This is a genomic window from Kitasatospora sp. NPDC086791 (assembly GCF_040685975.1).
Taxonomy (GTDB): domain Bacteria; phylum Actinomycetota; class Actinomycetes; order Streptomycetales; family Streptomycetaceae; genus Kitasatospora.
Genome location: NZ_JBFBOC010000006.1, coordinates 1 through 112,071 on the forward strand (window position 1 = coordinate 1; position 112,071 = coordinate 112,071).

Below are 112,071 nucleotides of genomic sequence, written 5' to 3' on the forward strand. Positions count from 1 at the left end.
GGGGGGGGGGCCCGCCCCACACCATCCGGTGCGCCGCGCCCCGGCCCCGCCCCCGCCCGCGCCGAGAACTACAGGAGCAAAGTTGTTCCCAATCGACCTCGGCTGGCCCCGGTGCGCAGCACGTATGCAGCGCGGGAAGGACGCCCCCGCCCCTGCCGCTCAGCGAACTCCGCTGGCCGGCTCCGGCTCCAGCTCCGGAGCCGGTGCCGGTCAGGCCTCCTCGCGCCAGCCCTCGTGGTCGGCGGCCAGGGCGTCGAGGGCGCGCAGCAGGGCGGGGGTCCAGCCGGTGTCCGGGGCGTCGACCACGACGAGCCACTGGGCGTCCTCGGCGTCGTCCTCGCCCGCGAGCGCGTCGCGGACGATCTCCAGCTCGCCGAGGTCGGGTTGGGTGGCGCCGAGGTCCTCGGCCGCCTCTTCGGCGGCATCGCGGTCGGGCAGGACGAGCAGCTGCCGGGCGTGCGGGTCGTCGACGTCCGGGAGGTCGGTGGCGTGGTTCTCGGTCACCCGGCCATTGTCCAGGTCGCCCGGTTCGGCCGATCGGGCGGGCGGTCGATCAGCCGGTCGATCAGCCGGTCGATCGCGCGGCAGATCGGGTGGTCGACCGGACGGGAGTGTCCGCGGCCCGTGGGATGCTGGTAGGCGATGGCCAGGAAGAGTGCACCCGACGACCTGCTCGCCCCGCTGACCCTCGCGGTCGGCCAGGAGGAGCTGCTGCTGGACCGCGCGGTCGCCCAGGTGGTGGCCGCGGCCAAGGCGGCGGACCCGGACACCGACGTACGGGACGTGCCGCCCGGCGGGCTGCAGCCCGGCAGCCTGGCCGAGCTGACCACGCCGTCGCTGTTCGCCGAGCGCAAGGTCATCGTCGTCCGGGCCGCCCAGGACCTCTCCGCCGACTCGGTGAAGGAGGTCAAGGCGTACATCGATGCGCCGGCCGAAGAAGTGATCATGGTGCTGGTGCACGCCGGCGGTGCCAAGGGCAAGGGACTGCTGGACGCCGGGCGCAAGGCGGGCGGCCGCGAGGTGGCCTGCGCCAAGCTGACCAAGGCGAACGAGCGGTTGGCCTTCGTCAAGGGCGAGTTCCGCGCGCTGGGCCGCTCCGCGACCCCGGAGGCCTGCCAGGCACTGCTGGACGCGCTCGGCAGCGACCTGCGCGAGCTGGCCGCCGCGTGCCACCAGCTGACCTCGGACGTCGAAGGCGCGATCGACGACACGGTGGTGGCCCGCTACTACAGCGGCCGGGCCGAGGCGACCGGCTTCGAGGTCGCCGACCTGGCGGTCACCGGCCGCGCGGCCGAGGCGCTGGAGCGGCTGCGCTGGGCACTGGCCGTCGGCCAGCCGCCGACCGGCATCACCTACGCGCTGGCCTCCGGCGTGCGCAGCATCGGGCGGTTGGCGACCACCGGGCGGAACATGCGCCCGGCCGACCTGGCCCGCGAGCTGGGCATGCCGCCGTGGAAGGTCGACCGGGTGCGCCAGCAGATGCGCGGCTGGACGGGCGACGGGGTGGCCACCGCGCTGACCGCGATCGCCCAGGCCGACGCCGCCGTCAAGGGCGGTTCGGACGACCCGGCCTTCGCCCTGGAGCGCGCTGTGGTCGCCGTCGCCCGGGCCGCGCGGGCCGGCTCCCGCCCCGCCTACTGACGTGGCGGGGTTCGGGGCACGGGCCGGCAGGGGCCGGCGCGGGACGGCACGGACCGCGCCCCCGGACGCCCGGCGGCCTACTTCTGCATCGCCCGGACGGCGTCCTGCCCATCGGACTGCAGGGCGCTGCGCAGGTCGTCCTTGGACGGCGGCTTGGCCTTCCCGTCCGTGTAACTGGCGCTGTAGTTGATGTAGAAGGTCATCCCGCCGTCGCGGATGTCCAGCTCGGCGTAGATGCTGTGGTACTTGTCCGAGCCGTCGTCCTTGTACAGGAAGTACGCTTCCTCGCCGATCCCGGGGATGTCGGTGACCTGGTAGCCGCGGGCCCGGTAGAGCTCCTTGTTGGCCCGCAGCTCGGGCGCCGGGTTGACCGCCTTGTGCAGGTCGGCGCGCAGGTAGACCGAGGCGAACTCGCTGTCGCTGTTCCCGCCGGTCCGCTTGAGGCTCATCGAGCAGTTCATGCTGTCCAGGGCCGGGTGCCGGTCGGTGTGGTGGGTCGGCGCGGACGTGTCCGAGACGGAGTACGTCTGCAGCAGCTTGGTGGGCTTCCCGGTGGCGCAGAAGTCGTCGGAGAGGTGGTAACCGCCGAGGCTGCGCGGCGAGGAGTCGCTGCTGACGATGCCGGGGACGACCGTCACGGCGGCGGTCCAGCCGGCGGAGGCGAGCACCGCGCCGACGAAGGCCCAGACGGCGTTGCGCCGCAGGTTCCCCCCGGAACCCGGTGCGCGGCCCCCCGGCACCGTCGCCATCCCGGGAGCGGGACCGGTCGGCATCCCGGGCGACCCGGGCATCCCCGGCGCGGCGGGCAGCCCCGGGGGCGGCCCGAAGCCCGGCGCTCCTGCGGCTCCCGCGGCACCCGCGGTTCCCGCCGGAGGCTGCGCCCCCGGTACGGGCCGAGCCCCCGCACCCGGCGGCTGCTGCGGGAATCCGTACCCCGGTCCGTTCGGTGCCGGCGGCGGTGGCGTCGTCATGAACTCTCCCCCAAGCCCGGCGTCGGAGCGCTCCCCCGCGCCTCGATCGCACCTGACCGACCATAGCGGCCGCACCCGGGAACGCGACAGGCGTCGCAGTGGCCTCCGGGGAAGAGGCTGACTGCGACGCCTGTCGTACTGCTCTGTGCACCGCACCCGCGTGGCGAACGCAGGCCGCGTGCGGTGCGAGTCTCACTCACCTCAGGGGGCCGGGTAGAGGGCCGGTCCGTCCCGAGGCGGTCGGGGGTTCGGAGACCCCCGGAGGGCGTCAGGCCTGGACGGCGGTGTTGACGCGCTTGGTGATGGCCGACTTCTTGTTGGCGGCCTGGTTGGCGTGGATGACGCCCTTGCTCACGGCCTTGTCCAGCGCCTTGGAGGCGGCGCGGGCCAGCACGACGGCCTTCTCGGTCTCGCCGGCGGCAGCGGCCTCACGGGCCTTGCGCAGAGCGGTCTTCAGCGAGGACTTGACGGCCTTGTTGCGCAGGCGCGCCTTCTCGTTGGTCTTGTTGCGCTTGATCTGGGACTTGATGTTCGCCACGAAAGAGCCTCAGTCTGTCTAAAGATTCTGAACGGGATCGCACCGGGCGGCCGTCGGTCCAGCTGAGAGGGCATGCCGAGGCCAGGTGCAGCTGACCACGCTACCAGGGCCCGCCGCACGCCCCAAACCGGGCTCCGGCTCCCGGACCGCCCCCCGGCCTACGCGTCGAGCAGCGGTTCGCCGTAGTGCTCGACCTCGGGGAAGGGCCGGTAGTAGTGGTGCAGCAGGGCGCGCCAGCGCCGGTACTCGGGGGAGGTGCGGAAGCCCTCGGTGTGGTCGGCGAGGGTCTCCCACTCGACCTGGAGCAGGAAGCGCGAGCCGCGGCCCTCGTCGAGGCAGCGCCGCAGCCGCAGGGAGCGGAAGCCGTGCTGGACGGCGATCAGCGGGCGGGCCTCGGCGAAGGCGGCGAGGAACTCCTCCTCCCGGCCGGGCAGGACGTCGAGCAGGGCGCTTTCGAGGATCACGGGGGCCATCCTGTCGCCCGGAAAGGGGCGGGGGAAGGGTCGGACGGTGCCCGAACGGCAGCAGGGCCCGCGCTCGTGGGAGGATGGGAGGAACTATTTCGATCGGACGAGACTGTCCGGTCCCCGGGAAACCGGTCAGCGATGACCCGGACACCCCCGGCCCCGGACCAACGGAGAATCGGACCAAGGTGCCCGCGACCCCCAGCAATGTGCCAGAGCCCAGCCGTACCGACCCGGCGCTGATCCGCAACTTCTGCATCATCGCCCACATCGACCACGGCAAGTCGACGCTCGCAGACCGGATGCTGCAGATCACCGGCGTCGTCGACCCCCGGCAGATGCGCGCCCAGTACCTCGACCGCATGGACATCGAGCGTGAGCGCGGCATCACCATCAAGTCGCAGGCGGTCCGCCTCCCGTGGGCGCCGAAGACCGGTTCGAACGCCGGGACGACGCACATCCTCAACATGATCGACACCCCCGGCCACGTGGACTTCACGTACGAGGTGTCCCGCTCCCTCGCCGCGTGCGAGGGCACCATCCTGGTGGTCGACGCGGCCCAGGGCATCGAGGCGCAGACCCTCGCCAACCTGTACCTGGCGCTGGAGAACGACCTCACGATCGTCCCGGTGCTCAACAAGATCGACCTGCCGGCCGCGCAGCCGGAGAAGTACGCCGCCGAGATCGCGCACATCATCGGCTGCGACCCGGGTGACGTGCTCCAGGTCAGTGCCAAGACCGGCCTCGGCGTCGAGAACCTGCTGGACCACATCGTCGACACCATCCCGGCCCCGGTCGGCGTCAAGGACGCCCCGGCCCGCGCGATGATCTTCGACTCGGTGTACGACTCCTACCGCGGCGTGGTCACCTACGTCCGCGTCGTGGACGGCCAGCTGACCAAGCGCGAGCGCATCGCGATGATGTCGACCGGCGCCACTCACGAGCTGCTGGAGATCGGCGTCATCTCGCCCGAGCCGAAGGTCGCCGACGGCCTCGGCGTCGGCGAGGTGGGCTACATCATCACCGGTGTGAAGGACGTCCGGCAGTCCAAGGTCGGTGACACCATCACGTCGATGCACAAGGGCGCCACCGAGCCGCTCGGCGGCTACAAGGACCCGCGCCCGATGGTGTTCTCCGGCCTCTACCCGCTGGACGGCTCGGACTACCCGCTGCTGCGCGACGCCCTGGACAAGCTGCGGCTCAACGACGCCGCCCTGGTGTACGAGCCGGAGACCTCGGTCGCGCTCGGCTTCGGCTACCGCTGCGGCTTCCTCGGCCTGCTGCACCTGGAGATCATCCGGGAGCGCCTGGAGCGCGAGTTCAACCTCGACCTGATCTCCACCGCCCCCAACGTGGTCTACCGGGTGATCATGGAGGACGGCGCCGAGCACACCGTCACCAACCCGAGCGAGTTCCCCGCCGGCAAGATCGCCGAGGTGTACGAGCCGGTCGTGCGCGGCACCATCCTCGCGCCCAACGAGTTCGTCGGCGCGATCATGGAGCTCTGCCAGTCCCGCCGCGGCAGTCTGCAGGGCATGGACTACCTCTCCGAGGACCGGGTCGAGCTGCGCTACACCCTCCCGCTCGCCGAGATCGTCTTCGACTTCTTCGACCAGCTGAAGTCCAAGACCCGCGGTTACGCCTCGCTCGACTACGAGCCCATCGGCGAGCAGACCGCCGACCTGGTCAAGGTCGACATCCTGCTGCACGGCGACGCGGTGGACGCCTTCTCCGCGATCGTCCACAAGGACAAGGCCTACGGCTACGGCGTGATGATGGCGGGCAAGCTGCAGAAGCTGATCCCCCGCCAGCAGTTCGAGGTGCCGATCCAGGCCGCCATCGGCTCCCGGGTGATCGCCCGTGAGACGGTCCGCGCGATCCGCAAGGACGTCCTCGCCAAGTGCTACGGCGGTGACATCTCGCGCAAGCGCAAGCTGCTGGAGAAGCAGAAGGAAGGCAAGAAGCGGATGAAGATGGTCGGCCGCGTGGAGGTCCCGCAGGAGGCCTTCATCGCCGCGCTGTCCACCGACGCCGAGGCGCCGAAGGAAAAGAAGTAGCCGAGGGGGCCGGACACGAGCCGAAGGGCCCGGGCGTTTCGCGCCCGGGCCCTTCGGCGTTCCCGCGGGTCGTTCCGTCGTCGTGGGCGGCGGCTACTTCAGCGCGCTGAGCACGGCGGAGACGATCCCGGCCTTGGCCAGCCGCCCCGCGGTGCCGGTGAACACGGTCGGCTTCATCGAGTCGTCCGCGTGGACCAGCTGGAGCAGCCCGTCCCGCCGGCCGAGGCTCACGCACTGCACGGCGTACCGGAACGAGAACGGCTCCGTGGTGCGCCCGTCGAGCAGCTTGCCGACGTACTGGCCCTGCGACAGGGCGGTGGCGCAGCCCATCCGCAGGGTGCCGACGCCGGGGACGGTGACGGCGGCGGCGTCGCCGACCACGTGGACGTCCGGGTGCGAGACCGAGCGCAGGTGGTCGTCCACCAGGGCCCGGCCGCGCTCGTCCACGGCCAGCCCGGCCTCGGCGGCGAGCGGGTGCGGCTCCATCGAGGCGGCCCAGACGGTGAGGTCGGCGTCGATCGGGCCGGCGGTGGTGCGCAGCCCGTCCGGGGTGACCTCGGTGACGGTGGCGCCCTCGTGGACGGCGACGCCGAGCCGGTCGAGGACCCGCCGGACGTGGGCGCGGCCCTTGGGCGAGTAGATGCCGCCGACCTGGCCGGCCGCGACGATCCGCACCCGCCAGTCGGGGTGGGCCTCGGCGAGTTCGGTGGCCAGCTCGATGCCGGTGGCGCCGCCGCCGACCACGGCGAGCGTGCCGGGCCGGGCGGCCTCGCGGATCCGGCGCCGGACCTCGGCGGCGCGCTCCGCGGGGTAGGCGTATTCGACGGCGCCGGGGACGCCGTGCCAGGCGGTGCGGCTGCCGAGGGCGTGGACCAGGGTGTCGTAGGCGAGGGTGGTGCCGTCGTCCAGCAGGACCTCGTGCCCGGCGAGGTCGAGCTCGACGGCGCGGGCCCGGTGGTGCCGGATCGTGCGGCCGCGGGCCAGGTCGCCGATGGCCGGCCACTCACGGCCGCGGCCGGCCGCCGTCTCGTGCTGGCGGATGCGGTGCAGGAGTCGCTCCTCGGGGGCGACCAGGGTGACGGTGTGGCGCCGTCCGGCGCCCTTGGCCGCGGTGAGTCCGGCGTATCCGGCGCCCAGGACGACGATCCGCTTCGCGGTGGTGGTGGTGCTGCTCATCTCGTCCGCCTCCATTCCGTGCGCCCCCGTGGAGCGCTGTTCGGGAAGGGGACGACGCGGCCGGTCGGGATGTGACCGTGACCCGTGTCACAGCGCCGCCGGGGTCCGTGCCGGGGTCCGTGGCGGGGCCGCAGGGGGCCGTCAAGGAGCCGTGACGGGGCTGATCCGGCCGAGCTTCTCGGGGTTGACGACGACGTACGCCTCGATGATCCGGCCGTCGGTGACGGTGAAGGCGAGCACGCCGCCGACGGTGCCGCCGGTCCGCTCGTACCAGACCAGCCCCGGCTCGCCGTTGACCAGGGCGTGGCAGATCGCCGTGTCGGGGGTGAACCACTTGGCGACCAGACCGGCCACCATGCGGGCCACCCGGTCGGCGCCGTGGATCGGGCGGACGCCGGCCCGGACGATGCCGCCGCCGTCGGAGTGCCAGACCACGTCCGGGTCGAGGACCTCCATCAGCGCGAGGATGTCGCCGCGGCCGCTGGCGGCGGCGAAGGCCTCGACCGCCTGGCGGTGCTCGGCCGGGTCGGTGCCGCCGCCGCGTCGGGTGCCGTCCTTGACCCGGCGGCGGGCCCGGGAGGCGAGCTGGCGGGCGGCGTCGGGGGAGCGGTCCAGCGAGGTGCCGATCTCCTCGAAGCCGACCGCGAAGACGTCGTGCAGCACGAAGGCGGCCCGCTCGGCCGGGGAGAGCTGCTCCAGCACGGCGAGCAGGGCGAGCGAGACGGACTCGCCGCGCTCGGCGAGTTCGGCGGGGGTGTCCGGGCCGTCGGCGTAGGAGACGGCGGGCTCGGGCAGCCACTCGCCGTAGTAGGCCTCCCGGCGGGCCCGGGCGGAGCCCAGCTGGTCGTAGCAGAGCCTGGTGACGACGGTGGTCAGGAAGGCGCGGGGGTCGGCGACGGTGGAGCGGTCGGCGGCCTGCCAGCGCAGCCAGGCGTCCTGCAGGACGTCCTCGGCGTCGGTGAAGGAGCCGAGCAGCCGGTAGGCGACCGAGCCCAGGTAGCGGCGGTTCGCCTCGAAGGCGTCCGGGGCGGCCGGGAGCTGGTCGTCGATCACGGGCCCAAGGTAACGCCCGCCGGGGCCCCTTGCGAACCCCCGAACCCCCGAAAAGCCGAACCCCCCGAACCCCCGAAGAGCCGAACCCCCCGAACCCCCGAAGAGCCGAGGCCCTGAACCCCGAACCGGAGAGCCGAGGCCCCGGAAGCCCGACGGGCCGGGGCGGAAGGTGGTGCCCGCCCCGGCCCGTCGGTCCACGCCGCGTCAGTCCACCTCGGCCACGGCCTCCGCGAACTGCGCCTGGTAGAGCCGGGCGTAGGCGCCGCCCGCGGCGATCAGCTCGTCGTGCGAGCCCTGCTCCACGATCGAGCCGTTCTCCATCACCAGGATCACGTCGGCGTCCCGGATGGTGGAGAGCCGGTGGGCGATCACGAAGCTGGTGCGGCCGGTGCGCAGCCGGGCCATGGCCCGCTGGATCAGCACCTCGGTGCGGGTGTCGACGGAGCTGGTCGCCTCGTCCAGGACCAGGATGGACGGCTGGGCGAGGAAGGCGCGGGCGATGGTGATCAGCTGCTTCTCGCCGGCGCTGACGTTGGTGCCCTCGTCGTCGATGACGGTGTCGTAGCCGTCCGGCAGGGTGCGCACGAAGCGGTCGACGTGGGCGGCCTTGGCGGCTTCGACGACCTGGTCGTGGGTGGCGTCCCGGGAGCCGTAGGCGATGTTGTCGGCGATGGAGCCGCCGAACAGCCAGGTGTCCTGGAGGACCATGCCGATGCCGGAGCGCAGGTCCTCGCGGGACATCGCGGCGATGTCGACCCCGTCGAGGGTGATCCGTCCGGAGCTGACCTCGTAGAACCGCATCAGCAGGTTGACCAGAGTGGTCTTGCCGGCGCCGGTGGGGCCGACGATGGCGACCGTCTGGCCGGGTTCGACCTTGAGCGAGAGGTCCTCGATGAGCGGCTTGTCGGGGTCGTAGCGGAAGGAGACGTCCTGGAAGGCGACCCGGCCGTGCACGGTGTCGGGCTTCTCGGGCACGGCGGGTTCGGCGCTCTGCTCGGGGGCGTCGAGCAGTTCGAAGACGCGCTCGGCGGAGGCGACGCCGGACTGCACCAGGTTGGCCATGCTGGCGACCTGGGTGAGCGGCTGGCTGAACTGCCGGGAGTACTGGATGAACGCCTGCACGTCGCCGATGGACAGCGCGCCACTGGCGACCCGCAGGCCGCCGACGACGGCGACCAGCACGTACTGCAGGTTGCCGATCAGCATCATCGCGGGCTGGATGATCCCGGAGATGAACTGGGCCTTGTAACTGGCCTCGTACAGCGCCTCGTTGTGCTCGCGGAAGGTCGCGGCGGCCTCGCGCCGGCGGCCGAACGCCTTGACCAGGGTGTGGCCGGTGTACATCTCCTCGATGTGGGCGTTGAGCTGGCCGGTGGACTTCCACTGCTGGACGAACTGCGGTTGCGCCCGCTTGCCGACCTTGGTGGCGACGACCACCGAGACCGGCACCGAGACCAGGGCGATCAGGGCGAGCAGCGGGGAGATCCAGAACATCATGGCCAGCACGCCGACCACGGTGAGCAGCGAGTTGACGACCTGTCCCATGGTCTGCTGCATGGACTGGCCGATGTTGTCGATGTCGTTGGTGACCCGGCTGAGCACTTCGCCGCGCGGCTGCTTGTCGAAGTAGCTGAGCGGGAGCCGGGCCAGCTTGGCCTCGACGTCCTGGCGCAGCCGGTAGCTGGCGCGCTGGATCGCCGTGGTGGCCAGGCGGCCCTGGAAGATGCCGAAGACGGCGGAGGCGAGGTAGATGCCGAGCACCCAGAGCAGGACGGTGCCGATGGCGTCGAAGTCCATGCCCTGGCCGGGGGTGAAGTCGACGGCGGTGAGCAGGTCGGCGATGCCGCCCTGGCCGTGGGTGCGCAGCCCGTCGATGACCTGGGCCTTGGTGGTGCCGGGGGCGAAGCGGGCGCCGACGACGCCGGCGAAGATCAGGTCGGTGGCGTTGCCGAGGATCTTGGGGCCGATGACGGCGCAGCCGATGCCGAGCACGCCGAGGAGCAGGACGCCGACGAGGAGGTTGCGCTCGGGGCGCAGCAGGCCGAGGACGCGTTTGCCGGAGCCCTTGAAGTCCATGGACTTCTCGGCGCCCTGGCCGCCCATGAAGCGGCCGGGTCCGGCCGGGCCGCGGCGGGCGGCGGCGGCCTGGGAGTCGGTGGGCAGTCCGGCGTCGGCCTTCTTCGGGTCGGCCTTCGCGGTGTCCGGCCTCGCGGTGTACTGCTCCGCGGTGTACTGCTCCGCGGTGTCCGGCCGTACGGTGTCCCGCTCCGCGGTGTCCTGCGCCGTGGGCTCTCCGGTGCTGGTCACGCCGCCTCCTGCTCGGTGAGCTGGGAGAGCACGATCTCCCGGTACGTCGGGTTGTCGGCCATCAGTTCGTGGTGGGTTCCGGTGCCGACGACGGCGCCCTCGTCGAGGACGACGATCCGGTCGGCGTCGCGGATGGTGGACACCCGCTGGGCGACGATCAGGACGGTGGCGTCGGAGGTCTCGCGGGCGAGGGCCTTGCGCAGTCTGGCGTCGGTGGCGTAGTCGAGGGCGGAGAAGGAGTCGTCGAAGAGGTAGACGGAGGGCTTGCGGACCAGGGCGCGGGCGATGGCGAGGCGCTGGCGCTGGCCGCCGGAGACGTTGCCGCCGCCCTGGGTGATGGGGGCGTCGAGGCCTTCGGGGAGCTTCTCGACGAAGGCCTTGGCCTGGGCGATCTCCAGGGCGTGCCAGAGTTCCTCGTCGGTGGCGTCGGGCCGGCCGTAGCGGAGGTTGCTGGCGACGGTGCCGGTGAACAGGTAGGGCTTCTGGGGGACGATGCCGACGTGGTCGGCGATCGCGTCGGCGGCGAGTTCGCGGACGTCGATGCCGTCGAGCAGGACCTGGCCGGAGGTGGCGTCGAAGAGCCGGGGGACGAGGCCGAGCAGGGTGGACTTGCCGCTGCCGGTGGAGCCGATGATGGCGGTGGTCTGGCCGGGGCGGGCGGTGAGGTCGATGCCGCGCAGCACGGAGGCCTCGGCGCCGGGGTAGCGGAAGTCGACGTCGCGCAGTTCGAGGTTGCCGCGGCGGGGGACCTCGGTGACGGGCGTGACGGGCGGGACGACGCTGGATTCGGTGCCGAGGACCTCCTGGACGCGCTCGGCGCAGACCTCGGCGCGGGGCACCATCATGAACATGAAGGTGGCCATCATGACGCTCATCAGGATCTGCATCAGGTAGGAGAGGAACGCGGTGAGCGCGCCGATCTCCATGGCACCGCTGTCGATGCGGTGGGCGCCGAACCAGAGCACGGCGACGCTGGAGACGTTCACGACGAGCATGACGGCCGGGAACATGACGGACATCAGCCGGCCGACGTTGCGGGCGACGTCGGTGAGGTCCTCGTTGGCGGTGGCGAAGCGGGCCTGTTCCTGGCCGTCCTTGACGAAGGCGCGGATGACCCGGATGCCGGTGATCTGCTCGCGCAGGACCCGGTTCACGGTGTCGATGCGCTCCTGCATGCTGCGGAACTGCGGGCGCAGCGCGCGGACCAGCAGGATGACGACGACGGCGAGGGCGGGGATGACGGCGAGCAGCAGGCCGGACAGCGGGACGTCCTGGTTGAGCGCCATGATGATGCCGCCGACGCACATGATCGGTGCGGCGACCATGAGCGTGAAGCTCATCAGGGCGAGCATCTGGATCTGCTGGACGTCGTTGGTGGTGCGGGTGATCAGGGAGGGCGCGCCGAACTGGCCGACCTCGCGGGCGGAGAAGCTCTGCACCCGGTCGAAGACGGCGGCGCGGACGTCCCGGCCGAAGGCCATGGCGACCCGGGCGCCGATGAAGACGGCGCTGATGGAGCAGAGCGCCTGGAGGACGGTCACGCCGATCATCACCCCGCCGACGCGCAGGATGTAGCCGGTGTCGCCCTTGACCACGCCGTCGTCGATGATGTCGGCGTTGAGCGTCGGCAGGTAGAGCGCCGCGAGGGTGGACACCAGCTGGAGGACCACCAGCAGGGTGATCGGTCGGGAGTAGGGGCGCAGGTACGCCCTCAGGAGTCTGATCAGCACTTGCACACTCTTGTCGTCGCCGGTCGGGTTCGCACCCCAATTCTCGGTCTTCTGTAGCGTTGTACAGGTCATTCGGCGTGTGGGAACCGGGGGTTTGCCGGGCTTTTGCCGAACCGTCCGGCAGCGCGCTCGTCGGTTTCCGCGCGGGGTGCGTCCGGTGGTGCGGCGCGGTCGCCGGTGCCGTGCGTGGTGCGGTCGCCGGTGCCGTGCGTGGTGCGGTCACCGGTGCCGTGGGGGCGTGCCAGGTCCATCCGCCCCCTTACGGAATGACCGGTTTCCCCCTAGGCTGCTGGTTGCCCCCTTGTTACTGACCGGTACCGTCCAGGTGAACCGGGGCCCGGTGACCGCCCCCACGGCCGCCGCGACAATCCCTCAAACGGCCACCCGCCCCCGGAGGTCCTCGTTGAGTTCCGCGCAGTCCTTGATCGACTCCGGCAGCCCCGATCTCGTCGCCGGGCGTCCCGCCTCCGTCGCCCACCTGTTCCTGGAGCGGGTGGCCGCGACCCCGAACGGCGAGGCCTACCGCTACCCCGCCCCGGTCGACGAGCAGGCCGCGGACGGCGCGCCCGGCGCGGAGCAGTGGCGCTCGCTGACCTGGGCGCAGACCGCGACCAGGGTCAAGGCGGTGGCCGCCGGTCTGATGGCGCTCGGCATCCGGCCGGAGGACCGGGTCGGCCTGGCGTCGTCCACCCGGCTCGAATGGGTGATCGCGGACCTCGGCGCCATGTGCGCGGGCGCCGCGATCACGACCGTCTACCCGAGCACCAACGCGGACGAGACCGGCTTCATCCTGTCCGACTCGGGCTCCCGGGCGCTGTTCGCGGAGAACGCCGCCCAACTGGCCAAGGCCGCCGGGCAGCTCGACCGGCTGCCCGAGCTGCGCACCGTCATCCTGTTCGACGCCCCCGGCGAGGCGTCCGAGACCCCCGAGGCGTCGGGCCTGGACGTGCTCACCCTCGCCGAGCTGGAGCGGCGCGGCGCCGAGTACCTGGAGCGGCACCCGGACGCGGTGGAGAAGACCGTCGCGGGGCTCGACAAGGAACAGCTGGCCACCCTGATCTACACCTCCGGCACCACCGGCCGCCCCAAGGGCGTGCGCCTGGTGCACGACTGCTGGGCGTACGAGGGCCGGGCGCAGGAGGCGAGCGGGCTGCTGCGCTCCGACGACGTCCACTTCATGTGGCTGCCGCTGTCGCACGTGTTCGGCAAGACGCTGATCTCCGGGCAGATCGCCACCGGCCACGTGATGGCCCTGGACGGCCGGGTGGACCGGATCATCCACAACCTGCCGGTGATCCGGCCGACCGTGATGGCCTCGGCGCCGCGCATCTTCGAGAAGGTCTACAACGGCATCGCGGGCAGGGCCCGGGCCGAGGGCGGCGCCAAGTACAAGATCTTCCTGTGGGCGGCCAAGGTCGCCCGCGAGCACGCCCGGGCCGTCCAGGAGAGCCGGGTCGCCACCGGCACCGGCACCGCCCCGCTGGCGCTGCGGGTGCAGCACGCGCTGGCCGACAAGCTGGTGTACGCGAAGATCCGGGCGGCCTTCGGCGGGCGGCTGCGCGGCGCGGTCTCCGGCAGTGCCGCGCTCGCCCCCGAGATCGGCTACTTCTTCCTCGGCGCCGGCGTGCCGATCCTGGAGGGCTACGGCCTCAGCGAGACCAGCGCCGGCTCCTGCGTCAACCGCGAGGAGGACATCCGGATCGGCACGGTGGGCCGCCCGCTGCCCGGCACGGAGGTGCGGATCGCCGAGGACGGCGAGATCCTGCTGCGCGGCCCGGGCGTCATGCGCGGTTACCACAACCTGCCGGAGAAGACCGCCGAGGTGCTGGAGCCGGACGGCTGGTTCCACACCGAGGACATCGGCGAGCTCGGCCCGGACGGCTTCCTGCGGATCACCGACCGCAAGAAGGACCTGTTCAAGACCTCCGGTGGCAAGTACGTGGCGCCCAGCGAGGTCGAGGGCAGGTTCAAGGCGGTCTGCCCGTTCGTCAGCAACGTCCTGGTGATCGGCAACGGCCGCAACTACTGCACCGCGCTGATCGGCCTGGACGAGGCGGTCCTGATGCCGTGGGCCGCCGAGCACGGCCTGGCCGGCCGCTCCTACGCCGAGCTGGCCGCCGAGCCGGCCGTCCACGAGCTGATCGAGGGCTTCGTGAAGCGGCTCAACGCGGGGCTGCAGCGCTGGCAGACGGTCAAGAAGTTCCACCTGCTGCCGCGCGACCTCGACGTCGAGCACGGCGAGCTCACCCCGAGCCTGAAGATCAAGCGCCCGGTGGTGGAGCGGACCTACGCCGACGCCGTGACCGCGATGTACGCGGGCGCCAACGAGGCCTGAGCCGCCCCGCCCCCGTACGGCTCACCCGAGCGGGTGAGCCGTACGGGTGAGCCGTACGGGACAATGGGGGCATGCCCTCCGCACTCCCCGACGGCGAACCGGTGCCGTCCGACGGTTCCCTGCCCGCGCACGCCCTCGACGGGCTCGGCAGCCGGCCGTTCGGCTTCTACCTGCACGTGCCGTACTGCGCCAGCCGCTGCGGCTACTGCGACTTCAACACCTACACCGCCACCGAGCTGCGCTCCGCCGGGGCCGTCGCCTCCCAGGAGACGTACGCGGACAACGTGGTCGCCGAGATCCGGCTGGCCCGGCGGGTGCTGGGGGACGCGGACCTGCCGGTGCGCACCGTCTTCCTCGGCGGCGGCACCCCCACCCTGCTGCCCGCCCGCGACCTGGTGAAGATGCTCGCCGCGATCCGTGAGGAGTTCGGGCTCGCCGACGGCGCCGAGGTCACCACCGAGGCCAACCCGGAGTCCGTCGACCCGGCGTACCTGGCCGAGCTGCGCGAGGGCGGCTACAACCGGATCTCCTTCGGCATGCAGAGCGCCCGGCCCCACGTGCTGCGGCTGCTCGACCGCCACCACACCCCGGGCCGGCCGGAGGCCTGCGTCGCCGAGGCCCGCGCGGCCGGCTTCGAGCACGTCAACCTCGACCTGATCTACGGCACCCCCGGCGAGTCCGACGACGACTGGCGGGCCTCCCTGGACGCCGCGCTCGGCGCCGGACCCGACCACGTCTCCGCGTACTCCCTGATCGTCGAGGAGGGCACCCGGCTCGCCGCCCGGGTCAAGCGCGGCGAACTGCCGATGATCGACGACGACGTGCACGCCGACCGCTACCTCATCGCCGAGCAGGCGCTCAGCGCCGCCGGGTACCAGTGGTACGAGGTCTCCAACTGGGCCACCACCCCCGAGGGTCGCTGCCGCCACAACGAGCTCTACTGGACCGGCGCCGACTGGTGGGGCGCCGGCCCCGGCGCCCACAGCCACGTCGGTGGCGTCCGCTGGTGGAACGCCAAGCACCCCGCCGCCTACGCCCAGGCCCTCGCCGAGGGCCGCACCCCGGGCCTGGGCCGCGAACTCCTCGGCGACGAGGACCGCCGGGTCGAGCGCATCCTGCTGGAACTGCGCCTGGTGGAGGGCGTCGCCCTCGACCTGCTGACCGAAACCGGCCGCGAGGCCGCCGCCCGGGCCCTGGCGGACGGACTCCTCGCCGCCGAGCCGTACCAGCGGGGCCGCGCCGCCCTGACGCTCCAGGGCCGCCTGCTCGCGGACGCGGTCGTACGTGACCTGGTGGACTGAGTGTCGTTAACGTGGTGTCAGCCGTCGGAGGGAGCGAGCAATGACCGCCATCGATGACCGGGTGACGGGGATCTTCGAGAACCTGGAGGTCCCCGAAGGCTTCAAGGCCGAGCTCATCAGGGGGGAAATCGTGATGACGGGCGGGGCGGACCGGGTCCACAACTGGATCGTCGAGGCCATCCGGGACCAGCTTCCCCGAGCGCGGTGGCACCGCTCGACCACCCAGGACATCGAGCTTCCCGGGCTGACGAGCGAGCCGCAACCCGACCTGGTCGTCTACGAGCGGGATGCGGTGGAGGGGCCGGGACGCTTGATTCCCGCGCCGCTGCTGACCCTCGTCGTAGAGGTGGTGTCGAAGACCAGCGTGCTCCGCGACTACCGGACCAAGCGGGAGCTGTACGCGGAGGGTCGGATTCCCGCTTACCTGATCGTCGACCCGATCAAGGGGCTCTCCGTGCTGTTCACCGAGCCCGGTCGCGCGGCCTCGGGGGTGCCGGACTACGCCGTCGAACGCACCGCGAAGTTCGGGGAGTCGATTCCGGTCGACCTGCTGGGCGTGACCCTCGACACCTCCGAGTTCCAGACCTACGCCTGATCCGGCAGCGTCACGAAGTCGATCAGTTCCTCGACCCGGCCCAGCAGTTCCGGTTCCAGGTCCTTGTAGCTGTCGACCTTCGACAGGACGTGCTTCCACGCCGCCGGGGTGTCCACCGGCCAGCCGAGGCGGCGGCAGGTGCCCTCCTTCCAGTCCTCGCCGCGGGGGACGGCGGGCCAGCCGGGGATGCCGACGCTCGACGGCTTCACCGCCTGCCAGATGTCGATGTAGGGGTGGCCGACGACCAGGACGGACTCCCCGGTGACCCGGGCCGCGATGCGGTGCTCCTTGGTGCCGGGGAGCAGGTGGTCGACCAGGACGCCGAGGCGGCGGCCGGGGCCGGGGGCGAAGTCGGCGACGATCGCGGGCAGGTCGTCGATGCCGCGCAGGTACTCGACCACGACGCCCTCGATGCGCAGGTCGTCGCCCCAGACCCGCTCGACCAGTTCGGCGTCGTGCCGGCCCTCGACGTAGATCCGCGACTCGCGGGCGACCCGGGCGCGGGTGCCGGGGACGGCGATCGAGCCGGAGGCGGTGCGCCCCGGCGCGCGGGCGGGGGCGGGACCGGCCGGGCGGACCAGGGTGACGGCCTTGCCCTCCAGCAGGAAGCCGCGCGGCACCAGGGGGAAGACCCGGTGCTTGCCGAAACGGTCCTCCAGGGTGACGGTGAACCCCTCCGCGGTCTTCTCGCAGCGCACCACCGCCCCGCAGAAGCCGGTCGCCGCCTCCTCGACCACCAGGTCCCGCTCGGCGGGCACCTCCGGGGCGGGGGCCTGGTTCTTCCACGGCGGGGTCAGGTCGGGTCCGTACCGGTGGCTGCGCATACGGGTGATCATAGGGAGGGCGGACGGCGCGTCAGAGGCCCGGCGCACCCCAGACCGGGAACCAGCGGCTCAGGTCCTTCTCCAGCCGCAGATCGTTCGCCAGCATCGCGTTGACCTGCAGCTCCAGCGGGCTGTCGCGCTTCTCCCCGCCGCCCGGCACCGGGGCGAACGGGTAGAAGGTGCCGCGCTTGTAGAGGTAGACCAGGGCCAGCGACCGGCCCTCCGCGTCGCGGAAGCCGACCAGCGAGCAGAGCAGCTGCGGCCCGAAGCCGTTCGCCTCCAGCTCGCTGTTGACCGCGTGCAGGTCGTTCACCAGCTCCGGGAGTTCCCCGGGGGCGTGCCGGGCGAGCAGCCACGAGTAGCCGTAGGCGTCCTTGGAGGCCTCCACCGGGACGCCGCCGCGCTCGGTGTCGGCGTCCAGCAGCGCCCGGACCTGCTGCTCCACCTGGACGAAGGCCGCGCCCTCGACGGCCGCGAAGCAGACCGAGCCGAGCCCGGTGGGGAGGAAACCGGCCCCGGCCTCCAGGGTGAGCGCGGCGGACGGCACGCCGAACAGCTGGTCGAGGTCGGGCTTGACGGGCTTGGTGCGGCCGAACAGGGCGTCCAGGATTCCCACGGCGGTCCTTTCGCGTCGATCGTCGGGGGGAGAAAGGGAGGCGGCGGGGAGGCGGCGGCTCGGCGTCAGCGGCCGAGCTGCTCGGAGATCCTCGCCAGCTGCGCCAGCCGCGTCTCCAGCGTCGGGTGGGTGGAGAACAGCTGCGAGGCGGTCTCCCGGGCGCTCAGCGCGGGCGCGAAGTAGAAGGCGTTGTAGGGCTGCGCCTTGCGCAGGTCCTCGGTGGGGATGGCGGAGATCTGCCCGGTCACCTTGGTGAGGGCCGAGGCGAGCGCGCTGGGCCGGCCGGTGAGCTGGGCGGCGGCGCGGTCGGCGGCCAGTTCGCGGTAGCGGGAGAGCAGCCGGGTGAGCAGGAAGCTGATCGCGTAGACCACCATCGAGACCAGCGGGATGATCAGCGCCAGGATGGCCGCGTTCTGGTCGTTGCTGTTGCGGCCGCCGCCCATGAACCCGCCGTACACGGCGATCCGGGTCATCGCGCCGGCGAGCACGCCGAGGAAGCCGGCGATCGTCATCACCGCGACGTCCCGGTGGGCGACGTGGGACAGCTCGTGCGCGAGGACGCCCTCCAGTTCCTCCGGCTCCAGCCGGCGCAGCAGGCCGGTGGTCACGCAGACCACCGCGTTCTGCGGGTTGCGGCCGGTCGCGAAGGCGTTCGGCATGTCGTTGTCGGCGACCGCCACGCGGGGTTTGGGCATGTCGGCCAGGGCGCAGAGCCGGTCGATCGTGCCGTGCAGTTGGGGGAACTCCTCCGGGGACACCTGGTGGGCTCCCATGGCCCGTTCGGTGATCTTGTCGCTGAACCAGAACTGGGCCACGAACAGCCCGCCGGAGATCAGCACGATCAGCGGCCAGGCGCCGCGCAGCAGCGCGATCAGCAGGCCGGTGAAACCGACGTACAGCAGCCCGATCACGAACATCGTGGCGACCATGCGGCCGGTCAGGCCGCGGTCGGGTGCGAAACGGGTGTGCTGGCCCGAGCTCGACATCGCTTGCTCCTCCATTCGCCGTCGCTTCCGATGCTGCCACCCGGACGGCCGTTGGGCACCACCCGCGCGCCGGGAACCGGTGAACGCTTCCCGCCCCGTGGGCCGTACCCGGAACTGCGGGCAGGATCACCCCGGTCCGGCCGTTCCTGCCGTAGGACCCGGGCCTTACACTGGCAGGTACGGTTCTGGCACTCGTGCGTTCAGAGTGCCAGGGTCGGGGCCTCCCGGAGCGGCCCGCAGCAGCAGGGACACAGACGGACAACGTGCGAAGACGGAGGTGCGTGCCCCATGGCCGGAGAGGTCCGCCAGCTGGACGACCGCAAGCTCGCCGTGCTCCGCGCGATCGTGCAGGACTACGTGGGCACCGAGGAGCCGGTCGGCTCCAAGGCCCTGGTGGAGCGGCACAACCTCGGGGTCTCGCCGGCGACGGTCCGCAACGACATGGCGGCGCTGGAGGAGGAGGGCTACATCCACCAGCCGCACACCAGTGCCGGCCGCATCCCGACCGACAAGGGGTACCGCCTCTTCGTCGACAAGCTCGCCGAGATCAAGCCGATGAGCGCCCCCGAGCGCCGGGCGATCCGGCACTTCCTGGACGGCGCGGTCGACCTGGACGACGTGGTCGCGCGCACCGTGCGGCTGCTCGCCCAGCTGACCCGGCAGGTCGCGGTCGTCCAGTACCCGTCGCTGACTCGCTCCACCGTCCGACACGTCGAGCTGGTGGCGCTGGCCCCGGCCAAGGTGATGCTGGTGCTGATCACCAACACCGGCCGGGTCGAGCAGCGGATGGTCGACTGCCCGGGCCCGGTCGGCGAGACGGTCCTGGCGGACCTGCGGACCGCGCTCAACAGCAGAGCCGCCGGCCGCAGGCTCCCGGAGGTCCCGGGGCTGTTGGAGGAGCTTCCGGCGATGTTCGAGCAGGCCGACCGGCCGACCGTCAGCACGGTCCTGGCGACGCTGTTCGAGACGCTCGCGGAACAGAACGAGGAGCGGATCATGCTGGCCGGCACGGCCAACCTGACCCGCTTCGGCCACGACTTCCCCCTCACCATCCAGCCGGTGCTGGAGGCCCTGGAGGAGCAGGTCATCCTGCTCCGCCTCCTGGGTGAGACCAATGACGCCGCGATGACGGTCCGGATCGGCCGGGAGAACGCCTACGAAGGGCTGATTTCCACCTCGGTCGTCTCGGTCGGTTACGGTTCGGGCGACGAGAGCGTGGCCAAACTGGGTGTGATCGGTCCGACCCGGATGGACTACCCGGGCACAATGGGGGCGGTGCGGGCGGTGGCGCGGTACGTGGGCCAGATCCTGGCCGAGTCGTAGCAAACAGCCGTCGGACATCCTGACGGCGTCCAGTCGCAGCACTACTACAGGCGGAACAAGCGGAGCATTTGGTGGCCACGGACTACTACGCGGTACTCGGCGTCCGACGGGATGCGGGGCAGGACGAGATCAAGAAGGCGTTCCGGCGCCTGGCACGCGAACTGCACCCGGACGTCAACCCGGACCCGAAGACGCAGGAGCGGTTCAAGGAGATCAACGCCGCCTACGAGGTGCTCTCCGATCCGCAGAAGCGCCAGGTCTACGACCTCGGCGGGGACCCGCTGTCCCCGGGCGGGGGCGGCGCGGGCGGCTTCGGCGCGGGCGCGGCGGGCTTCGGCTTCTCCGACATCATGGACGCCTTCTTCGGCGCCGCGGCCGGCCAGCGCGGACCGCGGTCGCGCACCCGCCGCGGCCAGGACGCCATGATCCGGCTGGAGATCACCCTGGAGGAGGCCGCGTTCGGCACCACCAAGGAACTCCAGGTCGACACCGCCGTCACCTGCACCACCTGCAGCGGCGAGGGCGCGGCCCCCGGCACCTCCGCCCAGACCTGTGACATGTGTCGCGGCAAGGGCGAGGTCTCCCAGGTCACCCGGTCCTTCCTGGGCCAGGTCATGACCTCCCGCCCCTGCCCGCAGTGCCAGGGCTTCGGCACCGTCGTGCCGACCCCGTGCCCGGAGTGCGCCGGCGACGGCCGGGTCCGCGCCCGCCGCACCCTGACCGTCAAGATCCCGGCCGGCGTCGACAACGGCACCCGGATCCAGCTGGCCGGCGAGGGCGAGGTCGGCCCCGGCGGCGGCCCGGCCGGCGACCTGTACGTCGAGATCGCCGAGACCAGCCACGCCATCTTCCAGCGGCGCGGCGACGACCTGCACTGCACCGTCACCATCCCGATGACGGCGGCCTCGCTCGGCACCCAGGTGCCGCTGCAGACCCTGGACGGCCTGGAGGAGGTCGACATCCGGCCCGGCACCCAGTCCGGCCAGTCGATCCCGCTGCACGGCCGGGGCATCACCCACCTGCGCGGCGGCGGCCGGGGCGACCTGATAGTGCACGTCGAGGTGAAGACGCCCACCAAGCTCGACCCCGAGCAGGAGGAGCTGCTGCGCCGCCTCGCGGTGCTGCGCGGCGAGGAGCGGCCCTCGGGCCAGTTCGCACCGGGCCAGCAGGGCCTGTTCTCCCGGCTGAAGGACGCCTTCAACGGCCGGTAGCCGTCCGCGCGGAGGTGCCGGGGGCCGACCCCGGCACCTCCTTCGCGTTCCCCCCTCCGGTCTCCCCCTCCGGCCGCAGGCCCCACCCCGGAAAGGTGCTCCCGCATGACCGCGCCCGTCTTCGTCGTCGAGACCGAACGGATCGCCGCCGCCGCGCCCGGCGCCCTGGTGCGCCTGGACGGCCCGGAGGGGCGGCACGCGGCCGCGGTGAAGCGGCTGGCGGCCGGCGAGGCGGTGACCCTGGCCGACGGGCTGGGGCTCGGCGTGGACGGGACTGTCGCCGAGGTGCACGGCAAGGACGCGATCGACGTGGCGGTCGCCGCCGTGCGGCGCGAGCCGGAGCCCGCGCCGCGGATCGTCGTGGTCCAGGCGCTGCCCAAGGGCGACCGCGGCGAGCTGGCCGTGGAGACCATGACCGAGGTCGGCGTGGACGTGGTGATCCCGTGGGCGGCCTCGCGCTGCATCACCCAGTGGAAGGGCGAGCGCGGCGCCAAGGCGCTCGCCAAGTGGCGGGCCACCGCCCGGGAGGCGGGCAAGCAGTCCCGCCGGCTGCGCTTCCCCGAGGTCCGCGACCCGGTGACCACCAGGCAGCTGGCGCCGGTGCTGGCCGGGGCCGCGTTCGCCGCCGTGCTGCACGAGGAGGGCGCCGAACCGCTGGCGCAGGCCGCGCTGCCCGCGGGCGGCGACCTCGTGCTGGTGGTCGGCCCGGAGGGCGGGGTGTCCCCGGAGGAGCTGGCCGCGTTCGCCGAGGCGGGCGCGAAGCCGTACCGGCTGGGCCCCTCGGTGCTGCGCACCTCCACCGCCGGGGTGGCCGCCGGCGCGCTGCTGCTGGGGCGCACCGGCCGCTGGGCGTAGCCGGCCCGGCCGCGGCCCCTACTACGACCCCGCGGCGGGGTCCAGCGGGCTCGCCCGAGCGGCCCGACTCTGCCGAAAAGCCCGGCGGCTCGTGCGCGTACGTGCCTACGCTGGCCGCGTGACGGACTCCCAGAGCACCTCCGCGGGCGCCTACCTGCGCCATCCCCACCTGCACGGCGACCTGGTCGCCTTCGTCGCCGAGAACGACCTCTGGCTCGCCCCGCTGGAGGGCGGCCGGGCCTGGCGGCTGACGGCCGACCACCGGCCGGTCCACGACCCCCGGTTCTCCCCGGACGGGCGGCACATCGCCTTCACCTCCACCCGGGACGGCGCGCCCGAGGTGCACGTGGTGCCGGTGGACGGCGGCCCGTCCCGCCGGCTCACCCACTGGGGCAGCGGCCAGACCCGGGTGCAGGGCTGGACGCCCGACGGCCGCCCGATCGCCACCACCACGGCCGGCCAGGCCACCCTGCGCCGCACCTGGGCGCACGCCGTCCCGCTGGACGGCGGCGAGCCCGTGCGGTTGCCGTACGGGCCGGTCGGCGGGATCGCCTTCGAGCCGGGCGGGGACCGGGTGCTGCTGGCCAGCGCCGCGATCCGCGAGCCGGCCTGGTGGAAGCGCTACCGGGGCGGCCGGGCGGGCAAGTTGTGGCTGGGCCGGGAGGAGTTCGCCCGGGTCCACGAGGAGCTGGACGGGCAGCTGTCCTCGCCGCTCTGGGTGGCGGGTCCGGGCGGCGGGGACGGTCCGGGCGGCGGCCGGATCGCCTTCCTGTCCGACCACGAGGGCGTCGGCGAGCTGTGGTCCAGCCTCCCGGACGGTTCCGACCTGCGCCGCCACACCACCGGCGCGGACGGCTTCTACGCCCGCAACGCCGCCACCGACGGCGCCCGGGTGGTGTTCCACCGGGCCGGCGACCTCTGGCTGCTGGAGGACCTGGCCGGCGCCGAGCCGCGCCGCCTGGACGTCCGGCTGGCCGGTCCGCGCAGCGGCCGCCGCCCCCGCCCGGTGCCCGCCGCGCACTGGCTGGAGTCGGTCGCCCCCGACCGCACCGGCCGGGCCAGCGCCGTCGTGGTGCGCGGCGGCGTGCACTGGCTGACCCACCGCGAGGGCCCGGCCCGGGTGCTGGACGAGACGCCGGGCGTGCGCGGGCGGCTGGTCCGGGTGGTGCCGGGCGAGGACGGCGCCCAGGGCGTGCTCTGGGTGTCCGACGCCGAGGGCGAGGACGCCCTGGAGTTCGCGCCCGCTGTGCACGGCGCCGAGCGCCGCAGACTGGCCGCCGGGCAGCTCGGCCGGGTGAACGCGCTGGCCGTCTCCCCGGACGGCAAGCAGGCCGCGCTCGGCGTGCACGACGGCCGGGTACTGCTGGTCACGCTCGCCGACGGCACCGTGCACGAGCTGGACCGCAGCACCGACGGCGAGGTCAACGGGCTGGTCTTCAGCCCGGACTCGGCCTGGCTGGCGTGGTCGCGGCCGGTGCCGGGGCTGGGCCCGTACTCGCTGCGCCAGATCGTGCTGGCCAACCTGGCCACCCGCACCGTGAGCGAGGCCACCCAGCAGCGCTTCATCGACACCTCGCCGGCCTTCACCGCGGACGGCCGCTACCTGGCGTTCCTGTCGGTGCGCAACTTCGACCCGGTCTACGACTCGCACGTCTTCGACCTGTCCTTCCCGAACGGCTGCCGCCCGTACCTGATCACGCTGGCCGCCGACACGCCGTCCCCGTTCGGCCCGCAGCGGGCCGGGCGCCCGCTCGGCGGGGAGGAGGACGAGCCGCGGGCGAAGAAGGCGGACGGTGAGGAGGGCGGCGCCGACGCCGCGCCGGTGACCAGGGTGGACCTGGACGGCATCGCCGACCGGATCGTGCCGTTCCCGGTGGAGGGCGGCCTGTTCGGCACCCTGCGGGCCGCCAAGGACGGCGTGCTGTGGACCAGGGCCCCGCTGCTCGGCGAACTCGGCGACGAGGCGGCCTCGTTGGAGGACGAGCGGCCCCGGCCGGTGCTGGAGCGCTTCGACCTGAAGAAGCGTCGGGTCGAGCAACTGGTGCACGGCGTCGACGGCTTCGCGGTCAGCGGGGACGGCGGCCGGGTCGCCGTGCTGGACGAGGGCGAGCTGCGGATCCTCCCGGCCGACCACAAGGCGGCCGGCGAGGACGACGAGACCGTGGTGGACCTCGCCCGGCTGCGGATCACCGTCGACCCGGCCGCCGAGTGGCGGCAGATGTACGCCGAGAACGGCCGGCTGATGCGGGACAACTTCTGGCGCCCCGACCTCGCCGGGGTGGACTGGGCCGGCGTCCTGGAGCGCTACCGGCCGCTGGTCGAGCGGGTCGGCTCGCACGACGACCTGGTCGACCTGCTCTGGGAGGTGCACGGCGAACTCGGCACCTCGCACGCCTACGTCCTGCCGTACGCCCCGCACACCGAGCCCGCCCGGCGCCAGGGGCTGCTCGGCGCGGACCTCGTGAAGGAGGGTGGGCAGTGGCGGATCGCCCGGATCCTGCCCGGCGAGTCCTCCGACCCGCGGGCCCGCTCGCCGCTGGCCGCGCCCGGCGTCGCGATCCGCCCGGGCGACGCGGTCCTGGCGGTCAACGGCCGTCCGGTGGACCCGGTGACCGGCCCGGCCCCGCTGCTGGCCGGCACCGCCGGGCAGCCGGTCGAGCTGACCGTGGCGGGCAAGGACGGCACCGACCGGCGGCACCCGGTGGTCGTCCCGCTCGCCGACGACGAGGCGCTGCGCTACCACGACTGGGTGGCCGGGCGGCGGGCCGCGGTGCGCGAACTGTCCGGCGGGCGGCTCGGCTACCTGCACGTGCCCGACATGCAGACCACCGGCTGGGCCCAGATCCACCGCGACCTGCGCTCGGAGATGGCCAAGGAGGGCGTGATCGTCGACATCCGGGAGAACCGCGGCGGCCACACCTCGCAGCTGGTGATCGAGAAGCTCGCCCGCCGGATCGTCGGCTGGAACGTCAGCCGGGACACCGACAACCCGGTGCCCTACCCCGGCGACGCCCCGCGCGGGCCGGTCGTCGCGCTCGCCGACCAGGACTCCGGCTCGGACGGCGACATCGTCAACGCCGCCATCCAGGCGCTCGGGATCGGCCCCGTGGTCGGCACCCGCACCTGGGGCGGGGTGATCGGCATCGACAGCCGCTACCGGCTGGTCGACGGCACCCTGGTCACCCAGCCCAAGTACGCGTTCTGGCTGGACAACTACGGCTGGGGCGTGGAGAACCACGGCGTCGACCCGGACGTCGAGGTGCCGATCGCCCCGCACCACTGGGCGGCCGGCGAGGACCCGCAACTCGCCGAGGGCGTCCGGCTCGCCCTGGCCGCGCTCGCCGAGCGCCCGGCCCGCACGGCGCCGCCGCTGCCCTGGCAGTAGCGGCGGCGGAGGCGGCCCGGGAGCGGGCGGCCGGACGGGAGCGGGAGGTCGGCCCGTCCGGCGTCCCGCTCCCGGGCGTGGGCCGGGAGCCGGGGCCGCCCGGCCCGGACGACGGTGCCTCCTCGGCCGGCGCGCGGTGCGCCGCGAGCACCCGAGGAGGACCGGCAGGCCGTGGCCGGGCTCGGCTAGGCTGCGCCCGTACGGCCCCACCACCCGACGTACCGATCCCGAGGAGTAGCCGATGGCCGGCGAGCCGCAGCCCGACTGTGTGTTCTGCAAGATCGTGGCGGGGGAGATCCCGGCGACGGTGGTGCGCAAGACCGAGCGCACCCTGGCCTTCCGCGACATCAGCCCCAAGGCGCCGCTGCACGTCCTGGTGATCCCGCACGTCCACTACCCGAACGCGGCCGCGCTGGCCGCCGCCGAGCCGGAGATCGCCGGCGAACTGCTGGCCGAGGCGGGCCGGGTGGCCGAGGACGAGGGCGTCGCGGACTACCGGCTGATCTTCAACACCGGTGCGGGCGCCGGGCAGACGGTCTTCCACGCCCACGTCCACGTGCTCGGCGGCACGCACATGACCGAGAGCATGGTCTGATCCCAGGTGTCCCAGCGCGAACTCGTCGTCCTCGGCACCGCCAGCCAGGTGCCCACCCGGCACCGCAACCACAACGGCTACCTGCTGCGCTGGGACGGCGAGGGACTGCTGTTCGACCCCGGTGAGGGCACCCAGCGCCAGATGCTGCACGCCGGGGTCACGGCCACCCAGATCACCCGGATCGCGGTCACCCACTTCCACGGCGACCACTGCCTGGGCCTCGCGGGGGTGATCCAGCGGATCAACCTGGACCGGGTCCCGCACCCGGTGGACGTCTACTTCCCGGCCTCCGGCGAGGTCTACTTCGAGCGGCTGCGGCACGCCACCGCGTACCACGAGACCGCCGTGCTGCGGCCCCGGCCGATCGACGAACCGGGCCCGCTGCCGGCGCCCGGCGCCCGCTTCGCGCTGGACGCGGTGCGGCTGGACCACCCCGTGGAGTCCTTCGGCTACCGGCTGTCCGAGCCGGACGGCCGTCGGCTGGTGCCCGGACGGCTCGCCGCGCTGGGCGTCCGCGGCCCGGCGGTGGGCCGGCTGCAGCACGAGGGCGCGATCGAGGTGGACGGCCGCCTGGTGACCCTGGACGAGGTCAGCGAGCCGAGGCCGGGCCAGAAGTTCGCCTTCGTGATGGACACCCGGCTCTGCGAGGGCGTGTACGCGCTCGCCGAGGGCACCGACCTGCTGGTGGTCGAGGCGACCTTCACCGACGCCGACGCCCGGCTCGCCGAGGAGCACGGCCACCTCACCGCCGGGCAGGCCGCCAAGGTCGCCGCCGAAGCCGGCGCGCGCACCCTGGTGCTGACCCACTTCTCCCAGCGCTACCCGGACCTCGGCCAGCACCTGGCCGACGCCCGCAAGCACTTCGACGGGGAGCTGGTGCTGGCCGCCGACCTCGCCCGGGTGCCCGTCCCCGCCCGCCGCCAGCCGTGACCCCGCTCCCGCCTACCGTGCCCCCGTCCCCGGCGGCCGTGACCCCGTCCCGGGCGGCCGTGACCCCGTCCCCGGCGGCCGCGAACCCGCTCGCGCCGGCCGTGACCCCGCTCGCGCCGGGCGCCCGCGGGAAAAGGGCTCGCGCCGTCCCCCGAACTGCCGCAGCATCGACGGGTGCGGCCCCGCCGCCCGCCACGGCGATCACGCTCGCGGCGTACCCTGGTGCCCCGGAGACACCGAGCGGCACACGACACCACGGATGGGATGAGGCAGGCCCCAGCGCCGACCTATGAGTGACACATCGCAGACCCGTACCAACGGACAGTCGCGCCCCGAACCGGCCGACGACGGCCGCGTCAGCGCCCGGATCGTCATCCCCGAGAAGCACCCGATGGTCACCCTGCTCGGCACCGCGGACTCGCTGCTGCGCGTGATCGAACGGGGCTTCCCCGCCGCCGACATCCACGTCCGCGGCAACGAGGTGACCGCCACCGGGGCGCGCGCCGAGGTCGACCTCGTGCAGAAGCTCTTCAACGAGATGATGCTGGTGCTGCGCACCGGCCAGCCCCTGACGGAGGACTCCGTGGAGCGCTCCATCGCGATGCTCCGCAGCCAGGAGGAGGACCCGGACAGCCCCGCGCCGTCCAAGGTGTTCACCGCGAACATCCTGTCCAACCGTGGCCGCACGATCCGCCCGAAGACCCTCAACCAGCAGCGCTACGTCGAGGCGATCGACAAGCACACCATCGTCTTCGGCCTCGGCCCGGCCGGCACCGGCAAGACCTACCTGGCGATGGCCAAGGCCGTGCAGGCCCTGCAGGCCAAGGAGGTCAACCGGATCATCCTGACCCGCCCGGCGGTCGAGGCGGGGGAGCGGCTGGGCTTCCTGCCCGGCACCCTCTACGAGAAGATCGACCCCTACCTGCGCCCGCTCTACGACGCGCTGCACGACATGATGGACCCGGACTCCATCCCGCGCCTGATGGCGGCCGGCACCATCGAGGTCGCGCCGCTCGCGTACATGCGAGGCCGCACCCTCAACGACGCCTTCATCATCCTCGACGAGGCCCAGAACACCTCGCCCGAGCAGATGAAGATGTTCCTCACCCGCCTCGGGTTCAACTCCCGGGTGGTCGTCACCGGCGACACCAGCCAGATCGACCTCCCGGGCGGCACCCGCAGCGGTCTCAAGGTCGTCCAGGAGATCCTGGCCGACGTGCCCGACATCCACTTCTCCGTCCTCACCAGCACCGACGTGGTCCGCCACAAGCTGGTCGGCCGGATCGTGGACGCCTACGAGGCCTGGGACGCCCGGCAGGAGGCCGAGGAGGTCTCCCCGGCCGCCCGCAAGCCCGCCCAGCGGCGCCCGGGCAAGACGACCGCGCCCCGCGCACCCCGCGCACCCCGACAGTCCCATCGCACCGAAAGCTGAGCACACAGCCCGTCATGTCGATCGACATCGCCAACGAGTCCGGTTGGGACGCCGATGAGGAAGCCATCCTCGACGTCGCCCGCTTCGCACTGGACAAGATGCGGATCCACCCGCAGTCCGAACTGTCCGTGATCCTGGTGGACGGTGCGGCGATGGAGGAGCTGCACATCCAGTGGATGGACCTCCCCGGACCCACCGACGTGATGTCCTTCCCGATGGACGAGCTGCGGCCCGGCAAGGAGGGCGAGGAGCTGCCGCAGGGCCTGCTCGGCGACATCGTGCTCTGCCCCGAGGTCGCCGAGCAGCAGGGCCAGGCCGCCCCCTCCAAGCACTCGATGGACGAGGAGCTGCAACTGCTCACCGTGCACGGCGTGTTGCACGTCCTCGGCTACGACCACGAGGAGCCCGAGGAGGAGGAGGAGATGTTCGCCCTCCAGAAGCGCATCCTGGACGACTGGCGGGCGGGCCGCGGCCTCGGCGGCATCTCCCCGGCCCCCACCACCCACTGAGCGCGGAGCCCGAACCCCTGTGAGTGGTGAGAGTACGAGCTTCATCCTGGGTGCCGTGCTGCTCGTCGTGCTCGGCTGGCTGGCCGCGTGCGCCGAGGCGGGCATCTCCCGGGTCTCCCGGTTCCGGGCGGAGGAGGCCGTCCGGGTCGGCAGGCGCGGCTCCGCGCGGCTGCTGACCCTCGCCTCCGACCCGATCCGCTACCTCAACCTGGCCACCCTGATCCGGGTGGCCAGCGAGATGGCGGCGGCCGTCCTGGTCACCGTCGTGTGCGTGCGCAACGTCACCCCGACCTGGCAGGCCGTCCTGCTGGCGTTCGGCGTGATGGTGCTGGTGTCCTTCGTCGCGGTGGGGGTCTCGCCGCGCACGATCGGGCGTCAGCACCCGCTCACCACGGCGACCGCGGCCTCCTTCGTGCTGCTGCCGCTGGCCGCCGTGCTCGGCCCGATCCCGCGGCTGCTGATCCTGCTCGGCAACGCGCTGACCCCGGGCAAGGGCTACCGGGAGGGGCCGTTCGCCTCCGAGGCGGAGCTGCGGGCGCTGGTGGACCTCGCCGAGAAGGACGACCTGATCGAGGACGAGGAACGCCGGATGGTGCACTCGGTCTTCGAACTGGGCGACACGATCGTGCGCGAGGTGATGGTGCCGCGCACCGACCTGGTGATGATCGAGCGGCACAAGACCGTCCGTCAGGCGCTCACCCTGGCGCTGCGCTCGGGCTTCTCGCGGATCCCGGTGGTCGGCGACAACGAGGACGACGTGGTCGGCATCGTCTACCTCAAGGACCTGGTGCGGCGCACCCACATCAACCGGGAGGCGGAGGCCGAGGAGGTCGGCGCGGTGATGCGCCCGGCCGTCTTCGTCCCGGACTCCAAGCCGGCCGGCGACCTGCTGCGCGAGATGCAGCAGCGCCGCTCGCACGTGGCGATCGTGATCGACGAGTACGGCGGCACGGCCGGCCTGGTCACCATCGAGGACGTCCTGGAGGAGATCGTCGGCGAGATCACCGACGAGTACGACCGGGAGATCGCGCCGGTGGAGGACCTCGGCGACGGCTCGTACCGGATCACCGCCCGCCTCCTGGTGGAGGACCTGGGCGAGCTGTTCGGCATCGAGCTGGAGGACGAGGACGTCGAGACCGTCGGCGGCCTGCTGGCCAAGCACCTCGGCCGGGTGCCGATCCCCGGCTCCTCCTGCGAGATCCCGCTGCCGGACCCCGTCGACGACGGCCTGACCGGCATCCTGCTGACCGCCGAGTCCTCGGCCGGCCGCCGCAACCGGATCGGCTCCATGGTCGCCGCCCCGGTCCGCGGCGGCGACGGACCCGCGGAGCCGGCGGGCGAGTAGCGGGTGGGCGGTCGCCGAGCGACCATGGAGGGCATGACGCACAAACTTCGCGCGGAGTACGGCCCGCAGGGGGCGGCCGGCGGAGTCAAGTCCTGGCACGTGGTGCGGGACGAGGACCCCTCGGCGGCGCTCTGCGGCCGGACCATGCCCGACGACGCCGAGACGCGGCCCGAGGAGGAGTGGGGCACCGGGTTGCGGTGCTGCCAGCAGTGCGGCTCGCTCTACATGCACGAGGTGCCGCACATGCAGGGGAGTCATCCCTACAGCTAGGCCGTGGCAGAGCTCTGGAGGTCGCCATGAAGCTGCAAGACGAACTGCCCGTCGACCACAAGCTCCTCACGGTCTGGCGGATCGGGGCGGGGCTCGGGGGGATCTTCCTGATCGTGTTCGGCGGCCTGGGGCTGGCCGACCACCCGGGGTTCCTGGACACCCAGGGCGACCGGATCGTGGGCCTGTCGACCAACGGCGCGCTGGCCGTCCTGTCCATCGTGGCGGGCGCGGTCCTGGTGCTCGGCGCGGTGATCGGCGGGAACTTCGCCGCGAACCTGAACATGGCGGTGGGCGTGCTGTTCGTCCTGTCCGGCTTCTACGGCCTGGCGGTGCTCGGCCGGCCGGACGCCAACATCCTCAACTTCCGGATGTCGAACGTGCTGTTCGCGTTCGTCTTCGGGGTCGTCCTGACCACCTTCGGGATGTACGGCAGGGTGAGCAGCCACCTGCCGCACGACAACCCGTACTGGCGCCACCGCGCCGAGCGCGAGGTGGCGCAGCCGTCCGGGCCGAAGACCTTCGTCAAGGTCATCAACCCGAACCCGGGCCCGACCCACCCGGTCGGCCACTGATCCGTGCCGGGTGCCTATGCTCGGCGGCATGAGTGACAACGTCGAGCTCGACCCCGAAGACAAGAAGATCATCACCCTGGCCCGCTCGGCCCGCGCCCGCAACGGCGTCCCCGAGGGGGCCGCGGTGCGTGACGAGACCGGCCGCACCTACGTGGCCGGGACGGTCGCCCTGGAGTCGCTGCGGCTGAGCGCGCTGCAGACCGCGGTGGCGATGGCGGTGGCCAGCGGCGCCACGTCGCTGGAGGCGGCGGCCGTGGTGAGCGAGGCGGAGCAGCCGGCCGAGGCCGACCTGGCGGCCGTGCGGGACCTGGGCGGGGCCGGGACGCCGGTGCTGCTGGCCGGTCCGGACGGGGTGCTGCGGGTGGCCGCCGAGGCGCGCTGAGGACTCGGGGAGAGCATGTCGGGGTGGCCCGGCGTGGCCGCCTCCATGGAATCTGCAGATAATCTCACCGGAAGTGGACGCGGTGAGGGGGCTGGGGCATGGGGGCGGTGGCGTTCTTCGCCGGGCTGCTGCTGTTCGTGATGGGGCTGGGCAAGTGGCAGGAGACCGGTTCGCAGGCCTGGCTGTTCGGCTCGCTGGCCTTCCTGCTGGTGCTGGTGGTGGTCTCGCTGATCCCCGGTGACGGCAAGGGCGACACGTAGGTTCGGGCCCCGTGCCGGGCGGGCCCGGCGCCGCCGGAGGCCCCTCGGACGACCCGGGACGGCGGGGCTCCGGTGATCAGGGAGAATGGAGCCCATGAATGCCCCTTCCTCCTCGTACCGCTCCGGGTTCGCGTGCTTCGTCGGCCGGCCCAACGCGGGCAAGTCGACCCTGACCAACGCCCTGGTGGGGACGAAGGTCGCGATCACCTCCGACCGCCCGCAGACCACCCGGCACACCGTGCGCGGCATCGTGCACCGCCCCGACGCCCAGCTCGTGCTGGTCGACACCCCCGGCCTGCACAAGCCGCGCACGCTGCTCGGCGAGCGCCTCAACGACCTGGTCCGCACCACCTGGGCCGAGGTCGACGTGATCGGCTTCTGCCTGCCCGCCGACCAGAAGATCGGCCCCGGCGACAAGTTCATCGCCAAGGAGATCGCCGGGATCAAGAAGACCCCGAAGGTCGCCATCGTCACCAAGACCGACCTGGTCGACTCCAAGCGCCTGGCCGAGCAACTGATCGCCATCCACCAGCTCGGCATCGAGCTGGGCTTCGAGTGGGCCGAGATCATCCCGGTCTCCGCGGTCGGCGACAAGCAGGTGGAGCTGGTCGCCGACCTGCTCACCAAGCTGCTGCCGGAGGGCGACCAGCTCTACCCGGAGGGCGACCTCACCGACGAGCCCGAGCAGATCATGGTCGCTGAGCTGATCCGCGAGGCCGCGCTGGAGGGCGTGCGGGACGAACTGCCGCACTCGCTGGCCGTGGTGGTCGAGGAGATGCTCCCGCGCGAGGGCCGCCCGGCGGACCGGCCGCTGCTGGACATCCACGCCAACGTCTACATCGAGCGGCAGAGCCAGAAGGCGATCGTGATCGGCGCCAAGGGCGCGCGGCTCAAGCACGTCGGCACCACCGCCCGCAAGCACATCGAGGCGCTGCTCGGCACGCCGGTCTATCTCGACCTGCACGTGAAGGTCGCCAAGGACTGGCAGCGCGACCCGAAGCAGCTGCGCAAGCTCGGCTTCTGAACCGGCGCTCCCGGCACGGGAGTTCGACTCGAACGGGATGACCGGGGCCCGTCCGGACGTGCTGCGTCCGGGCGGGCCCCGGCTGTTGCCCGCCCCCGTCGCCCGCCCCCGCCGTCGCCGGTGCTACGCGCCCTCGCGCAGCACCAGCGACACCAGCTCCCGCTGCGAGTCGGTGAGCTTCGGGTCGGCGCAGTGGACCGTCCGGCCGTCGACGGTGATCTCGTAGTGGAAGCCGTCCGGCACCCCGTAGGAGGGGGCGCGCAGCCCGCCCGCGACGGCCTCCCGGGCGAGCGCGTGGACGTGCGGGGCGTCCGTGCGCTCGGCGGTGTCGAGCTCCGCGTGGCGGACGATTCCGGCGAAGCCGCCGGTCCGGGTCACCTGGATACGCATGGTGTCCATGGTGCTACGCAGGGAAGGCTTTTGCGGCGCTTTTCCCGGACCGTGACCTTAAGCGCACCTCAACCCGGTCTCAACCACTCTTCGGATGCCGGGAGTCCGGAACCCGAAGCCGGGAGCCGCCCGCCCGGCCGTCACCCCGGGCTGACGCCGACCTGCGCCCAGGAGGCCGTGACGGTGTCCGCGATCGAGGGCTGGTCGGGGTAGCGGGCCTTGGCGGCGGCCACGGTGGCCCGGGCGAAGGCGGTGAAGTCGGCGTCGGCCGACAGCGTGCGCCCGGTCAGCGCGTCGTACCAGATCCGTCCGGCGCGCTCCCAGGCCGAGCCGCCGAGGGCGGTGGCCAGCAGGTAGAACGCGTGGTTGGGGATGCCGGAGTTGATGTGCACGCCGCCGTTGTCCTCGGCGGTGTTCACGTAGTCCCGCAGGTGCGCGGGCTGCGGGTCCTTGCCGAGCCGGGGGTCGTCGTAGGCGGTGCCGGGGGCCTTCATCGAGCGCAGCGCCACGCCCTGGATGCCGGGGGCGAGCAGTCCGGCGCCGATCAGCCAGTCGGCGTCGGCGGCGCTCTGGCGCAGCGCGTACTGCTTGACCAGCGAGCCGAAGACGTCGGAGACCGACTCGTTGAGCGCGCCGGGCTGGTCCTGGTAGTCCAGTCCGGCGGTGAACTGGGTGACGCCGTGGGTGAGTTCGTGGCCGATGACGTCGATGCAGGCGGTGAAGTCGCCGAAGATCTCGCCGTCGCCGTCGCCGAAGACCATCTGGTGGCCGTTCCAGAAGGCGTTGTCGTAGTTGCGGCCGTAGTGGACGCTGGCGTCCAGCCGCAGGTCGTGGTCGTCGATGGAGCGCCGGCCGAAGGCGTCGGCGTAGAGCGCGAAGGTGGCGCCGAGGCCGTCGTAGGCGTGGTTGACGGAGGCGTCGGCGACGGCCGCCCGGCCCTCGGTGCGCGCGGTGCGGCCGGGCAGCCGCTGGCCGTGGTTGACGTCGTAGATCACCCGGTTGAGTCCCGGGGCGCCGCCGGTGGGCGGGGGCGGGTCGAGACGGGCCGCGCGGTGCGCGGCGTCGAGCGCGAGGGAGTGGACGGCGGCTTCGTGACCGGCCTCGGCGAGGCGGTCCAGGACGTACGGCGGGACGATCGTGCAGATCGGCGCTGCTGCGGTCATGCGGCCCAGGGTGAGGCCTTGACGACCGGATGTCACCATTCTTGACATGACCGGTTGACGTCTCAAGGAGTGGAACGGAAGCCCGGATCACTTCGGGGGCGCGCGGCGCTGGGTTACGCTGGGTCCCATCATGCGCAACGGGCTGCTTCTTCTTAGCTGCCGCGTCGAGGGCCTGTAGTCCACTGGGGCCGGCTCCCTCGCCGCGGGGAACGAGCTGTGCGCGGAATCGGCGATCCGACGGCGGATCGCGAGCGGCAGCAGAGGCCGGCCAGTCGGTGTTGATCCCCCCCCGACCGCCCGCACCACGCATCCACAGGAAGCCGAGAGTCCTCCATGACCGAGCAGACCTCCGCCGCGTCCATCTCCGCCGCCCGCGCCTTCGTCGACCGGCCCACGCCGATCACCGCGGCGTCCGTGCGCCAGCAGCCCTCCGGCATGCGGTACGGGCGCTACCTGCCGTTCGGCGCCGTGGACCTGCCGGACCGCAGCTGGCCGCAGGCCGTGATCACCAAGGCGCCGCGCTGGCTCTCGACCGACCTGCGGGACGGCAACCAGGCGCTGATCGACCCGATGTCCCCGGCCCGCAAGCGCAAGATGTTCGACCTGCTGGTCGCGATGGGCTACAAGGAGATCGAGGTCGGCTTCCCCTCCTCCGGGGCGACCGACCACGCCTTCGTACGGTCGCTGATCGAGGAGGGGGCGATCCCCGAGGACGTCACCATCTCGGTGCTGACGCAGGCCCGCGAGGAGCTGATCGAGAAGACCGTCGAGTCGCTGGTCGGCGCCCCGCGCGCGACCGTCCACCTGTACAACGCGACCGCGCCGCTGTTCCGCCGGGTGGTGTTCCGCAACGACCGGGCGGCCACCAAGGCGATCGCCACCGACGGCACCCGGCTGGTGATGGAGTACGCCGAGAAGCTGCTGGGCGAGGACACCGTCTTCGGCTACCAGTACTCGCCGGAGATCTTCGTCGACACCGAGCTGGACTTCGCGCTGGAGGTCTGCGAGGCGGTCATGGACGTCTGGCAGCCGGGCGAGGGCCGCGAGATCATCCTGAACCTGCCGGCGACCATCGAGCGGGCCACCCCGAACGTCCAGGCCGACCAGTTCGAGTGGATGTCGCGCAACCTGTCGCGCCGCGAGTTCGTCTGCCTGTCGGTGCACCCGCACAACGACCGCGGCACCGCCGTCGCCTCCGCCGAACTGGCGTACATGGCGGGCGCGGACCGCATCGAGGGGTGTCTGTTCGGGCAGGGCGAGCGGACCGGCAACGTCGACCTGGTGACGCTGGGGATGAACCTGTTCTCGCAGGGCATCGACCCGCAGATCGACTTCTCCGACATCGACGAGGTGCGCCGCACCGCCGAGTACTGCAACCAGATGGAGGTCCACCCGCGCCACCCGTACGCCGGCGACCTGGTGTACACCTCCTTCTCCGGCTCGCACCAGGACGCCATCAAGAAGGGCTTCGACGCCCTGGAGGCGGACGCGAAGGCGGCGGGCGTGCCGGTGGACGAGCACACCTGGGGCGTGCCGTACCTGCCGATCGACCCGAAGGACGTCGGCCGCACCTACGAGGCGGTCATCCGGGTCAACAGCCAGTCCGGCAAGGGCGGTGTGGCGTACGTCCTGAAGAACGACCACAAGCTGGACCTGCCGCGCCGGATGCAGATCGAGTTCTCCCGGATCATCCAGGCCAAGACCGATGCCGAGGGCGGCGAGGTCACCCCGGCGGAGATCTGGCGGGTCTTCGAGGACGAGTACCTGCCGACCACCGGCAACCCGTGGGGCCGGCTGTCGCTGAGCGGCTCGCGCACCCTGACCACCGAGGACGGCCGGGACGCGCTGACCGCCGAGGCCGTGGTGGACGGCGCGCCGGTGTCCCTGAGCGGTACCGGCAACGGCCCGGTGTCGGCCTTCGCGGACGCGCTGGCCCGGATCGGCTTCGACGTCCGCGTCCTGGACTACGCCGAGCACGCGCTGAGCGAGGGCGGCGACGCCCAGGCCGCCGCGTACGTCGAGTGCGCGGTGGACGGCAAGGTGCTATGGGGCGTGGGCATCGACGGCAACACCGTGCTGGCCTCGCTGAAGGCGATGATCAGCGCCGTCAACCGGTCGCAGCGCGGGTAGTTCGTACGAGTGGCAGGTGGCGGGGCCGTCCTCCGGGGCGGCCCTTCGCCGTGCCGTGGCACCGGCGCGGGGGCGCTGTGTCCTGCGCCACATTTTTTGGGATCGGAAGCCGTTCGAGGTACTGACACGTGCCGGTAACCATGGCAACATCGATCCACCGGAAAGCCGGGTCGGTGGGACGGCTCGGTGTCCGGTCGCGTGACCTGCCCATCGTCGAGCAGGCCGCCTGCCATGTCTGGGGAGTGGCGCCGTGACCAGGTTGTGGGGTGTTCGCCCGCGGTGGCGGACTGACGTTCTCGGTGACTTCTTCTGCCCGGGCTGCGGCGGGGACCGCAACTACCGCCGGCAGCACGGCCGGCGGTGGCTGCGGTTGCTGGGCACTCCGGTGCTCCCGCTCGGACCGGTGATCGGCAGCGTGCAGTGCACCGGCTGCCACGGCCGGTACGGCGTCGAGAGCCTGGAGCAGCCGACCTGCGTACGACTCGGCGGGATGCTGCGGGACGCGCAGTACACCATCGCGCTGACCCTGCTCGCGGCCGGCGGCACCGCCCACCCGGCGGCCCGCGAGGCGGCCTGCGCGGCGGTGCGCGAGGCCGGGTTCGAGGACTGCGGCGAGGCCCAGGTGCTGGCCGCGCTCGCCGCGCTCTCCGGACTCGGCGGCGAACTCCACGACGCCCACGAGTTGGCTGCACCTCCCGGCCGGAGGCTGGGGGAGGCCGGCGGCCTGGCCGTGGAACTGCACGCGGTGCTCGAACCGCTCACCCCGCACATCGCCCACCAGGGCCGCGAGCGGCTGCTGCTGCAGGGCGCGGCGATCGCCCTGGCCGACGGGCGCTACCTGCCGCAGGAGCGGGAGGCGCTGGCCGCGGTCGGGCGCTGCCTGGACCTGCCGCAGGCCCGGGTCGGGGCGCTGCTGGAGGCGGCGACCCGGACCCCGTTCACGTAGCGGCCGGGCCCGGGCCCCGCGGCCACGCGTCGCCGTTAGACCAGTGCCGAACCGTTCCTGAACCACTCCCGGGCCGCTCCCGGGCCGTCGGCCGCCCCAGGCCACCCGTAGACCATCGCAGACCAGCGCAGGCCACCCGCAGACCAGCCGTAGACCATCCCCGAAATCCCCCACAAACGGGCCCGACCCCCCTCCGGGCCCGCCGTGACCCGCACCGCAGTGGTCCTCCCCCACGGCCCCGGTGCGGGCAACACGGCTGTCCGCGACGGTCCGCGGCTGGGGGAGAATGGTCCGCATGAGTCTTTTCCGGGACGACGGCGTCGTGTTGCGGGCGCAGAAGCTCGGCGAGGCCGATCGGATCATCACCCTGCTGACCCGCCAGCACGGCAAGGTGCGGGCGGTGGCGCGCGGGGTGCGGAAGACCAAGTCCAAGTTCGGTGCCCGCCTGGAGCCGTTCTCGCACGTGGACGTGCAGTTCTTCAGCCGGGGGAGTGAGTTGGTCGGCCGCGGGTTGCCGCTCTGCACCCAGGTGGAGACCATCGCGCCGTACGGCGGGTCGATCGTCACCGACTACGGCCGCTACACCGCCGGCACCGCGATGCTGGAGACGGCCGAGCGCTTCGCGGAGAACGAGGGCGAGCCCGCCGTCCAGCAGTACCTGCTGCTGGTGGGCGGGCTGCGCACGCTGGCGGCGGGGCTGCACGAGTCGCACCTGGTGCTGGACGCCTTCCTGCTGCGGTCGCTCGCGGTGAACGGGTACGGCGCGAGCTTCACCGACTGCGCCAAGTGCGGCCTGGACGGGCCGAACCGTTTCTTCTCGCTCCAGGCGGGCGGCGTGCTCTGCGCGGACTGCCGAGTGCCCGGATGTGCCGTACCCTCCCCTGAGACACTGGTACTGCTCGGGGCGCTGTTGTCAGGGGACTGGCGGACGGCCGATGCCTGCGAGCCGCGGTACTGGCGGGAGGGCAGCGGCCTGGTCGCGGCCTATCTGCAGTGGCACCTGGAGCGGGGCATCCGCTCGATGAGATACGTGGAGAAGTGAGCACATGGCAGCGCGACGGCTCTTCGGCGGCGGCAAGCAGCGGGCGTACGCGCCCCCGACCCCGCACCCCACCGGTGCACAGCCCCCGAAGATCCCCGGCGAGCTGGTCCCGCAACACGTCGCCATCGTGATGGACGGCAACGGTCGCTGGGCCAAGGAGCGCGGGCTGCCCCGCACCGAGGGCCACAAGGTCGGCGAGTCGGTCGTGCTGGACGTCCTCGCGGGCGCCATCGAGCTCGGGGTCAAGAACATCTCGCTGTACGCGTTCTCCACCGAGAACTGGAAGCGCTCGCCCGACGAGGTGAAGTTCCTGATGAACTTCAACCGCGACGTCATCGCCCGCCGCCGCGACGAGATGGACGCGATCGGCGTGCGGATCCGCTGGGCCGGCCGGATGCCCAAGCTGTGGAAGAGCGTCGTCCAGGAGCTGCAGGTCGCCGAGGAGCAGACCAAGGGCAACGACGCCGTCACGCTGTACATGTGCGTCAACTACGGCGGCCGGGCCGAGCTGGCGGACGCGGCGCAGGGCATCGCGCGGGACGTCGCGGCCGGGAAGCTGGACCCGAAGAAGGTCAACGAGAAGACCCTCGCCAAGTACATGTACCACCCGGACATGCCGGACGTGGACCTCTTCCTGCGCCCCAGCGGCGAGCAGCGCACCTCCAACTTCCTGCCCTGGCAGTCGGCTTACGCCGAGTTCGTGTTCCAGGACGTGCTCTGGCCGGACTTCGACCGCCGTGACCTGTGGCGCGCCTGCGAGCAGTACGCGATGCGTGACCGGCGCTTCGGCGGGGCGATCCCGAACGAGCTCCCCGGGCCGCGGCCGGGCCTGCGCTGACGCTCTCCGCGCGAGCGGAACGAACGGAACGAACGGAACGAACGGAAAGGACCCACCGGGCAGATCCGGTGGGTCCTTTCCGTCGTGAGTGGCCGCGTACGGGCGGCGGGCCCAGGCGTTGCGCGCGGCCCGGCTCAGGCCTTCTTGGCGCACTCCGCGCAGGTGCCGAAGATCTCCAGCGTGTGCGCGATGTCGCTGAAGCCGTGCTCGGCGGCGACGGAGTTGGCCCAGCGCTCCACCGCGGGGCCCTCCACCTCGACGGTGGCGCCGCAGTGCCGGCAGACCAGGTGGTGGTGGTGCCCACTGCTGCACCGGCGGTAGACCGCCTCGCCGTCGGCGGTGCGCAGCACGTCCACCTCACCGGCGTCCGCGAGCGACTGCAGGGTGCGGTAGACCGTGGTCAGACCGACGGAGTCCCCGCGGTGCTTGAGCAGGTCGTGGAGCTCCTGCGCGCTGCGGAAGTCCGCGATCTCGTCCAGGGCCGCCGAGACGGCGGCACGCTGCCGGGTCGATCGGGCGCGCGGCGACGGGCCTGCGGTGGTCACCGTGGGTCCTCCTGGGGTCGTGGTCGTCTAGCTCCTCATTGTGCCAGCCCGGTCCGCCGCTCCGGGGAGCTCGGGTCGGAGGAGGTCCGGTCCGGCGACTGGACCGGCAGTTCGACGTCGCAGACCTTCGGGCCGTGCTCGGTGTCGCCGCGGTGGCGCCGCCGGGCGAGCGGTGCGGCGAGCGCGCTGAACACCGCGAAGACCGCGATGGCGAGCAGCACGATGGCCGGGCCGGAGGGCACGTCGAGCTGGTACGAGCCGGTGACGCCGGCCAGTGAGACCACCACGCCGAGCGCGATCGAGGCGGCCTGGGTCGCGGCGAAGGAGCGGGTGAGCTGCTGGGCGGCGACCACCGGGACCACCATCAGGGCGCTGACCAGCAGCAGTCCGACCACCCGCATGGCGACGGTGACGGTGACGGCGGCCATCACGGCGAGCAGCAGGTTGAGGGTGCGCACCGGCAGGCCGGTCACCCGGGCGAAGTCCTCGTCCTGGCAGATCGCGAAGAGCTGGCGGCGCAGGCCGACGGTGACCGCGATGACCACTGCGCCGAGCACCGCGATGGCGGCCAGGTCGGCGGGGGCGACGGTGAGGATCGAGCCCCACAGGTAGCTCTCCAGCGAGCCGGCGCCGGCCTGGGCGGAGAGCGAGACGAGCAGCTTGCCGCAGGCCATGCCGCCGTAGAAGAGCATCGCGAGGGCGATGTCGCCGCGCTGGTTGCCGCGTGAGCGGACCAGTTCCATGGTGACGGCGCCGAGCACGCAGACCAGCACGGCCATCCAGACCGGGCTGGTCTGGAAGATGAAGCCGAGGCCGACGCCGGTCATCGCGACATGGCCCATGCCGTCGCCCATCAGGGCCTGGCGGCGCTGCACCAGGTAGATGCCGACGGCCGGGGCGGTGATCCCGACCAGGACGGCGGCGAGCAGGGCGCGCTGCATGAAGTCGTAGGACAGCATCTCGGTCATGCGAGCAGCCTCGGCGGGGTCAGGTCGGCGTGCGGGTGGACGTGGTCGTGGCCGGGCAGTGCGTGCAGGCCGGTGTTGGGCACGGGCGGGCCGTCGTGGGCGACGCAGCCGTCCCGCAGGACGACGGCCCGGTCGATCAGCGGTTCCAGCGGCCCGAGTTCGTGCAGGACGAGGAGGACGGCGGCACCGCGGCCGACCTCGGCGCGCAGGGTGTCGGCGAGCACCTGCTGGCTGGCGGAGTCCACGCCGGCCATCGGCTCGTCCATGATCAGCAGGTCGGGGGAGCCGACCAGGGCGCGGGCGATCAGCACCCGTTGCTGCTGGCCGCCGGACAGGTCGGCCACGCCGTCCCCGGCCCGTTCCAGCATGCCGACGGCGGCCAGCGCGCGGTCCACCGCCTCGCGGTCCTTGCGACGGAACGGCAGCAGCCGGTGCTGCGGCAGCCGGCCGGTGGAGACCACCTCGCGCACGGTGGCCGGGACGCCGGAGGCGGCGGTGGTGCGCTGCGGGACGTACCCGATGCGGTGCCAGGCGCGGAAGGAGCCGTACGGGGTGCCGAACAGCTCCAGGGTGCCGTGCTCCAGCGGAACGGAGCCGATCACGGTCTTGACGGTGGTCGACTTGCCGGAGCCGTTGGCGCCCAGCAGGGCGACGACCTCGCCGGGCCGGACGGTCAGGTCGACGCCGCGCAGCACCGGCCGGCCGCCGCGCGAGGCGACGGCGTCACGGAGGCGGACGGCCGGGGGTATCGGGTGGGTCATGGTGTTCCGTCCCGTCAGCTGGTCGCGGCAGGGGTGGTGGCGGTGGTGGCGTCCGGGGCCGGGGTGGCGTCCGGGGCGGCGGGGGCCGTCGTCGGGGTGGCGTCCGGGGCGCCGAGGGCGGCCCGGAGGTTGGCCAGGTTCTGCTTCATGACCGTGAGGTAGTCGTCCTTGGCAGGGTCCTTGACGCCTTCCAGCGGGTCCAGGACGGCGGTCTTGAGGCCGAGGTCCTTGGCGACGGTGTCGGCGAGCTTGGGGCTGACCAGGGTCTCGAAGAAGATCGTGGTGACGCCGTTGTCCCTGGCGGCCTTCTGCACGGCGGCGAGGCGGGCCGGGGTGGGCTCGGACTCCGGGTCGACGCCGTTGATGGCGACCTGGGTGAGGCCGTAGTGGTCGGCGAGGTAGCCGAAGGCGGCGTGGCTGGTGACGAAGGTCCTGGTCCTGGTGTCCCGCAGTCCGGCGCGGAAGTCCTGGTCGAGCGCGGTGAGCTTGGTGACCAGCTCGTCGGTGTTCTTCCGGTAGTCCTCGGCGTGGCTCGGGTCGGCCTTGGCGAACTCGTCGCCGACGCTCCGGGCGATCGCCGCGTAGCGGGTCGGGTCGAGCCAGATGTGCGGGTCGCCGGCCGGGCCCTCGTGCTGGTGGCCGTCGGCCTCGTGGCCCTCGCCCCCGGCGTCCTCGTCGAGGTGGTGGTCGACCAGCGGGCTGACGGCGGCGGCGTCGATCCGGTGCTTGCCGGACGACTGCGCGACGGCCTGGTCGACGGTGGGCTGCAGGCCCTTGAGGTAGATGATCGCGTCGGCCTTCTGGACGGCGCCGACCTGCTTGGCGGTGAGCTCCAGGTCGTGCGGCTCGACGCCGGCGGCGGTGAGATCGGTGACCGCGACGTGCTCCTGGCCGATCTGCCGGGCGAGGAACTCCATCGGGTAGAAGGACGCGACGACCTTCAGTCTGCCGTTGCCGCTGTCGGCGCTGCTGCTGCCTCCGCAGGCGGTGAGGACGAGGGAGGCGGCGAGTGCGGTGGTGGCGATGGCTATGGAACGGCGGGCCCGTCGGCGAGGAAGTCCGATCATCATGACAATCATTCTCATCTCAGATGGAAATGATTGTCAACTCACTCGGACGGGTGAACGGCAGGTGACGGGGAGTGGGGGCGGCCGGACGATACCGATTTGAATCACGTACCCATATGGCCGGTAACCTGAGGTATTCGGGTACGCGTAACCAGCCGTGCCCTGACCGTGCCGTACGTACTGAAGAGAGCACTGTGGCCGCCGACAAGATCGACACGATCGTCAGCCTGAGCAAGCGCCGTGGCTTCGTCTACCCCTGCAGCGAGATCTACGGCGGCACGCGTGCCGCCTGGGACTACGGGCCGCTGGGTGTCGAGCTCAAGGAGAACATCAAGCGCCAGTGGTGGCGCGCGATGGTCCAGGCCCGTGAGGACGTCGTCGGTCTCGACTCGTCGGTGATCCTCGCCCGCGAGGTCTGGGAGGCCTCCGGCCACGTCGCCACCTTCAACGACCCGCTGACCGAGTGCCTTTCCTGCCACAAGCGCCACCGGGCCGACCACCTGGAGGAGAAGTACGAGGCCAAGCACGGCTTCCCGCCGCCGAACGGCCTCCAGGACGTCAACTGCCCCGACTGCGGCACCAAGGGCCAGTTCACCGAGCCCAAGGACTTCTCGGGCATGCTGAAGACCCACCTCGGTGTCACCGAGGAGGCCAGCGGCCTGGCGTTCCTGCGCCCCGAGACCGCGCAGGGCATCTTCACCAACTTCAAGGCCGTCCAGACCACCTCGCGCAAGAAGCCGCCGTTCGGCATCGCCCAGACCGGCAAGAGCTTCCGCAACGAGATCACCCCCGGCAACTTCATCTTCCGGACCCGCGAGTTCGAGCAGATGGAGATGGAGTTCTTCGTCAAGCCCGGCGAGGACGAGCAGTGGCACGAGTACTGGCTGCAGCAGCGCTGGGACTGGTACGTCGGCCTCGGCCTGCGCACCGAGAACATGCGCTTCTTCGAGCACCCGAAGGAGAAGCTCTCCCACTACGCCAAGCGCACGGTGGACATCGAGTACCGCTTCAACTTCGGTGGCAGCGAGTTCTCCGAGCTGGAGGGCGTCGCCAACCGCACCGACTACGACCTGCGGGTGCACAGCGAGGCGTCCGGCCAGGACCTGAAGTACTTCGACCAGGAGTCCGGCGAGCGTTACTTCCCGTACGTCATCGAGCCGGCGGCCGGCCTCAACCGCGCCATGCTGGCCTTCCTGATCGACGCCTACTTCGAGGACGAGGCGCCCAACGCCAAGGGCGTCATGGAGAAGCGCGTCGGCATGCGGCTCGACCCGCGCCTGGCCCCGGTCAAGGTCGCCGTCCTGCCGCTGTCGCGCAACGCCGACCTCTCGCCGAAGGCCCGCGGCCTCGCCGCCGACCTGCGCACCGCGTGGAACGTCGAGTTCGACGACGCCGGCGCGATCGGCAAGCGCTACCGTCGCCAGGACGAGATCGGCACGCCGTTCTGCGTCACCGTCGACTTCGACACCCTCGAGGACAACGCGGTGACCGTCCGCGACCGCGACACCATGTCGCAGGAGCGCGTCTCGCTGGACCAGGTCAAGGCGTACCTGGGTGCGCGCCTGATCGGCTGCTAGCGCGGGACCTCCCGCCCGGGGAGCCCCCGTTCGCCCTGGTCGGGGCGGGCGGGGGCTCCTTGGGTGTCGGGCCGGGGTCGGGGGTGGGGGCCCGGGCCGGGGTCGGGCCGGGTTCGGCTCGGGTTCGGGGGCTACCGCCGTCCCCAGCGGGAGCGGGGGGCCGCGGCCGGGGTGGTCGGCAGGCCGGCCGCGCGGAGGGCGGCGAGGGTGGTGCGGTGGCGGGGCCCGTCGGCGAGGAACGCGCCCAGCAGCCGCCCGTACAGGTCCCGGTTGCCGGCGTCGTCCAACGTGGCCGCCAGGCGCACCAGTTCGACGGGCGGCCGGAGCGCCGCCAGTTCGGTCAGCAGGTCGGTGGCGAGTGCCGGCGGCAGCTCGGCGGCCAGGGAGGCGAGGTCGGCCGTGGGCCGGCCGGCGGCCTGGCGCAGCAGGGTCCGGACGTCGCCGCGGCGGCCGTGCTGCTGGAGGCAGGCGGCGAGGGAGGTCAGCTCGGGCGTCGGTGCCGAGCCCCACTCCCACAGGAGCGTCGCGCTGTCGGCGTGCTGCCCGGCCCGTTCCAGCGCCGAGAGCAGCCCGGGGACGGAGGCGGCGGGGTAGGCCCAGAAGGCGTGGAAGAGTGCGGCGGCCTCCTCGGCCAGGCCCAGTTCGCGCAGCTCCGTCAGGACGGCGACGGCGTGTTCGGGGGCGGACCGCGCGGCGCTGCGGGCGAGGTGCAGGGAGGTGCCGGTCGGGCCGTACTGGGCGAGCATGCCGACCAGCAGCGCGGCGTCGGAGGCGTCGAGGCGGGTGGCGGCCTGGTCGAGCAGCTCCGTGGTCTCGGCGGCGGCGCCGCTGCGGTGGAGGGTGGCGATCCGCTCGGTGAGGGCGCCGATGTCGGTACGGGCGGGGGGCGGTGGGGCCTTCGGCGGGGCGGGTTCCGGCTGCGGCTGCGGCTGCGGCGCCGGTTCCGGCTGCCGGCGGTGCTGCTGCTGTTGGTGGTGGTGCGGGTTTTCCTGCACCGGGGCCTGCTGCGACTGTCTCAGGCGGCTCTCCAACGCCTCCAACTGGTCGCTGAGTTGGAGGCAGCGGGCGCCCAACCCCGCGCGGAGCGTGCGGGCTTGGGCGAGCTGCCGCAGCAGGTCGCCGTCCGGCCGCTGGCGCCCGGGGCTGGCCCGGATGGCCTCGTTCAGTCGCCGTTCACGCTGACTCGCGTAGCGGCTCGCACGCAGTAACTCGTCCAGCTCCGCGCGGAGTTCGTCGGCCTGTTGCCCGTCCTCCGGCTGCCGGCCTGCGGGTTGTGCCGTCGGCTGCATGCGCATGATCGCCCCAACCTGTCCATCCCGACCCTGACTGCAGGACATCCTGGCGTCGGTATGTGGCGGGGGAGTTAAGAGCGCACGACCAGTCGTACCCGAGTGGTGTCAAGGAGCGCGCAGAGGGCGGTCGTGGCAAGAAGTGCGCCGGTCGCGCTCCGGAGGGGAGTCGCCGCCCTCGCCGCCCTCGGTGCCGGGGCCCCGGCCGTGCTCACGCGCCCAGCCGTGCCCGCGCCTCCATCAGCGCGAAGCCCAGCAGGTTCAGCCCGCGCCACTCGCCGGGCTGCTGCGCCCGGATGTCGTCGGCCGCGAGCCCGATGCCCCAGATCCGGTCCACCGGGCTCGCCTCGACCAGCACCCGGCTGCCGGTGCCCAGCAGGTATGCGCGCAGCGTCCCGTCCTGCCCGAACTTCGCGACGTTGCCCGCCACGACCAGCTCGAACCGCCCGGCCTGCCAGGTCTTGTCGTCGAAGCCCTCGACCAGTCGGCCCAGGTGCTTCGCCTCGGCGGGCGTGCGGGCCGCCAGCACCTGCCGCTCGATGGCCTCGTCCCCGAACATCCGGGCCTTGCCGGCCATCATCCAGTGCTCGGCGGAGGCGTACGTCACCCCGTCGACGGTGAACTCGCCGGGCCACCACTGGCTCAGGCACTCGTGCCGGGTGCCGCCGCCGGTGCGCGCGGTGTGCCCCCAGAACATCACCCACTTCGGGTGCACCCCGCCGGCCATCAGCGCGGCCAGCTCCTCGCGGCTGCGGACGGCGGCGGGGTCCCCCACGTGCATCTCGCTCATATCGTCATAGTGACACAAAGGGTTCGGGGGTCGCGAACCGTTTGCGGCACGTCACCCCCGGGGGTGGGGCGGGCGGCGTCGGGGGCCGACCGCCGCCCCCGGGGGTCAGCGGTCCGCGGTGAGCGTGCCCGCGGCGCCCCAGTTCTCCGCCGGGTACTCCTGGATGAAGACGTACACGCTCTCGGCGGGGACCTCCAGAGCCGCCACGAAGGCCTCGGTGACCTTCTTGACCAGCTCGCGCTTCTGTGCGACCTCGCGCGGGCCCTGCTGAATGGTGACGATCGGCATCTTCGACTCCTGATCGGGTGTTCCTGCCGGGCGCGGCTGCCGGGCGTTGTCGCCGGGCCGCGTTTCCGGGCTTGCCGCCGGGTTTTCCGGCTGAGGACAGTCCACCCGATCGAGCCGCCCGCACCCAGACCCGATTCGCTCCGGCAGCGATCACGAATCCTGATCGTCGCAGGTCGTGGGCGTTTGGTGGCCCTGCTGGCCGGCCTGTCGGCAGGCTTCGAGGAGCAGCCGGGGGAGCGGGGCGGAGCGTCGGACGGCGAGCGAGGTCGGCAGGGCCAGCGGGGTGCGGCAGGCGCGGAAGGCGATCCGGCGGGCGTTGGTCATCCGGGCGTTGGCGGCGTAGACCACCGTCCACATCGGGGTGCCGGTGCCGATCGAGGCCAGGGTGTCCTGCAGGTCTTCGTGGGGCGGGCCGAGGACCGGCCGGAAGCCGGCCCGCGCGCAGGCGTCCGTCACCAGGTCCACCAGCGCCGGGTGGTTGTGGCGTTCGGTCAGCCGCAGCGGCAGGTCGGCGAGGTCGGCGAGGTCGACCTCGGGCCGGTCGGCGAGGGCGTGCCGGACGGGGAGCGCGAGCACCAACTCGTCCTGCCAGACCGGCAGGAAGCGCAGGTCGGCGTTGCGCTCGGGGACGGTGCCGCGCACGAAGGCGGCGTCGAGGCGGCCGTCGGACAGCCGGGCGAGCCGTTCCCGGACCGGGGCGGAGTGGAGTTCGACGCGCACGCCGGGGGCCCGCTGCTGGTAGGTGTCCAGGATCAGGTCGAGCCGGTCGCCGAGCCCGGTGACGGTGCCGAGCCGGAGCACGGCGGGGGCCGCCAGGTCGGCGGCGAGGGCGCGGGCGGCGTCCTCGGCGGCCAGGACGTTCCTGGCCGCGGGCAGGAAACGATCGCCGGCCGGGGTCAGCCGGACGTGCCGGGGCGAGCGGTCGAACAGCTCGACCTTCAACTCCCGCTCCAGGCGCCGGACCTGCTGGCTCACGGCGGGCTGGCCGAGCAGCAGCCGCTCGGCCGCCCGGCCGAAGTGCAGTTCCTCGGCGACGGCGACGAAGCAGCGCAGCTGCCGTAGCTCCATGCGGTCCCCCTGTTCGATGTGCCGACGGGCCCATCGTCGCAGGCCGGGGCGGCGCCTAGGGCTGTTCCCGGCGCCGGTAGTACGCCTCGATCGGGGCCCGGGCCTCCTCGTGCAGCGCCGGGCCGTCCTGCGGCACCACCGGCCACGCGCCCGACTGCGGGTTGAGGGCGACGAGTTGGTCCGTCGACAGGGCGTGGACGACCCGGCCGATGCCGGAGCGGACGATGCCGCCGTGGCACATCCCGCACGGCTGGCAGCTGGTGTACAGCGTGCTGCGGGCGGCCGTGGCCGGGTCGAGTTCGCGGGCCGCCCAGCGGGCGAGCTTCAGCTCCGGGTGGGCGGTGATGTCGTCGTCGCGCCGCACGGTGTTGTGGGCCTCGGCGAGGACCTCGCCGTCCGGACCGGCCAGCAGCGAGCCGTACGGGGCGTCGCCCAGGGTGATCGCGTGGGCGGCGATGGCGACGGCCCGGCGCAGGAGGGTCTCGTCGGCTTCGGTGATCACGGTGTCGCTGCCTTCCAGTGGGTGGTCACGGTGGTGAGGTCCCGCCAGGCCTGCTGTGGCCGACGGGTCTCCTCGGGGTCCCCGTGGTAGGGGTCGAACACGACGGTCTCGGCGCCGAGGTCGCGCAACTGCATTAGGTCGTCGAGGACTTGCTCGACGCTGCCCACTCCGGCCGGCCGCTCGGGGCCCTCGACCGGCGCATCGGTCAGCCGCAGGGCGATGCGGGGCGTGAAGCCCGGCACCGGGTGCTCGGCCAGGACCGATCGCATCCGGGCCAGTGGCAGCCGCAGCGGGTGCCAGGCGTCGCCGAACCGGACGGCCCGGCGCAGCGCCGCCTCGCTGTGGCCGCCGACCCAGACCGGGACGGACCCGCCCCGCTCCTGCCAGACCTCCCGCAGCGTGCCCAGGTACTCGTCGGTCAGCCGGCCGCGCGCGCCGAACGGCACGCCGAGCGCGTCGAACTCCTGGCGCGCCCAGCCGACCCCCACGCCGAGGACGAACCGGCCGCCGCTGAGCCGGTCCAGGGTGCCGGCCATGCGGGCCACCAGCAGCGGGTTCCGGTACGGCAGGACGAGCACGGTCGTGCCCAGTCGCAGGCCGGTGGTGATCCCGGCCAGCCAGGACAGCGTGGTGAACGGCTCGTGGAACGGCTCCGGGTACCGCTCGGCCACGTCCGGGGTCACCGCCACGTGGTCCGACACCATGAGGAGGTCGAAGCCCAGGCCCTCCACCGTCCGGGCCCATTCGCGCAGCACGCCGGGATCGGTCCCCGGCCCGAAGTTCGGTACGTTGACGCCAAATCGCATGCGTCGAGGCTATCCCCGTGATCATGGACGAGGGAACGAATTCCTCCCGGTCCCGAAGGCCCGGAGCCGTGGTTCTCCCGGTAGATTCGCCGGATGGCCGTGAATCTTGACGACACCGACTGGGCGATCATCGAGCAGCTGCAGGGGGAGGCCCGGATCTCCCTCAGCGAGCTGGGCCGACGGGTGAGCCTCAGCGCCTCCGCGACCACCGAACGGGTGCGGAACCTGGAGGCGCTGGGCGTCATCACCGGCTACCACGCCACGGTGGACCTGGCGAAGGTCGGCTACCCCGTCCTCGCCGTCGTCCGGCTGAAGTACCCGGGCAACCGGCACGAGCCGCTGCGTCGGCTGCTCGCCGAGCGGCGGGAGATCCTGGAGTGCCTGCGCACCACCGGCGACGACTGTTACACGCTGAAGATCGCGGCCGCCTCCATGGAGCATCTGGAGACCCTGGTCGACGAGTTGGCCGGCTTCGGCAGCACGACCACCAGCGTCGTCTACAGTCGGACGCTGCCCCTGCGCGGGCCCGCCCGGCCCTGAGCGCGGGCGGGCGCGGGTCAGGGGTGGTGCCGGCACACCGCGTCGGTCACCAGGCCGGCGCCGATCCCGGAGTCGATCTCGGGCAGTGCCCAGTCGGCCAGGCCGCGCGCGGTGGCGGCGTTCTCCGGGTCGATGGTGCCGTCGCGGACGAGGTCCTCCAGTACGCGCTGTTCGGGGTCGGGCGGAGAGAGGACGGCGATCAGCCGGCCGTTGCGGGTGCTCTCCACGCGCTCGCCGGCCGCGACCCGGTCGATCAACTCGCTGGCGTGCTGCTGGAGCTGTCGGATGGGGACTCCGGCTGTCATGCGACTCACGGTAGGCCGGATCGTGCGGCGGTCACGACGACTGTGCGTCGATTTCACACGAAGGAGTGCCGCTCCGCTGCTCACCCCGCCCCGGAAGCCGCCGCAGTACAACGCCGACGGCCCCGCGATCGGGGTGCGATCGCGGGGCCGTCCGCCGCCGTCCGGGCCCGGGGGCCCTGCGGGTCAGCCGATGGAGCGGGGGAGCCGGGTGGTCAGGTAGAGGATGGTGAACGAGCCGAGGAGCTGGATGCCCAGGCAGAGGGCGAGCGCGCGGCCCATGCCGAGGCCGGGGGAGAGCGACAGGTACAGGGTGCCGAGGGTGGCGACGCCGAGGGCGAGGCTGGACTGCTGGCTGGTGGCGAGGACGCCGCTGCCGACGCCGGCCCGGGTGGCGGGCACCTTGGAGAGGACGACCCGGAACAGCGGGGTGCCGATCAGGCCCTGGCCGATGCCGGCGAGGGCGACGCCCGGGGCCATCCGCAGCGGGGAGAAGTGCGTCCAGTCGGCGAGGACGGTCGCGGCGAGGACGGCCAGGCCGGTGGCCTGGACGACGGCGCCGGCGCTGAGCACCCGGCTGCCCCAGCGGCCGATCAGGCGCGGGCCGGCCAGTGAGGCGCTGAAGTAGCCGACGGCCATCGGGACGAGTGCCCAGCCGGCGGCGACCGGGCCGAGCCGCAGGCCCTGCTGGAGGGCGACCGCGATGACGAACATGAAGCCGCCGAAGCCCGCGAAGTAAGGGAGTGCGATGCCGAGGCCGCGCCGCATCTCCGGGATGCGCAGCAGGGTCGGCGGCACCAGCGGGGTGTCCCCGCGCCGCTCGGCGCGGCGCTCGACCAGGGCGAAGGAGACGGCGAGGACGGGGAACAGACCGAGCATCACCCAGGACCAGAGCGGCCAGCCGGCGGCCCGGCCCTCCATCAGCGGGATGAGCAGGGAGAGCAGGGTCGCGGTGAGCAGGACGGTGCCGGGCACGTCGACCCGGGCGGCCCGGGGGGCCTTGCTCTCCGGGACGTAGCGGACCGCGAGGACGACGGCGAGCAGGGCGAACGGCACGTTCAGCAGGAACACCGAGCGCCAGCCGGTGCCGAACAGGTCGGCGGCGACCAGCATCCCGCCGAGCACCTGCCCGATCACCACCGAGATCCCGCCGACCGCGCCGTAGACGCTGAGCGCGCGGCCGCGCCGGGCGCCGTCGGTGGCGGCGGTGATGGTGCCGAGCACCTGCGGGATCAGCAGCGCGGCCGAGGCGCCCTGGGCGGCCCGGGCGGCGACCAGGGACCATGCGTCGGGGGCGAGGCCGCAGGCCAGCGAGGTGAGGGCGAAGGTGGCGGCGCCGGTCACGAAGAGCCGGCGGCGGCCGAAGATGTCGCCGAGGCGCCCGCCGAGGACGAGCAGGACGGCGAAGGCGATGCCGTAGCCGGCGGCGACCAGTTCGAGGACGGCGGGCCCGGCGGCCAGGTCCTCGTCGATGGTGGGCAGGGCGACGTTGACGATGAAGAAGTCGAGCATCGGCAGGAAGGCCCCGAGCAGGACGGTGACCAGCCCGGCGGTGCCGAGGGTCGGGGTGCCGGGGGCGGAGGCCCCGGGGGCGCCGGGGGTTCCGGTGGTTCGGGCGGCGGGGGTGCGGGTGGCCGCGGTGCCGGGGGTGGTGGCGGTGCGGTGCGGGGTGGGGGCGACGGCGAGTTGTCGGTTCACGGGTCATACGATCCGCCCGCTCCGTACCCTGGTACCAGAGTGTGGTTATCCAGGTATAAGAAGTACCTGGCAACAGGCTGGCGGCTGCCGCATGCTGGGGAGCATGAGCCTGATGACCCCCGTCGCGCAAGCCCGTACGACCCCCGTCGCGCCGTCCCCCACCAGGCCGGCCGCCACCACGTCGGCCGGCGCCGGCGCCACCGGGCCGCGCCCCGCCCTGCCGCTCAGCCCCGACGACGCCCGCCGGCACGAGCTGGCCGCGTTCCTGCGCAGCCGCCGCGAGCGGATCTCGCCCGATCAGGTCGGCCTGCCGATGACCGGCCGCCGCCGGACGCCGGGGCTGCGCCGGGAGGAGGTCGCGCAGCTCGCCGCGGTCGGGGTGACCTGGTACACCTGGCTGGAGCAGGGGCGGGACATCCAGGTGTCCACCCAGGTACTGGACGCGGTGTCCCGGGCGCTGCTGCTGGACCCGAGCGAGCGCGCGCACCTGTTCACCCTGGCCGGCGCGGACGACCCGGCGCCGGTGCGGGAGTGCCCCTCGGTGACGCCCAGCGTGCGGCTGGTGCTGGACCAGCTGGCGCCGTACCCGGCCCTGGCGGTCAACACCCGCTACGACGTGCTGGCCTACAACGCGCAGTACACCGGGCTCGTCGGCGACCTCGCCGCCCTGCCGCCGGAGGACCGCAACCTGATGTGGATGGCGTTCACGCCCTCGCGGTTCCGTGAGGTGCTGATCGACTACCGCACCGAGCGGCTCGGCATGGTGGCCCGGTTCCGCTCGGCGATGGCCGACCACAGCTCGGAGCCGGCCTGGAAGGCGCTGCTGGCCCGGCTGCTCAAGGCCTCGCCGGACTTCGCGGAGGTCTGGCAGCGGCACGACGTGATGCGGCCGGGCAACGGCATCAAGCGCTTCCAGGTGCCCGGCGTGGGCCTGCTGAGCTGCGAGTACACCAACTTCTGGCTCAGTCCCCGGCTCGGCACCCGGATCATCACGTACACCCCGCTGGACGAGGAGACCCGCGCGCTGATGGACCGGCTCCCCACTGGGGCCTGACCTCAGGCCCGGACGGCCGCGTCCCGCCCGAGCAGCAGGCAGACCGCCGCGAGCGGCAGCTCGACGCAGCCCGCCATGACGAGCGCCGCGAGCACCGCGTGGCCCGGCCCGGCGCAGGCGAGGTCGGCCAGCGCGTCCGCGGTGAGCAGCAGGGCCACCGCCGCGCCCGCCCGGCGCGCGGCGGGGCTGCGCCGACGCAGCAGCGCGTCGAGCGCGAGCAGGGCGGCGAACTCCACCAGGTCCAGCACGACCCACACCGTCTCGTGGCAGACGGCGAGGACGGCCAGCCAGGGCAGCAGCGCGACGGCGGCCAGGGCGGGCACCCGGGCGAAGCGCGCGGGCAGGACGAATGCCGGGACCGGGCAGGCGGACCGGGCGGTGAGGACGGCGGTGCTCATGCCGCGCCCCCGGCCCCGCGGCCCTGACCCTGGCCCCGCAGCCGACCCTGCTCGCGACCCCGCTCCCGACCCCGCTCCCGCACCCGCTCCAGTGGCAGCCGTTCGGCGACCCGGCCTGCCGGGTGCTCGACCAGCACCGCGTCGAACGGCCCCTCGGCCCAGGCGAGCCAGAACCGCCCGGCCACCGTGACCACCTCGGCGGCGGCCCGCACCGGCCGGAACGCCCGCCGCCCGGTGAACACCACCGAGGGCGCCGTACCGTCGCCCGCCAGCCGGCCCCAGGCGAGCACGTGCCGGGCCCGCCCGCCGGACGGGCTGCGCCGCGCCCCGCGCAGCAGCTGCGGCGTGAGCCGGGCGGTGACCAGGACGTCGGTCAACTCGCCGTGCTGGTAGAGCTCCAGGGCGGCCCGGCCACGGCCGGGCCCGACGCTGCGGACCGACCAGGGCCCGGCGCCGACCGACAGCGCACCCTCCGGCTCCGCCGCCGGGCGGAGCGCGCGCCCGGGAACACCCCGGCGGCTGCCGGGAACACCCCCGCGACGCCCGGCGGCACCCCCGTGGTCCCCGGGAACACCCCCGTGGCTCCCGGGGACGCGCCGTCCGTGCGGCGGAGTGGCGGAGTGCGATGCGGTGCTCGTCATGCCTCCGAGCTTTCCGCCGGACACCCCCTCCTGTCGGTGGTGCTCCGCCCCGAATCGGGGGTGTAGCCAGCTACACCCCCACCGGGCAGCCTCCTCCATGGCGGCCGATGATCATCGAGCCCTACGCTGTCCGGCATGCCCTCCACCACGCTGCGCCGAGCGCTCGTCAGGAGCCTCCGGCGTCCACCGTGGCCGCCCGGGGCCTGGCGGGACGTCCGCCTGATAGCCGCCGGCATACCGGCGGCCCTGCCGGTCTGGCTGGCCGTCACCGACTCCGGGCTGCTCCTCCCGCTGTCCGCCGCCGTCCTGCTCTGCACCCGTCCGCTGACCGCCCTCCAGCGCGGCCGGCTGCGCGCCCTGTACGGGGTGGAGATCCCGCCGCCGCGACCGCTCGGCCGGCGCCGGATCCTGCTGCTGGGGATGACCTGGCGTCAGGTCCTCCACCACTCGCTGGTCGGCCCGCTGCTGGCGGCGGGCGCGGCGGCGGTGCTGTACGCCTGGGGCGCCGCGCTGGTGCTGACCACCCTGTACGGCTGGGTCTGGCTGATGCCGCCCGGCACCGCGCTGCGCACGGACCTGGCCGGGCTGGACATCGGGCTCACGGCGGTCGGCGTGCTGCTGCTGGCCGCGCTGCCCTGGGCCGCGGCCCCGATGGCCCGTCTGGAGGTGTGGACGGCGCTGCGGCTGCTCGGCCCCGACCGGACGGAGGCGCTGGAGCGCCGGGTCGAGGAGATCGCCGAGAGCCGGGCCGGGCTGGTCGACGCGGTGGACGCCGAGCGCCGCCGGATCGAGCGGGACCTGCACGACGGCGCGCAGCAGCGCCTCACCTCGCTGGCGATGAACCTGGGCCTGGCCCGGCGCACCCTCAAGGACGTCCCGCCCGAGGCCATGCAGGTGATCGTGGACGCGCACGAGGAGGCCCAGGCGGCCATCGACGAGCTGCGCGACCTGGTCCGCGGCCTGCACCCGGCCGTCCTGGAGGACCGCGGACTGGACGCGGCGCTGTCCGGCATCGCCGCCCGCGCCCCGCTGCCGGTGCGCCTGGACGTCGAGCTGTCCGCCCCGATCGCCCCCACCGTCGAGGCGGTCGCCTACTTCACCGTCTCCGAGGCGCTCACCAACGTGGCCAAGCACGCCCGCGCCCGGCAGGTCGAGGTGTCGGTGCGGACCGTCGGCGGCCGGCTGCGCCTGGTCATCAGCGACGACGGCGTCGGCGGCGCGGAGCCCTCGCGCGGCACCGGGCTCACCGGTCTGCGCAAGCGCGCCGCCTCGGTCGACGGCTCGCTGTCCGTTCTCAGCCCCCTCGGGGGTCCCACCACCATCACCGTGGAGTTGCCGTGCGCGCTGTGATCGCCGAGGACTCGGTCCTGCTGAGGGCCGGCCTGGTCAAGGTCCTGGAGGCGGTGGGCTTCGAGGTCGTGGCCGCCGTCGGGGACGCCGTCGAACTGCTGGCCGCGGTCGAGGAGCACCGTCCGAAGGTGGTGGTCGCCGACGTCCGGATGCCCCCGGGCTTCCACGACGAGGGGGTGAAGGCCGCGATGGTGATCCGCCGGCAGTGGCCGGAGACCGCGGTCCTGCTGCTCTCCCAGTTCGTGGAGGAGCGGTACGCCGCCGACCTGCTGGCGACCAACACCAGCGGCGTCGGCTACCTGCTCAAGCAGCGGGTGGCCAATGTGGACGACTTCGTGGACGCGCTGCAGCGGGTCGCCGAGGGCGGCACCGCGCTGGACCCGGAGGTGGTCGCCCAGCTGCTGGTGCGCCGCCACCGGGATCCGCTGGAGAAGCTGACCCCGCGCGAGCGGGACGTGCTCGGCCTGATGGCGGAGGGCCGCTCCAACGCCGCGATCGCCGGCTCGCTGGTGATCAGCGACAGCGCGGTGGCCAAGCACATCAACTCGATCTTCACCAAGCTCGACCTGCCGCAGGCCGAGGACAGCCACCGCCGGGTGATGGCGGTGCTGCGCTTCCTGGAGGTCGGGTGACGGCCGGCGCGGCGCGGGCCTGGCGGGTCACCGGGACGCTCCTGGTCGTGCTGGTCGTGCTCGGCGCCGGACTGCAGACCTGGTCGGTGCTGGCGCAGCAGCAGTCGACCGCCGACTGGTCGTACGACGGCCCGGTGCACCGGCTGAGGCTGGAGACCGGCAACGCCTCGGTCAAGGTGCGGGCCGGCCGGGCGGACCACGTGGTGGTCCACCAGCAGCTGGACTGGATGGTGCGCGAGCCGGTGGTGTCGACCGTGCCCGACGGCGACCTCCTCACCGTCGGTCTGCACTGCCGACCGGTGCTGCCGGTCGCGGACTTCGGCTGCGGGGCCGAGATCGAGGTGGACGTGCCGGCCGCGACCGAGGTGTCGGGGTCGGTGGGCTCCGGCTCGGTCGAGCTGACGGGCCTGAGCGGGAACGTGGACCTCGGGCTCACCTCCGGCGTGCTGCTGCTGGTGGACACCTCGGGGGACGTGTCCGCGCGCGCCACCTCGGGGCTGATCCAGGGCACGAAGCTGAGCGCCCGGCGGGTGGACGTGCGGATCGCCTCGGGCTCGGTGGAGCTGGACTTCGCCCGGGCCCCGCAGGCCGTGGAGACCAGGGCCACCTCCGGCTCGGTGACGATGACCCTGCCCAGGGGCAGCCGGTACGCCTTCTCCAGCGACATCGGCTCCGGCAACGGCCGGATCGACCCGCAGCTGGCGGACCCGGACAGCCCGAACCGCATCCACGCCACGGCGACCTCGGGGTCGGTCACCATCGGCCCGTCGTAGCGCCGGCCGCCGACCGCCGCGCCACCGACCGCCGTGGCCGCCGTCCGGACCGTCGTCGCGCGGGCCGCTCACCCGGGTGGGGGACAATGGAGAGTCCCGTCCCCCCTTCCCCGAGGTCAGCCGCGCATGACAGTCACGCCCGCACCCACCGCGCCCGACTCCGAGTTCGCGCCGCTCGACATCGGCCCGATCCAGGTGTGGCCGCCCGTCGTGCTGGCGCCGATGGCCGGCATCACCAACGCGCCCTTCCGCACCCTGTGCCGGGAGCAGAGCGGCGGCAAGGGCCTGTACGTCTCGGAGATGATCACCACCCGGGCGCTGGTCGAGCGCAACGCCAAGACCATGCAGCTGATCACGTTCGACCCGAGCGAGAAGCCGCGCTCGATCCAGCTGTACGGGGTGGACCCGGTGACCGTCGGCAAGGCCGCCCGGATGATCGCGGACGAGGGCCTGGCCGACCACATCGACCTCAACTTCGGCTGCCCCGTCCCCAAGGTGACCCGCAAGGGCGGCGGCTCGGCGCTGCCGTACAAGCGCAACCTGCTGCGCGAGATCCTGCGCGAGGCCGTCGCCAACGCGGGCGACCTGCCGGTGACCATGAAGATGCGCAAGGGCATCGACGACGACCACCTCACCTACCTGGACGCCGGCCGGATCGGCGCCGAGGAGGGCGTGGCCGCGATCGCCCTGCACGGGCGCACCGCCGCCCAGCACTACGGCGGGACGGCCGACTGGTCGGCGATCGCCCGGCTGCGCGAGTCCGTCCCGGCCGACATCCCGGTGCTGGGCAACGGGGACATCTGGTCGGCGGACGACGCGCTGCGGATGATGCGCGAGACCGGCTGCGACGGTGTCGTGGTGGGCCGCGGCTGCCTCGGCCGGCCGTGGCTGTTCAAAGACCTGGTGGCGATCTTCGAGGGCGACGTCGACTACGCCCGCCCCGACTTCGGCTACGTGGCGCGGGCGATGGTGCGCCACGCGCAGCTGCTCGGCGAGTGGATCGGGGACGAGGCGCGCGGCGTGATCGACTTCCGCAAGCACGTCGCCTGGTACACCAAGGGCTTCTCGGTCGGCTCCGAGCTGCGGGTGCGGCTCGCCAACTCCTCCTCCTTGGCCGAACTGGCCGAAACCCTGTCCGAGGTGGAGCAGTCCCAGGGCTGGCCGGCCGGTGCGGACGGCCCGCGCGGGCGCACCAGCGGCAACAACCGGGTGGTCCTGCCGGAGGGCTGGTTGGACGATCCGTACGACTGCGCCCGACCGGGCGCGGACGCCGAATCGGACACCTCCGGCGGATGATCTGTACGGACCGGCGAAATTGGCCTGTTCGGCCCGACTGCCACTAGGTCCCAGCCCTCTTGTCCATCCTGGACAGGAGGGCTCCTTTTCGGCGTCCGGACGTCACGGAGAGGGCACGTTTCTGGACACTGTGCGACGATCGGCGGAGGCGGTCTACGTTCGACCGGTGAGACGCGCTGGTGACGCTTGCCACACGCGGCAGGGGCTGATGCCGGGTCAGTGGACGAAATGGACAGGTCGGCCGTGAATCGCTTCCCGAAGCCGGTCGGCCGGGGATCGGGTGATCCGGCTGCAGGAAATCAAGCCGGGGCAACGCGACCGACCCGCGATCGCTACCCAGCGTCCGAATCGTGTGATCTTCGGGTTTCCTTGCGTTCAAGAGTTGAAGGCTGGCTAGCGTCAGGCGGACGATTTCACCAACAGAGGTGAACGCCTTTATGTGCATTCGATCTAGCGGGTTACCCCTCGGTACCGGCCTCGGGTGGCCTATTCAGGGCAGAGAAGTGCCTTCGAAATGGGTATGTTCTCCGGCGTCAGGGCAACCGCGTACGAGGAGACCGACCCGTGCCGTCCCAGCAGAAGTTTGTTTACTCCTTCACCGAAGGAAACAAGGACCTCAAGGATCTTCTTGGCGGCAAGGGCGCGAACCTGGCCGAGATGACCAACCTGGGCCTCCCCGTCCCTCCGGGTTTCACCATCACCACCGAGGCCTGCAAGGTCTTCCTGGAGACGGGCAGCGAGCCCACCTCCCTCCACGAGGAGATCAGCGCCCACCTGGACGCCCTCGAACTGGAGATGGGCAAGAAGCTCGGCCAGGCCGACAACCCCCTCCTGGTCTCGGTGCGCTCCGGCGCGAAGTTCTCCATGCCCGGCATGATGGACACCGTCCTGAACATCGGCCTCTCCGACGCCTCGGTGGTCGGCCTCGCCGCCCAGTCCGGCAACGAGCGCTTCGCCTGGGACTCCTACCGCCGCCTGGTCCAGATGTTCGGCAAGACCGTGCTGGGCGTCGACGGCGAGCTGTTCGAGGAGGCCCTGGACGAGGCCAAGCACGCCAAGGGCACCGTCAACGACCTGGACCTGGACGCCGCCGACCTCCGGGGCCTGGTCGAGGTGTTCAAGGGCATCGTCGCCCGGGAGACCGGCCGGGACTTCCCGCAGGACCCGCGCGAGCAGATGGACCTCGCCGTCCACGCGGTCTTCCACTCCTGGAACGGCGACCGCGCCCGGCTGTACCGCCGCCAGGAGCGCATCCCGAACGACCTCGGCACCGCGGTCAACGTCTGCACCATGGTCTTCGGCAACCTCGGCGAGGACTCCGGCACCGGCGTCGCCTTCACCCGCGACCCCTCCACCGGCGCCCAGGGCGTCTACGGCGACTACCTGTCCAACGCCCAGGGCGAGGACGTCGTCGCCGGCATCCGCAACACGCTGCAGCTGTCCGAGCTGGAGAAGCTCGACAAGAAGTCGTACGACGAGCTGATGGCGATCATGCAGAAGCTGGAGAACCACTACCGCGACCTCTGCGACATCGAGTTCACCATCGAGCGCGGCAAGCTCTGGATGCTGCAGACCCGCGTCGGCAAGCGCACCGCCGCGGCCGCCTTCCGGATCGCCGTCCAGCTGGTCGACCAGGGCCTGATCGACCTGGACGAGGCCCTGATGCGGGTCACCGGCGGCCAGCTGGCCCAGCTGATGTTCCCGCGCTTCGCCCCGACCGCCGAGTCCAAGCAGATCGCCTGGGGCCTCGCCGCCTCGCCGGGCGCCGCGATCGGCAAGGTCGTCTTCGACTCGTACACCGCCGTCAAGTGGTCCCGCTCCGGCGAGAAGGTCATCCTGGTCCGCCGCGAGACCAACCCGGACGACCTGGACGGCATGATCGCCGCCGAGGGCATCCTCACCTCGCGCGGCGGCAAGACCTCGCACGCCGCCGTCGTCGCCCGCGGCATGGGCAAGACCTGTGTCTGCGGCGCCGAGGAGCTGGAGGTCGACACCAAGGGCCGCAAGTTCACCACCGCCGACGGCCAGGTGCTCCACGAGGGCGACGTCGTCTCCATCGACGGCGCCACCGGCAAGGTCTACCTCGGCGAGGTACCCGTGCTGCCGTCCCCCGTGGTCGAGTACTTCGAGGGCACCCTGCACGCCGGCGCCGACGTCCAGGGCGGGCTGGTCCAGGCCGTCCACCGGCTGATGTCGCACGCCGACGGCCGCCGCCGGCTGGCCGTGCGGGCCAACGCGGACAACGCCGAGGACGGCTCGCGCGCCCGCCGCTACGGCGCCCAGGGCATCGGCCTGTGCCGCACCGAGCACATGTTCCTCGGTGAGGAGCGCCGCAAGGAGGTCGAGCACCTGATCCTCGCGGACAACGACAAGGACCGCGAGCTCGCCCTGTCCACCCTGCTGCCGCTGCAGAAGGGCGACTTCCTGGAGCTCTTCCAGGCGATGGACGGGCTGCCGGTCACCGTCCGCCTGCTCGACCCGCCGCTGCACGAGTTCCTGCCGGACATCACCGAGCTCTCGGTGCGCGTCGCCCTCGCCGAGGCCCGCAAGGACCCGAACGAGAACGACCTGCGCCTGCTCCAGGCGGTGCACAAGCTGCACGAGCAGAACCCGATGCTGGGCCTGCGCGGCGTCCGCCTCGGCCTGGTCATCCCCGGCCTGTTCGGCATGCAGGTCCGCGCCATCGCCGAGGCCGCCGCCGAGCGCAAGCTGGCCGGCGGGGACCCGCGCCCCGAGGTGATGATCCCGCTGGTCGGCACCGTCCAGGAGCTGGAGCTGGTCCGCGACGAGTGCGAGCGCGTGCTCGCCGAGGTCGCCCAGTCCACCGGCGTCCAGCTGGACATCAAGCTCGGCACCATGATCGAGCTGCCGCGCGCCGCGGTGACCGCCGGGCAGATCGCCGAGGCCGCCGAGTTCTTCTCCTTCGGCACCAACGACCTGACCCAGACGGTCTGGGGCTTCTCCCGGGACGACGTGGAGGCCTCGTTCTTCACCGCCTACCTGGAGAAGGGCATCTTCGGGGTCTCCCCGTTCGAGACCATCGACCGCGACGGCGTCGGCTCGCTGGTCAAGCACGCCGTCGAGGCCGGCCGGGCGACCCGCCCCGACCTCAAGCTCGGCGTCTGCGGCGAGCACGGCGGCGACCCGGAGTCGGTCCACTTCTTCCACGAGGTGGGGCTGGACTACGTCTCCTGCTCCCCCTTCCGGATCCCGGTGGCGCGCCTGGAGGCAGGCCGCGCCGCCATCGAGTCGGCGGGCAGCGACTCGCGCTGAGGGAGGGAAGGCATCCCCTCCTCACGCGCGGGCTCGACTGACCGCTCCCCCTCCCACCGGGAGGGCGTACACCGGAGCTCGGCGCAGGAGAACCGGCGTACGTGAAACGGCCGGGCGGGAACGGACAACGGCGTCCGTTCCCGCCCGGCCGTACGTCTGCGCACGGGCGGGTGTGGCGGTGGCCACGTGCGCTGCTCGCCGGGCGGGGCCGGGCCGCCTGCCAAGCTGAGCGCATGACCAGTCGCAGAAACCCGCTCGTCGTCGTGGCCGTGCTGATCCTGGCGCTCCTGGCCGGGGTCGGGTACCTCCTCGCGGACAAGGGGAGCAGCCACCCCAAGGCCGCCGCGAGCCCCTCGGCCGCCGGCGCGGGTTCGTCGGCCCCCAAGCCCTCGGCCCCCAAGCCCTCGGCCCCCAAGCCGTCCCCGCCGGGCGGCGGCGCCCCCGCGGCGGCCGGCACCTGGGTCCCCGCCGACCCCGCCCTGGCCGACGTCTGCCGTACCAAGCTCCCCAGCCAGGCCCAGGACACCCTCGGCCTGATCGCCAAGGGCGGGCCCTACCCCTACAACCGCGACGGCATCGTCTTCGAGAACCGCGAGAGCCGCCTCCCGAAGAAGGCCGACGGCTACTACCACGAGTTCACCGTGCTCACCCCGGGCTCCAACGACCGCGGCACCCGCCGCGTGGTCACCGGCACCGCCGGCGAGCAGTACTGGTCCCCGGACCACTACGCGACCTTCCAGGAGATCGACCCCCGCTGCTGAGCCCCGCACCGCCGTCGGTGCGGGGGACCGGCCGCGGGGTCACCTCGCCCGGCGCCAGGTGACCCTGGCGTGCGGCCCGTGCGGGCCGGTGGTGACCAGGGCGGTCAGTTCGTGGAGCACCGGGGCCGGGTCGCGGCGGAGTCGGACCGGGGTGGTGCGGACCACCGGGAGGCCGGCGGCGGTGAGCCGGTTGGCGCGGGCCAGGGTGCGTTCGTGGTCGGCCGGGCGCAGGTGCCAGGCGCGGGAGTCGATCTCCAGGGCCACGCAGGCGTGCGGCCAGTAGGCGTCGGGCACGGCGAGGAAACGGCCGTCCAGGAAGAGCACCGGGTTCCACAGCGGTTCGGGCAGGCCCGCGTGCGCCAGCAGTTCGCGGGCCTCGCCCACCGAGCGCACCCCGGCGGTCAGGTCCTCCACCACCCGGGCCACCTGCGGCAGCCCGAGCGCGCCCGGCCGGGCCAGCAACTGGTCCAGCAGCTCGCCGAGTTCGCAGTGCCGCCGCTGGACGGCCTCCGCGCACAGCGCCCGGAACCGGCGCTGCCCGGTCTCCTTCGGCGCGAGGTCCGCCAGCGCCCGCGCGACCGTGGTGCTCCACAGTCCGTCGTCCCGTTCGAAGCCGCCCGGCATCGCCCCGCCGGCCCGGAAGATCCGGACGAACTCGCTGTCACAGACCCGCCGTTGGCGGGGGATCAGGACGTCGACCGAGCCGAGGTCGGCCGGGTGCCCGGCGCTCGGCAGCCCGGCGTCGGCCAGCACCGCGAAGCCGGTCAGCAGCACCTCCCCGGCCCGCGGCTCGTTCCCCTTGGGTGTCGCGTAGGCCAGGGCGGCCCGCAGCCGCTGATGGTTCGTCAATCGTCCGTTCTGCAGGCAGATCACCCGGGGCAGCACCTGCTGCCAGGGCCCGCCCGGCCGCAGCCGGTGGGCGATGGTGCCGGAGGGCACCCCGAGCCGGCGCAGCTGCGCCCGGGTGGCGATGTGCTGCTGGTCGGCGCCGAGCAGGGCGACCGGGTCGAGCGGGTTCGCGCGGGTCATGCCCGGGTGTTGCCCACCCGGATCGGAGGTATGCGAAACATCCCCCGTCGGTGGGGTCCCGGCAAACGTGTTGACGACCGGGCGGTCGAGCGGCTGAGCTGGTGCCCATATGACGACTCCACCCACCGGCCCGGCGCTCGACGCGCTCGACGGCCTCTCCGTCGGTGACGCCCTCGGCGCCCAGTTCTTCGTCCCCGGGACCGCCCGGACCCACCTCGCCGACCGCACCGACCCGCCCGGCCCCTGGCCGTGGACCGACGACACCGAGATGGCCTGCTCGGTGTACGCCGCCCACACCGAACGCGGCGCGATCGACACCTTCGACCTCACCCACCCTTCGCCCGCCGCCACGACTTCGACCGCGGCTACGGCCCGGCCGCCAACCGGATGCTGCGGTTGGTCCGCGAGGGCGGCGACGCCGCGCGGCTGGCCGCCGAACTCTTCGACGGCCAGGGCTCGTACGGCAACGGCGCCGCGATGCGGGTCGCCCCGCTGGGCGCCGCGTACGCCGATGACCCGTCCGCCGCGGTCCGCCCCGCCGCCGACACCGCGCTGATCACCCACACCCATCCGCAGGCGGTCGACGGCGCGATCGCGGTCGCGGTGGCGGCCGCGTACGCCGTGCGGGCCCGGACCGCGGCCATGACGCCGCACACCTTCCTGTCGGCGGTGGCCGCGCTCACCCCGCGCGGGGCGGTCCGCGACGGCCTGACCGAGGCGATCGGGCTGCTGGCCGAACCGGATCCGCTGGTCGCCGCCCGGGTGCTCGGCAACGGCAGCCGGACGTCCGCCGTCGACACCGTCCCGTACGCCCTGTGGTGCGCGGCCCGCCGGCTGTCCGACTACCGCTCCGCGGTCCTGGCGGCGATCGCGGCCGGCGGCGACATGGACACCGTGGCGGCGATCACCGGGGGAGTGGTCGCCGCCCACACCGGGAGCGGGGGCATCCCGGCCGCCTGGCTGGCCGCCCGGGACCGCTGCCCGACTGGCTGCCCCGGGCGCCGGGGCAGGTCCGGCCCGCCCCGCAGGAGCGGCAGGTCCGGCCCGCCCCGCAGGAGCGGCAGGGCTACCTGCGGCCCATGCTGCTGCCCCGCCCCTGCCCGGTGCCGGACGTGGTCTGGACGGAGGAGCAGTGGCGGCGCGCCCGGGCCGGGCTGTGCTCCGCGGTGATGGAGCACAGGTGGGAGTCCTACACCGCCGAGGGCGTGCTGCACCTGCACCGCAGCCGGACCGGCTTCGAGATCTGGAGCGTCCGGGTCGCCCCGGTCCGGGGCGGCGGCTGGCGGCCGGTGTCCGCGCTGGCCGAGGTGCATCCCGACCGGTACGAGGGAGCCCCCGACCCGGAGCGGCTCGCGGCCGTCCTCGACCTGGCCGTGCGGGGCTACGGCCGGCCGTAGCCCCCGGCGCCGCTCACGCCGTGATCATCAGCTGCCCGGCGCCGCCACCGCCCGGTCTAAGGCACTCCTGGTTGATCGCCGGATCCGGGGCGCTCGGCGAGGTGGCGGCGGCGATCCGCAGCTCGATGATGTCCCGGACGGCCGGCCACTCGTCGTCGAGGATCGAGTAGAACGCGGTCGACCGCACCACCCCGTCCAGCCCGCGCGAGTGGGCCCGGCGCACGCCCTCGCCCGTCGCGCCGAGCCGCTCGATCGCGGCCCGCGAGCGCAGGTTGCGGGCGTCCGCGCGCAGCGAGATCCGCTGCACGCCCCAGGTCTCGAAGGCGTGGCGCAGCATCAGCAGCTTGGCCTCGGTGTTGATGCCGGTGCCCTGGGCGCGCGGCGAGAGCCAGGTGTTGCCGATCTCGGCGGCGTCCGGGACGGCCGTGGCCGGATCGCCGAACGGCACGCCGGGCACCGGCGGCCACACCATCGGGCCCTGCCAGTAGTCCAGTTCCAGGAACCGGGTGGAGCCCACCACCCGGCCGTCGGCGACGTTCACCGTCGCGAACGGCAGCGACCGTCCTGCGGCCTGGTCGGCGAGGGCACGCGCGATGTAGTCGCGGGCCGCTTCCAGGCCGTGCGGGACGGGGGTGAAGGCGTAAGTCGTACGGTCCTCGGCGCCGGCCTCGGCGATGGCCTCGGCGTGGTGCGCGGCGAGTGGCTCCAGCCGCACGGTGCGGCCGGTGAGGATGACAGGTACGGGCACGGAACCTTCGGTCCTTCATCGGTCGGAGGGTGCCTCCCTCGCCGGGGTGCGGCTCGGGGTGCGCTGACTGGTTTCGCCCCGGCCCGTGACCATCCGCCGGGTAGCCGTGCGCGCCGGAGGATCCGGTCGGGCGGGGCGGGGGCGGCGGCCCGGAACGGGCGGCGCGGTGCCGGAACGGACACGGGTCCGCGGACCGGTCCGGCGGGAAGAGCGAGGGGACAGTGTGCGTCCGCGAAATGGCCGAAGAGGGAACGAGAGCGCGAAGGGAAGCAGGCGGCCAGGTGAAGGCAAGATGCGTCGTGGGTGGCTGGCCGAGCACCGGACCGGGACGTGGACGACGGCGTTACGGGACGACGTGACGACGACGCGACGATGCGAGGCAGCGAGAGGACGATACCCGCCAGAAGGCGGTGCGTCACTTCGCGGCGCGCGAATGGTCGCGCGGGCCGCTGCGGCGCCCTCCGGAACGGGCCTCCGCACGCCCGTGACCAGGCACTCTTCGGTCGGGTGCGATCATGGTCCGGAGCGGTCGGCCGCGGCCCCGGAGGAGTCGTCCGGCGTGGCGGGAATTCCGGCGGCGCCCGGCACGCTGGAGAGGACGAGAAGCCGGTCGGACGACGAGCAGAGAACGGGGTTGGGTGCGCGGTGCGTGACTTCCAGGCGCTGTACGAGCTGGATCAGCAGGGCGTGGCCGCGGTGGCCGACGCCGCGGCGCAGTTGCGCGACACCGGCGCCGGTCTGGTGCTGCTCCAGCACTTCGAGGGCTTCATGGACGCCGGCGAGGCCGGCGGCCAGGTGGTGGCCCACCTGCTGGAGACGGGATCGCCGCAGGTGGTGGCCCGTTTCGACCACGACCGGCTGGTCGACTACCGGGCCCGCCGCCCGGCGATGGTGTTCGACCACGACCACTGGACGTCCTACGACCCGCCGGAGATCCTGCTCCAGCTCGTCCGCGACGCCGCCGGCGCGCCGTTCCTGCTGCTCAGCGGGCCCGAGCCGGACGTCGAGTGGGAGCGCTTCGCGCGGGCCGTCCGCGCGCTGGTGGAGCGCTTCGAGGTCCGCCTCTCGATCGACTTCCACGGCATCCCGATGGGCGTGCCGCACACCCGCCCGGTCGGTCTGACGCCGCACGGCAACCGGCTCGACCTCGCGCCCGGGTACCCGCAGTGGTTCGAGCAGGCCCAGGTCCCGGGCAGCGCTCAGGCCCTGCTGGAGTACCGCTTGGCCGAGGCCGGGCACGACGTCCTGGGCTTCGCCGTGCACGTCCCGCACTACGTGGCCCGCTCGACCTACCCGGCCGCGGCCGTGCTGATCCTGGAGGCGGTGCAGTCCGCCACCGGCCTGGTGCTGCCCGGCACCCGGCTGCGCGAGCGGGTCGGCGAGGTCTACGCCGACATCGAGGAGCAGCTGACGCAGGGGGACGGCGAGTTGCGCTCGGCGATCCGCGGCATGGAGGGCCAGTACGACGCGGTTGCGGGCTCCGAGGAGCGCGAGAGCCTGCTGGCCGAGCCGGTGGACCTGCCGTCGGCCGACGAACTGGGCCGGCGCTTCGAGCAGTTCCTGGCCGAGCACGAGCGCGGCGCGGAGTAGCACGGCGGCAGCGGCGGCAGTACCGGACGGACCCGCCGGCGACCCGCCGACGGGTCCGTCCGGCGGGCGGCCGGATTCCGCCCGGGAGGATTTCGCCGAACCGGGAGTCATCGGCTCCGGTCGGTCGTTGGACTCGGCGGTGCCCGGGGGACGGGTTGCCGCAAGGAGCCGACCGTCGACTCTTCGCACCCCCGGGGGGATGCCATGCCGAGAACCGCACGCCCGACCGTCGCCCTGACGGCCGGGCTGGCCGCGCTGCTGTTGTCCGGATGCACCGGCGGAGGCGGCTCGGACGGCCAGGGGAAGGACTTCGCGGGCGCGGTGCCCGGCCGGGCGAAGGCCGGCGCGACCCCGTCGCCGACACCCACACCACCACCCACCGGCCCGTACGTCGCGCTCGGCGACTCGTACACCGCCGGCATCCAGCTCCCCCCGCAGACCGGCGAGCCGCGCGGCTGCTCCCGCTCGGGGGCCAACTACCCGTCCCTGGTGGCGAAGGGCCTCGGGGTGGCCTCCGGGCAGTTCCGTGACGTCAGCTGCAGCGGCGCCACCACCGGGGACCTCACCGGCGCGCAGAACACCGGCAACGGCAGCAACCCGGCCCAGCTGGACGCGCTGAGCGCGGACACCCGGCTGGTCACCCTCGGGATCGGCGGCAACGACGCCGGTTTCATGGAGGTCGTGATCGAGTGCGCCAAGGACAATCTGATGGACGCGGTGAAGGGCGCGATCAAGCAGACCCGCGCCGCCTCGCCCTGCCGTGACCACTACTCCACCGGCGACGGCACCGACGGGGTCCAGCACAAGGTGGACGCGGCGGGCGACCGGCTCGGCCGGGTCCTCCAGGACATCAAGCGGCGCTCCCCGCAGGCCCGGGTGTACGTGATCGGGTACCCGACGCTGTTCCCGGCCGATCCGTCGAGCTGCCTGCCGGTGCTCGGCACCACCGTGGCCGCCCCCGACCTGGGCTTCCTCGCGGAGAAGGAGAAACAGCTCAACGCGATGCTCAGGACGCACGCGGAGGCCGCCGGCGCGGTGTTCGTGGACACGGCCGGGCCCTCGGCCGGGCACGACATGTGCGCGGGGGAGGACCAGCGCTGGGTCGAGCCGCCGGTCCCGGCGCGCGGTCTGGCACCGATCCACCCCAACGCCAAGGGGCAGGAAGCGGTGTCCGGAGTCGTCCTCAAGGCGCTCCGGGGCTGACCCGTACGTCCGCCGGCCGGCCCGCGCGCCGGTCGGCCCGTACACCCGCCGGCCGGCCCGCACGCCCGGCAGCGGCCCCGCGCGGCCCGGGGCGGGGGCGCGCGGAGCCGTGCCGTTCGGGTGAGGAGGGATCGCCGGGGGCGGGCACCCGCACGCCGCGCACCGTTCACGCCCCGGCCCGCGCCCCTTCGCGCGCGGCACACCCCGGGTGTCGGGGGCGCGGCGTACGGTGAGTGGCATATGGATGACACCGCGCACCGCCTCGCCGCCCCGATCCCGTACGACCACACCGCCGAGGCCCGCTGGGTCCCCGAGCCCGACAAACGCCCGGGCCGTACGGCGTTCCAGCGCGACCGGGCCCGGGTGCTGCACTCGGCGGCGCTGCGCCGACTGGCCGGCACCACCCAGGTGGTCGCCCCGATGCGCAGCGACTTCCCGCGCACCCGGCTCACCCACTCCCTCGAATGCGCCCAGGTCGGGCGGGAGTTGGGCGCGGCCCTGGGCTGCGACCCGGATCTGGTGGAGACCGCCTGCCTGGCCCACGACATCGGCCACCCGCCCTTCGGGCACACCGGCGAGGAGGCCCTCGACCAGGCCGCCGAGGAGTGCGGCGGCTTCGAGGGCAACGCCCAGTCCCTGCGCATCCTGACCAGGCTCGAACCCAAGCGCTTCGCCCCCGAGGAGGAGCCGTCGACCCGGCTCGCCCCCTGGCCCGGCCGCAGCGTCGGCCTCAACCTGACCCGCGCCGCGCTCGACGCCGCCACCAAGTACCCGTGGACCAGGGGCGCCCACCCCACCGACCCGGCCTCGACCAAGTACGGCGTCTACGCCGACGACCTGCCGGTCTTCCGCTGGCTGCGGGCCGGCTCCCCGGCCGGGCGCAAGTGCTTCGAGGCCACCGTGATGGACTGGTCCGACGACGTGGCGTACTCCACCCACGACGTCGAGGACGGTCTGCAGGCCGGCCACATCGACCCGGCCGCGCTGCGCGCCCCGAGCGAGCGCGCCGAGCTCTTCAAGGTCGCCGAGCGCTACGCCCCCGACGCCGAACCGGAGGAACTGGCCGCCGCCCTGGACCGGCTGCTCGCCCAGGAGTGGTGGCCCCGCTCGTACGACGGCACCGCGCGCGACCGGGCCGGGCTCAAGGACCTCACCAGCCAGTTGATCGGCCGCTTCTGCCTGGCCGCCGAGCAGGCCACCCGCGCCCGCTACGGCCCCGGCCGGCTCACCCGCCACGGCGCCGACCTGGTGGTGCCGCGGGACGTCCGGCTGGAGTGCGCGGTGCTCAAGGCGGTCGCCGTCCGCTTCGTCATGCAGCGGGACGAGCAGGCCCAGCTGCGGGCCCGCCAGCGGATCGTGATCGCCGAGCTGGCGGACGTGCTCACCCGGCGCGCCCCGGAGGGCCTGGACCCGGTGTTCGCCGCCATGTACCGCGAAGCGGAGGACGATCGCGCCGCCCTGCGCACGGTGATCGACCAGATCGCCACCCTGACCGACGCCTCGGCGCTGGCCCTGCACGCCAAGCTGGTCGGCGCCGCCGGGGCGTGAGGGCAGCGAGGGCGGGGAGGGCGGCGTTGCCGAGCGGCGCCCGGAGGCGGCGGTCCCGTCTCCCTCCGGGCGGAGCCGGAAAGCCGGGCCGCCCCAGTAGACTTCCGGGGTGGCCGGGCGGATCAGGGACGAAGACGTACAGGCGGTGCGCAGCGCACTGCCGATCGACGCGGTGGTCGGCGACTACGTACAGCTGACCAACGGTGGCGGCGGCGAGTACAAGGGCGTCTGCCCCTTCCACGACGAGAAGTCCGCCTCGTTCTACGTGAACCCCGCCAAGGGCGTCTTCCACTGCTTCGGCTGCCAGGAGAACGGCGACACCATCGCCTTCCTGATGAAGATCGAGCACTTCACCTTCGCCGAGGCCGTCGAGCGGATGGCCGCCCAGGCCGGCATCACCCTGCGCTACGAGGAGGGCGGCTACAGCCCCCGCCACCAGCAGGGCGAGCGCACCCGGCTGGTCGAGGCGCACAAGGTGGCCGCCGGCTACTACCAGGAGCAGCTGGCCTCGGCGGAGGCGGAGATCGGCCGCCGCTTCCTGGCCGAGCGCGGCTTCGACGAGGAGGCGGCCAAGGTCTTCGGCGTCGGCTACGCGCCGGCCGGCTGGGAGCACCTGGTCCGCTACCTGCGCGGCAAGGGCTTCACCGACAAGGAGATCCTGCTCGGCGGCCTGGCCTCGCAGGGCCAGCGCGGCGGCCTGATCGACCGCTTCCGGGGCCGGCTGGTCTGGCCGATCCGGGACATCGCCGGCGAGGTGGTCGGCTTCGGCGCCCGCCGCCTGCGCGAGGACGACAACGGCCCCAAGTACCTCAACACCCCCGAGACGCCGATCTACAAGAAGTCCCACGTGCTGTACGGCATCGACCTGGCGAAGAAGGAGATCGCCAAGTCGGGCCGCGCGGTGGTGGTCGAGGGCTACACCGACGTGATGGCCTGCCACCTGGCCGGGGTCACCTCGGCGGTGGCCACCTGCGGCACCGCCTTCGCCGAGGACCACATCAAGATCATCCGCCGGCTGCTCATGGACACCTCGCAGTACCGGGGCGAGACGGTCTTCACCTTCGACGGCGACGCGGCCGGCCAGAAGGCCGCGCTGCGCGCCTTCGAGGACGACCAGAAGTTCGCCGCCAAGACCTCCATCGCGGTCAGCCCGGGCGGCATGGACCCGTGCGATCTGCGCCTGGCCCAGGGCGACGAGGCCGTCAAGCAGCTGATCGACAACCCGGTCCCGCTGTTCGAGTTCGCGCTGACCTCGGTGGTGGCCCGGCACCGGGTGGACACCCCGGAGGGGCGCTCGGCGGCGCTGGAGGAGGCGGCCCCGATCGTCGCCAAGATCAAGGACCGCTCGATCCAGCACGAGTACGCCGTCCGGCTGGCCGGCATGCTCGGCATCCTGGACGAGCCCTTCGTCGTCCGCCGGGTCTCCCAGCTGGCCCGCTGGGACCGCGAGCGCCAGCAGAACCCGCGCGGCGCGGCGCAGCGCCGCCCCGAGCCGCCGCAGCCGGCGCGCCCCGCGCAGCCCGCCTTCCGGCTCAACCCGCGCGACCCGGCCCAGTTCGTCGAGCGCGAGCTGCTCAAGCTGGCGCTGCAGCACCCCGACCTGGTCAGCCCGGCCTTCGACCACTACGGCGAGGACGAGTTCCCGACCCCGCCGTACACCGCCGTCCGGCAGGCCATCGCCAAGGCCGGCGGCGCCGCGTACGGGGCGACCCTGCCGGACTTCACCAGCGCGGTGCGCGAGGCCTCCCCGGACGACCGGGTGCGCTCGCTGGTCACCGAGCTGACCGTCGAGCCGGTGCGCTCGCGCCGCAAGGTGGACGCGATCTACGCGGGGGAGTTCCTGGTCAAGCTGCGCCTGCTGGCCGTCGACCGCCGGATCACCGAGGTCCGCGGCTACCTGCAGCGGCTCGGCCACCGGGCCGACGCCGAGCAGCTGCACGCGGTGCAGACCGAGCTGTGGCAGCTCCAGCAGTACGGCGACCAGCTGAAGAGCCGGGGCGCGGCGGCCCTCTGACGTCCGTCGGCGATCTCCGGCGGACTCCGGCGTCCGCTGCGCAGAAAGTCGGCGCACGAGTCTCGGCCACGGAGCGTGGCGTACCGCACACTGGAGGGCGTCCCACCTCCGAACAGCGCGGGTCCGCCAGAGTCGCGCCCGCCCCGAGGGGATGCCCGTGGAGCAAGGCCTCGTCGCAGCGACCACCACCAGTACGAGAGCGAACCCCGCCGGTCCGGCGGGGGAACAGGAGACGGACCACGGCCGGGCCGGGGCGCCGCCCCCGGGCGGAGCGCGGGTCCCCGCCCAGGGCCGGCCGGAGGGCCATCCGGACGGCCCGGACGGCCCGGACGGCCCGGACGAACCGGACAGCCTGGACGACCGGGACGACCCGTCGGGCCCGTGCCCCGGACCGGACGCGGATGCCGGGGGCGGTACGGGTTCCGGGAGCGATCCCGACGCCGACACCGACGCCGACGACACAGGCACCGACACCCACTTCGACCCGGCGGACGAGCGTCGCGCGCCGGCCGAGATCGGCGGACCGGCCGCCGACCTGCTGCGCCAGTACCTGCGCGAGATCGGCCGGATCCGCCTGCTCACCGCCGCCGAGGAGGTCGAGCTGGCCCGCCGCGTCGAGGCCGGCCTGTTCGCCGAGGAGCGGCTGAACGGCCACCCGCCGCCGCCCGACCCGCTGGCCGGCGAGCTGCACACCCTGGTGGTGCGGGGCCGGATCGCCAAACGCCGGCTGATCGAGGCCAACCTGCGCCTCGTGGTCTCCGTCGCCAAGCGCTACGTCGGCCGCGGACTGACCCTGCTGGACCTGGTCCAGGAGGGCAACCTGGGCCTGATCCGGGCGGTGGAGAAGTTCGACTACGCCCGCGGCTACAAGTTCTCCACCTACGCGACCTGGTGGATCCGCCAGTCGATGAGCCGGGCGCTGGCCGACCAGGCCCGGACGATCCGGGTGCCGGTCCACGTGGTCGAGCTGATCAACCGGGTGGTCCGGGTCCAGCGCGGGCTGCTGCAGGAGCGCGGGCTGGAACCGACCGCGGCCGAGATCGCCGCCGTCCTGGAACTGACCGGGGAACGCGTGCGGGAGCTGCTCCGGCTGGCCCAGGAGCCGATCTCGCTGCACACCCCGATCGGCGGGGAGGACGACGTCGCGCTCGGCGACCTGATCGAGGACGCCGACGCCGCCTCGCCCGCCGAGTCCGCGACCTTCCTGCTGCTGCGCCGGCACCTCGACGCGGTGCTGGCCACCCTGGGCGAGCGGGAGCGCCAGGTCGTCCAGCTCCGCTACGGGCTGGACGACGGACGCCCGCGCACGCTGGAGGAGATCGGCGCGGTGTTCGGCGTGACGCGGGAGCGGATCCGACAGATCGAGTCGAAGACGCTGGTCAAGCTCCGCGACCACGCCTTCTCCGAGCAGCTGCGCGGCTACCTCGACTAGGACGGCGTCGGCGCCTCGGCCCCGGGTGCGGACGCAGCCGCCGGAGTCGCGGTCGTCGCAGCCGTCGGGGTCGCGGTCGCCGGTCCGGTGTCGGTCGGCTCCGGTGTCGCCGGGGCCGTCGCCGCACCCGCGCCGGTGCCCGGCGGCGGCGAGGCGGGGCCGATCGGGATCGGGGTCGAGTCCACCACGGCGGCCAGGTCGAAGACCTCGGCGGTGCAGAGGTCCCCGGCCGGCTGGTGACCGCAGAGGTGGAAGCCGATCGTCGGGTCCGCCGCGTTGAGCATGTTCGAGTAGTTGTCGTAGCCGTAGTGGATGAGGCCCTGCTCGCTGTCGCCGGTGCTGTCGATGATCGTCGCGAAGTCGCCCGGCTCGCCCTCGGTGATCGCCGCCCAGGCGGCCTGGCACTTCTGGCTGTACCGGAGGTAGATGACCACCTTGCCGATGACGTCGGTGTGCAGGGTCCGCGCGTCCCGGCCGCAGCCGGTGCTCTTGGGGTCCTTGTGGTCGCAGCCGATGGCCTGGCAGGTCGGGGTGGCGGGGACGGGCTTGGCGGTGGTGCCGGTGGCAGCCGGGGAGGCCGTCGGGGAGGTGGTCGGAACCGGCTCGGCGACCGCCGCCGGCCGGCCGTCGTGCCGGGCGGCGCGCAGACCGACCAGCACCAGCAGGGCCGCCAGCAGCGTGGCGCCGGAGACCAGCGCCGCCGGCCGCCGCCACCAGGGGACGGGCGCGGGCTCCGGCGTCCGGCCGGTCACCAGTGCCGCCTCCGGGTCCGCGTCGGACGGCTGGTCCGGGGAGCCCCCGTCGCCGGTCGGTCCCCCGGCCGAGGAAGCGTCGGCCGAGGAAGCGTCGGGGGCCGCGGGCGACGGCTCCGTGGACGACGGCTCCGCCGCCGGGGACTCCCGCACCGACGACCCGGTCGGTTCCCCCGGTGCCGCCAGTGCCCGCTCCCACAGCGCCCGCAGCGCGGCCCCGTCGCAGTCCACCGCCCGGATCAGCGCCTCCAGCGCCTGTTCGGTGACGATCCGTTTGCCGTTCAGCCAGCGCTCCCAGGAGGCCCGGCTGTAGTGCGTGCGCGCGGCCAGCTCGGACAGCGAGAGCCCGGCGGCGTCCTTGATGGCCCGGAGCTCCTCGGCCAGGTGTCTGGCGGGCTCGGGCAGCTCCTCGGGCAGGTTCTTCCAGGCGGAACCCATGCGGCCTTCCAAAGGTCGGGGCGGAGCGGGGACGGGGACGGCGGAACGGGCTCCGGCCCGGCCGTTCGGATGTCTCCGCGTCTCCAACCTCATCGGCCTGGCGTCTCAAACCCCAGGTCATGGCGCTGAGACGGACGGAAGTGTCTCACAAGCCCGGGTGACGCTCGAACAAACACCGGGACGTCGGGCAGAGTTCTCTGGTCGGCGCGGTCAGCCGGCCGACGGTTTCGTTCGGACACCGGACGGCCATGTGCCGTTCGTCCGAAAGTCGTCCCGGCTCCCCCACGGAACCGGGGCAGCCTCGCGGGGGGAGGCTGCCCCGGTTCGTCCGGGACATCCGGCGGGAGGGCGCTTCGTTGCGCCCTCCCGCCGTGACGTCTTTCCGCTGTGACGTCCTTCCGCCGTGACGTCCGTCAGTGGTGGAAGCCCGACCGGACCGGGACCCCCAACTCCTTGAGCGGGACGGGCTGGCGCCGCAGCTCCGGCAGCAGCCGGCTGAGGTCCGTCAGCAGCAGGTCGGCGAGGTCCCGGGAGAAGCCGTTGCGGCAGACCACCCGGAGCACCGCCAGGTCCTCCAGGTTCGCCGGGAAGCTGTACGCGGGCACCTGCCAGCCGCGCTCGCGCAGCCGCCGGGAGACGTCGAACACGTCGAACGGCACGTCGCCGTCGGTGGTGAAGGCGAAGACGGGCAGCTCGTCGCCGCGGGTCAGCAGCCGGAAGCCGTCCAGCTTCTCGATCTCCGCCGACAGGTAGGTGGCGACCTCGCGGCAGGCGCCCTGGACGGCCCGGAAGCCGTTCTGGCCGAGCCGGAGGAAGACGTAGTACTGCGCGATCACCTCGGCGCCGGGCCGGGAGAAGTTGAGCGCGAAGGTCGGCATCTCGCCGCCCAGGTAGTTGACCCGGAAGACCAGTTCCTCCGGCAGGGCCTCCTTGTCGCGCCAGAGCGCCCAGCCGACGCCCGGGTAGACCAGGCCGAACTTGTGCCCGGAGGTGTTGATCGAGGCGACCCTGGGCAGTCGGAAGTCCCACACCAGGTCCGGGTCCAGGAAGGGCGCCACCATGCCGCCGGAGGCGCCGTCCACGTGCACCGGGACGTCGATCCCGGTGCGCTGCTGGAACGCGTCCAGGGCCGCGCAGATCTCCGCGACGGGCTCGTACGAGCCGTCGAAGGTGGAACCGAGGATGCCGACCACGCCGATGGTGTCCTCGTCGCACAGCGCGACCGCCTGCTCGGCGTCGAGGTGGTAGCGCTCGCCGTCCATCGGCGCGGTACGTGCCTCGACCTCCCAGAAGGTGCAGAACTTCTCCCAGCACACCTGCACGTTGACGCCCATCACCAGGTTGGGCCGGGCCCCGGCCGCGTAGCGTTCGGCGTTGCGGCGCATCCAGCGGCGCTTGAGCGCCATGCCGGCCAGCATGCAGGCCTCGCTGGAGCCGGTGGTGGAGCAGCCGACCGCCCCGTCCGGGTCGGGGGCGTGCCAGAGGTCGGCGAGGATCGCCACGCAGCGCCGCTCCAGTTCGGCGGTCTGCGGGTACTCGTCCTTGTCGATCATGTTCTTGTCCAGGCACTCGGTCATCAGCCGGGTGGCCTGCACCTCCATCGAGGTGGTGACGAAGGTTGCCAGGTTGAGCCTGGCGTTGCCGTCCAGCATCAGTTCGTCGTGGATCAGCTGGTAGGCCGATTCGGCCGGGACGGGGCCTTCGGCGAGCCGGTGCAGCGGTGGCGCCAGCTCCATGGCACCCAGCGGGTCCGCGGTACCCACGAACGGATTGATGCTCAGCCGGCGGTCGCCGCCGGCCCCCTTGTGCAGCGCCATGGAACGTCCTTCGCCTCGGTGGCGGTGTCCCGTCCCACGCTGCCACCGGGGGCCGGGTGACGCATCTTCACCGGCCGCCGCCCGAGTGGCCCGGCCCTACCGGGGCGGCCCGGGTGGTCAGGCCGCCTCGGGGTGGATCTGGTCGCGGGCGGCCCGGTACTGCCGGCGCACCGCCGAACCGATCGCCAGGTCCTGCTCCCCGTCGGGCTCGACCGTCTCGGCGTCCGGCAGTTCCCACTCCGGCGGCTCCGGGGTGCCCGCCAGCGCCCAGGCGGCCTGCCGGGCGGCCCCGCGGGCGGCGTGCGCGCCCGGCGGCGGCACCACGACCGGGACGCCGAACAGCATCGGGGCGATGTGCCGGACGGCGGGCAGCCGCCCGGCCGTGCCGAGCAGGAACACCCGGTTCACCCCGACGCCCCGGGCGCGCAGCACGTCCAGCGCGTCCGCGATGTTGCACAGCATGCCCTCGACGGCGGCCCGGGCCAGGTGCTGAGGGGTCATCGCCCCGGCGCGCAGGCCGGTCAGGGTGCCGGCCGCGTGCGGCAGCGCGGGGGTGCGCTCGCCGTCCAGGTACGGCAGCAGCACCAGCCCGTACGCGCCGGGGGAGGAGTGCAGGGCGAGGTCGCTCAGGCCCTCCAGGTCCTGCCCGAGCAGCGCGGCGGTGGAGCGCAGCACCTGGGCGGCGTTGAGGGTGGCGACCATCGGCAGGTGGCGGCCGCTGGCGTCGGCGAAGGAGGAGACCAGGCCGGAGGGGTCGACGACGGCCTCCTCGTGCACGGCGAAGATCGTCCCGGCGCTGCCGAGCGAGACCACCGCGTCGCCCGGGCGCAGGCCCAGGCCCAGCGCGGCGGCCATGTTGTCGCCGGTGCCGGCCGAGATCAGCAGGCCCTCGGGGGTGTGCCCGGCGGGCTCGGCGGGGCCGAGGACGTCCGGCAGCCTGAGCCCGTGGCCGAGCGCCAGCTCGACCAGGTCCTGGCGGTACTCGCCGGTGATCGGCGACCAGTAGCCGGTGCCGGAGGCGTCGCCGCGGTCGGTGGTGCGGCGCTTGGGGTGGCCGAGCAGCTGCCAGACCAGCCAGTCGTGCGGCAGTAGCACCTCGGCGACCCGGCGGGCGTTGGCGGGCTCGAACTCGGCCAGCCAGCGCAGCTTGGCGATGGTGTACGTCGGGGCGGGCACGGCGCCGATCGCGGCGGTCCAGCCGGCCGGGCCGCCGAGGGCGTCCAGCAGTTTGGCGGCGGCGCCACTGGAGCGCGGGTCGTTCCACAGGATCGCCGGGCGGACCTGCACCCCGCCCGCGTCCAGGCCGATCATGCCGTGCTGCTGCGCGCTGACGCCGATCGCCCGGACGCTCTCCAGCAGGCCACCGGCCGCGGCGTCGCCGAGCGAGTGCAGCCAGACCTGCGGGTCGGCCTCGCCGGGGCGCAGGTCCTGGTCCTCGGGGACGGGGTGCGGAGCCTTGCCGGAGCGCAGGACGGCCCCGGTCTCCGAGTCGCACGCGACGATCCGGGTGCGGCTGGTCGAGCTTTCTATCCCCGCGACGATGGCCATGTCGAGATCATGCCTCAGCGCGGCCCGGGACGCGTCCGGGCCGGGGGAGCCGTTGCCGCTTCGCGACCCCGGGTTGGCGTGCCCTTTGCCCTCTGCCCGGGCGTCCGCTGCCCGGCCGCTCGCTGCTCGGTTGCCCGCTGCCTGGTTGCCCGCTGCTCGGGCGTCCTTACGCCCGGACCCCGCCCGCGGACTCCCCCGAGGGGGAGCCCGCGGGCGGGCCTCGTGCCTCACCGCCCGGTCACGGGCGGAAGGTGCCCCAGCCGTCGTCCTCGGCCCGGGCCCGGTTGAAGTACGGCACCCGGTCGGTGACGGCGGTCGGCAGCCGGTCGCCGACCCGGTCCGCGACCGCGCCCGCGGCCTTCCCGGCCACCGCCCCGGCCTGTTGCCGTGCCCGGTCGGCGGCGCCCTGCACCGTGGGGTTCTGGGCGATCTGCCGGGTGACCTTGGCGATCTGCTCGTAGCGCCGACGCCCGGCCCGCGAGCCCAGCACGTAGCCGGCCGCGAAACCCGCGGCCAACGACAGCTTCCACATGGTCGGATCCACCCTCTCCTGGCGGCCTTCTGCCGCATTGCCCTACCCGTCCGTCGGGACGGCGAACCGTCCGCGCCCCCAGCATCCCCGGGCGCGGCGGCGGGCGCGCGCCGGGCACGCCGGGCGGCAGCCCCGGGGCGACCGGGGAAAGCGATTGGCGGACCACCCCCCCGAGTGCGCTAATGTATGTCCCGCAGCGAGCGCCGCGGAGTCCGGGAAACCGGGGGCCGGGGCGGAAGCCGATCCCCCATAGCTCAATTGGCAGAGCAGCCGACTGTTAATCGGCAGGTTATTGGTTCGAGTCCAATTGGGGGAGCTCGGGACGAGGCCCCTTCCGGGTCACCTTCCCGTCCGTGGTACGGCAGTCGAGTACCGCGATCCCGCATAGCTCAATTGGCAGAGCAGCCGACTGTTAATCGGCAGGTTATTGGTTCGAGTCCAATTGCGGGAGCTGCGCCGGGTCCGCCCGGTGACTGCTCAGAGCGAAGGCCCCTCGGTCGACCGGGGGGCCTTCGTGTTGCCGTCGCACGGTGTCGCGCACGTCACGTCGTGCCGCGGCCCCGCACCGCCCGCACCACCCGGAATCAGGTGGTCGCCTTCCGGTACAGGTCGGTCACCCGCTGGTCGAAGGTGACGCTGTACGAGGTGTCCGGGGTGTCCCCGCCCTCCTGGTAGCCGCCGATCACGCCGACCACGCTGCCCTGGTCGGTGACCCACGGGCTGCCGCTGGTGCCGTCGGTGTAGCCGCCGCAGTCGAAGCGCTCCTGGGTGGCGCTCTGCGAGCGGGTCCGGACCGAGCAGGTGATCGGCTCGTCGCTCACGTTCGGGTAGCCGGTGACCGAGACCGGCAGCCCGAAGCCCTGCCCGGTGCCGAGCGGGTTCCCGCCGACCGCGTCCTCGATCTGCCGGCCGCCGACCGTGCCCACCGTGACGAACGCCACGTCGTACTCCGGGTCGTCCCCGGCCGCCCAGTGCGGGTCGACGGTGACCGACTGCACCGGCCAAGTCCCGTACGGGGTCGACCCGTTGCGGTAGCCCGGGGTGAACACCAGGCCCTCCAGCAGGCCGGTCCGGCGGCTCTGCACGCAGTGCGCCGCGGTCACCAGCAGGTTGTGCCGGGGGCTCTGCACGACGCTCGCGGTGCAGGCCCGGGGGCCCTGCGCAGTGCGGAGCGAGAGCGTGCCGATCCGGTCCCGGGCGGCGCTCTGCTGGGCGACCTCGGCGGTCGGCGCCCCGTCCTGCCCGCCGCACGCGGTGCCGGCGGTGAGCAGCAGGACGGCCAGCGCGGCCTTGCGGGCCGGGTGCGCGGGCCGTGCCGGGCGGGGGGCCATCGGGCTCCGTCTCGTTCCTCGGGGCGGGCACCGGGGTTGGTGCGTTCCGCCGTTCGTGAGGAAGATCTACCAGGCCGTGCCGGGCGGCGCCACTGCCGGGGGCCGGGCCCGGCCCCGGTCAACCGGTGGCGCGGTCGTACAGCGCCTGCACCCGGTCGCCGAAGTAGCTGCTGTACGAGGTGTCCGGGGTGTCGCCGCCCTCCTGGTAGCCGCCGATCACGCCGACCACGGTGCCGGTCCTGGTGTCCGGGTCGAAGTCGGTGACCCAGGGGCTTCCGCTGGTGCCGCCGGTGTAGTCGGGGCAGTCGATCCGCAGCTGGGTGGGGCTCTGCTCGGAGGTGGTGTTGGAGCAGGTGATCGGGACCTCGCTGGTGCCCGGGTAGCCGGTGACCTTCACCGGGATCCGGTAGCCGAGGTTGACGCCCAGTCGGTTGGCGCCGAGCACCTGCTGGACCTGCTGCCCGTTCTGGGCCTGGACGACCGCGAAGGCGACGTCCATGTCCGGGTCGGCGTGGTCCTTCCAGCCGTCGTCGACGGTGACCGCCAGCAGCGGCCAGACACCGCTGGGGGTGTCGCCGTCCCGGTAGCCGGGGACGAACACCAGGTCGCCGCGCTGGCCCAGCTTCGGGTCCCAGACGCAGTGGGCGGCGGTGACGATCAGGTTGAGCCCCGCGCTGTCGACCACGCTGGCGGTGCAGAAGTGGTCGCCGTCGGCGTTGCGGGTGAACACCGCGCCGACCAGGCCGTTGAGCACGGTGGGCTTGGCGGTGCGGGTGACCCCGGTGTGCCGGCCGACCGCGCCCTTGAACCGCTGCTTGTTCCAGCCGTGACTGCCCGCCGAGGCCGTCGCGGCCGGCGCCGAGGTGACCGTGGGCACGCCCCCGCCGGGCCCCGCCGAGGTCGTGCAGCCGGCCGCGGCCAGCACCGCGGCCAGCACCCCCGCCGCCGTCCCCGCCCTACGTGTCGTCATCCGCCCAGGCTGCCCCGGACGGACGCCGCGCCGCCACCCGGGCTGCGCCGCCCGGAGAGGCGCGCGCCGTCCCGTACCCAGGTGCGCCCCCGGCGCGCACCACGGGTGATCGACCGGCTATGCTGCCCGGGACGGCCTCGCTGGGGCCGTCTGCTGCTGCCGTGGCCGATGACCGGCGCGCGCGGCGAACCGGGGCGGTAGCTCAGCCGGTTAGAGCAGGGGACTCATAATCCCTTGGTCGTGGGTTCGAGTCCCACCCGCCCCACCTTCTCGATGCGTGACGGGTGTCGTACGACCGTCCGCGGGCGGGTGCCGAGCCGGAGCTCCGCCGCCCGTGACGACGCAGAGTCTAGGCCGCGGCCACCTCCTCTCCCTGTGTGGCGCGCCGGAATTCACCCGCCCGTGGGCATCGGCCCCGGCGTCCCCTGACGGCTCCCCGCCCCGCTTCCGCGCTGTCGACCCCTGGTGCGCTGCGCGCAAAAAGTGATATCACTTTGCCATCGGATGCGAACACTCGCCGAAGGAGTCGGTCCCATGGCCACACCGCGTTTCGCCGTCGAGGACGGGGCTGCCCCGGACCTGCCGGTCCCCAGGACCACCGAGCGGATCATCACCGGCGCCGCCGGGTTGCCGGTGCTGTTCGGCGCACTGTTCGGCCTGGTCGCGGGGATCGCGTCGGTCATCGCCGGAGGGGTCGGACTGGCGAACGGGCAGCAGGGGGCGGGCGCCGCGCTGGTGGTCGCCGGGCCGGTGCTGGTGGTGACCTCGCTGGTGCTGCTCTGCGGGCTGACGGTGGTCTCGCCCGGTCAGGCCCGGGTGGTCCAGCTGCTCGGGCGCTACCGGGGCACCGTCCGGGCCGAGGGCCTGACCTGGCTGAACCCGTTCACCAGCCGTCGGCAGATCTCGCTGCGGATCCGCAACCACGAGACCGAGACCACCAAGGTCAACGACGCGGACGGCAACCCGATCGAGATCGCCGCCGTGGTGGTCTGGCAGGTCGAGGACACCGCGATGGCGGTGTTCGAGGTGGACGACTACACCGACTTCGTCGCCATCCAGACCGAGACGGCCGTGCGGCACATCGCCACCAGCTACCCGTACGACGCCCACCACGAGGACCAGTTGTCGCTGCGCGACGGCGCGGAGGAGATCGCCCGCAAGCTCTCCGCGGAGATCGCGGCGCGGGTCGCCGCGGCCGGCGTGCGGGTCGTGGAGTCCCGGATCACCCGGCTCGCGTACGCGCCGGAGGTCGCCCAGGTGATGCTGCAGCGTCAGCAGGCCGGGGCCGTGGTGGCGGCGCGCAGGCTGATCGTCGAGGGCGCCGTCGGTATGGTCGAGGAGGCGCTGGACCGGCTCGCCGAGCGTGACGTGGTGGAGTTGGACGAGGAGCGCAAGGCCGCCATGGTGAGCAACCTCCTGGTGGTGCTCTGCGGCGACCGCGGCACCCAGCCCGTCGTGAACACGGGCTCCCTCTACCAGTAAAGGCGCGGCAGTGGCGACGGAACGGAAGAAGATCCTGTTGCGACTGGACCCTTCAGTTCACGACGCGCTCGCCAGGTGGGCAGCGGACGACCTGCGCAGCACCAACGCGCAGATCGAGTTCCTGCTCCGCCGCGCCCTCACGGACGCGGGCCGGATGCCCAGCGGTGCGAACCGGCTTCCCCGCCGCGGACGCCCGCCCAAGGAGAGCCCGGAGGACGGCGGTTCGGCGGAGAGCTGACCGGCGGCCGGGCGCGCGAAGACCTTTCGGAGACCGACATGGACCTGCCCGTCACCCTCCCCGAGAAGCTGTACCTGCTGGCCTACCACCCCGAGCGCGAGCGGCTCACCGCCACCGACCGGCTCGACCTGGTGATGCGGGCGGCGGCGCTCGCCGAACTCCTGCGGCGCGGACTGATCCGCGAGGACGGCCAGGGCCCGGCCGCCGTCGACGGCGGGCCGGCGGAGGGCCTCGACCCGCTCACCGCCGCGCTGCTGGAGCAGATCCGGCAGGAGCGGCGGCGCAGCTGGCAGAGCTGGGTCGGCCGGAACCGGGGCCCGACGTCCCGCGCCGCGCGCGTGGTCCGGGACGGCCTGGCGGCGGCCGGCCGGATCCGGGTCGAGCAGCGCCGGGCGTTCGGACTGTTCCCGTACTCCCGGGTGACCCTGCCGGACTCCCGGCTGCGCAAGTCGCTCGTGGCGTCGGTCGGTTCGGCGCTGAAGGGGCCGTTCAGCCGGGTCGACCCGGCGGACGCCGCCCTGGTCGCGCTGGCCGACGCGGCCCAGCTGGGCTCGGCCCTGACCTGGAGCCGGCGGCGCGAGTTCCGGGCCCGGATCGGCAAGCTCGCTCCCGCCGCCGGCCCCGTCCCGCGCGCCCTGCGCCGGGCCGTCAACGCCGGCCGCGCGGACGGTGCGGCGGCGGGGGGCTGACCCACCCGCTCGCACCGACGTCCCCTGTCGTGGGCCCGGCCGCCGCCACGGTGGCCGGGCTCCCGCCGTTCGGAGCCCGTAAGCTGGCCGGGTGCTCGAACCCGCCCTGCTGCCGACCCCGCTGGTGGACTGCACCGACGAGGTGTTCGCCCGGGCCGGGGTGGAGCTGCGGCTCAAGCGGGACGACCTGCTGCACCCGGGCGTGCCCGGCAACAAGTGGCGCAAGCTCGCGCCCAACCTGGCCGCCGCCGTGGAGCGGGGCCACACCCGGCTGCTGACCTTCGGCGGCGCCTACTCGACCCACCTGCGGGCCGTCGCGGTCGCCGCGGGGGCGCTCGGGCTGGAGAGCGTCGGGCTGGTCCGCGGCGAGGAGTTGGCGGACCGGCCGCGCAACTGGTCGCTGCGGGCCGCCGAGGCGGCCGGGATGCGACTGGAGTTCCTGACCCGGACCGCGTACCGGGAGGCCACCGGCCGTGCCGGCGGCGGGAGTTCCGCGGGCGCGGCCCGTACGGGCGGGGGCTGCACGGACCCGGGCGAGGGTGCCGACGAGGGCCGTACGGCCGAGGGCGCCGCGGCGGACCCGCAGCGGCGCTGGGGCCCCTGCCTGGTGCTCCCGGAGGGCGGCTCCAACGCCCTGGCCGCCGTCGGCGCGGCCGCGATCCCGGCCGAACTGCCCGATCTGGGCGGGCGCGACGTGGTCTGCTGCCCGGTCGGCACCGGCGGCACCCTGGCCGGTGTCGCCGCGGGACTGCCGCCGGGGGCGCGGGCGCTCGGCGTGGCCGTGCTGCGCGGCGGCGGGGGCTACCTGGAGGCGGAGGTCGCCCGGCTCCACCGGGCCGCCTACGGCCGCGAGTTCGACAACTGGTCGATCGACCACGCGCACCACGGCGGCGGCTACGGCAAGGTCCCGGCGGACCTGGCGGCCTTCGCCGAGCGGTTCGAGCGCCGTCACGGCATCCCGCTGGAGCGGCGCTACGTCGCCAAGCTGCTCGCCGCGCTCGCCGACCTGGCCGGGGCGGGCGCCTTCCCGCGCGGCACCCGCCTCACCGCCGTGGTCACCGGGCTGCCGGACCCTGCGTAGCCGGACCCTGCGCAGCCGGGCCCCGGTCGGTCACCCGAAGGTCAGGTTGGCGCACGGGTCGGTGTCGGCGTTGCGGGTGTTCTCCGCTATGCCGGTGGGGATACCTCCGGCCGGCGTGGCACCGGCCGTGCTGCCGGGCGCGGCACCGGACGGAGCGGCACCGGCCGTGGCACCGGCCGTGCCGCCGGACCCGTCGCCGGGCGCCGGGCTCGGCGAGGACGCCGAGTCGATCCGGGTGCCCGTGGGCCGGTAGTCGGCGCCGAGGGTGACGGTGACCGCCCCCGAGCCCGGCTCCTCGACCGCCTTGGCGCCGGGGAACAGCGCCACCACCTGGTCGGCGCCGGCCTTCAGCGCGGGGTCGTATGCGACCCGGGTGACCTGGTGGCCCGGCTCGTTGGCGCCGAGCGTGACGTTCAGGAAGCCCCGCCCCTTGAGCGTCTCGCCGCCGGAGCCCGCCAGGCCGGGGGTGCCGACGCCGTTGACCACAGTGATCGGCACCGCGGCCTGCTCGGGGGTGAGCGGCGCGCCGGTGCCCGGGGTCGCGGCGGGGGAGGAGGTCACCTGGCCCGTCCCGGCGGTGCTCTGCCCGTCCAGGGTGCGGTCCTCGCGCAGCAGCTTCCAGAGGGTGTCGGCGTCCGGCTGGACCAGCCGCACCCGATCGCCGGCGAAGCGCCAGGGCGCGGTGACGAAGGTGACGTCGGAGAGCTTGATGTCCTGCACCGAGCGGGCGAAGTCGACCAGCTTCATCGCGGTGCCCAGCCCCTCGTCGACGGTGAGCGACCTGGTGGCCGCGTCCGCCAGCGGCAGCAGGGTGGGCAGCGAGAACCCCTGGCCCTGGACCTTCTTGATCATCGAGGAGAGGAAGGCCTGCTGACGCTTCATCCGGCCTATGTCGGAGTTGTCGCCGATGCCGTGGCGTGCTCTCAGGTAGTCCACCGCCGACTGCCCGGAGAGCTTCTGCAGGCCCTTCTTCAGGTGGATGCCGTACTGGTTGACGTCGTTGGGCACGCAGGCCTCCACGCCGCCCACGGCGTCGGCCATCGCGGCCGCGCCCTTGAAGTCGACCACGACGGTGTGGTCGATCCGCAGCCCGGTGAGCTTCTCCACGGTGTTCTGGGTGCAGGCCGGGTTGCCCTTGGCGGCGTCGCCCACGGAGAAGGCGGAGTTGAACATCTGGTCGTTCCTGGGCGCCGTCCAGGTGCCGTTCGGCAGCTTGCAGGACGGGATGGTGACCAGGGTGTCGCGGGGGATGGAGACGCCGACGGCGTGCCGGTGGTCGGCGTAGACGTGCAGCACGATCGCGGTGTCCGAGTGGCCGACGCCCTCGTCGCCGCCGCCCAGCGCGTTGTTGCCGTCGTCGCGGGTGTCCGAGCCGAGCAGCAGCACGTTGACCGGCACGGAGGCGCCCGGGCTGACCGGGACGGGGGCGGGCGGGCGCTCGGTGGCCACGCCGCCCGCGTCGAAGGTGGTGATGTTGTTGTCCAGCCGGTGGTAGAACCAGGCTCCCGCGCCCACCACCGACAGCACCAGAACGGCGGCCAGGCCGATGGCGGTGCGCAGGTAGCGGCGCCGGCGCGTGCTGCTGCTCATCCTCCGTGCCCCCCGTCTTCAGGTTTCTCGCGTTCGATGATTCGAACGTTAGACGTTTCGGGGGGCGGTTCGGTTACCCCCTACGGGTGAACGGATGACCCGTCCGCCCTGTGATGCTGGTCACGCGCCGGGGCCGGCGGCGCCCGCGAGCATCCGCCGGAGCAGGTCGCGCAGGACGGTCCGCTCGTCCGGGCCGAGCGCGGCCAGCGGCTCGCGGGCGAAGTTCAGCGACTCGCGCAGCTCGGCGGAGGCGGCCGAGCCGGTGTCGGTGGCGGCGACCAGCTTGACCCGGCGGTCCTGCCGGTCGGCCTCGCGGGTGACGAAGCCGCGGGACTCCAGCCGGTCGACGATGCCGGTGATGTTGGAGGGCTCGCAGCTGAGCGTCTGGGCGATCTGGCGCATCGGCATCGGCCCGCGCCGAAGCAGTGCGAGCACCTTGGCCTGGGCGCCGGTGAGCGACCGGGCGGCGGCGGCCTCCTCGTACTCGCGGTGGAAGAGCGCGACCAGGTTGGCCATCAGGTCGACGACCTCGCGGGTGATCTCGTCGGGCTGCGGCGTGGCGTCCCGGGCCGGCTGAGTGTCCATGCGCCAGAGTCTACCTGAAAAGTTGACAAGGTGAACCTTTTATGTCCATCGTTACTTCAGTTTCTCAACCTTTCAGGTACCTGAACCGCAAGGAGCAGCACTCATGGCAGAACAGGCCGCCCCCGCCACCGCCCGTGAATGGCACCTCGCCGCCCGCCCGCAGGGCTGGCCGGTGCCGACCGACTTCGCCCTGGTGGAGGCCCCGGTCCGGACGCCCGGCCCGGGCGAGATCCTGGTCCGCAACGCCTACCTCTCGGTGGACCCGTACATGCGCGGCAGGATGAACGACGCCCCCTCGTACGTCCCGCCGTTCCGGCTCGGCGCGCCTATGGACGGCGGCGCGGTCGGCTACGTGGTGGCCTCCGGCGCCGAGGGCTTCGCCCCGGGCGACGCGGTGCTGCACGGCCTCGGCTGGCGCGAGTACGCGACCCTCGACGCCAAGCACGCGGTCAAGGTCGACCCGGCCGCCGCCCCGCTGTCCGCCTACCTCGGCGTGCTCGGCATGACCGGCCTGACCGCCTACGCCGGACTGCTCGCCGTCGGCGGCCTCAAGGAGGGCGACAAGGTCTTCGTCTCCGGCGCGGCCGGCGCGGTCGGCTCGATGGTCGGCCAGATCGCCAGGCTCAAGGGCGCCTCCCTGGTGGTCGGTTCGGCCGGCTCGGCGGAGAAGGTCGCCAAGCTGGTGGACGAGTACGGCTTCGACGCGGCCTTCGACTACAAGGACGGCCCGGTCGCCGAGCAGCTCGCGAAGGTCGCGCCGGAGGGCATCGACCTCTACTTCGACAACGTCGGCGGCGACCACCTGGAGGCCGCGATCGGCGCGCTGAACGTGCACGGCCGCGCGGTGCTCTGCGGCGCGATCGCCCAGTACAACGAGACCGCCGCGCCCGCCGCCCCGCGCAACCTCGCGCTCGCCATCGGCAAGCGGCTGCGCCTGGAGGGCATGCTGGTCGGCGACCACGCCGCGATGCGGCCGCAGTTCGTCGCCGACGTGGCCGGCTGGCTGGCCTCCGGCGAACTGCGCCACGAGGAGACCGTGGTGGACGGCTTCGAGCACACCGCCGAGGCCTTCCTCGACCTGCTGCGCGGCGCCAACACCGGCAAGATGCTGGTCCGCCTGGACGGCTGACGCCGGATCATGGACACCGACCGCCCCGCCGCCCGACCCGGGCGCGCGGGGCGGTTCGGTGTGGACGGTTCGCGGTCGGGCGCGGGGGATCCGGCCGCACTACCGCATTCCGGCCGGATCCGAAAGTGCGTCAGCCGTGGTGCGGGGCGGCGCGGTACGGTGGTTCCGCCAGGCGATGGGGCCGTTCGGGGGAGAGATCCGGCCGAGGGGTAGACCTCGTTGAGGATTCGACTAGCATTGAGCGAAAGCCTGTCCGTTTTGCTCAATTTAGTCGCTTAATGTCGGCTAACGTGGGTAACTGTGGATCAACTGCAGGCACGAGGCAGCTGGGGAAGGCGACCCTCGTCCACAGCCTGGAGGTCCCGGTGACGACACGTGGAGTTCTGTACATCCACTCCGCGCCCCGCGCGCTGTGCCCGCACGTCGAGTGGGCCGTCGCGGGGGTGCTCGGTGTGCGGGTGAGCCTGGACTGGATCCGCCAGCCGGCCGCACCCGGACATTGGCGTGCCGAGCTCTCCTGGCAGGGGGAGCCCGGTACGGCCTCGAAGCTCGCCTCCGCGCTGCGCGGCTGGCAGCTGATGCGGTACGAGGTGACCAGCGAGCCCTGCGCCACGGCGGAGGGCGAGCGCTACAGCAGCACGCCCACGCTCGGCATCTTCCACGCCGTCACGGGCATCCACGGCGACATCCTGATCCCCGAGGACCGGCTGCGCGCCGTCCTGCTGCGCGCCCGCAGTGAGGGGGCCGACCTGGAGGCCGAGATCGCCCGGCTGCTCGGCAAGCCCTGGGACGACGAGCTGGAGCCGTTCCGGTACGCGGGCGAGGGCGCGCCGGTGCGCTGGCTGCACCAGGTGGTCTGAGGCCGGAGGGCACGACGAAGGGGCCGGCGCTCACCGAGAGCGCCGGCCCCTTCGTCGTACGGGCCGTCCGGACGGCGGGCGTCAGCGGGTGCGGAAGGCCAGCACCACGTTGTGGCCGCCGAAGCCGAACGAGTTGTTCAGCGCCGCGATCCGGCCCTCGGGCAGCTTGCGGGCCTCGCCGCGCACGATGTCCGCGTCCACGTCGTCGTCCAGGTCGTCGACGTTGATGGTCGGCGGGGCGAGACGGTTGTACAGGGCCAGCACGGTCGCGACGGTCTCGACACCGCCGGCGCCGCCCAGCAGGTGACCGGTCATCGACTTGGTGGCCGAGATGGCGATGTGGTCGAGGTCGTCGCCGAGCTCCTTGCGGAGCGCCTTCAGCTCGGCGGTGTCGCCCTGCGGGGTCGAGGTGGCGTGCGCGTTGACGTGCACGATCTCGGCCTTGTCCAGCTCGTTGCGGTCGAACAGGTCGGCCAGCGCGCGGGCCACGCCGGCGCCGGTCGGCTCGGGCTGGGCGATGTGGTGGGCGTCCGAGGACAGGCCCTGGCCCACGGCCTCGCAGTAGATCCGGGCGCCACGCGCCTCGGCGTGCTCGACCGACTCCAGGACGACCACGCCGGCGCCCTCGCCCAGCACGAAGCCGTCACGGGCCTTGTCGTACGGGCGGGAGGCGTGCTCGGGGTCGTCGTTGTTCTTGGACATCGCCATCATGCTGGCGAACGCGGCGATCGGCAGCGGGTGGATCGCCGCCTCGGTGCCGCCGGCCACCACGACGTCGGCGCGGCCGGTGCGGATCATCTCGATCGCGTAGCCGATCGCCTCGGCGCCGGAGGCGCAGGCGGAGACGGGGGTGTGCACACCCGCGCGGGCGCCGACCTCCAGGCCGACGTTGGCCGCCGGGGAGTTGGGCATCAGCATCGGGACGGTGTGCGGGGAGACCTTCCGGGCACCCTTCTCCCGCAGCACGTCGTACTGGTCCAGGAGGGTGGTCACGCCGCCGATGCCGGAGGCGATGACGGTGCCGAGGCGCTCGGGGGCGAGCTTGGAGGACTCGTCGGTGGCGGGGGTCTGGTAGCCGGCGTCGGCCCAGGCCTCGCGGGCCGCGATCACGGCGAACTGGGCCGAGCGGTCCAGCTTGCGGGCCAGCGGGCGGGGCAGGATCTCGCCGGGCTCGACGGCGGTGCGCGCCGCGATCCGAACCGGCAGCTCCTCGGCCCACTCCTCGGTCAGGGCCGCCACTCCGGACTTACCGGCGACCAGGTTCTCCCAGGTGCCGGCGGCGTCGGCGCCCAGCGGCGTGAAGGCGCCGATACCCGTGACGACCACGGTGCGGTTTTCAGCGGTCACTGGTTTCTTCTTCTCTCACGTGTTGCGGGGGGTCGGCGGGAGCCGAGGATGGGCCCGGCCGGGCGCCCCGGTGGGGCGTCCCGGCCGGAGGGTCGGCCTGGCTCGGTGAGCCGGGCCGGTGGGCCGGCCGTCGGCGGCGTACGGGACGCCGGACGGAGCGGCCCAGTCGAACGGGTCGACGATCAGGCGTTGGCGAGGATGTAGTCCACGGCGTCGCCGACGGTCTTCAGGTTCTTGACCTCGTCGTCCGGGATCTTGACCTCGAAGCGCTCCTCGGCGGCCACGACGACCTCGACCATGGACAGCGAGTCGACGTCCAGGTCATCGGTGAAGGACTTGTCGAGCGCGACATCCTCGGTCGGGATACCGGCGATCTCGTTGACGATCTCGGCGAGACCTTCCAGGACCTCGTCCTTGGTAGCCATACTGGCTGCTCCTCTTCAGTGTTGAACATGTCCGGCCGGCGGCCGGACACAGGTTTGTGGGTCGGTGGGCGAAACGCGCCTAGGGGAGCGTAACGACTGCCGCGGCGTACACGAGACCCGCCCCGAAACCGATGATCAGCGCCAGGTCGCCGCTGTGGGCCTCGCCGGTCTCCAGCATGCGCTCCATCGCGAGCGGGATGGAGGCCGCGGAGGTGTTGCCGGTCTCCGCGATGTCGCGGGCGACCGGCACCGACTCCGGCAGCTTCAGCGCCTTGATCATGGCGTCGGTGATCCGCATGTTGGCCTGGTGCGGGATGAACGCGCCGAGCTGGTCGGCGGTCACCCCGGCGGCGTCCAGCGCCTGCTGGGCGACCTTGGCCATCTCCCAGACCGCCCAGCGGAAGACCGGCTGGCCGTCCATCCGCAGGAACGGCCACTTGGTCTCCTCGCCCGCGCCGTTGATCGCGTCGGGCTTGGCGAAGGCGGTGTCCCATGCCTCGGTCTGGGTGATCAGGTCGGCCTGCGAGCCGTCCGAGCCCCAGATCAGCTTGCCGATGCCGGGCGTGTCGGACGGACCGACGATCGCGGCGCCGGCGCCGTCGCCGAAGATGAAGGCGGTCGAGCGGTCCGACGTGTCGGTCAGGTCGCTGAGCCGCTCGACGCCGATCACCAGCACGTACTCGGCGTTGCCGGCGCGGATCAGGCCGTCGGCCAGGCCCAGGCCGTAGCCGAAGCCGGCGCAGGCGGCCGAGATGTCGAAGGCCGGGGCGGTGCCGCAGCCGAGCCGCTCGGCGATCTCGGTGGCGATCGCCGGGGTCTGCTTGAGGTGCGAGACGGTCGCGACGATCACGCCGCCGATCCGGTCGGGGGAGATCCCGGCCTGGGCGATGGCCTTGCCGGCGGCCTGGATCGACATCTCGGCCACGGACTCCTCCGGGCCGGCCCAGCGGCGCTCGGCGATCCCGCTGCGGGTGCGGATCCACTCGTCCGAGGAGTCGATCCACTCCAGGACCTCGGAGTTGGGGATCACCCGGACCGGACGGTAGCCGCCGACGCCGAGGATGCGCGAGTACTGCGCACCGCTCGCCGGGCGGATCTGGGGCTTGGTCATGCGGTGATCTCCTGCTCCTGGCCGCCGTGCTCCGCGACGAGCGCGCGGGCCTTGTCCAGGTCGGCGGGGGTCTTGAGGGCGAGCGTGGCCACACCCTTGAGGTTGCGCTTGAGCAGCCCGGTCAGGGTGCCCGCGGGGGACAGCTCGATCACGGCCGTCGCGCCCAGGCGCCCCAGGGTCTCCATGCAGAGGTCCCAGCGGACCGGATTGGAGACCTGCGACACCAGGCGGGCGAGCACCTCGGCGCCGGAGTCCACGACCGCGCCGTCCTTGTTGGAGACGTAACGGACCAGCGGGTCGGCCGCGGTCAGGGTCGGGGCCAGCTCGGCCAGCCGCTCGACGCCCGGCGCCATGTGCTCGGTGTGGAACGCGCCGGCGACCTTCAGGGCGACCAGCTTGGCGCCGGCCGGCGGGTCCGCCTTCAGCGCCTCCAGCTGGGCCAGCGTGCCGGCGGCGACGATCTGGCCGCCGCCGTTGTTGTTGGCCGCCGTCAGGCCGTGTTCGGCGAGCTTCGCCGCGACGACCTCGGCGTCGCCGCCGAGCACGGCGATCATGCCGGTCTCGGTGACGGCGGCGGCCGCGGCCATGGCCCGGCCGCGCTCGCGGACGAAGGCCAGCGCGTCGTGGGCGCTGAGCACCCCGGCGCCGGCGGCGGCGGTGATCTCACCGACGCTGTGGCCGGCGACGGCGCCGACCAGCTTGCGGGCGGCGTCCTCGTCCGGGAACAGCTCCCGGGCGGTCACCAGGCCGGCCGCGACCAGCAGCGGCTGGGCGACGGCGGTGTCCTTGATCTCATCGGCGGACGCTTCGGTGCCGGCCTGCACCAGGTCGAGCCCGGCGACCTCCGACCAGCCACGCAGGCGGTCGGCGACACCGTCGAGCTCCAGCCAGGGGCTGAGGAAACCGGGGGACTGGGCACCCTGTCCAGGGGCGACGATTACGAGCACGGTTCAACCCTCTCTCGCCAGGCGCCCAGGGGCGGGTAGGCGACGGTAACGAAGAAAACCATCCGGGATTGTATGGTCCCTACACCCCGGCTCAGTTGGGGTCCCCGGCTGCGGTCAGTCGGCCGAGGGCCAGTGCGATCCGCAGAGTGAACGCCGAACGTACGTCGGAGGGCGCGTACCCCGTGACGTCGGTCACACGTCGTAGCCGGTAGCGCACCGTGTTGGGGTGGACGAAGAGCATCCGGGCCGCACCCTCCAGCGAGGAGGCCTGTTCCAGGTAGACACTCAGCGTCTCCAGCAGCGCCGAGCCGGCCTCGTCCAGAGGTGTGTAGATCTCCTCCACCAACTGCTGGCGTGCGGCCTGGTCGCCGGCCAGCGCCCGTTCGGGCAGCAGGTCGTCCGCCAGCACCGGGCGGGGCGCGTCCGGCCAGGCGGCGCAGGCGCGCAGCCCGGCCGCGGCGGCGTGCGCCGAGCGGGTCGCCGAGAGCAGGTCGGGCACGGTCGGGCCGACCACCACCGGGCCCGGCGCGAACTGGCCGATCAGCGCCCGGGCGGCGTGCACCGGCTCCTTGTCGCCGCCGACCACGACCACCAGGCGCTTGCCCAGCACCCCGGTCAGCACGTTCAGCTTCGCGTAGCGGGCGGCCCGCCGGATCGCCTCCACCACCAGCTCGCTGTCGCCGTCCGGCGCGCTGCCCATCACCACCCGGACCTGGCTGGGCTGGCCCCAGCCGAGCGCCGCGGCGCGGGAGAGCACGCCCTCGTCGGCGTCGCCGGACAGCAGGGAGTTGACCACCAGCGCCTCCAGCCGGGCGTCCCAGGCGCCGCGCGCCTCGGCCGCCTGGGCGTACACCTGGGCGGTGGCGAAGGCGATCTCCCGGGCGTAGACCAGCACCGACTCGCGCATGTCCGACTCGTCGCCGGGGGCGGCCACCTCCTCGATGGCCTCCTCCATCACCTCGATCGTGGTGCGGATCAGCTCGACGGTCTGGCGCAGGGTGATCGCCCTGGTCAGCTCGCGCGGGGCGGTGCCGAAGACGTCGGTGGAGATCGCCTGGGCGGCGTCGGGGTGGCGGTACCACTCGGTGAAGGCGGCGATGCCGGCCTGGGCGACCAGGCCGATCCAGGACCGGTGCTCCGGCGGCATCCGCCGGTACCAGCCGAGCTGGTCGTCCATCCGCGAGATCGCGGCGGTGGCCAGCTTGCCCGAGGACTTCTCCAGCCGCTTGAGCGTGGCCGCCCGGCGCTCGGCGCGCTCGGCGGCGTTTCTGCGCTCCTGCGCCGTCAGGCGGGGCGCCGAGCGGCCGGGACGGTCGCGGCCGGGACGGGAAGCCGGACTCTTGCCGGTCGGTTCGGGCACGGGGCTGGGTTCGCTCTTGGAGTTCGCGGAAGCGGCTGGCACAAGGACAAGACTGCCTCACGCGGGTGACTGCTCGTGCACACCCCCCGGCGGAGCGGCGCGGTGGCGGGGGTCGTACGGCCGGGGCGCGGTGCGCGCCGGCGCCCGGGGCCGGGCCGTCGCGCGGGGGTACGGTGGGCGCGTGACCGACCCCGCTGACCGCCCCCGTGCCGACCTGCGCCGCACCGCCGAGCGCTACCGCTCCACCCCGGGCGTGGGCATCGAGACCCGCCACGCGTTCTCCTTCTCCGGCCACTACGACCCGAAGAACACCCACTTCGGCGCGCTGCTCGCGTGCAACGAGGAACTCCTCGCCCCCGGTGCCGGGTTCGAGGAGCACAAGCACCGGGACACCGAGATCCTCACCTGGGTGCTGGAGGGCGCGCTCGCCCACCGGGACTCCCACGGCCACGGCGGGGTGGTCCGCCCCGGGATGGTCCAGCACCTCAGCGCCGGCTCCGGCGTCACCCACACCGAGCGCAACGTCGGCGGCGCCACCGGCCCGGTCCGGTTCGTCCAGATGTGGCTCCAGCCGGACACGTTCGACGCGGCCCCGGCGTACGGGCTGCGCAGGGTGGAACCGGCGGACGGCGGGTTGACGCTGCTCGCCTCCGGCCTGGAGCGCGACGCCGGGACGGACGCCCTGCGGCTGCGCCGCAGCGACGCCGCGCTCTGGCTGGCGACCGCGGGCCCGTGGCAGCCGCTGCCCGAACTGCCCGCGGCCCCTTGGCGGTACGCGCACCTGACGGCCGGCTCGCTGGGCTACCGGACGGTCCCCGGGCCCAAGGGCGGCGGCCGCTCGATGGTCCCGGGCGACAGCGTGCGGATCACCGGCGAGGGCTTCGCCGACCCGGCGGCGGGGGAGACCGGCGCGGAGCTCCTGCTGTGGGAGATGCACTCGCCGGTCTCGTACGGCTAGGCGTCCGGCCCGCCGGACGCCCGGGCCGGGCCGGGGCGGGGCAGGCCGGGCTCAGGCGGCCGGTCAGCCCCGCAGTTCGGCCAGGACCGCGTCGGAGAAGGTCGGCCAGGCCTCGACCGCCCACGGGCCGAAGTCCCGGTCGGTGAGCGCGACACAGGCCGCGCCCGCCTGCGGGTCGACCCACAGGAAGGTGCCGGACTGGCCGAAGTGGCCGAAGGTGGCGGGGGAGTTGGCGGTGCCGGTCCAGTGCGGGCTCTTGCCGTCGCGGATCTCGAAGCCGAGGCCCCAGTCGTTCGGGCGGCGGTGGCCGTAGCCGGGCAGCACCCCGCTGGTGCCGGGGAAGGCGACCTCACGGGTGGCCCGCAGGACGGTCGACGGGTCCAGCAGCTTGGGCGACTGCAGCTCGGCGGCGAACCGGGCGAGGTCGGCGGCGGTGGACAGGCCGCCGGCGCCGGCCGGGGACTTGTGCGCCGTGTTGATCAGGGTGTCGGTCATGCCCAGCGGCTCGAACACCGCCTCGGCGACGTAGCGGGAGAACTCGATCCCGGCGGCCCCGGACAGCGTCCGCGCCAGCGCGTCGAACCCGGCGTTGGAGTAGAGCCGGCGGTTGCCGGGCTCGGCGAACACCCGGTCCTCGTCGAAGCCCAGGCCGGAGGTGTGCGCGAGCAGGTGGCGGACGGTGGCGCCGGGCGGACCGGCCGGGTCGTCCAGCTCGAACACGCCCTCCTCGATCGCGACCAGCGCCGCGTAGGACGTGAGCAGCTTGGTCACCGAGGCCAGCGGGAACAGGTGCTGCTGCGGCCCGTGCGTCCCCAGCACCGCGCCGTCCGCCCCCCGGACCACCGCCACCGCGGCGTGCGGCACCGGCCAGTTCTCGATCACGCGCAAGCTCTCCATGGGTCCCGACTGTAGCCGGGGCGGCGGCCGGGCGGCGGGGCGCCCTGTCGTCAACCGGGTGGTGGGGGCACCCGGCTGCCGGGCCGGACGGGCTTGCTTGGAGTGCACTCCAACTCGGTAGCGTCTTTCCCGTCGCATCGGAACAGGGGGAAACGCTCGATGGCCACACCCGCACGAGTCGAGGCGGACCTGCGCAGCTGCTCCGACGTGTTCAGCAGCCCGGTCGGCGACCCGGACCGGACCCCGCGGCACACCATCAGCGAGGTCGCCGCGGCGAGCGGGCTGACCGCCCACACCCTGCGCTGGTACGAGCGGATCGGCCTGCTGGACCCGGTCGACCGCGCGGCCGGCGGCCAGCGCCGCTACTGCGACGCCGACCTGCACCGGCTGGCCTTCCTGGGCCGGCTGCGGCTGACCGGCATGTCCGTGGCGGACATGCTCACGTACGTCGGCATGGCCCGGCAGGGCGAACGGACCTACGAGGGGCGGCGCCTGCTGCTGGAGGCGCAGCGCGAGGAGGTCCGGCAGCGGATCGCCGACCTCCGGGCCACCCTCGCCGTCCTCGACTACAAGATCGATCTCTATGCCGGGAAGGTCGTCGACATCACCGGCGCCCCGGCCGGATGCCAGAACCACCGTGAAGAAGAGGAAGAGCAGAGCGCATGACCCACCCCGTCCTCCCCACCACCGAACTCGGCACCGGCGGCCCCCTGGTGGGCGTTCAGGGCCTCGGCTGCATGGGCATCAGCGAGTTCTACGGCCCCACCGACTCCGACGAGGCGCGCGCCACCCTGGACGCCGCGCTGGAGGCCGGTGTCACCCTGTTCGACACCGCCGACATGTACGGCTTCGGCCGCAACGAGGAGTTCGTCGGCCCCTTCGTCCGGGCCAACCGGGACGAGGTGGTGATCGCCACCAAGTTCGCCGTCGAGCGCTCGGAGGACGACCCGACCCGGCGCGCCATCCGCAACGACCCGGCCTACATCCGGGCCGCCGTCGACGCCTCGCTGCGCCGCCTCGGCCTCGACGAGATCGACCTCTACTACATGCACCGCCGTGACCCGGCCGTGCCGCTGGCGGAGTCGGTCGGCGCGATGGCCGAGCTGGTCGAGGCCGGCAAGGTGCGCCACCTCGGCCTGTCCGAGGTGACCGGGGCCGAGCTGCGCGAGGCGCACGCCGTCCACCCGATCGCCGCGGTGCAGTCCGAGTGGTCGGTGTTCGCCCGCGACGTCGAGCGCTCGGCGGTGCCGACCGCGGCGGAGCTGGGCGTCGCCTTCGTGCCGTACTCGCCGCTCGGGCGGGGCTTCCTGACCGGCGCCTTCCAGGACGCCGGGAAGCTCGTGGAGAGCGACTTCCGGCGCACCCACCCGCGCTACACCGGCGACAACGCGGTCGCGAACGGCGAACTGCTCGCCCCGCTGCGGGAGATCGCGCGGGCCCACGACGCGACTTCGGCCCAGGTCGCGCTGGCCTGGGTGCACCAGCGGGCGGAGGTGCACGGGCTGACGGTCGTGCCGATCCCGGGCACCCGCAAGCGCAGCCGGCTCGCCGAGAACACCGCGGCGGCGACGCTGCGGCTCACCGCGGCGGAGCTGGCGCTGCTGGAGCCGGTGGCCGACCGGGTGGCGGGGGACCGCTACCCGGACATGAGCACCACCTCGGTCGGCCGGGAGTAGTCCGTCGGGAGCGGCCGGCCGGGAGCAGCCGGTCGCGGGCGGGCCCGGGGAGTCGCGACTCCCCGGGCCCGCCTCCGGCGCGCCGGTCAGACCCGGCGGCCCAGCCAGGCGGCCAGCCGGGTGTGCACGTCGGCGTCCTCGGCGACCGGCTCGACCCGGCCGAACGGGACGCCCTCGCCCCGGGCCTCGGGCGGCAGGACGGCCTGGGCGATGCCCAGCGCGCTGTGCGCCAGCGCGTCGTCCAGCACGAAGCCGTTGCCGAGGCTCGTGGCGATGTCCCAGGTGTGGGTCACCGCCTCCATGAGGTAGCCGCCGACCGCGGCCCCGCCGGGCACCTCGCCCCAGGGCGCGGAGGTCGGGCGGCCGAGCTTGGCGTCGTCCGCCCAGGCGGTGGTCGCCCGGGCCCGGGCCCGGCCCAGCGCGGCCGGCCAGCCCTGGTCCGACGGGTCCTCGATGGCGGGCACGATGTCCGCGGCGCGGCCGCCCTCGCCCATGTACGCGAGGCGGTGGACGCCGCCGACCACGTGGTTCAGCAGCTGTCGCAGCGTGAACTCGGTGCACGGCGTGGGCCGGTCGAGGTCGGCCGGGGTGATGGTGGCGATCAGCTTCTCCAGCTGGTCGAGGGCGAGCAGGTACTGCGGGCGGGCGTCCTGGACGGCGTTCACGTGCGGTCAACTCCCCGTGTTCGGGCGGTCTTTCGGGCTCGGAACGCAATCTCCCAGTAAAACCTGACAAGTGCCGTCAGGATTACTGGGATTCTTGGTCCATGAAGGCCGACCGCCTGCTCTCCATCCTCCTGCTGCTCCAGACCCGCGGCCAGGTGTCCGCCACCGAACTCGCCGAGCGGCTGGAGGTGTCCGTCCGCACCATCTACCGCGACGTGGAGTCGCTCTCCGCCGCCGGCGTCCCGGTGTTCACCGAGCGGGGGCGGCACGGCGGCATCGGCCTGCTGCCCGGCTACCGCACCGACGTCACCGGTCTGACCGCCGACGAGGCCAGGGCGCTGTTCGTGCTCTCCGCCCAGGGCGCGCACAGCGACCTCGGGCTGGACGGCGCGCTCGGCTCGGCGCTGCGCAAGGTGATGGCGGCGCTGCCGGCCCCGCACCGCCCGGCCGCCGAGCGGATCAGCGAGCGGATCCTGGTCGACCCGGCCCGCTGGATGCCGGGCGGCGCGCCCGTCGCCGCTCCGGGCCCGGACCTGGGCGAGCTGCAGTACGCGGTCTTCGCCGACCGGCGGCTGCGGCTGCGCTACCGGCACAGCGGCACGCCCGCGCCGGTGGAGTACACCGTCGACCCGTACGGGCTGGTGAGCAAGGCGGCGGTCTGGTACCTGGTGGCCGATCTGCACGGCGAGCCGCGGCTGTTCCGGGCGGACCGGGTGCTGACCGCCGAGACCACCGAGGAGCTGGTGCGCCGCCGGGCCGGCACCGGGCTCGGCGACGTCTGGGCGGTGCTGCGCGAGCAGGTGGAGCGGCTGCCGAAGGAACTGCCGGTGCGGGTGCGGGTCCGGCGCGGGCGGCTGGACCTGTTCCTGCGGATCCACGGCGGGCGGGTCACCGCGCAGCCGCCGGAGGCGGGCCTCGGGCCGGCCGAGGAGTGGGTGGAGATGGCGATGGCCTTCCCGGCCCCGGCGGCGGTCCGGTCGCTGCTGGCCTTCGGCGCGGACGCCGAGGTGCTGGCCCCGGCGGTCGCCCGGCGCGAACTGGCCCGGGCGGCGGCGGACGCGCTGCGGCTGTACCAGGACCAGGCGTAGCGGGCCCGGCCCGGCGCAGGTCCCGGCGGCCGTGCCCCGGTCAGACCCGGGCTCGGTCAGGGCTGGGGTTCGGTCAGGACTCGGGCTCGGGTTCGGTCACGACTCGGGCTGGGGCTCGGTCAGGACCCCGGCTCGGTCAGGACTCGGGCTCGGTCAGGACTCGGGCTCGGTCCGGACCACGTCGCGGTAGTGGCCGAGCGAGATCGCCGCGAAGTTGCGCAGGCTGTCGGTGCCGTCGGTGAAGTAGCCGTTGTGGCCGACCGCGCGCGCCGAGGAGATCTGCTCCGCGCCGAAGCCGCCGCCGGTCGGATCGGCGCCGTGGCCGAGCTTGCCGACCTCCAGGAACGGGACGTTGCCGATCCAGTCGCTGGGGTTGCGGGCCGCCCAGACGTGCACGCCGTCGCCCAGTTCGGCGGCGCTCTGCACGCCCATGCCGGGGCTGCCGAACACCATCATGTCGGTGATGCCGGAGGTGTCGGACGGCGAGGAGGCCGCGCGCGGGATCTTCGGGGCGGCGGTGCCGCAGACCACCGAGCCGTACGAGTGGCAGAGCAGCGACGGGGGCGCGTCCGGCCGGGTGGTTTCCTTGAGGCCGGCGAGCAGCCGCTCCAGGCGGGGCGCGGCGACGTCGGCGAGCCGGGAGGTGGCCGCGTCCGGGCCGAGGCCGGAGGGGGTGACGTAGCCGGTCCAGGAGACCACGGCGGTACGGGTGCCCGGGGCCTGGCGCTGCTCCTCGGCGTAGAGGGCGCGGGCCATGCCGGCCGGGGAGCGCAGCGGCTCGGCGGTCTGGTCGAAGTGGCCGAGATCGGCGTCCGAGCCGGGGACGAGCACGGAGATCCGCTCGGCGTCGGCGAGGTCGCCCCACACCTCGGTGACCAGGCCGCGGCCGCGCGGGTCGAAGGCCAGGACCTGTCGGCCGGGGGCGAGCAGGTGGTCCACGTCGTTGGCGCGGGAGACGGCCAGCGCACGGGTGTCGGAGTCGAGCGTGCGGTCCTCGGCGTGGGCCCGGGCCTTGTCGCGCTCGGCGGCCAGGGCGATCCGGTTGGCGCGGTAGCGCAGGTCCAGCGGGGCGCCGTCGTAGTTGCCGACGACCAGCGGGTACGCCTGGATCAACCGGTCCAGTTCGGTGGGCGCGAGCGAGGCGAAGAACTCGGCGGCGGCCGCCGGGGAGGTGGTGGCCGGGTCGGGCAGGGAGCGGCCGAAGGAGTGGTCCTGGAGCCAGGCGGTGCTGCCGGCCGGGGGCGTGGAGATCGCCAGCTGCTCCGAGGAGACGGCGGCCGCGGCGGCCGAGGCGCCGGCGTCGGCGAGTACGGCGCACCCGGCGAACGCCCCGATCAGTACCCGCTTCCAGCGTCGACGGTTGCGCACCGCACCAACTCCCTTGGGGCCCGTCACCGTTTCGCGGGCGGTGCCCGGAGGGTGCGACAGAACTGCTGACTTCCCTGCGCAAGCCTAGGCCGCCCGGCGGCGTGCCGGGCGCGCCCAAACTGTGGGATGGATCACATGAACCGGGGGTGTCCTCGCGGCGTCTCCCAGTGGTGCGGGTCGCGCTCCTGACGGCCGTTCGCTCAGGCGTCGAACTCCCGGACCAGCCGCTTCGGGGCCGTCCGCCGCCAGGCCTCGGTGACCAGGTCGCGCAGCTCGTCCCGGTCCACCAGGTCGAGCCGGACGCTCACCCAGCCGTGCCGCCCGACGTAGGGGGCGGACGTGAACACCTCGGGCTCGGCGGCGAGCAGTTCGGCCTGGTCCTCGGGGGAGGCCTTGACGGTGACCCGGTCGCCGTCGGGCGCGCCCATCGCGAAGATCCGGCTGCGGACCCGCAGCGTCTCGATGTCCCAGGTCGGCTCCTGGGCGGCCTCCGGCAGGGCCAGCGCGATCGCGCGGAACTCGTCGAACGTCACCATGGCGGCAGGTTAGAGCAGGGGGCTGACAGCGCGCCCCCGGCGCGCACCGGGGGCGCACTGTCGGTGGCCCGCCGGGCCGCTCAGGACGGCGGGGTGTCGCCCGGCGTCCCGGCGCCAGGGTGCTGCCCGGGGGTGCGCCAGTGGCCGGTCAGGGCCGGGCCGAGCTGGTCGAAGTGACGCTCGATCAGGGTGATCATGCCCTCCGGGCCCTCGGGTTCGCGGTCGGCGGTCCAGGACAGGTGGGCGGCGCGCAGGACGCTGCCGAAGACGGCGGCGAGCACGGCGGGGCGCAGGTCCTCGCGCGGGTCGAGCCCCTCGCGTTCGGCGAGGATCCGGACCACGATCCGCTCCTGCTCGGTGACCCGGCGCAGATGGGCGGCGAGCAGGGTGGGCGCGTCCTCGATCATTCGCATGAGTTCGAGCGCGCTGGTGATCGAGCCGGGGCCGGACGCCCTGGCGTTCCCGAGGTCGCGCCAGGCCTTGACGATCGAGGCGCGCAGGGCCTGCAGCGGGGTCTCCTCGGCCGGGCGGTGGTGCAGGCACTCGATGAAGTAGTCCTCGGCCTCGGCCATGACGGCGAGCGCGACCTCGTCCTTGTTGGCGAAGTAGCGGAAGAAGGTGCGCTGGGAGACGTCGACGGCGGAGGCGATCTCGTCGACGGTCGTCCGGGCGAAGCCCTGGCCGAGGAAGAGCTCGTGGGCGGCCTGGACCAGGGCGTCCCGGGTCTGCTGCTTCTTGCGCTCGCGCAGCCCGGGCGTCCGCCCGAGGTCCTCCGGGGTGCCGGTGGGGCGGGGGGTGCGAGCGGCCATGGCGGGGCCTTCCGGGGCGGTGGGGGCGGTGGGGGTCGGCAGGGGTGCGAGTGCGGCTGTGAGTGCGGGTGTGAGCACACCTTAGCGTTCTGACAAATGTCAGTAATGGCCAGAAGTCATTGTTTGCCGAATGTCAGTGACTGACATAATCTGCCGCGAGTGGCGTACGTCGGGCCGGGCACCTGTGGGGACGGGTGGGCCGGGGCGCCACGACCACGTTCCGCACGAGCCACGCCCCCGGAGGGCCCAGATGAGCCAGTCCGTCGTCAAGAACTCCGAGGCGGACGCTCCGCCGCCGACGCCACCGTCCGGGGGCGGCCTCCAGGGGCACCCCTGGCTGACCCTGCTGACCGTCGCGGTCGGCGTCATGATGGTCGCGCTGGACGGCACGATCGTCGCCATCGCCAACCCGGTGATCCAGGAGAAGCTGCACGCGGCGCCCTCCGAGATCCAGTGGGTCACCAGCGGCTACCTGCTCGCCCTGGCGGTCTTCCTGATCACCGCCGGCAAGATCGGCGACCGGTTCGGCCACAAGAGCACCTTCCTGGTCGGCGCGGTCGGCTTCGCCGCCACCTCGGCCGCGATCGGCTTCGCCGGCGACATCCGGACCGTGATCGCCTTCCGGGTGCTCCAGGGCCTGTTCGGCGCGCTGCTCCAGCCGGCCGCGCTCGGCCTGCTGCGCGGGGCCTTCCCGGCCGAGCGGCTCAACATGGCGATCGGCATCTGGGGCGGTGTGATCGGCGCCTCCACCGCGGCCGGCCCGATCGTCGGCGGCCTGCTGGTCGAGCACGTCAACTGGGAGTCGGTGTTCTTCATCAACATCCCGGTCGGCCTGATCGCGCTGGCGCTCGGCCTGTGGGTGCTCAGGGACGTCCGGGCCGAGAACGCCGCCAAGTCCTTCGACCTGCCCGGCATCCTGCTGCTGTCGGCCGGGATGTTCGCGCTGGTCTTCGGCATCATCAAGGCCCCCGAGTGGGGCTGGGGCGACGCGCGGACGCTGCTGCTCCTGGGCGGCGCGGTGGTGCTGATGGTGGTGTTCGCGCTCTGGCAGGTCAGGGCGCGCGAGCCGCTGGTCCCGCTGGGCCTGTTCCGCTCGGTGCCGCTGTCGGCGGGCGTCCTGCTGATGGTGCTGATGGCCTTCGCGTTCTTCGGCGCGATCTTCTTCGTGACCTTCTACCTGCAGAACGTGCACGGGATGAAGCCGGTCGAGGCCGGCGTCCACCTGCTGCCGATGACCGGCATGATGATCGTCGGCTCGCCGCTGGCCGGCCTCGCGATCGGCCGGGTCGGCCCGCGGATCCCGATCGTGGCGGGCATGCTGATCACCACCACCGCGATGTTCGGCATGTCCACCCTGGACACCGGCTCCGGCAACGGTGTGATGTCGCTCTGGTTCGTCCTGATGGGCCTCGGCATCAGCCCGGTGATGGTCGGCGCCACCGAGGTGGTCGTCGGCAACGCCCCGCTGGAGCTGTCCGGTGTGGCGGGCGGTCTGCAGCAGTCCGCGATGCAGGTCGGCGGCAGCCTCGGCACCGCGGTGCTGGGCGCGCTGATGGCCGCCAGGGTCGGCGACGTGCTGCCCGGCAAGTGGGCCGGGGCCGGCCTGCCGCCGGTCGAGGGCCCGCAGGCCGACGGGCTCGAGCAGGCCGCCCAGCTCGGCATCGCGCCGCCGGCCCCGCCCGGCACCCCGCCGCAGGTGGTGGACGCGATGGCCGGCGCCGTCCACGAGTCCTTCGTCAGCGGCATGTCGCTCGCCTTCGCGATCGCCTCGGTGGTGGCCTTCGCCGCCGCCGTGCTCGGCCTGCTCACCCGCCGCGGCACCACCGACGCGGGGCCCGCCGTGCACATCTGACGGCTGCCCGTGGGCGGCGGCTGTCACGACGGCCGCTGTCACGACGGCCCCGGACTCCGTCGAGTCCGGGGCCGTCGTGATGTCCGGGCGTGCCCGGGGGCGCGAGGGGCGAAGGGCCGGACTCCGAGGAGTCCGGCCCTTCGCCCCTCACTGCCCAGCGGACGATCAGGCGTCGCCGCCGGCGGCACCCGGGTCGGCCGCGGTCACGTCGAGCAGCTGGTAGCGGTCGATCGCGTCCTTCAGCGCCGAGCGGTCGATCTTGCCCTGCTTGGCGAGCTCGGTGAGCACCGCCAGGACGACCGACTGCGCGTCGATGTGGAAGAAGCGACGGGCCGCGCCACGGGTGTCGGCGAAGCCGAAGCCGTCGGCGCCCAGCGACTGGTACTGGCCCGGCACCCAGCGGGAGATCTGGTCCGGCACCGCGCGCATCCAGTCGGACACCGCGACGACCGGGCCCTCGGCACCCTGGAGCTTCTGGGTGACGTACGGCACGCGCTGCTGCTCCTCGGGGTGCAGCAGGTTGAACTCCTCGGCCTCCACCGCGTCGCGGCGCAGCTCGTTCCAGGAGGTCGCGGACCAGACGTCGGCCTTGACGTTCCACTCCTCGGCGAGGACGCGCTGGGCCTCCAGGGCCCACGGCACGGCCACGCCGGAGGCGAGGATCTGGGCCGGGATCTGGCCGGCGGTGCCCGGCGCGTACTTGTACAGACCCTTGAGGATGCCCTCGACGTCCACGTTCTCGGGCTCGGCCGGCATCTTGATCGGCTCGTTGTAGACGGTCATGTAGTAGAAGACGTCCTCGCCGTTCGGGTGCTCGGCACTGGTGCCGTACATCCGGCGCAGACCGTCCTGGACGATGTGCGCGATCTCGAAGCCGTACGCCGGGTCGTACGCGACGACGCCGGGGTTGGTCGAGGCCAGCAGGTGCGAGTGGCCGTCGGCGTGCTGCAGGCCCTCACCGGTCAGGGTGGTGCGGCCGGCGGTGGCGCCGATCACGAAGCCGCGGGCCAGCTGGTCCGCCATCTGCCAGAACTGGTCGCCGGTGCGCTGGAACCCGAACATCGAGTAGAAGACGTACACCGGGATCAGCGGCTCGCCGTGGGTGGCGTACGCCGAACCCGCGGCGATCAGCGAGGCGGTGCAGCCGGCCTCGGAGATGCCGTCGTGCAGCATCTGGCCGGTCGGCGACTCCTTGTAGGCGAGGAGGAGGTCCCGGTCGACCGACTCGTAGGTCTGGCCGAGCGGGTTGTAGATCTTCGCCGACGGGAAGAGCGAGTCCATGCCGAAGGTGCGGTACTCGTCCGGCGCGATCGGCACGAAGCGGTTGCCGATGCCCTTGTCCCGCATGAGGTCCTTGAGCACCCGGACGAACGCCATGGTGGTGGCGATGGTCTGGTTGCCGGACCCCTTCTTGACCGCCTTGTACGCGTCGTCGCCGGGCAGTTCCAGCTTGCGCGGGCGGACCTTGCGGGTCGGCACGAAGCCGCCCAGGCCCTGCCGGCGGTCGTGCATGTACTGGATCTCTTCCGAGTTGCGGCCCGGGTGGTAGTAGGGCGGGTAGCCCTCGTCGAGCTGCTTGTCGGTGATCGGCAGGTGCAGCCGGTCGCGGAAGCGCTTCAGGTCCTCGACCGTCAGCTTCTTCATCTGGTGGGTGGCGTTGCGGCCCTCGAAGTTGGGGCCCAGCGTCCAGCCCTTGACCGTCTGGGCCAGGATGACCGTCGGCTGGCCCTGGTGCTCGCGGGCCGCCTTGAACGCCGCGTAGATCTTCTTGTGGTCGTGGCCGCCGCGACCCAGGTGCTGGATCTGCTGGTCGGTCATGCTCTCGACCATCTTGCGCAGGCGCAGGTCGGAGCCGAAGAAGTGCTCGCGGATGTACTGGCCGGACTCGGTGGCGTAGGTCTGGAACTGGCCGTCCACCGTGGTGTTCAGCTTGTTGACCAGCACGCCGTCGCGGTCCTGCGCGAGCAGCGGGTCCCAGCTGCGGTCCCAGATGAGCTTGATCACGTTCCAGCCGGCGCCCCGGAACTGGGACTCCAGCTCCTGGATGATCTTGCCGTTGCCGCGGACCGGGCCGTCGAGGCGCTGCAGGTTGCAGTTCACCACGAAGGTCAGGTTGTCCAGGCCCTCGCGGGCCGCCAGGGACAGCTGGCCGAGCGACTCGGGCTCGTCCATCTCGCCGTCGCCGAGGAAGGCGTACACGTGCGAGTCGGAGGTGTCCTTGATGCCGCGGTGCTCCAGGTAGCGGTTCATCCGCGCCTGGTAGATCGCGCCGAGCGGGCCGAGGCCCATCGAGACGGTCGGGAACTCCCAGAAGTCCGGCATCAGCCGCGGGTGCGGGTAGCTGGACAGGCCGTACGGGGCCTTCGACTTCTCCTGGCGGAACGCGTCGAGCTGCTGCTCGGTGAGTCGGTCCAGGAGGAAGGCGCGGGCGTAGATGCCGGGGGAGGCGTGACCCTGGAAGAAGATCTGGTCGCCGGACTCGCCCTCGGCGTCCTTGCCGCGGAAGAAGTAGTTGAAGCCGACGTCGTAGAGCGACGCGGAGGAGGCGAAGGTGGCGATGTGGCCACCGACGCCGATGCCGGGGCGCTGTGCCCGGGAGACCATGACGGCCGCGTTCCACCGGGTCGCGTTGAGGATCTTGCGCTCGATCTCCTCGTTGCCGGGGAAGAACGGCTCGTCCTTGGTGGCGATGGTGTTGACGTAGTCCGTGCTGCGCATCTCGGGCACGGCGACACGCTTCTCGCGGGCGCGCTCGATCAGCCGCAGCATCAGGTAACGGGCGCGCTCACGCCCCCGCTCGTCGATGGCCGCATCGAGCGACTCCAGCCATTCCGCGGTCTCCTCGGGATCGAAGTCCGGGACCTGACTCGGAAGGCCGCCAATGATGATCGGGTTGCGATCGGATCCGGAAGCCACGCTGTTCCTTCACTGTCGGTCGAAACTAGAGGTGTGTCGCGCCGCCTCCATCGTGCTACCGCGCTCGGAGATCCGTCATCTCTACCGATCGGTAACCGTTCCGCCTGGTGGGCGGTCCGGTCTGGTGGTGCGCGGCGCGGGCGTCTTCGTCCGCTCCGCACACCCCCGGGTGTTACGAAAAGAGGTGGTCCGACCTGGTGTCCCGTCCACCCGATGGCGGGCGGCCGGGGTGAGGGCCAACAGGAGACTCTACGCCCGCGCACGCGCGGACCCCGAATGCCGTTCGTATCTCGGGCACGCGTACGGCCTGTGGGCCGGGACCACCCGAAGCATCCTTGTCCCACGCAGAGAAGGGCAAATCGGTGTGATTCGCGCCACGTCCAGCGGCGTGTCCCGGTGCGACACGTCAACCTTTGGAGGGGATCGGGGGTCGGGTACTTGCGCGAACCGCCGCGCCCGTGTGGACTACGGCCACAGCCCCGGCATGGACGCCGGGCCGAATACTGGAGGTTATTCCCGTGAGCGCGACCGCGGACCCCGCGGACAAGTCCAACCCGGCGAGCCGTCTCAACTTCGAGGCCGGCCAGATCGTCCAGGAGCTGGGGTACGACGAAGACACTGACCAGGATCTCCGTGAGGGCATCGAGGAGATCACCGGGACGGATCTCGTCGACGAGGACTACGACGACGTCGCGGACGCCGTCCTGCTGTGGCACCGCGACGACGACGGGGACCTCACCGACTCCCTCGTCGACGCGCTGGAGTACCTCGCCGAGGGCGGCGTCATCTGGCTGCTGACGCCCAAGACCGGGCGGGACGGCCACATCGAGGCCTCGGACATCAACGAGGCGGCGCGCACCGCCGGCCTCTCCCAGACCAGCTCGATCAACATCGTCAAGGACTGGGCGGCCACCCGGCTCGCGACCAAGTCCACGGCGAAGCCGGGCGGCAAGCGCTGAGCGGGTTCTGAAGCCCCTCGCCGGGCCCCGACGGAGTCACCCTCCGTCGGGGCCCGAGGCGTTTCCGGCGGGGCCCGGCGACGGCCCCGGGGCGCCCCGGGGGTGGGTCGGGCGGGCTGTCGGAGGGGTCCGGGCGGGGTCGGGCCGGGGTCGGGGCGGGCTGTCCGCGCGGTCCGGGCGCGGTCGAGGCGGGCGGTGGCGCGTTCGCCCAGGGCGAAAGGGGGGGCGGGCGCCCGACGGGCCCGCCTCATCCGTTCGGCGGAACGCCCGTAAACGGATGCGAGGATGTGGCCAGCCGCGCCCGCCGCGCGGCGCGGTCGCGTCAGAAAGGTCCCGCCCATGGCCGTCGAGGTCGGCACCCAGGCTCCGGACTTCGAGCTCAACAACCAGCACGGGGAGTCGGTCGGGCTCGCCGACTTCCGCGGCGAGAAGAACGTCGTCCTGGTCTTCTACCCGTTCTCCTTCACCGGCGTCTGCACCGGCGAGCTCGGCGCGATCCAGCGGGAGCTGGCCGGGCTGCAGAACGACGACGTCCAGGTGCTCGGCCTCTCCTGCGACTCGCAGTTCTCCCAGCGCGTCCTCGCCGACCGCGAGGGCCTGGAGTTCCCGCTGCTCGCCGACTTCTGGCCGCACGGTGAGGTCACCCGGGCGTACGGCGTCCTCGACGAGGAGCGGGGCTGCCCGCTGCGCGGCACCTTCGTGATCGACAAGGCTGGCACGGTGCGCTGGAGCGTCGTCAACGGCCTCCCGGACGCCCGGGACGAGCAGGAGTACCTCAAGGTCCTCGCCGCCCTCTGAGCCGCCTCCGGCGGCGCCGCACGGGCCCGGTACCCGGCCGCCCGGGTGCCGACCGGCCGTGTCCGGCCGCAACCGCGCTGCGGACGGGAACCGCGTACTACGCTCGGGCCGTTGGCGGGGTGGGGAGCGGGAGCCGGTGCGCTCCCGCGGCCCCGGACCGCACCACCGGGGGCACCACCACAGGGCGTGCCTCCCGATTCTTGGAGGACACGTGGGAGTCAGCCTCAGCAAGGGCGGCAACGTCTCGCTCACCAAGGAGGCCCCTGGGCTCACGGCCGTGATCGTCGGCCTGGGCTGGGACGTCCGGACCACCACCGGGACGGACTTCGACCTGGACGCCAGCGCACTGCTCTGCAATTCCCAGGGCAAGGTCGCCTCGGACGGCAACTTCGTCTTCTTCAACAACCTGAAGAGCCCGGACGGCTCGGTCGAGCACACCGGTGACAACCGCACCGGCGAGGGCGAGGGCGACGACGAGGCGATCAAGGTCAACCTGGCCGGCGTCCCGGCGGACGTGGAGAAGATCGTCTTCCCGGTGTCGATCTACGACGCCGAGAACCGCGGGCAGAGCTTCGGCCAGGTGCGCAACGCCTTCATCCGCGTGGTGAACCAGGCGGACAACACCGAGCTGGCCCGCTACGACCTCTCCGAGGACGCCTCCACCGAGACCGCGATGGTCTTCGGCGAGCTGTACCGCAACGTCGGCGAGTGGAAGTTCCGCGCCATCGGCCAGGGCTACGCCTCCGGCCTGCGCGGCATCGCCCAGGACTTCGGCGTCAACGTCTGAGTCCTCGTTCGAGTGCTCGTCGGCGCGCAGCGGCGCGCTTCACCCGGGGTGGCCCGGACCGCGGAGGTCCGGGCCACCCCGGTTTCGTGCGGGCGGCCGCGGGCCGGCCGGGGGTTCGTCCGACCCGGTGCCGCGGTGGCCCGCCGCGCTGCGAGGATGTGAGTTCAGGAAGTTCAGCCGACCGGAGCCGGTCGGCCGGGGTCTCGGGGGACTACACCTGGAAGGCGCCCCGGGAGAAGCAAGGGAGGAAGAACGTCATGGTGGTCACGCTTGCCAAGGGTGGCAACGTCTCGCTCACCAAGGCCGCGCCGAACCTGACGCAGGTCCAGATCGGCCTCGGCTGGTCCGCCCGTTCGACCACGGGCGCACCGTTCGACCTCGACGCGAGCGCCCTGCTCTGCGCCGGAGGGCGGGTGCTCGGTGACGAGTACTTCGTCTTCTACAACAACCTCAAGAGCCCCGAGGGCTCGGTGGAGCACCAGGGCGACAACCTCACCGGTGGCGACGACACGGGTGACGACGAGGTGGTCCTGGTCAACCTGGACCTGGTCCCGGCACAGGCGGACAAGGTGGTCTTCGCGGTCTCGATCTACGAGGCCGAGGCGCGGCTGCAGAACTTCGGGCAGGTCCGCAACGCCTACATCCGGGTCGTCAACTCGGTCGACGGCCAGGAGATCGCCCGCTACGACCTGTCCGAGGACGCGTCCAGCGAGACCGCGATGATCTTCGGCGAGCTGTACCGGTACGGCGGCGAGTGGAAGTTCCGCGCGGTGGGCCAGGGGTACGCCTCCGGCCTGCGCGGGATCGCGCTCGACTTCGGCGTGAACGTACAGTAATGGCCGAAATCGGACCATCGCACCCGACCCGATCATGAGAACTGAGGGCAGTGCGGGGGTGACCTGACCGGGCCGGGCCCGGTCAGGGAGTCTCGGGGACGAGGCCGCCCCCGGCACGGCCAGAACCCGAAAGGTAGCCAACTCCCGTGTTCCTCCGCACATTCGGCTGGTCGTTCGCGATCACCGCCATCGGCCTGATCGCGGCCGGCCTGCTCTGGGGAGCCCAAGGCTTCGGCGTCGTGCTGATCCTCTCCATCCTGGAGATCTCCCTGTCGTTCGACAACGCGGTGGTCAACGCCACGGTGTTGAAGCGGATGAACCCGTACTGGCAGAAGATCTTCCTGACCGTCGGCGTGCTCATCGCCGTCTTCGGCATGCGCCTGATCTTCCCGCTGTTGGTCGTCGGCCTCACCGCGAAGCTCAACCCCGCGACCGTCATCGACCTCGCCCTGCACCCCGACAAGATCTACGCCGGCCACACCTACGCCCAGTACCTGGAGGCGGCCAACCCGGCCATCGCCGCGTTCGGTGGCGTCTTCCTGCTCATGATCTTCCTGGACTTCGTGTTCGAGGAGAAGGAGCACAACTGGCTGAGCTGGCTGGAGCGTCCGCTGGAGAAGGTCGGCAAGCTCGACGCGCTCTCCAGTGTGGTCGCGCTGGTCGCGCTGGTGCTGGCCTCCCGCTTCTTCGCCGCCGAGCACGCGGAAACCGTTCTGCTCGCCGGTGTCCTCGGCCTGATCACCTACCTCGCGGTCAACGGCCTCTCGTCGATCTTCGAGTCGGGTCTGGAGGAGGAGGCCGAGCGCGAGGAGGAGGCGGAGAAGTCCGGCAAGTCGGTCGTCCAGGTCGCCGGCAAGGCCGCGTTCTTCCTGTTCCTCTACCTGGAGGTCCTGGACGCGTCGTTCTCCTTCGACGGCGTGGTCGGCGCGTTCGCCATCTCCAGCGACATCTTCCAGATCACCCTGGGCCTCGGCATCGGCGCGATGTACATCCGCTCGCTGACCGTCTTCCTGGTCCGCAAGGGCACCCTGGACGACTACGTCTACCTGGAGCACGGCGCGCACTACGCGATCGGCGCCCTGGCGGGGATCCTGCTGGTCGGGATCAAGTACCACATCCCGGAGATCGTCACCGGCCTGATCGGCGTCGCCTTCATCGGGCTCGCCCTCGGCTCGTCGATCCTGCGCAACCGGCGTGAGGGCGCGGACGAGGAACCGGAGCTGGTCGGTTCCGGGAAGTAGTCCGGCCCGGCGCCCGGTGCGCCGGGTACGCGAAACGGCCGCCTCCGGGGTCTCCCCGGGGGCGGCCGTTCCCGTGTCGTGCGGGCGGGGCGGTCAGCCGAGCTGCTGCTCGATCGCGCGCAGCTTGCGCTCCAGCGAGTCCAGCTTCGGCATCGACAGGGTGTCGTCGTCGGCCGTCAGGTCGATGGACGAACCGCGGCGGGACGAGCCGAAGGCGTCGGTCGACGAGGTCGAGGAGGAGGACGACCCGGTCGCGGAGGACGAGGAGGCCGAGGAGGAGGACGACGAGTAGGTCGAGGGGGAGGAGTAGGAGGAGTACGAGGAGCCGACGGCGGCGCGGGGGCGGCGGCCGGTGTCCAGGGCGGCCGGCTCGTACGAGGAGCCGGCGGACGTCGAGGTGGTGGCGTCGGACTCCGCGGCTAGGGCAGGCTCCGTAGCGCTCGGGCCGTCTCCGGCAGCCGTGAGGGCGGGCACCTGGCGGCCGCCGCGGGCCCGGGACAGCATGCCGCCGCCCTGGCGGGAGATGGCCTTCAGCTCGGCGCGCTCGCGACGGTCGGCGGTGCGGGCGCGGACCTTGGCGTCCATCTTCGCCTGCCGCTCCTCGCGCACCTCCTCGACCGCCTCGTCCAGGCTGCGGACGTTCTCCAGCAGCATCAGCGACCAGGCCGCGTAGGTCTCGCGCGGGGCGCGCAGCCAGCGGACGATGCGGATCTGCGGCAGCGGGCGGGGCACCAGGCCCTGCTCGCGCAGCGCGGCCTTGCGGGTCTGCTTCAGCGCGCGGTCGAACAGGATCGCGGCCGAGATCGACATGCCGGAGAAGAACTGCGGGGCGCCGGCGTGACCGAAGCCGCGCGGGGCGTGCACCCAGTTGAACCAGGCCGAGGCGATCGCGAACACCCAGACCAGCAGGCGCGAACCGAGCGCGGCGTCACCGTGGCTGGCCTCGCGGACGGCGAGCACCGAGCAGAACATCGCGGCGCCGTCGAGGCCGAACGGGACGAGGTACTCCCAGCCGTCGGACAGGCCCAGGTTCTCCTTGCCGAAGCCGACCAGTCCGTGGAAGGACAGGGCGGCGGCGACACCGGCGCAGCAGAACAGCAGCGTGTACGAGGAGATGCCGTAGACCATCTCCTTGCGGCGGCGGCGCTCCTCACTGCGCTCCCAGGAGTCGGTCGCCTCGTCCTTCTTCGAGTTCTTGAAACGAAGCGTCGCCATCAGGACGGCGACGAACAGCAGGGCTGCGCCGCCGACGACGGTCCAGACCAGCTGTATGGAGGTCAGGTTCATTGCGGGTCGGGCCTCGGGTTTCCGCAGGGGACAGGTTCACAGTGCGACACAGGCGGTCAGGTCCCGCCGCGCGGGCACTGCCTGACGGTTCGTTCGTCGCCGCACGGCGTGCCCCACCGCGCCCGCGCAGGGGCGGACGGGACACCTGTGCGGCTAGACGATATCGCGTCCGAAGGGGCGGCATGTTACGGGAGGGCCGCTTGCTCGGGCCAATCGGCCCACCGGTTCGCCCCCGGTTCGTCCGTGGTCCGCCCGGCGGTCCGGTCGGTGGTCCGGCCCGTGCGTGTCCGGCGCAGTTCGGCCTCCGGTGCGGGGTGGGTGGCCGGACGGGGTAGGGGAGGGGGTGGACGGGGTATCCGTCGGCCGTGCCGATGCCCGATCATTGGTCGGCGGACCGTCAGATCGCCTGGCGGGAGCAGGGGGAGAGGACGGGATGGTCTCGATCTGGGAGTACCTGCGCGGGGACCGGAGCTACACCTTCGACAACCCGGGCGGTCAGCACAAGGTCATACTCACCAAGTCGGCCCCGCAGCACGCGATCACCGGGTCGGCCGCCACCACCGGCTACCTCTACGTCAACCTGCACTGGTCGATGCGGGCCGGTGCCGGTCGGCCGAGCACCCGGGACAC

General features: G+C 73.1%; 105 protein-coding genes, 3 tRNA genes and 1 pseudogene (1 of these 109 only partly in view). 59 read left to right on the plus strand and 50 right to left on the minus strand.

The genetic code is table 11. The features are described from left to right. Positions 1–210: 210 nt before the first annotated feature. Positions 211–504: a hypothetical protein gene (locus AB0Q99_RS11515; protein ID WP_363570462.1), complete on the minus strand. Its 294-nt coding sequence runs from the start codon at positions 502–504 to the stop codon at positions 211–213. A gap of 138 nt (positions 505–642) precedes the next feature. Here AB0Q99_RS11515 and holA point away from each other — a divergent pair, with 138 nt between their 5' ends. After that, the gene (gene holA, locus AB0Q99_RS11520; RefSeq protein ID WP_363570464.1) at positions 643–1,641 is read left to right on the plus strand and encodes a DNA polymerase III subunit delta; all 999 of its coding nucleotides are present in this window, start codon (positions 643–645) and stop codon (positions 1,639–1,641) included. A 77-nt stretch (positions 1,642–1,718) separates the two neighbouring features. On the opposite strand, the gene AB0Q99_RS11525 is transcribed toward holA, so the two are convergent. The 3 genes from AB0Q99_RS11525 to AB0Q99_RS11535 form a co-directional block, all read right to left on the minus strand. Continuing rightward, complete coding sequence (locus tag AB0Q99_RS11525) at positions 1,719–2,390, minus strand: hypothetical protein (protein ID WP_363570466.1); 672 nt, start codon at positions 2,388–2,390, stop codon at positions 1,719–1,721. A gap of 490 nt (positions 2,391–2,880) precedes the next feature. Then, positions 2,881–3,150 carry a 30S ribosomal protein S20 gene (gene rpsT, locus AB0Q99_RS11530; RefSeq protein WP_218205877.1) on the minus strand — a complete coding sequence of 90 codons (270 nt, stop codon included), beginning with the start codon at positions 3,148–3,150 and terminating at the stop codon, positions 2,881–2,883. A gap of 158 nt (positions 3,151–3,308) precedes the next feature. After that, entirely contained in the window at positions 3,309–3,614 is a 306-nt protein-coding gene (locus AB0Q99_RS11535) for an antibiotic biosynthesis monooxygenase (RefSeq protein WP_363570468.1), read from the minus strand. Between the two features lie 188 nt (positions 3,615–3,802). Here AB0Q99_RS11535 and lepA point away from each other — a divergent pair, with 188 nt between their 5' ends. After that, positions 3,803–5,671 carry a translation elongation factor 4 gene (gene lepA, locus AB0Q99_RS11540; protein ID WP_363570470.1) on the plus strand — a complete coding sequence of 623 codons (1,869 nt, stop codon included), beginning with the start codon at positions 3,803–3,805 and terminating at the stop codon, positions 5,669–5,671. Positions 5,672–5,764: 93 nt separating this feature from the next. Here the strand turns inward: lepA and AB0Q99_RS11545 are convergent, their stop codons facing one another. The 5 genes from AB0Q99_RS11545 to AB0Q99_RS11565 form a co-directional block, all read right to left on the minus strand. Continuing rightward, a complete protein-coding gene (locus AB0Q99_RS11545) occupies positions 5,765–6,847 on the minus strand; it encodes an FAD-dependent oxidoreductase (RefSeq protein WP_363570472.1) in 1,083 nt (360 codons plus the stop codon). Between the two features lie 141 nt (positions 6,848–6,988). Next, the gene (gene sigJ / locus AB0Q99_RS11550; RefSeq protein WP_363570474.1) at positions 6,989–7,900 is read right to left on the minus strand and encodes an RNA polymerase sigma factor SigJ; all 912 of its coding nucleotides are present in this window, start codon (positions 7,898–7,900) and stop codon (positions 6,989–6,991) included. A 204-nt stretch (positions 7,901–8,104) separates the two neighbouring features. Further along, positions 8,105–10,003, minus strand: coding sequence for an ABC transporter ATP-binding protein (locus AB0Q99_RS11555; protein ID WP_363570863.1), 1,899 nt, complete (start codon positions 10,001–10,003; stop codon positions 8,105–8,107). Between the two features lie 200 nt (positions 10,004–10,203). Further along, the gene (locus AB0Q99_RS11560; protein WP_363570476.1) at positions 10,204–11,937 is read right to left on the minus strand and encodes an ABC transporter ATP-binding protein; all 1,734 of its coding nucleotides are present in this window, start codon (positions 11,935–11,937) and stop codon (positions 10,204–10,206) included. A gap of 68 nt (positions 11,938–12,005) precedes the next feature. Continuing rightward, entirely contained in the window at positions 12,006–12,188 is a 183-nt protein-coding gene (locus tag AB0Q99_RS11565) for a hypothetical protein (protein ID WP_363570478.1), read from the minus strand. Between the two features lie 152 nt (positions 12,189–12,340). Between AB0Q99_RS11565 and AB0Q99_RS11570 the strand changes: the two genes are divergently transcribed. From AB0Q99_RS11570 to AB0Q99_RS11580, 3 genes are all read left to right on the plus strand, one after another. Then, positions 12,341–14,272, plus strand: a complete 1,932-nt coding sequence (locus AB0Q99_RS11570; RefSeq protein ID WP_363570480.1) for a long-chain fatty acid--CoA ligase — start codon at positions 12,341–12,343, stop codon at positions 14,270–14,272. 71 nt (positions 14,273–14,343) lie between these two features. Next, positions 14,344–15,573 (plus strand): radical SAM family heme chaperone HemW, encoded by a 1,230-nt coding sequence (gene hemW / locus AB0Q99_RS11575; RefSeq protein WP_363570482.1) that lies wholly within the window; start codon positions 14,344–14,346, stop codon positions 15,571–15,573. A 40-nt stretch (positions 15,574–15,613) separates the two neighbouring features. Continuing rightward, positions 15,614–16,168 (plus strand): Uma2 family endonuclease, encoded by a 555-nt coding sequence (locus AB0Q99_RS11580; protein WP_363570484.1) that lies wholly within the window; start codon positions 15,614–15,616, stop codon positions 16,166–16,168. Here AB0Q99_RS11580 and AB0Q99_RS11585 read toward each other — a convergent pair. The 3 genes from AB0Q99_RS11585 to htpX all read right to left on the minus strand — a co-directional run bounded on the left by AB0Q99_RS11585 (position 16,159) and on the right by htpX (position 18,594). Then, entirely contained in the window at positions 16,159–16,992 is an 834-nt protein-coding gene (locus AB0Q99_RS11585) for a DUF3097 domain-containing protein (RefSeq protein WP_363570486.1), read from the minus strand. The genes AB0Q99_RS11580 and AB0Q99_RS11585 overlap by 10 nt on opposite strands. A gap of 31 nt (positions 16,993–17,023) precedes the next feature. Next, on the minus strand, positions 17,024–17,608 hold the full coding sequence (locus AB0Q99_RS11590; RefSeq protein ID WP_363570488.1) for a hypothetical protein: 585 nt from the start codon (positions 17,606–17,608) through the stop codon (positions 17,024–17,026). A gap of 65 nt (positions 17,609–17,673) precedes the next feature. Continuing rightward, positions 17,674–18,594 (minus strand): zinc metalloprotease HtpX, encoded by a 921-nt coding sequence (gene htpX, locus AB0Q99_RS11595; RefSeq protein WP_363570490.1) that lies wholly within the window; start codon positions 18,592–18,594, stop codon positions 17,674–17,676. Between the two features lie 288 nt (positions 18,595–18,882). Here htpX and hrcA point away from each other — a divergent pair, with 288 nt between their 5' ends. The 14 genes from hrcA (at position 18,883) to era (ending at position 32,687) form a co-directional block, all read left to right on the plus strand. After that, the gene (gene hrcA, locus AB0Q99_RS11600; protein WP_363570492.1) at positions 18,883–19,917 is read left to right on the plus strand and encodes a heat-inducible transcriptional repressor HrcA; all 1,035 of its coding nucleotides are present in this window, start codon (positions 18,883–18,885) and stop codon (positions 19,915–19,917) included. A gap of 71 nt (positions 19,918–19,988) precedes the next feature. Then, positions 19,989–21,128: a molecular chaperone DnaJ gene (dnaJ, locus tag AB0Q99_RS11605; RefSeq protein ID WP_363570494.1), complete on the plus strand. Its 1,140-nt coding sequence runs from the start codon at positions 19,989–19,991 to the stop codon at positions 21,126–21,128. Positions 21,129–21,233: 105 nt separating this feature from the next. After that, a complete protein-coding gene (locus tag AB0Q99_RS11610; RefSeq protein WP_363570496.1) occupies positions 21,234–21,983 on the plus strand; it encodes a 16S rRNA (uracil(1498)-N(3))-methyltransferase in 750 nt (249 codons plus the stop codon). 118 nt (positions 21,984–22,101) lie between these two features. Then, positions 22,102–25,368 (plus strand): PDZ domain-containing protein, encoded by a 3,267-nt coding sequence (locus AB0Q99_RS11615; RefSeq protein ID WP_363570498.1) that lies wholly within the window; start codon positions 22,102–22,104, stop codon positions 25,366–25,368. A 241-nt stretch (positions 25,369–25,609) separates the two neighbouring features. Next, positions 25,610–25,963, plus strand: a complete 354-nt coding sequence (locus AB0Q99_RS11620; RefSeq protein ID WP_363570500.1) for a histidine triad nucleotide-binding protein — start codon at positions 25,610–25,612, stop codon at positions 25,961–25,963. A 6-nt stretch (positions 25,964–25,969) separates the two neighbouring features. After that, a complete protein-coding gene (locus tag AB0Q99_RS11625; protein WP_363570502.1) occupies positions 25,970–26,893 on the plus strand; it encodes a ribonuclease Z in 924 nt (307 codons plus the stop codon). A gap of 391 nt (positions 26,894–27,284) precedes the next feature. Beyond that, positions 27,285–28,325: a PhoH family protein gene (locus tag AB0Q99_RS11630; protein ID WP_363570865.1), complete on the plus strand. Its 1,041-nt coding sequence runs from the start codon at positions 27,285–27,287 to the stop codon at positions 28,323–28,325. Between the two features lie 14 nt (positions 28,326–28,339). Next, entirely contained in the window at positions 28,340–28,834 is a 495-nt protein-coding gene (gene ybeY, locus AB0Q99_RS11635; protein WP_360340401.1) for an rRNA maturation RNase YbeY, read from the plus strand. A gap of 19 nt (positions 28,835–28,853) precedes the next feature. Then, positions 28,854–30,179 (plus strand): hemolysin family protein, encoded by a 1,326-nt coding sequence (locus tag AB0Q99_RS11640; RefSeq protein ID WP_363570504.1) that lies wholly within the window; start codon positions 28,854–28,856, stop codon positions 30,177–30,179. Positions 30,180–30,212: 33 nt separating this feature from the next. Then, complete coding sequence (locus tag AB0Q99_RS11645; RefSeq protein ID WP_363570506.1) at positions 30,213–30,449, plus strand: hypothetical protein; 237 nt, start codon at positions 30,213–30,215, stop codon at positions 30,447–30,449. 26 nt (positions 30,450–30,475) lie between these two features. Next, entirely contained in the window at positions 30,476–31,021 is a 546-nt protein-coding gene (locus AB0Q99_RS11650; protein WP_363570508.1) for a DUF4383 domain-containing protein, read from the plus strand. A gap of 28 nt (positions 31,022–31,049) precedes the next feature. Then, on the plus strand, positions 31,050–31,403 hold the full coding sequence (locus AB0Q99_RS11655) for a cytidine deaminase (RefSeq protein WP_363570510.1): 354 nt from the start codon (positions 31,050–31,052) through the stop codon (positions 31,401–31,403). Between the two features lie 98 nt (positions 31,404–31,501). Beyond that, complete coding sequence (locus AB0Q99_RS11660; protein ID WP_363570512.1) at positions 31,502–31,663, plus strand: hypothetical protein; 162 nt, start codon at positions 31,502–31,504, stop codon at positions 31,661–31,663. Between the two features lie 94 nt (positions 31,664–31,757). Further along, the gene (gene era, locus AB0Q99_RS11665; RefSeq protein ID WP_030061259.1) at positions 31,758–32,687 is read left to right on the plus strand and encodes a GTPase Era; all 930 of its coding nucleotides are present in this window, start codon (positions 31,758–31,760) and stop codon (positions 32,685–32,687) included. Between the two features lie 123 nt (positions 32,688–32,810). On the opposite strand, the gene AB0Q99_RS11670 is transcribed toward era, so the two are convergent. Both AB0Q99_RS11670 and AB0Q99_RS11675 read right to left on the minus strand, forming a co-directional pair. Further along, positions 32,811–33,077 carry a protealysin inhibitor emfourin gene (locus tag AB0Q99_RS11670; RefSeq protein WP_363570514.1) on the minus strand — a complete coding sequence of 89 codons (267 nt, stop codon included), beginning with the start codon at positions 33,075–33,077 and terminating at the stop codon, positions 32,811–32,813. Positions 33,078–33,217: 140 nt separating this feature from the next. Further along, positions 33,218–34,240 (minus strand): M4 family metallopeptidase, encoded by a 1,023-nt coding sequence (locus tag AB0Q99_RS11675; protein ID WP_363570516.1) that lies wholly within the window; start codon positions 34,238–34,240, stop codon positions 33,218–33,220. Between the two features lie 333 nt (positions 34,241–34,573). On the opposite strand from AB0Q99_RS11675, the gene leuA reads away from it, so the two are divergent. From leuA to AB0Q99_RS11695, 4 genes are all read left to right on the plus strand, one after another. Next, positions 34,574–36,370, plus strand: coding sequence for a 2-isopropylmalate synthase (gene leuA, locus AB0Q99_RS11680; RefSeq protein WP_363570518.1), 1,797 nt, complete (start codon positions 34,574–34,576; stop codon positions 36,368–36,370). A gap of 250 nt (positions 36,371–36,620) precedes the next feature. Then, a complete protein-coding gene (locus AB0Q99_RS11685) occupies positions 36,621–37,316 on the plus strand; it encodes a TerB family tellurite resistance protein (RefSeq protein WP_363570520.1) in 696 nt (231 codons plus the stop codon). Positions 37,317–37,611: 295 nt separating this feature from the next. After that, positions 37,612–38,358 carry a DNA repair protein RecO gene (recO, locus tag AB0Q99_RS11690; protein ID WP_360248752.1) on the plus strand — a complete coding sequence of 249 codons (747 nt, stop codon included), beginning with the start codon at positions 37,612–37,614 and terminating at the stop codon, positions 38,356–38,358. A 4-nt stretch (positions 38,359–38,362) separates the two neighbouring features. Further along, the gene (locus AB0Q99_RS11695) at positions 38,363–39,196 is read left to right on the plus strand and encodes an isoprenyl transferase (protein WP_363570522.1); all 834 of its coding nucleotides are present in this window, start codon (positions 38,363–38,365) and stop codon (positions 39,194–39,196) included. A 134-nt stretch (positions 39,197–39,330) separates the two neighbouring features. Here AB0Q99_RS11695 and AB0Q99_RS11700 read toward each other — a convergent pair whose 3' ends face one another. From AB0Q99_RS11700 to AB0Q99_RS11715, 4 genes are read right to left on the minus strand one after another with little or no spacing between them, the layout of a single operon-like run. Further along, positions 39,331–39,741: a Fur family transcriptional regulator gene (locus AB0Q99_RS11700; protein ID WP_189918013.1), complete on the minus strand. Its 411-nt coding sequence runs from the start codon at positions 39,739–39,741 to the stop codon at positions 39,331–39,333. Between the two features lie 35 nt (positions 39,742–39,776). Next, positions 39,777–40,709, minus strand: a complete 933-nt coding sequence (locus AB0Q99_RS11705) for a metal ABC transporter permease (protein WP_363570523.1) — start codon at positions 40,707–40,709, stop codon at positions 39,777–39,779. After that, positions 40,706–41,470 carry a metal ABC transporter ATP-binding protein gene (locus AB0Q99_RS11710; protein WP_363570525.1) on the minus strand — a complete coding sequence of 255 codons (765 nt, stop codon included), beginning with the start codon at positions 41,468–41,470 and terminating at the stop codon, positions 40,706–40,708. The genes AB0Q99_RS11705 and AB0Q99_RS11710 overlap by 4 nt, the downstream gene beginning before the upstream one ends. A 14-nt stretch (positions 41,471–41,484) precedes the next feature. Then, positions 41,485–42,537 (minus strand): metal ABC transporter substrate-binding protein, encoded by a 1,053-nt coding sequence (locus tag AB0Q99_RS11715; protein ID WP_363570527.1) that lies wholly within the window; start codon positions 42,535–42,537, stop codon positions 41,485–41,487. Between the two features lie 194 nt (positions 42,538–42,731). On the opposite strand from AB0Q99_RS11715, the gene AB0Q99_RS11720 reads away from it, so the two are divergent. Further along, the gene (locus AB0Q99_RS11720) at positions 42,732–44,114 is read left to right on the plus strand and encodes a glycine--tRNA ligase (protein ID WP_363570529.1); all 1,383 of its coding nucleotides are present in this window, start codon (positions 42,732–42,734) and stop codon (positions 44,112–44,114) included. A 131-nt stretch (positions 44,115–44,245) separates the two neighbouring features. Here the strand turns inward: AB0Q99_RS11720 and AB0Q99_RS11725 are convergent, their stop codons facing one another. From AB0Q99_RS11725 to AB0Q99_RS11750, 6 genes are all read right to left on the minus strand, one after another. Continuing rightward, complete coding sequence (locus AB0Q99_RS11725) at positions 44,246–45,409, minus strand: hypothetical protein (protein WP_363570531.1); 1,164 nt, start codon at positions 45,407–45,409, stop codon at positions 44,246–44,248. 205 nt (positions 45,410–45,614) lie between these two features. Beyond that, positions 45,615–46,100, minus strand: a complete 486-nt coding sequence (locus AB0Q99_RS11730; protein WP_363570867.1) for an NADAR family protein — start codon at positions 46,098–46,100, stop codon at positions 45,615–45,617. Positions 46,101–46,298: 198 nt separating this feature from the next. Further along, positions 46,299–46,481, minus strand: a complete 183-nt coding sequence (dmpI, locus tag AB0Q99_RS11735; RefSeq protein WP_363570533.1) for a 4-oxalocrotonate tautomerase DmpI — start codon at positions 46,479–46,481, stop codon at positions 46,299–46,301. A gap of 150 nt (positions 46,482–46,631) precedes the next feature. Then, on the minus strand, positions 46,632–47,549 hold the full coding sequence (locus tag AB0Q99_RS11740; protein ID WP_363570535.1) for a LysR family transcriptional regulator: 918 nt from the start codon (positions 47,547–47,549) through the stop codon (positions 46,632–46,634). Positions 47,550–47,604: 55 nt separating this feature from the next. Continuing rightward, the gene (locus AB0Q99_RS11745; protein WP_363570537.1) at positions 47,605–48,051 is read right to left on the minus strand and encodes a nucleoside deaminase; all 447 of its coding nucleotides are present in this window, start codon (positions 48,049–48,051) and stop codon (positions 47,605–47,607) included. Next, positions 48,048–48,857 (minus strand): LLM class flavin-dependent oxidoreductase, encoded by an 810-nt coding sequence (locus AB0Q99_RS11750; RefSeq protein ID WP_363570539.1) that lies wholly within the window; start codon positions 48,855–48,857, stop codon positions 48,048–48,050. The genes AB0Q99_RS11745 and AB0Q99_RS11750 overlap by 4 nt, the downstream gene beginning before the upstream one ends. A gap of 93 nt (positions 48,858–48,950) precedes the next feature. Between AB0Q99_RS11750 and AB0Q99_RS11755 the strand changes: the two genes are divergently transcribed. Continuing rightward, positions 48,951–49,397 (plus strand): Lrp/AsnC family transcriptional regulator, encoded by a 447-nt coding sequence (locus AB0Q99_RS11755; protein ID WP_363570541.1) that lies wholly within the window; start codon positions 48,951–48,953, stop codon positions 49,395–49,397. Between the two features lie 17 nt (positions 49,398–49,414). Here AB0Q99_RS11755 and AB0Q99_RS11760 read toward each other — a convergent pair whose 3' ends face one another. Continuing rightward, positions 49,415–49,702 carry a type II toxin-antitoxin system prevent-host-death family antitoxin gene (locus AB0Q99_RS11760; RefSeq protein ID WP_363570543.1) on the minus strand — a complete coding sequence of 96 codons (288 nt, stop codon included), beginning with the start codon at positions 49,700–49,702 and terminating at the stop codon, positions 49,415–49,417. 183 nt (positions 49,703–49,885) lie between these two features. Next, positions 49,886–51,397 (minus strand): MFS transporter, encoded by a 1,512-nt coding sequence (locus AB0Q99_RS11765; protein ID WP_363570545.1) that lies wholly within the window; start codon positions 51,395–51,397, stop codon positions 49,886–49,888. Positions 51,398–51,500: 103 nt separating this feature from the next. Between AB0Q99_RS11765 and AB0Q99_RS11770 the strand changes: the two genes are divergently transcribed. Further along, entirely contained in the window at positions 51,501–52,451 is a 951-nt protein-coding gene (locus AB0Q99_RS11770; RefSeq protein WP_363570547.1) for a helix-turn-helix transcriptional regulator, read from the plus strand. Between the two features lie 2 nt (positions 52,452–52,453). Here AB0Q99_RS11770 and AB0Q99_RS11775 read toward each other — a convergent pair whose 3' ends face one another. Together AB0Q99_RS11775 and AB0Q99_RS11780 are read right to left on the minus strand one after the other, a co-directional pair. Continuing rightward, the gene (locus AB0Q99_RS11775; RefSeq protein ID WP_363570549.1) at positions 52,454–52,849 is read right to left on the minus strand and encodes a hypothetical protein; all 396 of its coding nucleotides are present in this window, start codon (positions 52,847–52,849) and stop codon (positions 52,454–52,456) included. Further along, on the minus strand, positions 52,846–53,490 hold the full coding sequence (locus tag AB0Q99_RS11780; RefSeq protein WP_363570551.1) for a hypothetical protein: 645 nt from the start codon (positions 53,488–53,490) through the stop codon (positions 52,846–52,848). The genes AB0Q99_RS11775 and AB0Q99_RS11780 overlap by 4 nt, the downstream gene beginning before the upstream one ends. A gap of 135 nt (positions 53,491–53,625) precedes the next feature. Here AB0Q99_RS11780 and AB0Q99_RS11785 point away from each other — a divergent pair, with 135 nt between their 5' ends. The 6 genes from AB0Q99_RS11785 (at position 53,626) to AB0Q99_RS11810 (ending at position 61,575) form a co-directional block, all read left to right on the plus strand. Next, positions 53,626–54,840 (plus strand): sensor histidine kinase, encoded by a 1,215-nt coding sequence (locus AB0Q99_RS11785; RefSeq protein ID WP_363570553.1) that lies wholly within the window; start codon positions 53,626–53,628, stop codon positions 54,838–54,840. Next, a complete protein-coding gene (locus tag AB0Q99_RS11790) occupies positions 54,828–55,472 on the plus strand; it encodes a response regulator transcription factor (RefSeq protein WP_363570555.1) in 645 nt (214 codons plus the stop codon). The genes AB0Q99_RS11785 and AB0Q99_RS11790 overlap by 13 nt, the downstream gene beginning before the upstream one ends. Further along, positions 55,469–56,245, plus strand: coding sequence for a DUF4097 family beta strand repeat-containing protein (locus tag AB0Q99_RS11795; protein WP_363570557.1), 777 nt, complete (start codon positions 55,469–55,471; stop codon positions 56,243–56,245). The genes AB0Q99_RS11790 and AB0Q99_RS11795 overlap by 4 nt, the downstream gene beginning before the upstream one ends. Positions 56,246–56,371: 126 nt before the next feature. Further along, positions 56,372–57,541, plus strand: a complete 1,170-nt coding sequence (gene dusB / locus AB0Q99_RS11800; RefSeq protein ID WP_363570559.1) for a tRNA dihydrouridine synthase DusB — start codon at positions 56,372–56,374, stop codon at positions 57,539–57,541. Positions 57,542–58,105: 564 nt separating this feature from the next. Continuing rightward, positions 58,106–60,814, plus strand: coding sequence for a pyruvate, phosphate dikinase (ppdK, locus tag AB0Q99_RS11805; RefSeq protein WP_363570561.1), 2,709 nt, complete (start codon positions 58,106–58,108; stop codon positions 60,812–60,814). A 233-nt stretch (positions 60,815–61,047) separates the two neighbouring features. Beyond that, positions 61,048–61,575, plus strand: a complete 528-nt coding sequence (locus AB0Q99_RS11810) for a ribonuclease (RefSeq protein WP_363570563.1) — start codon at positions 61,048–61,050, stop codon at positions 61,573–61,575. 39 nt (positions 61,576–61,614) lie between these two features. On the opposite strand, the gene AB0Q99_RS11815 is transcribed toward AB0Q99_RS11810, so the two are convergent. Then, the gene (locus AB0Q99_RS11815; RefSeq protein ID WP_363570565.1) at positions 61,615–62,604 is read right to left on the minus strand and encodes a hypothetical protein; all 990 of its coding nucleotides are present in this window, start codon (positions 62,602–62,604) and stop codon (positions 61,615–61,617) included. A 109-nt stretch (positions 62,605–62,713) separates the two neighbouring features. Here AB0Q99_RS11815 and AB0Q99_RS11820 point away from each other — a divergent pair. Both AB0Q99_RS11820 and AB0Q99_RS11825 read left to right on the plus strand, forming a co-directional pair. After that, a pseudogene (locus tag AB0Q99_RS11820) lies at positions 62,714–63,570 on the plus strand (ADP-ribosylglycohydrolase family protein); the annotation flags it as partial. 203 nt (positions 63,571–63,773) lie between these two features. After that, entirely contained in the window at positions 63,774–64,001 is a 228-nt protein-coding gene (locus AB0Q99_RS11825) for a hypothetical protein (RefSeq protein WP_363570567.1), read from the plus strand. 13 nt (positions 64,002–64,014) lie between these two features. Here the strand turns inward: AB0Q99_RS11825 and AB0Q99_RS11830 are convergent, their stop codons facing one another. Further along, complete coding sequence (locus AB0Q99_RS11830; RefSeq protein ID WP_363570569.1) at positions 64,015–64,749, minus strand: GNAT family protein; 735 nt, start codon at positions 64,747–64,749, stop codon at positions 64,015–64,017. Positions 64,750–65,394: 645 nt separating this feature from the next. Here AB0Q99_RS11830 and AB0Q99_RS11835 point away from each other — a divergent pair. From AB0Q99_RS11835 to AB0Q99_RS11855, 5 genes are all read left to right on the plus strand, one after another. Then, positions 65,395–66,339, plus strand: coding sequence for a PAC2 family protein (locus tag AB0Q99_RS11835; RefSeq protein ID WP_363570570.1), 945 nt, complete (start codon positions 65,395–65,397; stop codon positions 66,337–66,339). A gap of 204 nt (positions 66,340–66,543) precedes the next feature. Then, entirely contained in the window at positions 66,544–67,542 is a 999-nt protein-coding gene (locus AB0Q99_RS11840; protein WP_363570572.1) for an SGNH/GDSL hydrolase family protein, read from the plus strand. Positions 67,543–67,782: 240 nt separating this feature from the next. Beyond that, the gene (locus AB0Q99_RS11845) at positions 67,783–69,090 is read left to right on the plus strand and encodes a deoxyguanosinetriphosphate triphosphohydrolase (RefSeq protein ID WP_363570574.1); all 1,308 of its coding nucleotides are present in this window, start codon (positions 67,783–67,785) and stop codon (positions 69,088–69,090) included. Positions 69,091–69,199: 109 nt separating this feature from the next. Continuing rightward, the gene (gene dnaG, locus AB0Q99_RS11850; RefSeq protein ID WP_363570576.1) at positions 69,200–71,104 is read left to right on the plus strand and encodes a DNA primase; all 1,905 of its coding nucleotides are present in this window, start codon (positions 69,200–69,202) and stop codon (positions 71,102–71,104) included. A 157-nt stretch (positions 71,105–71,261) separates the two neighbouring features. Beyond that, complete coding sequence (locus AB0Q99_RS11855) at positions 71,262–72,536, plus strand: RNA polymerase sigma factor (protein WP_363570578.1); 1,275 nt, start codon at positions 71,262–71,264, stop codon at positions 72,534–72,536. Here the strand turns inward: AB0Q99_RS11855 and AB0Q99_RS11860 are convergent. The 4 genes from AB0Q99_RS11860 to AB0Q99_RS11875 form a co-directional block, all read right to left on the minus strand. Beyond that, a complete protein-coding gene (locus tag AB0Q99_RS11860; RefSeq protein WP_363570580.1) occupies positions 72,533–73,726 on the minus strand; it encodes a DUF2690 domain-containing protein in 1,194 nt (397 codons plus the stop codon). The genes AB0Q99_RS11855 and AB0Q99_RS11860 overlap by 4 nt on opposite strands. 413 nt (positions 73,727–74,139) lie before the next feature. Further along, a complete protein-coding gene (locus AB0Q99_RS11865; protein WP_363570582.1) occupies positions 74,140–75,543 on the minus strand; it encodes a glutamate decarboxylase in 1,404 nt (467 codons plus the stop codon). Positions 75,544–75,660: 117 nt separating this feature from the next. Beyond that, complete coding sequence (locus AB0Q99_RS11870; protein WP_363570583.1) at positions 75,661–77,091, minus strand: FGGY family carbohydrate kinase; 1,431 nt, start codon at positions 77,089–77,091, stop codon at positions 75,661–75,663. A 238-nt stretch (positions 77,092–77,329) separates the two neighbouring features. Continuing rightward, positions 77,330–77,623, minus strand: a complete 294-nt coding sequence (locus tag AB0Q99_RS11875) for a hypothetical protein (RefSeq protein ID WP_363570869.1) — start codon at positions 77,621–77,623, stop codon at positions 77,330–77,332. A gap of 243 nt (positions 77,624–77,866) precedes the next feature. Between AB0Q99_RS11875 and AB0Q99_RS11880 the strand changes: the two genes are divergently transcribed. Next, positions 77,867–77,939: transfer RNA gene (locus tag AB0Q99_RS11880), tRNA-Asn, on the plus strand. Between the two features lie 62 nt (positions 77,940–78,001). Continuing rightward, positions 78,002–78,074 (plus strand) — tRNA-Asn (locus tag AB0Q99_RS11885). Between the two features lie 133 nt (positions 78,075–78,207). On the opposite strand, the gene AB0Q99_RS11890 is transcribed toward AB0Q99_RS11885, so the two are convergent. Together AB0Q99_RS11890 and AB0Q99_RS11895 are read right to left on the minus strand one after the other, a co-directional pair. Continuing rightward, positions 78,208–78,954, minus strand: a complete 747-nt coding sequence (locus AB0Q99_RS11890) for a trypsin-like peptidase domain-containing protein (RefSeq protein ID WP_363570585.1) — start codon at positions 78,952–78,954, stop codon at positions 78,208–78,210. A gap of 118 nt (positions 78,955–79,072) precedes the next feature. Next, positions 79,073–79,924: a hypothetical protein gene (locus tag AB0Q99_RS11895; protein WP_363570587.1), complete on the minus strand. Its 852-nt coding sequence runs from the start codon at positions 79,922–79,924 to the stop codon at positions 79,073–79,075. Positions 79,925–80,115: 191 nt separating this feature from the next. On the opposite strand from AB0Q99_RS11895, the gene AB0Q99_RS11900 reads away from it, so the two are divergent. The 5 genes from AB0Q99_RS11900 to AB0Q99_RS11920 all read left to right on the plus strand — a co-directional run bounded on the left by AB0Q99_RS11900 (position 80,116) and on the right by AB0Q99_RS11920 (position 83,414). Next, positions 80,116–80,189 (plus strand) — tRNA-Ile (locus AB0Q99_RS11900). Between the two features lie 269 nt (positions 80,190–80,458). Then, entirely contained in the window at positions 80,459–81,406 is a 948-nt protein-coding gene (locus AB0Q99_RS11905; protein WP_363570589.1) for an SPFH domain-containing protein, read from the plus strand. 10 nt (positions 81,407–81,416) lie between these two features. Further along, a complete protein-coding gene (locus AB0Q99_RS11910) occupies positions 81,417–81,644 on the plus strand; it encodes a hypothetical protein (RefSeq protein WP_363570591.1) in 228 nt (75 codons plus the stop codon). 38 nt (positions 81,645–81,682) lie between these two features. Then, on the plus strand, positions 81,683–82,333 hold the full coding sequence (locus tag AB0Q99_RS11915; protein ID WP_363570593.1) for a GPP34 family phosphoprotein: 651 nt from the start codon (positions 81,683–81,685) through the stop codon (positions 82,331–82,333). A gap of 91 nt (positions 82,334–82,424) precedes the next feature. Next, positions 82,425–83,414: a pyridoxal-phosphate dependent enzyme gene (locus AB0Q99_RS11920; RefSeq protein WP_363570595.1), complete on the plus strand. Its 990-nt coding sequence runs from the start codon at positions 82,425–82,427 to the stop codon at positions 83,412–83,414. A 30-nt stretch (positions 83,415–83,444) separates the two neighbouring features. On the opposite strand, the gene AB0Q99_RS11925 is transcribed toward AB0Q99_RS11920, so the two are convergent. Together AB0Q99_RS11925 and AB0Q99_RS11930 are read right to left on the minus strand one after the other, a co-directional pair. Then, entirely contained in the window at positions 83,445–85,004 is a 1,560-nt protein-coding gene (locus tag AB0Q99_RS11925) for an LCP family protein (protein ID WP_363570597.1), read from the minus strand. Positions 85,005–85,124: 120 nt separating this feature from the next. After that, positions 85,125–85,589, minus strand: a complete 465-nt coding sequence (locus AB0Q99_RS11930; RefSeq protein WP_363570599.1) for a MarR family transcriptional regulator — start codon at positions 85,587–85,589, stop codon at positions 85,125–85,127. 103 nt (positions 85,590–85,692) lie between these two features. Between AB0Q99_RS11930 and AB0Q99_RS11935 the strand changes: the two genes are divergently transcribed. Next, complete coding sequence (locus AB0Q99_RS11935; RefSeq protein ID WP_363570601.1) at positions 85,693–86,718, plus strand: NADP-dependent oxidoreductase; 1,026 nt, start codon at positions 85,693–85,695, stop codon at positions 86,716–86,718. 365 nt (positions 86,719–87,083) lie between these two features. Beyond that, positions 87,084–87,578, plus strand: coding sequence for a DUF3145 domain-containing protein (locus tag AB0Q99_RS11940; protein WP_097238046.1), 495 nt, complete (start codon positions 87,084–87,086; stop codon positions 87,576–87,578). 81 nt (positions 87,579–87,659) lie between these two features. On the opposite strand, the gene fabF is transcribed toward AB0Q99_RS11940, so the two are convergent. The 5 genes from fabF to AB0Q99_RS11965 all read right to left on the minus strand — a co-directional run bounded on the left by fabF (position 87,660) and on the right by AB0Q99_RS11965 (position 92,696). Then, positions 87,660–88,925 carry a beta-ketoacyl-ACP synthase II gene (fabF, locus tag AB0Q99_RS11945; protein WP_363570604.1) on the minus strand — a complete coding sequence of 422 codons (1,266 nt, stop codon included), beginning with the start codon at positions 88,923–88,925 and terminating at the stop codon, positions 87,660–87,662. A gap of 182 nt (positions 88,926–89,107) precedes the next feature. Then, positions 89,108–89,350 carry an acyl carrier protein gene (locus AB0Q99_RS11950; RefSeq protein WP_360249291.1) on the minus strand — a complete coding sequence of 81 codons (243 nt, stop codon included), beginning with the start codon at positions 89,348–89,350 and terminating at the stop codon, positions 89,108–89,110. A 79-nt stretch (positions 89,351–89,429) separates the two neighbouring features. Then, positions 89,430–90,461, minus strand: coding sequence for a beta-ketoacyl-ACP synthase III (locus AB0Q99_RS11955; protein WP_363570606.1), 1,032 nt, complete (start codon positions 90,459–90,461; stop codon positions 89,430–89,432). Beyond that, on the minus strand, positions 90,458–91,408 hold the full coding sequence (locus tag AB0Q99_RS11960) for an ACP S-malonyltransferase (RefSeq protein ID WP_363570608.1): 951 nt from the start codon (positions 91,406–91,408) through the stop codon (positions 90,458–90,460). Before AB0Q99_RS11960 ends, AB0Q99_RS11955 begins: the two co-directional genes overlap by 4 nt. Before the next feature lie 91 nt (positions 91,409–91,499). Next, positions 91,500–92,696 (minus strand): helix-turn-helix domain-containing protein, encoded by a 1,197-nt coding sequence (locus tag AB0Q99_RS11965; protein ID WP_363570871.1) that lies wholly within the window; start codon positions 92,694–92,696, stop codon positions 91,500–91,502. A 253-nt stretch (positions 92,697–92,949) separates the two neighbouring features. Between AB0Q99_RS11965 and AB0Q99_RS11970 the strand changes: the two genes are divergently transcribed. Beyond that, positions 92,950–93,726 (plus strand): pirin family protein, encoded by a 777-nt coding sequence (locus AB0Q99_RS11970; RefSeq protein ID WP_363570610.1) that lies wholly within the window; start codon positions 92,950–92,952, stop codon positions 93,724–93,726. Between the two features lie 63 nt (positions 93,727–93,789). On the opposite strand, the gene AB0Q99_RS11975 is transcribed toward AB0Q99_RS11970, so the two are convergent. Next, positions 93,790–94,623, minus strand: a complete 834-nt coding sequence (locus AB0Q99_RS11975; protein ID WP_363570612.1) for a serine hydrolase domain-containing protein — start codon at positions 94,621–94,623, stop codon at positions 93,790–93,792. A 159-nt stretch (positions 94,624–94,782) separates the two neighbouring features. Here AB0Q99_RS11975 and AB0Q99_RS11980 point away from each other — a divergent pair, with 159 nt between their 5' ends. Both AB0Q99_RS11980 and AB0Q99_RS11985 read left to right on the plus strand, forming a co-directional pair. Next, on the plus strand, positions 94,783–95,289 hold the full coding sequence (locus AB0Q99_RS11980) for a MerR family transcriptional regulator (RefSeq protein WP_363570614.1): 507 nt from the start codon (positions 94,783–94,785) through the stop codon (positions 95,287–95,289). Further along, positions 95,286–96,299, plus strand: a complete 1,014-nt coding sequence (locus AB0Q99_RS11985; protein ID WP_363570616.1) for an aldo/keto reductase — start codon at positions 95,286–95,288, stop codon at positions 96,297–96,299. Before AB0Q99_RS11980 ends, AB0Q99_RS11985 begins: the two co-directional genes overlap by 4 nt. An 86-nt stretch (positions 96,300–96,385) precedes the next feature. Here AB0Q99_RS11985 and AB0Q99_RS11990 read toward each other — a convergent pair whose 3' ends face one another. After that, complete coding sequence (locus tag AB0Q99_RS11990; protein WP_363570618.1) at positions 96,386–96,964, minus strand: TIGR03086 family metal-binding protein; 579 nt, start codon at positions 96,962–96,964, stop codon at positions 96,386–96,388. Between the two features lie 101 nt (positions 96,965–97,065). Here AB0Q99_RS11990 and AB0Q99_RS11995 point away from each other — a divergent pair, with 101 nt between their 5' ends. Then, positions 97,066–98,052 (plus strand): WYL domain-containing protein, encoded by a 987-nt coding sequence (locus AB0Q99_RS11995; RefSeq protein WP_363570620.1) that lies wholly within the window; start codon positions 97,066–97,068, stop codon positions 98,050–98,052. 153 nt (positions 98,053–98,205) lie between these two features. Here the strand turns inward: AB0Q99_RS11995 and AB0Q99_RS12000 are convergent, their stop codons facing one another. The 3 genes from AB0Q99_RS12000 to AB0Q99_RS12010 form a co-directional block, all read right to left on the minus strand. Next, positions 98,206–99,420, minus strand: a complete 1,215-nt coding sequence (locus tag AB0Q99_RS12000; protein WP_363570622.1) for an alpha/beta hydrolase — start codon at positions 99,418–99,420, stop codon at positions 98,206–98,208. Positions 99,421–99,620: 200 nt separating this feature from the next. After that, positions 99,621–99,956: an MmcQ/YjbR family DNA-binding protein gene (locus AB0Q99_RS12005; protein WP_363570624.1), complete on the minus strand. Its 336-nt coding sequence runs from the start codon at positions 99,954–99,956 to the stop codon at positions 99,621–99,623. Between the two features lie 80 nt (positions 99,957–100,036). Continuing rightward, positions 100,037–100,765, minus strand: a complete 729-nt coding sequence (locus tag AB0Q99_RS12010) for a TetR family transcriptional regulator (RefSeq protein ID WP_363570626.1) — start codon at positions 100,763–100,765, stop codon at positions 100,037–100,039. Positions 100,766–101,015: 250 nt separating this feature from the next. Between AB0Q99_RS12010 and AB0Q99_RS12015 the strand changes: the two genes are divergently transcribed. Beyond that, a complete protein-coding gene (locus tag AB0Q99_RS12015) occupies positions 101,016–102,617 on the plus strand; it encodes an MFS transporter (RefSeq protein ID WP_363570628.1) in 1,602 nt (533 codons plus the stop codon). Positions 102,618–102,782: 165 nt separating this feature from the next. Here AB0Q99_RS12015 and aceE read toward each other — a convergent pair whose 3' ends face one another. Beyond that, a complete protein-coding gene (gene aceE / locus AB0Q99_RS12020) occupies positions 102,783–105,533 on the minus strand; it encodes a pyruvate dehydrogenase (acetyl-transferring), homodimeric type (RefSeq protein WP_363570630.1) in 2,751 nt (916 codons plus the stop codon). A gap of 518 nt (positions 105,534–106,051) precedes the next feature. Here aceE and AB0Q99_RS12025 point away from each other — a divergent pair. The 5 genes from AB0Q99_RS12025 to AB0Q99_RS12045 all read left to right on the plus strand — a co-directional run bounded on the left by AB0Q99_RS12025 (position 106,052) and on the right by AB0Q99_RS12045 (position 110,154). Next, a complete protein-coding gene (locus AB0Q99_RS12025; protein WP_363570632.1) occupies positions 106,052–106,492 on the plus strand; it encodes a DUF3052 domain-containing protein in 441 nt (146 codons plus the stop codon). Positions 106,493–106,831: 339 nt separating this feature from the next. Beyond that, positions 106,832–107,290: a peroxiredoxin gene (locus tag AB0Q99_RS12030; RefSeq protein ID WP_363570634.1), complete on the plus strand. Its 459-nt coding sequence runs from the start codon at positions 106,832–106,834 to the stop codon at positions 107,288–107,290. Positions 107,291–107,501: 211 nt separating this feature from the next. Then, positions 107,502–108,077 carry a TerD family protein gene (locus AB0Q99_RS12035; RefSeq protein ID WP_363570636.1) on the plus strand — a complete coding sequence of 192 codons (576 nt, stop codon included), beginning with the start codon at positions 107,502–107,504 and terminating at the stop codon, positions 108,075–108,077. Between the two features lie 257 nt (positions 108,078–108,334). Beyond that, positions 108,335–108,913: a TerD family protein gene (locus tag AB0Q99_RS12040; protein WP_363570637.1), complete on the plus strand. Its 579-nt coding sequence runs from the start codon at positions 108,335–108,337 to the stop codon at positions 108,911–108,913. A 146-nt stretch (positions 108,914–109,059) separates the two neighbouring features. Beyond that, on the plus strand, positions 109,060–110,154 hold the full coding sequence (locus tag AB0Q99_RS12045) for a DUF475 domain-containing protein (protein ID WP_363570639.1): 1,095 nt from the start codon (positions 109,060–109,062) through the stop codon (positions 110,152–110,154). Positions 110,155–110,247: 93 nt separating this feature from the next. Here the strand turns inward: AB0Q99_RS12045 and AB0Q99_RS12050 are convergent, their stop codons facing one another. Then, entirely contained in the window at positions 110,248–111,441 is a 1,194-nt protein-coding gene (locus tag AB0Q99_RS12050) for a DUF2637 domain-containing protein (protein WP_363570641.1), read from the minus strand. Positions 111,442–111,874: 433 nt separating this feature from the next. Between AB0Q99_RS12050 and AB0Q99_RS12055 the strand changes: the two genes are divergently transcribed. Continuing rightward, positions 111,875–112,071, plus strand: the 5' end (the start) of a protein-coding gene (locus tag AB0Q99_RS12055; RefSeq protein WP_363570643.1) for a Tellurium resistance. It continues 553 nt past the right edge of the window; only the first 197 of its 750 coding nucleotides appear in the window; it begins with the start codon at positions 111,875–111,877; the stop codon falls past the right edge of the window.

Excerpts from the sequence above, each read along its gene's own strand:
- holA (WP_363570464.1), top strand. The coding sequence starts at position 643 with ATGGCCAGGAAGAGTGCACCCGACGACCTGCTCGCCCCGCTGACCCTC.
- AB0Q99_RS11890 (WP_363570585.1), bottom strand. The coding sequence starts at position 78,954 with ATGGCCCCCCGCCCGGCACGGCCCGCGCACCCGGCCCGCAAGGCCGCG.
- leuA (WP_363570518.1), top strand. The coding sequence starts at position 34,574 with ATGACCGAGCAGACCTCCGCCGCGTCCATCTCCGCCGCCCGCGCCTTC.
- htpX (WP_363570490.1), bottom strand. The coding sequence starts at position 18,594 with ATGTCGAGCTCGGGCCAGCACACCCGTTTCGCACCCGACCGCGGCCTG.
- hrcA (WP_363570492.1), top strand. The coding sequence starts at position 18,883 with ATGGCCGGAGAGGTCCGCCAGCTGGACGACCGCAAGCTCGCCGTGCTC.
- AB0Q99_RS11865 (WP_363570582.1), bottom strand. The coding sequence starts at position 75,543 with ATGGCGCTGCACAAGGGGGCCGGCGGCGACCGCCGGCTGAGCATCAAT.
- AB0Q99_RS11585 (WP_363570486.1), bottom strand. The coding sequence starts at position 16,992 with ATGCGCAGCCACCGGTACGGACCCGACCTGACCCCGCCGTGGAAGAAC.
- AB0Q99_RS11780 (WP_363570551.1), bottom strand. The coding sequence starts at position 53,490 with ATGACGAGCACCGCATCGCACTCCGCCACTCCGCCGCACGGACGGCGC.
- AB0Q99_RS11875 (WP_363570869.1), bottom strand. The coding sequence starts at position 77,623 with ATGTGGAAGCTGTCGTTGGCCGCGGGTTTCGCGGCCGGCTACGTGCTG.
- AB0Q99_RS11710 (WP_363570525.1), bottom strand. The coding sequence starts at position 41,470 with ATGACCCACCCGATACCCCCGGCCGTCCGCCTCCGTGACGCCGTCGCC.
- AB0Q99_RS11695 (WP_363570522.1), top strand. The coding sequence starts at position 38,363 with ATGGCAGCGCGACGGCTCTTCGGCGGCGGCAAGCAGCGGGCGTACGCG.
- AB0Q99_RS11845 (WP_363570574.1), top strand. The coding sequence starts at position 67,783 with ATGGATGACACCGCGCACCGCCTCGCCGCCCCGATCCCGTACGACCAC.
- ybeY (WP_360340401.1), top strand. The coding sequence starts at position 28,340 with ATGTCGATCGACATCGCCAACGAGTCCGGTTGGGACGCCGATGAGGAA.
- AB0Q99_RS11645 (WP_363570506.1), top strand. The coding sequence starts at position 30,213 with ATGACGCACAAACTTCGCGCGGAGTACGGCCCGCAGGGGGCGGCCGGC.
- AB0Q99_RS11775 (WP_363570549.1), bottom strand. The coding sequence starts at position 52,849 with ATGAGCACCGCCGTCCTCACCGCCCGGTCCGCCTGCCCGGTCCCGGCA.
- hemW (WP_363570482.1), top strand. The coding sequence starts at position 14,344 with ATGCCCTCCGCACTCCCCGACGGCGAACCGGTGCCGTCCGACGGTTCC.
- AB0Q99_RS11660 (WP_363570512.1), top strand. The coding sequence starts at position 31,502 with ATGGGGGCGGTGGCGTTCTTCGCCGGGCTGCTGCTGTTCGTGATGGGG.
- AB0Q99_RS11755 (WP_363570541.1), top strand. The coding sequence starts at position 48,951 with ATGGCCGTGAATCTTGACGACACCGACTGGGCGATCATCGAGCAGCTG.
- AB0Q99_RS11935 (WP_363570601.1), top strand. The coding sequence starts at position 85,693 with ATGGCAGAACAGGCCGCCCCCGCCACCGCCCGTGAATGGCACCTCGCC.
- AB0Q99_RS11985 (WP_363570616.1), top strand. The coding sequence starts at position 95,286 with ATGACCCACCCCGTCCTCCCCACCACCGAACTCGGCACCGGCGGCCCC.
- AB0Q99_RS11840 (WP_363570572.1), top strand. The coding sequence starts at position 66,544 with ATGCCGAGAACCGCACGCCCGACCGTCGCCCTGACGGCCGGGCTGGCC.
- AB0Q99_RS11950 (WP_360249291.1), bottom strand. The coding sequence starts at position 89,350 with ATGGCTACCAAGGACGAGGTCCTGGAAGGTCTCGCCGAGATCGTCAAC.
- AB0Q99_RS11955 (WP_363570606.1), bottom strand. The coding sequence starts at position 90,461 with ATGACCAAGCCCCAGATCCGCCCGGCGAGCGGTGCGCAGTACTCGCGC.
- era (WP_030061259.1), top strand. The coding sequence starts at position 31,758 with ATGAATGCCCCTTCCTCCTCGTACCGCTCCGGGTTCGCGTGCTTCGTC.
- dmpI (WP_363570533.1), bottom strand. The coding sequence starts at position 46,481 with ATGCCGATCGTCACCATTCAGCAGGGCCCGCGCGAGGTCGCACAGAAG.
- AB0Q99_RS11930 (WP_363570599.1), bottom strand. The coding sequence starts at position 85,589 with ATGGACACTCAGCCGGCCCGGGACGCCACGCCGCAGCCCGACGAGATC.
- AB0Q99_RS12010 (WP_363570626.1), bottom strand. The coding sequence starts at position 100,765 with ATGGCCGCTCGCACCCCCCGCCCCACCGGCACCCCGGAGGACCTCGGG.
- AB0Q99_RS11715 (WP_363570527.1), bottom strand. The coding sequence starts at position 42,537 with ATGATCGGACTTCCTCGCCGACGGGCCCGCCGTTCCATAGCCATCGCC.
- dusB (WP_363570559.1), top strand. The coding sequence starts at position 56,372 with ATGACAGTCACGCCCGCACCCACCGCGCCCGACTCCGAGTTCGCGCCG.
- AB0Q99_RS12015 (WP_363570628.1), top strand. The coding sequence starts at position 101,016 with ATGAGCCAGTCCGTCGTCAAGAACTCCGAGGCGGACGCTCCGCCGCCG.
- AB0Q99_RS11725 (WP_363570531.1), bottom strand. The coding sequence starts at position 45,409 with ATGCGCATGCAGCCGACGGCACAACCCGCAGGCCGGCAGCCGGAGGAC.
- AB0Q99_RS11740 (WP_363570535.1), bottom strand. The coding sequence starts at position 47,549 with ATGGAGCTACGGCAGCTGCGCTGCTTCGTCGCCGTCGCCGAGGAACTG.
- AB0Q99_RS12040 (WP_363570637.1), top strand. The coding sequence starts at position 108,335 with ATGGTGGTCACGCTTGCCAAGGGTGGCAACGTCTCGCTCACCAAGGCC.
- AB0Q99_RS11905 (WP_363570589.1), top strand. The coding sequence starts at position 80,459 with ATGGCCACACCGCGTTTCGCCGTCGAGGACGGGGCTGCCCCGGACCTG.
- AB0Q99_RS11630 (WP_363570865.1), top strand. The coding sequence starts at position 27,285 with ATGGTCACCCTGCTCGGCACCGCGGACTCGCTGCTGCGCGTGATCGAA.
- AB0Q99_RS11810 (WP_363570563.1), top strand. The coding sequence starts at position 61,048 with ATGACCAGTCGCAGAAACCCGCTCGTCGTCGTGGCCGTGCTGATCCTG.
- AB0Q99_RS11730 (WP_363570867.1), bottom strand. The coding sequence starts at position 46,100 with ATGTTCTGGGGGCACACCGCGCGCACCGGCGGCGGCACCCGGCACGAG.
- AB0Q99_RS11785 (WP_363570553.1), top strand. The coding sequence starts at position 53,626 with ATGCCCTCCACCACGCTGCGCCGAGCGCTCGTCAGGAGCCTCCGGCGT.
- recO (WP_360248752.1), top strand. The coding sequence starts at position 37,612 with ATGAGTCTTTTCCGGGACGACGGCGTCGTGTTGCGGGCGCAGAAGCTC.
- AB0Q99_RS11655 (WP_363570510.1), top strand. The coding sequence starts at position 31,050 with ATGAGTGACAACGTCGAGCTCGACCCCGAAGACAAGAAGATCATCACC.
- AB0Q99_RS11975 (WP_363570612.1), bottom strand. The coding sequence starts at position 94,623 with ATGGAGAGCTTGCGCGTGATCGAGAACTGGCCGGTGCCGCACGCCGCG.
- AB0Q99_RS11980 (WP_363570614.1), top strand. The coding sequence starts at position 94,783 with ATGGCCACACCCGCACGAGTCGAGGCGGACCTGCGCAGCTGCTCCGAC.
- AB0Q99_RS11525 (WP_363570466.1), bottom strand. The coding sequence starts at position 2,390 with ATGGCGACGGTGCCGGGGGGCCGCGCACCGGGTTCCGGGGGGAACCTG.
- AB0Q99_RS11770 (WP_363570547.1), top strand. The coding sequence starts at position 51,501 with ATGAGCCTGATGACCCCCGTCGCGCAAGCCCGTACGACCCCCGTCGCG.
- AB0Q99_RS11705 (WP_363570523.1), bottom strand. The coding sequence starts at position 40,709 with ATGACCGAGATGCTGTCCTACGACTTCATGCAGCGCGCCCTGCTCGCC.
- AB0Q99_RS11670 (WP_363570514.1), bottom strand. The coding sequence starts at position 33,077 with ATGCGTATCCAGGTGACCCGGACCGGCGGCTTCGCCGGAATCGTCCGC.
- AB0Q99_RS11825 (WP_363570567.1), top strand. The coding sequence starts at position 63,774 with ATGGAGCACAGGTGGGAGTCCTACACCGCCGAGGGCGTGCTGCACCTG.
- AB0Q99_RS11750 (WP_363570539.1), bottom strand. The coding sequence starts at position 48,857 with ATGCGATTTGGCGTCAACGTACCGAACTTCGGGCCGGGGACCGATCCC.
- AB0Q99_RS11580 (WP_363570484.1), top strand. The coding sequence starts at position 15,614 with ATGACCGCCATCGATGACCGGGTGACGGGGATCTTCGAGAACCTGGAG.
- AB0Q99_RS11650 (WP_363570508.1), top strand. The coding sequence starts at position 30,476 with ATGAAGCTGCAAGACGAACTGCCCGTCGACCACAAGCTCCTCACGGTC.
- AB0Q99_RS11815 (WP_363570565.1), bottom strand. The coding sequence starts at position 62,604 with ATGACCCGCGCGAACCCGCTCGACCCGGTCGCCCTGCTCGGCGCCGAC.
- AB0Q99_RS11610 (WP_363570496.1), top strand. The coding sequence starts at position 21,234 with ATGACCGCGCCCGTCTTCGTCGTCGAGACCGAACGGATCGCCGCCGCC.
- AB0Q99_RS12050 (WP_363570641.1), bottom strand. The coding sequence starts at position 111,441 with ATGAACCTGACCTCCATACAGCTGGTCTGGACCGTCGTCGGCGGCGCA.
- AB0Q99_RS11870 (WP_363570583.1), bottom strand. The coding sequence starts at position 77,091 with ATGGCCATCGTCGCGGGGATAGAAAGCTCGACCAGCCGCACCCGGATC.
- AB0Q99_RS12030 (WP_363570634.1), top strand. The coding sequence starts at position 106,832 with ATGGCCGTCGAGGTCGGCACCCAGGCTCCGGACTTCGAGCTCAACAAC.
- AB0Q99_RS11860 (WP_363570580.1), bottom strand. The coding sequence starts at position 73,726 with ATGGGTTCCGCCTGGAAGAACCTGCCCGAGGAGCTGCCCGAGCCCGCC.
- AB0Q99_RS11895 (WP_363570587.1), bottom strand. The coding sequence starts at position 79,924 with ATGACGACACGTAGGGCGGGGACGGCGGCGGGGGTGCTGGCCGCGGTG.
- AB0Q99_RS11620 (WP_363570500.1), top strand. The coding sequence starts at position 25,610 with ATGGCCGGCGAGCCGCAGCCCGACTGTGTGTTCTGCAAGATCGTGGCG.
- AB0Q99_RS11545 (WP_363570472.1), bottom strand. The coding sequence starts at position 6,847 with ATGAGCAGCACCACCACCACCGCGAAGCGGATCGTCGTCCTGGGCGCC.
- AB0Q99_RS11995 (WP_363570620.1), top strand. The coding sequence starts at position 97,066 with ATGAAGGCCGACCGCCTGCTCTCCATCCTCCTGCTGCTCCAGACCCGC.
- AB0Q99_RS11565 (WP_363570478.1), bottom strand. The coding sequence starts at position 12,188 with ATGGACCTGGCACGCCCCCACGGCACCGGTGACCGCACCACGCACGGC.
- AB0Q99_RS11925 (WP_363570597.1), bottom strand. The coding sequence starts at position 85,004 with ATGAGCAGCAGCACGCGCCGGCGCCGCTACCTGCGCACCGCCATCGGC.
- AB0Q99_RS11760 (WP_363570543.1), bottom strand. The coding sequence starts at position 49,702 with ATGACAGCCGGAGTCCCCATCCGACAGCTCCAGCAGCACGCCAGCGAG.
- AB0Q99_RS11675 (WP_363570516.1), bottom strand. The coding sequence starts at position 34,240 with ATGACCGCAGCAGCGCCGATCTGCACGATCGTCCCGCCGTACGTCCTG.
- AB0Q99_RS12005 (WP_363570624.1), bottom strand. The coding sequence starts at position 99,956 with ATGGTGACGTTCGACGAGTTCCGCGCGATCGCGCTGGCCCTGCCGGAG.
- AB0Q99_RS11555 (WP_363570863.1), bottom strand. The coding sequence starts at position 10,003 with ATGGGCGGCCAGGGCGCCGAGAAGTCCATGGACTTCAAGGGCTCCGGC.
- AB0Q99_RS11915 (WP_363570593.1), top strand. The coding sequence starts at position 81,683 with ATGGACCTGCCCGTCACCCTCCCCGAGAAGCTGTACCTGCTGGCCTAC.